This is a genomic window from Acetobacter estunensis (assembly GCF_019083805.1).
Taxonomy (GTDB): Bacteria; Pseudomonadota; Alphaproteobacteria; order Acetobacterales; family Acetobacteraceae; genus Acetobacter; species Acetobacter estunensis_A.
This window is the reverse complement of sequence record NZ_JAHRDV010000007.1, coordinates 57672-171704: the sequence shown is the minus strand read 5'-3', so window position 1 is coordinate 171704 and position 114033 is coordinate 57672. Positions and strand designations below refer to the sequence as shown.

Sequence of the window (114033 nt, the reverse complement as noted above, 5' to 3'; positions counted from 1 at the left end):
GCAAGGCCGCCGAAAAGGCGCTCGAGCGTGCGGGCATCACGGCCAACAAGAACGCCGTGCCGTTCGATCCCGAAAAACCCGCCATCACCTCGGGCATCCGTCTGGGCAGCCCCGCCGCCACCGCGCGTGGTTTCCGTGAGGCCGAGTTCCGTCTGGTCGGCGAGATGATCGATGAGGTGCTCACAGCCCTTGCCGCCTCCGGCGGTGAAGGCGATGCTGCCGTGGAAAACAATGTCCACGAAAGAGTCCGGGAACTCTGTAAAAAATTCCCTATCTATAAGTGAAACTAATGACGTCCCCTTGGCACAGACCAGACTATTCTGGTCTTCAAGGAGAGAGAGGCCATATGACCCAAGCCGCCGCTACCTGTGCCCTCATCGAAGCCTATTACGCAACGTTCAACGCGGGAAACCGTGACGATTTTCTGACACTTCTGACCGACGATGTGCTGCACGGGATCAACCAGGGAGAACAGGAAACTGGCAAGCCGGCTTTCCGCGCCTTCCTCGAACGCATGGACCGCTGTTACCGGGAACACATCGCCGATGTCGTGGTGATGGTGAACGAGGACGGCACACGGGCTGCCGCTGAGTTCATGGTTCATGGCACCTATCTGTCCACCGATGACGGCCTTCCCGAAGCGCGGGGGCAGACTTACGTGCTGCCCGCGGGTGCTTTCTTCACCGTGCGTGATAGGAAAGTCGCGCGCATCTCCAACTATTACAATCTTCCTGACTGGGAGCGGCAGGTGACAGGCTGACCCCACCACCGCGTCGTCTTTTCATTATTTCCGGTCGTGAATACGAAAATGATCTCGTTTCGTTTTCAATACAGTCTAGACTGTTCTGCTCTACTGGAAGTCCCCAAGAGCCTGTGCTCCACAATGCACGGGCTCGGGCCGAACGAATGTAAGGTGCGACGTGATGCAGCGACGATCACCTGCCCCGCCTGAAATGCCCAGCCTTCGGGTTGGCATCATTCTGGCAGAAAATTTCACGCTTTCTGCGTTCTCCCTTTTCATCGACCATCTCCGACTGGCCGCCGACAAGGAAGACAAGAGCCGTCCCATCCTGTGCAGTTGGCAGATCATGAATCACCGACCGGACTCAATCCGTGCAAGCTGCGGAATATCGGTCAGCCGGACGTCGGATCTGGTCGATCCCACCCAGTTCGACTACATCGCCGTTGTCGGGGGGCTGCTGCATGGGCGCCGCACTGTGGACGAAGTCACGCTCCGCTACATCCAGCGTGCCGCTTCCCTCGGCGTGCCATTGATCGGCATCTGCACAGGCACTTTTGTATTGGCCCGCGCAGGCGTGATGCGTAATCACACCTGTTGCGTGAGCTGGTATCACCGACAGGACTTCATGGAAGAATTTCCCGATCAAGCCGTCAGCAGCGAACAGATGTATCTTGTCGATGGCAAGCGCATTACCTGCTCGGGCGGCGGCGGAGCCGCTGATCTGGCGCTCCATCTGATCGAAAAACACCTCAGCCGTCCATTAGCGCGCAAAGCCAGCCATATTCTTCTGTTCGAACGCCAGGGCCACGGCGTGGCTCCGTCCCTGCAGCCGCATCCTCCCATCGCCGCCGAAATCGGGCATGTCAGCGACGCCCGTGTGCGGCGCGCCATGATGGAGATGGAGCAGAACATGATCGAACCGCTCTCCATCAGCGATGTGGCGCGTCGGCTCAACATCTCTCCACGCCAGCTTGAGCGTCTGTTCCAGTCCGTGCTCGGTGTCCGTCCCGCCGTTTTCTATCGCATGATCCGGCTGCGCTACGCTCAGGCCCTTCTTTCTCAGGGCGAAATGTCGATCACGCAGGTCGCCATCGAGACAGGCTTTTCCGATTGCGCCCATTTCTCACGCCAGTTCAAAACCATGTTCGGTCACAGTCCCAGTGCCGAACGAGGTCGGACAGGCGCGCCATCCGTTTCATTTCCCTCCATGCTGGCCGCCAGCCAACGGAGTGAAAGAGCCGGAGTCAGACTGTTTGAACCTTCCTGAGCATTGGATCTGCGCATGTTCGTCCTCTGCATGACCTGCAACACGCGCACGGGCATTGTCTCGCGCTACTCCGACCTTCTGTTCAAAGCAGGCGGCAACATTTTGGAAATCAACCAGTATAACGAGACAGATTCCGGCCTGTTCTTCATGCGGATCGCTTTCATTCTCACAGACGAAAGCAACCAGGAAACATTGACATCCGAACTGACGGAACTGGCGACGCGACTTGAGGCACGATGGACACTCCACGATCAGACCCAACCACAGCGCGTGCTACTCATGGTCTCGAAATTCGATCACTGTCTGATCGATCTGCTGTACCGCTGGCGTATTGGAGAACTGAAGATGCAGCCGGTTGCCATCGTCTCCAATCATCCGCGTGAAAGCCTTGGTGCGGTGGATCTTTATGGAATCCCGTTCCACCATTTCCCCGTCACCCCCGCCACGAAACCACAACAGGAAGCCCGGCTGCTTGATCTGATCCGAGACACAGGCACACAACTCACCGTGCTGGCCCGATACATGCAGGTTCTCTCAGATGAAATGTCCACGCACCTGCGGGGGCAATGCATCAATATCCACCACTCTTTCCTGCCGGGTTTCAAAGGAGCACGTCCCTATCTTCAGGCATGGAAACGCGGCGTAAAGCTGATTGGCGCAACCGCCCATTATGTGACCCCCGACCTTGATGAAGGCCCAATCATCGAGCAGGACGTGGAGCGCATCAATCACGCTGACACGGAAGAAACCCTGATCCGTAAAGGACGGGATGTGGAACGGCGCGTGTTGGCTCGCGCCGTTCGCTATCATCTACAGGGGCGGGTCATTCTCAATGGCGCCCGTACCGTTGTTTTTCCTGATTGAAAAACGATCCGTTCCAACACGCCTTGATACACCCTCCCAAGATCAGTCCCGGTTCGGTGGAGCCATGAACGTCGGATCAATTGGCTTAGGCACATGCCGGGCAAGAATTTCGTCCACCGCGCGACGGTCCTCATCCGTCAGGTTCCAGCCAAACACATCGTTGACGTTTTCCACCTGCGACGGCTTACGCGCACCCCACAGCGCAATGACGGGCCCCTGATCGAGCACCCAGCGCACGGCGAATGCCATGACCGACTTTCCACGCTTCTCGGCCAGTTTGCGGAAATCCTCCACAGCCGCCAGATAATGCTCGAAATTGGGCTTCTGGAACTTTGGATCACCTGAACGAAGATCATCCTTTGGGAAAGACGTGCTGGCGTTCATCTTGCCCGTCAGCAACCCACGACACAGCGCGCCATAAGCGAGAATCACCGCCTTATGCTTCTCGGCATAGGGCAGAATGTCTTTCTCGATCGTCCTCTCGAACAGATTAAGCGGTGGCTGGATCGTGGCGATGGGCGCCACCTCACGAAAGATGTCCATCTGCGCAGGAGAAAAATTACTCACACCCAACGCGCGGATCTTGCCGTCCTTGTGTAACTTCTCCAACACACGCGCGGACTCATCGATGGGCGTTTTGTCATCGGGCCAGTGAATCTGCTCGATATCGATGGTCTCGACCCGCAGACGCCTTAGAGAATCTTCCACCTCCTTGCGTATCCGCTCCGGCCGGGAATCCCGGAAGACCTTCCGGTCATTGCCTTCACCGCTCCAGTTCAGGCCCAGTTTCGTGGCGATCAATGCGCGGTGCCCTGGCTTTTCCGCCAGCGCTCGCCCGACGACTTCCTCAGAATGTCCAAAACCATAAACCGGGGCCGTGTCGATCAGATTGATGCCCTCATCCAGCGCCTTGTGGATGGTGCGCACTCCGTTGTCATCATCGGGGCCACCCCACATCCAGCCACCGATAGCCCATGTGCCCAAAGCCACACGGCGGACGGGTGTATCGATACCGGCAATATGAATGGTGTCAGTACTCACGACTTCACTCCTGTGAGGGTGAAAAAATCTGGAATCCGCCTGTACCGCGACAAGACCAGAGGAGAACCTTACACAGGCATGAAGGCTGTCTGATCCTCGCCCCACGACGGATTGCGCGAAAAGGCTACCCTGCCCGCCATTTGCCGGACAAGACCGTCTGCCCTGTCCTTACGCACGGCAGGGCTGCGGAGTTCATGGGAAAAGATGGGAGCCTGCCATGTCGGTCAATCGCTCTCCGCATCCGTGTCCGTGCCCACTTCCATGACCCCATCGATCAAGGACAAGGCTGTAACCAGATGGGAAACGGGGCGACTACCCTTTACCTGTAGCGACAGAACCACAACAGGGCTACCCTCCACAGAAGGCCCGTCCAGCGGCCCGACCGTCCCCTGCCGATCTGCCACATCCTGACGGGATTCCAGTTCCTGCCGATGAATCCCATTGCGCTGGATCTGCACGTGATCAATGGCAAAACGAAGCCGCGTGCAGGTGACAAGCACAAGCCGGAGAATGCCGCGCCCATCCAGATAACTCACTTCAAGCTGCGTCACGGCACGCTGCTGTCGGGGAATGTAGCGAAGCAGGTACGGGAACACGAGCATGACAAGAAAATTGGCAACAGCCGTCGCCACCGCCAGTTCGCGCAATCCCGCCCCACAAGCCATGCCAAGGGCTGCCGTCAGCCAGACCGATGCCGCCGTCGTCAATCCACGCACCGCATCACGCCGCATGAAGATCACGCCGCCACCGATAAAGCCGATGCCCGAGACCACCTGTGCCGCCACGCGTGAAGGATCAAGCGCGACGTGCGGATTGTCCACCACATCCGAAAAACCGAACTTGGAAACCAGCATGAACAGGGCCGCTGACAGACCAACAAGTGTGTAGGTGCGCAGACCAGCGCTCTTCTGGCGGAACTCCCGCTCCAGCCCCACCGCCGCCGACAGCACGAAAGCCAGAGCCAGATCGGCCAGCGCCTGTCCACTTCCTGCCGTCATGCCTGTGCTGTCTCCCCCGACCAAATGTTCAGGGGAAGAACATCAGCACAGACCTACACACTGCGTCATGAACATCATGTGAAAACAAAAGGATTTCCGTCAGAGCATCATATTTTCACGTCCCGGGTGCCGTACTTCAATCAAGTCATTCTGAAGATGAAGCTTCATCAGCCGCCGCCAGAACACCCAGAGACCGAAGATGTACAATAATCGCGGCGGCGGCCTCCTCCGGCGTCGGATCGACCAGAAGCTGCCCACCCGTTCCTTCCGTCCGAGCAGCCGAAATCAGTTTCGGACGGCGGCGATAGGGGCGCAACAATCCCTCTTCCATCTCGCCTTGCGGGGCTATCTCTGCCCTTTCTTCTCTCACCTGGACGGCGCGTTTATCTGCAAACACGAAAGACGGCACACACTCCGCCATATCTGAGACCGTGACGACGCAGGGCAGCGTCACATGGACTGGACGAACGGCTCCTCTTGCGCGCGCCTGCGCCAGCGTCAGACGACCGGCCTCAGGTTGCTCTTCCAGAGGCGCCGCAATACCCGTCGCAATCGGCCAGCCCAGCTTTTCCGCCAGCATGTAAGGTAGAAGACCCGTATCTGCGCCACCGCACCCGCGTGTGCCCGCCAGCACAAGGTCCGGTGCACTCACATCCGACGCGCTGACCTGCACAAAAAACTGTGCCAGCGCCGCTACGGGATCGTGCTCACCACCGGACAAGCAAATGATCTCCTTCAGACCATAGCCACCATAATCCGCGAGAGCGGGCACAGATGCGCCGACATGCAAACCGATGAGCGTCTTTGCACCAAGCGCCCGCGCAAGCCCAATAGCCCGGACTTCTCCACCCACAGGAGCCGGACGACCGGACACCGGATCGATGCCCGCAGACAAAAGAACAATGGCTTTCATGCCTGTCGCTCCTTTGCTAGCATCTCACACAAAATCGGCATTACACGCTGGGCATCGGCGATGATCGCCAGCCCGGCCCGTTTCACCATGGTGGCGTGCAGATCGGTGTTGACGGCCACGACGTGCTCCACACGCCCCAGCCCCTGAAGATGCTGGGGCGCCCCCGCAATGCCGAACGCGACATAACACACCGCATCCAGCACGGTGCCGGACGCGCCGACCTGCGTAGTGCGCGGCATGTCTCCATTGTCGCACACCACCCGGCTGGCTCCCGGCGTCGCGTGAAGAGCCGCCACGGTCGCGCGAAACCCGTCAAAATCCGTCACACCTCGTCCCGCCGCCACGACAAAGGGCGCGACACCGAGATTCATCGTGGCCGGATCCGCCGCGCGGAGTGCGCCCACCTGCACGCGGTTCCCCGCCGTGGGCGCAACGTCCTCGATCTCAAGAGGCAGAATCTCATGCTCTGCGCCATCCCACGCCACGATGCGGTCAGGCGCCAGCGTCATCAGCGGCGCAGGTTCACTGGCCCGTTCCTGACGACCGGCCCCACAGGGACGAATGATCTGTCTGGTTCCCAGAACCTCCACACCCACGGCCAGCGCTCCTCCCGTACGGGCCGCAAGACGGCGCGCCAGATCCGCACCATCCTCGCTTTCAGAGAGCAGCACATGACGGGGAGAAAGACGATCCAGAAGAATTATCAGTTCATCCACACGTGCCTCAGGATCGCTTCCATCTGCACCGGTGAGCACCACACGGTCGGCACCGGCCTGCCCAAGCATCTCGTGCATCGGTGGAGCGGAACGCGCACCCAGAACGACCACCGCGCCCCCACCCGCATCCGCAAGCTTGCGGGCCGCACCCAGAAGCTGCCGATCGAAACGGTCCAGACGTCCATCTATCAGATCCGGGATAACGGCAATCAGGAACTCCGGATTTTCAATACGAATTTTCTTGGACGCGGACGGCGCAGTCGCAATGGAGACGGCTGCCAATTTGCTCAGTCCTGCCCGCACGAGGCGCGGGCGCCCCTCAAGCCCCGTCGTCAGAAGGCGGGCCCGTTCATTGCGCGGGTCGCGACGGCGGCGTCCTGCCGGTGCGATGACGTCCGCACCTCTGTCCGCCATGTCATAGCGCGGCCGCGTTCTTCCTGACACAAGACGCGCCGCCCGCTCCGCACGCGGATCGCGGCGACGACGCACGCCACTCATGCCGCCACCACAGCATCGAGAACCAGTTCCGCGATGTCTTTCACTTCGGCACGTGGTTCCGGCACACCTTCGAGCATCGCGGTGCATCCAGGACAGGCCACTGCCACAATGGCCGCTCCCGACCGTGCTACCTGCTGCATCCGCAGATCGGGGATACGTTCCACGGCATCCACATCGCTAACCGGATTACCGCCGCCGCCGCCGCAGCACATTGCCTGCCTGCCGTGTCGCTCCATCTCCACCGTCTGCGAACAGCAGGCCGCCAGCAGGCGGCGCGGAGCATCGGTTTCTCCATTATACCGCGCGAGATAGCACGGGTCATGATACGCCACCGGAGGCAACGCTTTCGCATCCAGCTTCAGACGACCGGCGGAGACCAGTTCATCCAGCAGCGCCGTATGATGCAGTACCTCCCACAAGCCGCCCAGCGCCGGATATTCGTTGCGTAGCACGTTCAGCGCGTGTGGATCCGCCGTCACGATGCGCTTGAAACGACGACGACCAAGCGTGTCGATCACCTCTCCGGCCAGCATCTGGAACGTCGCTTCATCTCCGAGACGCCGCGCCAGATCACCACAATCCAGTTCGGCTTCGCCCAGAATGGCGAAGTCCACGCTGGCCATGTTCAGCAGCTTCACAAGCGCGCGCAGGGTGCGGGCATAGCGCAGCTCGTATGCCCCCTCACCCAGCCAGAGGAGCACGTCCGTCTCACCATCCTCTTCCAGAACCGGCACGTTCTCACCCGCCAGCCCGTCCGCACGCGCAGACAACGGACGACCACCGGATTCCGCACTTTCGCGCAGATGACGCAGCGCCTCCGCCGCACCCGGTCGCACCTCACCCAACATGAGTGTCTGTGCCCGTCGCAAATCGACAATGGTGTCCACATGCTCAATCATCATCGGACATTGCTCGACACACGCCCGACAGGTCGTGCAGGCCCACAGCGTATCAGGATGGATCATGCCGTCCACGCCAATGACGGGCGATGACAGGCTTCCCTTTCCCGCCACTGGTAGTGCATGCGGCGCGGGAGAGCCGGTATAGGCGCAGGCATCCTCACCACGCGCTGCAAGCGCCAGTCCCTGCACAAGCGCTTTCGGGTTCAACCTCTGCCCGGCGGCGAAAGCCGGACAGTGCTGCTCACATCGCCCGCATTCGATACAGGCGTCAAACGATGCAAGGATGTTCCAGCCAAAATCACTTGGCACCATTGCCCCGAGCATTGGCGCAGCCAGATCAAGCGGACGCAACTCTGTGCTCCGGCCACCGCCAAACCGTTCGGGCCGAGAGTGCGCGGCCAGCCATGTCACACCGGAGAAAGCATGACGCATCGGTCCACGTGCCACCTGCACAACAATCCCGGCACCGCCCACCAACATGAGAAAAAGCGGCACCGCTGAAAACAGAATACCCCCGGCTCCCATGATCTGCCCAAAAGCCAACAGGCCACCACCCACGTTCCAAGCACCGAGAGCGTAAGGCAGCCAAAGGAACTTTCCTCCCGAGAGATAACTCGGCTTCTGTGGCGAACGGCGCTTACGGACCAACCACGTGCCAGCGATGGCCGTCGTGAAGAACAGTCCGACACTTGCCCAGTAGAAGCGGTTATTTCGAAATGCCGGCACTATTCCAGCCGCCAGTAATGTCGTGCCCGCCAGCGTGCCGCCCGCGACCAACGCGTGCATACGGGCCGCGCCCGGACGACGCTCCACCGCGTGATGCACATCCACCAGATAGCGTTTCGGCACGGCGGCCAGACCGCGCACCATGTCCACGGGTTTTGCCTGTCCTTTTCGCCAGCGACGGACCATCGGAACGGCAGACAGCACGAGCGCCGTCCCCAATCCCCAGACCAGACCTGCCGCAATCGCCCCGGATCGCTGTCTCACGCTCAGAAATCCTTGCACAGACGCAAGGCATCGTAGAGAGCCGCATGAATGTTGCGCCCGGCCACCGCATCTCCGATACGAAACAGCGCGTAATCGCCGCTTTTCAAATCCGCTACCGCAGGCTGCATCACACCACCCAGAAGCGCTTGAATATCGGTCTGACCATGATTGGTGGAAGCCTCCTTGAGTTCCATGTAGAGCGCCTCACGAGGAAGCGTTCCGCACTCCACGACCACATGATCGACCAGCCGTTCTTCCTCTTCTTCCGTCATGGTGTTGCGCAGGACGGCGACAAGGCGGTTGCCCTCACGCACCACTTCCCGCAGTTCCATGTTGGGCGTCATGATCACGCCGTGCTTGTAAAGTTCACGCAGATGCACCGGCTGGTTCGTGGTGCCCACCTCCTGCGCGATCAGCCGATCATGGGTGGCCATCTCAACGAGGCAGCCGCGCGTCGCCATCACTTCCCCAACGGACGCTGCGTTATGTTGTCCCATTTCATCATAAAGCAGCACACTACCAGCCGGGTTCACGGCGCCGCTGAGCACATCCGCCGTCGTGTGCACCAGATCTGCGCCTTCCACCTCGCCTCGCCAGGCCGCGCCACCAGTGGCAACGATCACAACGTCAGGTTTCTCGATACGCACCATCTCGGCTGTTGCTTCCGTGCCTGTTCGCACATCCACACCCAGCTTGCGCACCTGCGCGTCCAACCAACGCACAATGCCCGTCAACGCCTCCCGCCAGCCGGCCTTCGCCGCAAGATTGACCTGACCGCCCGTTTCGTTCTCGCGCTCGAACAGCACCACGTCATGTCCGCGCAGGGCCGAGACACGCGCCGCCTCAAGCCCCGCCATGCCACCGCCAACGATGACGATTTTGCGTTTTGGTCCTGTTGTTGACGTCACGTCGTGCGGCATGGTCGCCTCACGCCCCGTGGCCGCGTTCTGGAGACACAGCGCATCCCCGCCGACATAAATACGGTCGATGCAGTAGCCCGCGCCAACGCACTGACGAATGTCGTCCGCACGCCCGGCCGCCAGTTTGTTGACGATGTGCGGATCGGCAATGTGGGCGCGCGTCATCGCCACCATGTCTACATGCCCTTCCGCCACCGCACGGGCGGCTGTCGCCACATCCATGATGCGCTGGGCATGAAAGACCGGCACATCAGCTTCTCGCCGTATGGCACTGGCCAGATGCAGGAAGGGTGCAACAGAAAAAGCCATATTGGGAAGGCTGACAGCGTGCGACATCTCATCGCGCGCCTGACCGCCAATGACATTCACGAAATCCACCAGCCCGCGCGCGGCATATTCGGAAGCGATAGCGATACAGTCCTCTTGGGACAGACCATTGGTGAGCAGTTCGTTGCCCGACATGCGCATGCCGACCACAAAGTCCTCACCCACGGCCTCTCGGATGGCGCTCAGAACCTCAATGCCAAACCGCATCCGGTGTTCAAGTGAGCCGCCATATCCATCCACACGGTGATTGACCGAAGGGCTCCAGAACTGATCGAGCAGATGTCCGTGCGCTCCGGAAATCTCCAGACCGTCCAAGCCACCTTCCTTGCAACGCCGTGCAGCATCGGCAAACGCCTTGACCACACGGGTGATATCCTCAATCTCCATTTCCTTGGGCATGGAACGCGACGCGGGCTCACGGCGTGGGGACGGCCCTATGACCGGCAGCCACGCATCCGTGTCCCAACGTGTGCGACGACCCATATGCGTGATCTGAATCATCAGCTTCGCGCCATGCCCATGCACACGGTCAGCGAATTTCTGGAAATAGGGAATCACGCTGTCATCCACGACAGAAACCTGATTCCACGGTGTGGCCGGACTGTCATGAGCGACAGACGATGAGCCACCGAACATGGTCAGCCCAATACCGCCTTTGGCCTTTTCCGCATGATAGAGCTGATACCGTTCCTGCGGCTTGCCATCCTTGCCATAGCCCGGCGCATGGCTTGTGCTCATCACCCGGTTGCGAATGGTCATGTTGCGAATACGCAACGGTTTGAACAGAGCTTCGATGTTCGCACTCATGCCGGGAGATCCATGGTTCGGGTCGATGAGGAAGCCGCTGTGCCCTGCCGGCGCTCTTCGCGCGGCGGGCGACCGAAACGGCTACGATAGGCGGAACTGAAATGAGAGCTTGAAACAAAACCGCAGGCCACACCGATATCCGTGACGGACATGGCCGTCTGGCGCAGCAGTCGTCGGGCACGTTCCAGCCGCACCCCCACCAGATAAGCGGCTGGCGTTACGCCAAGGTGGCGTCGAAACAGACGCTCGAGCTGCCGGACGGAGAGACGCGCTGCCGCCGCGATTTCTTCGATCCGCAAAGCCCTCTCACTTTCGCGCTCGATAAGATCCAGTGCCCGCGCCATGGCCACAGGCGTACCCGGAGGCGTGGGCACAGGCTGTCGCTCATTGCCAGCACGATCGCGATCAAGCAGAAATTGGCTGAGGATTTCACGCACACGCACAGACCCAAAACGAGCTTCCACGAGGCGCAGCATCATATGCAGCGGCGCAAGACCGCCCGTGCAGGTCAGGCGATTGCGGTCGATCACGAACAGATCATCCGTGATATCGATTTCAGGAAATTCCTCTTGGAGTGCCGAGAGGTTTTCCCAATGAATGGCGCAGCGATAGCCGCGGAGAAGCCCGGCTTCTGCCAGTGCGAATGTGCCGGTGCACAAGGCGCCCATCGCAATGTTGCGTCGGCCCTGCTGCCGCAGCCACGACAGTACGGAGGCGCTCGTGGCACGGCGCACATCCACTCCTCCACAAACGAACAGAGCATCGAAAGGTTCTATGCTTTTCGCCGATTGTGTCGGCATCAGAGACAGCCCATTGCTGGATGCCACAGGCGTTCCATCCAGCGACAGGACGGACCATTCATAAACGTCCTCTTCCGCCAGCCGATTGGCCATACGCAGAGCCTCGATGGCATTGCTCACCGCGATCATGGAATACCCCGCAAGCGTCAGAAAACCGAAGCGGCGAAATGATCCCAGATCGTGGAGAGCGGCCATCGGTCAACGCTCGATGACAAGATCGGAGGTGGGTTTTGCGCAACAGATCAAAATCATACCCTGATCGATCTCACGTTGGCGGATCCCCCCTTCATGCTTCATCTCCACCGTGCCGGAGACGAGTTTGCACTTACACGTGCCGCACAACCCCTTCGCGCAGGACGCCGGAAGCCGCATACCTTCGGCGCGCGCAGCGGACAGCACGGACGTCTCGCCTCCACATTCGACCTCACGACGGCTCTTGGTGAATGTGACCTTGTAACGCGCCTCTCCCGGCTCGGGCATGGCAAGCGCTTCTTCCAGCTCGCCCTGCATGAGCGTGGCGAAGTCAAAACTCTCCTCATGATGGCGCGTCATATCGTACCCGCTGTCGCGCAGAAGATCGCGCACGGCGGCCATGTAGGGCGCGGGCCCGCAGACATACACTTCACGTTCCAGAAAATCCGGAGCGAGTAACGGCAGCACGGCCGCCGTCAACCGTCCACGCAGCCCCGGCCAGCGCCCGGACGGGCGATCCTCTTCGCACAGGGTCGCAGTGCGGAAACCCGGCCAGTTGTGTTCCATCAGCGCCAGCTCACGCGCGAAAATCAGATCGTCAGGTGTGCGGGCACTGTGAAGGAACATGACATCGGCCATTCCGCCCAGATCGTGCAGCGTACGCGCCATGGACATCATCGGAGTGATGCCGCTTCCTCCCGAGAGAAACAGAAATTTACGCGAAGAACTTTCCGCGCAGGTGAATGTCCCTGTCGGCCCCGCGATAGGCACTTCCATTCCGGGTTTGAGATTATCGTGGAGCCAGTTGGACACCAGACCACCCACTACGCGCTTGACGGTGATCGCTATACGATCCGGACGTGTCGGCGCGGAAGATAGGGTGTAACTGCGGCAGATATCCTCACCCGCCGGGCCACAGGGCAGCGTCAGCGTGATGAACTGCCCCGGGCTGTAGAAAAAGCGGCGAGGCTCCCGGGAGGCAAACACGAAGGTCCGCACATCATGGGTTTCGTCATGCACCTCACGGCACACCACCACCTCGTCACGCTCCGGATCCCACAGTGGAGCAGCAGCCAGCGCTGCCAGTTCCAACCGCATGGCCGCTTCCGTCATCCGAGCGCCGCCTTCATGCGTCCGATGTACCAGGCCGCGAACTTTTCCACGAGACCTTCGGTGTAGGGAGAATACGGCCCTGGTTCGAACGCCGGATCTTCCGCGCCCTGCTGCGAAATCTCGACCAGATCCGCATCCTGCTGATTGGTCGCCTGCCAGACTTCGGTCAGACGCTGGAGGTCATAGTCCACACCTTCCACAGCGTCCTTGTGCACGAGCCATTTCGTGCGCACCAAAGTGTGGGACGCGTCAATCGGCAGAACCGTAAAAGTGACGATGTGATCGCCCATGAAATGATGCCACGAATTGGGCTGCGTCCAGAATGACAGCCCTCCCACAGCCTTGTCCTTCAATGCCCCCAGCGGAATACGGCAGGCCGCCTTCGTGTCCAGCGTCTGGCTCTCACCCGACTGATCGATGGGCAAGCGTTCCGTACGGAATCCCGTGACACGGTCATCGAGATGATCGACTTCCTGTGAGGGCAACCCCTCCCCTTCCCAGCGTGTATGGCAGGTGCGGGAAAGTTCCGCATACCGCTCGGCGTCACGCAATTGCTCTTCATCCAGCGTGCCGGGCGCATAGCCAAAGCCATAGGCAAAAAGCGGAATAGTAAGCTCCGGATGGTTCGGACCGCAGTGATAGCACTCGCGGTTGTTCTCGAGCGTGAGCTTCCAATTGCCGTTCTCGATCAGATCGGACTCAAAAGCCACGCGCGTATTGCGAATATCGTGCGGCGCCAGATACGGTTCCATCACGCGAGCCATCTCTTCGATGTCATCCGGCGGATTTTTGGCCAGACAGACAAACAGCAGGCCACCGACCGAGCGGATCGCCACCTTCTTGAGACCACGACAGGTGCGATCGAAATCCTCGCCCATATGCTCGGCAAACTTCAGATCGCCGTCCAGACCATAGGTCCATGAGTGATAGGGACAGACGATGTTGCCGATCATCGTCTTGCCTTCCGGGATCATCCGCGCGCCGCGATGGCGGCATACATTGTGGAAAGCCCGGACCTGATCGTCGTCATCGCGCGTAATGATGACGGAAGCCTTGCCGATATTGACCACCATCGCGTCACCCGGCTCGGCAATGTCAGGCTCCACGCCGACATAGATCCAGTGACGGGAAAAGATGTAGTCCATATCCGCCTCGAAGATCGCATCGTCCGTGTAGAACGGCGCTTCAAGCGCGTAGCCCGGCTTACGGCGGGCGAGAAGATTGGCGAGAGATTCGTGAGACTGACCCGACATGATGGCGTTCCCCTACCTCGACCCGACTCCGGTTCGACAAGGTCAGTATGGCGCTGCGCCAGAAACCCGATTGCCACGTTGCGACATGTTTTTATATCGTAACGACCATATGAAATTCAACACTCCGGAAACCGCACGGCAAGACCGCCAAGGGATGTTTCCTTGTAACGACTGTTCATATCCCTGCCGGTCTCATGCATGGTCCTGATCACGTTATCGAGAGAGACATGATGCGAGCCATCACCACGCAGCGCCAGCGAGGCCGCATTGATGGCCTTGACCGCCCCGAATGCGTTGCGCTCGATGCAAGGGATCTGCACCAGACCGCCCACCGGATCACATGTCATGCCGAGATGATGCTCCATCCCGATCTCGGCCGCATTCTCGATTTGCGCGGCATTGCCTCCTAGCGCTGCCGCCAGTCCAGCCGCCGCCATGGAACAGGCCACTCCAACCTCTCCCTGGCAACCGACCTCAGCTCCCGAAATCGAAGCATTGCGCTTGAACAACCCGCCAATGGCGACAGCCGTGAGCAGAAAGTCCCGTTCGCCGGCACGAGACGCACCGGGGCAAAAATCGCGGTAATAGCGCAGCACAGCCGGCACCACGCCCGCGGCCCCATTGGTGGGCGCTGTGACGACCCGGCCGCCCCCGGCGTTCTCCTCGTTCACTGCGATGGCGAACAGGCTTACCCAGTCCATGATCTCGTGCGCAGCGCGGACATTGCGAAAACGATCCGCCGCCAGCCGCGCCTGTATGAAAGGCGCCCGCCGTTTCACACCCAGACGACCCGGCAACACCCCTTCGGTGGCCATGCCGTGATCGATGCAGTCCATCATCACGTCGATGATGCGATCCAGATACGCCCGTACGTCCTCAACCGGACGCAATGCCGCTTCATTGGCCAGCACGATTTCCGGAATGGACAGGCCGCTCCGCCGCGCCCGTGCCAGCAGGTCTTCCCCTGTGCGGAAATCGAACGGCACATCCACATTCTGCGGCACAGTCGTCGCGTTACTGTTCTCTGGCACGACAAATCCGCCTCCGATGGAACAGAACCGTCGGAGAAACATCTCATTTCCCTCTCCATCCACAGCCTGGAACTGGAGCGTATTAGGATGAACGGGAGGCACCGTCTCCTTGTCAAAGATCAGGTCTTTTGCGGGATCGAACGTAAACAGGCAGCCATGTGGACCAGATTCATGTGCAGTACGGGCGCGTTCTACCGCAGCATCCCCTGTCGCCATATCCACCGTGTCCGGCTGGCATCCCGCAAGACCGAGGATCACCGCACGATCCGTTGCATGTCCCACACCCGTCCAAGCCAGCGAGCCATACAGTGTGACCTGCACATGAACTGGATGGGCAGCGTCATGCATCAGAGGCGCCAGTTCCTCCAAAAACGCATGAGCCGCCTTCATGGGGCCGACCGTGTGCGAGGAGGACGGTCCGATGCCAATCTTGAAGATTTCAAAAACGCTGATCATAGCGAAAACTCCTTTGTCTCCGCTGGTCGTGCGGGGAGCGCTGGCTGTCCCGCTGCTCCAGAAAACGTGCCGAACGACCGACCTGCGCTACGCTCCTCCCTCTAACGCGTAAGCGCCAGAAAGAGGAGAGACGGCTTTTACCAAGCGGCGTCGAGGGCGGCCGCGTCCAGCATGGCCACGATGTAGGGTGCAAACGAACGCCAGACTTCCAGATGGAACGTATCCTCGCTCGTGCGCCACACCATGCCGTCAGCCTTACCAAAGAGCGTGCGGGTGGCACGCCCAACAGGAAAGGAGCGCGCCCGCATATCCAGCGGACTGAGCGCTGCCAGCGTGTCGCGCAGACGCTCGCCCGCCAGCGTCCAGCCCACCTGCCGGTCCGACACTTCCACCAGACTATGAGGAATGGTCACGAGATAATCCGTGACTTTCCCCGGTAGACCGGCATCATCAGTGATGATCAGCAGTTCTTGTGGAGCTAGCCGCAAAAGCGTGCATTTCCCTGCCTGTGCTGTGCCCAGCATAGCGGGCACTTCCGCAAGACCGAGAGACTTCGCCGTCCCATCAAGTGTGGCCGCGCGGCCCTGCAAAGAGAAGCGGCGCCCTCCTCTCACGGGAGTAGCCGTGAACCCGGGACGGGACACTGTCAGTGCATCAGACATTCAGACGGGCTCCTTCCGCATCGTAAAAGACCGGGCTGGTGACGGTCACAGGGATCATGCGGTCTTCCATGGGCACGAACAGCGTCTCACCCATACGGGCACGACCAGCCGACACCATAGCAAGAGCGATGGATCGCCCCAGTGTGGCGCTGTGATAAGACGAGGTGACATGCCCGATCTTGTGCATAGGGATGGTCTCATTGCGGTCAGCGACAAGCTGCGCGCCTTCTTCCAGAACTTCCTGCGGCGCCTGGGTCAGAAGCCCGACAAGCTGGTAGCGGTCCGGATCCTGCATGGCCGACAGAGCCAGCGAGCGCTTGCCCACGAAGTCTTTCTTGATCTTGCTGACCGCCCAGCCACAGCCGGCATCATCCGGCGTGGCCGTACCGTCGGTTTCCTGACCGACGATGATGTAGCCCTTCTCCGCGCGCAGAACGTGCATCGTCTCCGTGCCGTAGGGCGTCATGCCAAAGGGCTGACCCGCCTCCCAGATGCGTTCCCACACTTCCAGACCGTGACGTGACGGGACGTTGACCTCAAAGCCAAGTTCACCCGAGAAGCTGACACGGAACAGACGCATCGGAATGCCGCCGATCGTGCCTTCCTTGACACTCATATGCGGCATGGTCTCGTGCGAGATGTCCAGACCGTCCACGAGTGGAGCCAGAACCTCGCGCGCTTTCGGCCCCTGAACCGCGATCACGGCCCACTCCTCGGATGTGGACGTCAACCACACGTCGAGATCCCGCCACTCGGTCTGGAGATAATCCTCCATCATGGTCAGGACACCCGCAGCGCCGCCCGTTGTGGTGGTAACGTGGAAACGGTCCTTGGCGATGCGCCCGACCACGCCGTCGTCATAGACAAAGCCGTTCTCGCGACACATCAGACCGTAGCGACACTTGCCAACACCCAGCTTGGTCCAGCCGTTGACATACATCCGGTTCATGAACTCAGCAGCATCTGGCCCGACGACCTCGATCTTGCCCAGTGTCGTGGCGTCAAAGATGCCCACTGAACGGCGGACGGCCAGACATTCACGCGCAACAGCCGCGTCCATGTCCTCACCCGGACGTGGGAAATACCGCGCACGGCGCCACAAACTCACATCCTCGAACACCGCGCCTTTCGTGCGCGCCCAGGGGTCGATGGGCGTGCGGCGATCCGGATCGAACAGATTGCCGCGCTCATGCCCGCTGAACGCACCGAACGTGACAGGTGTGTAGGGCGCGCGGAACGTGGTCAGACCGATTTTCTGCTTGGGTCGGCCCAGCGCGGACGAGGCAATGCCCAGTGCATTAAGATTGGACGTCTTGCCCTGATCGGTCGCCATACCCGTTGTGGTATAACGCTTGATGTGCTCGATGGAACGGAAGCCTTCGCGCACAGCAAGTTTCACATCCTTGGCCGTCACATCGTTCTGGTAGTCCACGAACGCCATGGCCGTCAGGCCCTTGCCGCGACGGGGCAACGCGCCCGTAAAGCCACCACGCCCGACAGCATCGGCCCTAACCTCCCAAAGCGGCAGATCGACGGCACCGTCGAACCCGGCTTTCCCGGCGGCTTCGGTGCCCGCTTTCAGACCATCGGCCAGCACTTCGCCCAGATCGTAAAGACCCCGGCACGAGCCTGCCGAACGTTCCTCCTGCGCGGATTCACCCGGCAGATACGTGTCCAGTTCGGCGTTGTAGACCACCTTGCCCTTGGACTGGGAAAACAGGTGCAGGCTCGGCGTCCAGCCTCCAGCCATGAGCAGAAGATCGCAGCGGTAATGCTTGCCTTCTCCCACGTCACCACCCGGCAGGACAGGCGCAAGCTCGACGCTGTGCACGCGCTGCGAGCCGTGAGCGCGCTGCACGGTCGTATTGGTCAGCACCGGAATGCCCGCCGCACGCGCCTTGCGCAGCAGTTCGGAATCCGGGGCGACACGGATGTCGGCAATGGCCGCCACCTGCACGCCCGCGTCCAGAAGATCCAGCGCCACGCGATAGGCGGAGTCATCGGCCGTGGCGATGACCGCGCGACGCCCGCAGGCCACGCCGTAACGGTTGAGATAGGTCTGTGCCGCACTCGCCAGCATTACACCGGGACGGTCATTGCCCTCGAACACCAGCGGTCGCTCGATGGCGCCCGAGGCGATTACCACCTCCTTGGCGCGCACCTGCCACAGACGCTCACGCGGCGTGCCGGGATTGGGTGCCGCCAGATGATCGGTCAGACGCTCATTGAGCGCGACCATGTTGTGCGGACCGTAATTGAAGACCGTGGTGCGCGTGAATATCCGGACATTAGGCAGCTTTGCGAGTTCGGCTACCATACGCTCGGCCCACGCCGATGCGGCCGTGCCATCAATGCGCGAAGTCTGATCGGACAGAAGGCTTCCACCAAACTCGTTGGTTTCATCGGCAAGGATGACTTCCGCACCGGCCTTGGCCGCTGCGAGGGCCGCCGCCAGCCCGGCCGGGCCACCGCCAGCCACGAGCACGTCACAGAAAGTGTACTGAAAGGCGTAGCTGTCCGGGTCCGGTGCGGTCGGCGCCACACCCAGACCAGCGGAACGGCGGATGATCGGCTCGTACACCTTGGTCCAGAAATTCCGGGGCCACATAAAGGTCTTGTAGTAAAAGCCCGACGGGATCAGTGGCGAGGCCAGATTGTTCATCGCCCCCATGTCGAATTCGAGACAGGGAAACCGGTTCTGACTCTGCGCGACCAATCCGTCATGAATCTCGACCTGCGTCGCCACAAGATTCGGCGTCTGGAGCGCTGGACCGGCCCCCACGGCCACAACAGCGTTCGGCTCATCCGAGCCCGCCGAGATTGGGCCACGCGGGCGGTGATACTTAAAGGAACGCCCCATCAGGTGCTTGCCGCTCGCAAGCAGGGCGGATGCAAGCGTATCGCCTTCACAGCCCTGATAGGTGCGACCATCGAAAGAAAACTGAACCGGGCGGCGCGTGTTGACGCGTCCCCGACCGGGCACACGGAAGGAACGACTCATCGTGCAGCCTCCTCAGCCTGTTCCGGCGTAACCTTGGGACGCGGCTGTCCGATTTCGTAGGTCGTAACAAAGCGATCCGTGCGCGTGTCACGAATGGCGTTGAAGAAACGGTTACAGCCATGGGCATGGCGCCACCGTTCAGCGATGAGGCCCTTGGGGTTGTCGCGCATGTAGAGATACTGCGCCCACTCCTCATCACTCAGGCTCATGGGATCGGCGGGACGGTCGATATGCGCCTCCCCCGCGTTGGCGAATTCGACTTCGGCTCGGTCCCCGCAATACGGGCAGCGGATCAGCAGCATGACGCACACGCTCCTTGGAGCAGATCGGATGTGAAAACTTGTGCCGTTCCCAGCAGATTCTGTCGGACAGTAACTGTCATGGCGCGGATCAGTGCGCGACGGCGGCAGCGGCCGCCTCGTCAATCATCACGCCATCACGGAACCGCTCGAGGGTGAACGGTGCGTTGATTGGATGTGGCTCATCCTTCGCAATGGTCCAGGCAAAAAGGTTTGCAGCCCCCGGCGTCGCCTTGAAGCCGCCCGTGCCCCAACCGCAATTGACATAGAGACCCGGCACGGATGTCTTGGCCGTAATGGGCGAGCGGTCAGGGGTATTGTCCGTGATCCCGCCCCACGAACGCATCATGCGCAGACGGCGGAACATCGGAAACAGCTCGCAAATGGCGGCAAGCGTCTCCGCCGGAATGTGCAGACCGCCACGCTGGGTATAGGACACATACGAATCCGTGCCCGCCCCGATCACCATCTCACCCTTGTCGGACTGACTGATATAGGCGTGAATGGTGTTCGACATGACGATGGTGGGGAACGCGGGCTTGACCGGCTCGGACACCAGCGCCTGCAGCGGGTTGCTCTGTAGTGGCAGACGGATGCCCGCCATTTCCATCACGACCGAACTGTGACCGGCAGCCGAAACACCCACCTTACCCGCAAGGATCGGTCCCTTGGTCGTCTCCACACCCATCACGCGCCCGTCGGCTGCGCGGGTAATGCCAGTGACTTCACAATTCTCAATGATGTCCACACCCATGTCGCTGGCCGCGCGGGCAAATCCCCACGCCACCGCGTCATGCCGCGCCGTACCCGCGCGCCGCTGAAGCGCGCCACCAAGCACGGGATAGCGGATATTGGGCGAGATATTGAGCGGTGGACAGAATTCCTTCGCCTCTTCCGCCGTCAACCACTCGTTGTCGATTCCGTTCAAACGATTGGCGTGGACATGACGTTTGAACACCTGCACGTCATGCACCGTGTGCGCCACCATCAGGCACCCCCGCTGACTGAACATGACGTTGTAGTTCAACTCCTGTGAGAGATTTTCCCACAGTTTGAGCGAATGCTCATAGTAATTCGAGCTTTCGTCGAACAGATAGTTCGAGCGGATGATGGTCGTGTTGCGCGCCGTGTTGCCGCCAGCCAGCCAGCCACGCTCGACCACCGCAATGTTGCGTAGCCCGTGCTGTTTGGCGAGGTAATACGCCGCCCCCAGCCCATGACCGCCACCGCCGACGATGACAATGTCATACGCCTTCTTGGGCTGTTCGACGGAACGCCATTGCGGCTTCCACCCCAGATGTCCCCCGATGGCCTTTCTGGCCAGGGAAAGAGCTGAAAATCTTTCCATATCCGTCCCGCATCCAACAGGTTGTTGAAAGCAGGATGCGCCCCGCTCAAGCCCCGCGCTGGTGTGAATCAGACAAATGATTTGCATCGATGCGACATCGAAACTTCTTTGTCGCTCGTCCCTGTCAGCGTTTGATCCAATCTGCGGCAACTGTGATGTAGATTATAGAAAGGAACCATGTCGCGGTTTTCTTGGATCTGGTTGCGACAGCCCATCATTCCCTTGCTATGAACCAAGAGAGTTTCGACCAGATGCCTGCAGCGATAGACGCATTTTGGGCAGATTATCGGTGCATCGCATCTTTTTCCGAATATGGAATCGCTCAATCGAAATTGAAATCTCGTGACACCCTTCTCGTTTGCGATCCGACTGACCGGGTCTAAACTTGACACTCGAAATACGAGAACTTTCGAAGAAGGAAGTTCAGCCCGTTATTAACGCCCACATACAAGACAGGGTATAAAAAGGCACACACGATGATGACTTTTCTCGCTCACCACTGGATGCTGATTGGTGCCCTCGGGGTGCCAGTAGTCGCAGTTGTGTATATTGGTGCTTCGCTCCTTGTGTGTCGTACGGAAGATCAGGCTGACCGATAAACTCTTCTTGTAACAAGTGAGTTTTCACATACCAATCGAATCTCAGAGATAACTTCTTACGTTTCTGTCTGACAATATTGTCAACAAATGAACGGGACGGCTCCATTTCTGGAACCGCCCCGGTGCCCCTGCTCTTTTGCGGAAGAAACGAAAGACACACTTCACTCTGCCACCAACAACCATAGATTGCAAAAAACAATTTATGGTTGTGTGAATTTTCTTCGATCAGTTTTCATGGTCTCTCTCTTGGGACACGGCATATTCCTCGTGGCCGCCCATGTATGGTGGCGTGCAATGAGGAAAAAACACCGTGAACAACAAGAGGACTGGAGAAACGCGGTTTCTCAATATTTCAAACGTCTGCAAAAATTACGGCATAGGCCGCACCTATTGCTATAAACTTTTGTCAGACGGACATATTCAGGCCAAGAAATTGGGAGGACGGACACTCGTATCCGTGGAATCCCTCAACACTTATTTCAGCAGCCTTCCAGATTACCGTCCCGGCGCGACCATCTGAAGGATTTGCCATCATGGATCGCGTTATTGTCTATCCCGCCCAGATCGTCGCGGATACCGATACCCTCATCGCAGAACGCAACACCGAACGCGCCATAGGTGAGGTCATTGCCCTCACCATGGGCAGTACCGGGCCATTCGCCACCGGCCTGACGGCCACCTGTTCAGGTGCGGATCTTCTCGTCGAGGTTGCGGCGGGCCAGATCAACGCCTCGTCCGTAGCCGATGCTTCTTCCTATGGTTCGCTTGCCGCCGACAGCACTCTCATCATGCGGCAATATAATGCCGCGCAGACGAGCTTTACGCTGACAACCGCTACCACGGCCCAGACTTTCCACATCTACGCCACGCTTTCCATGGTGGACACTGGCGCCACCATGCTGCGTTATCTGGATGCATCCGATTCCACTCGCACTCTTTCCGGCGCCACCGATACCGGCACCGGGCAGCCCACCGAACGAACCGCCATCGCCACCCTTGCGCTGACGACCGGCACCGTTCCAAGTGGAAGCGTTCCTGTCTGGCGTATCGATCTGCCAGCAAACGCGACGAGCGTTACCCAGTCGATGATCACGCTGGACAACACGGCGCTTTTCTACACGAAGATCCCCGATCTCGCGCCGATCAACTCTCCCGCTTTCACGGGCACCCCCACCGCCCCCACGCCGGCTTCGGGCGATTCCTCACAAAAACTGGCTACAACCGCTTTCGTCACGAACTGGGCTTCAGCCAACCTTCTGGCGTGCGACACCTATCTCGGCCCGGCGGCATCGGCCGGGGGCTATAACGTCATCCAACTCTCCCTCAATTCGCGTACCCGCTTCGCCATCATCGAAATTGCAGGAGCCGGCGGCGGCGGCGGTGGCGCACCCACCTGCGGAAGTGCGGAAGCTGCGACAGGCGGGGGCGGCGGCGGTGGTGGCTATTGCCGTTTTCTGGTGACCGCCAGCGAGCTGCAATGGCCCGTGACCGCCACACTGGGCGCCGGGGGCCGAGGTGGACAATCCGCCTCCACGGCCATGAGCGGTAACAGCGGCGGCAACGCCGCCTTTGGAAGCATGGTCGTGGCAGTCGGTGGTTCCGGCGGCAGCGTGGCCCAAGGCGGAGGCGTTGCCATCATCGGTGGAACCGGTGCGGGTGGAGCGGTGCAGGTCATCAGTTCGACCGGCATCACCGTGCTGAATTCCGGGATCGGCCCCAGCGGTCGTTCGGGCCATGTCAGCGGTGTGTCCGAAAACTATTTCTACGGCTACGGCGGCGCGGGCGGAGACCGCCCCCCGTATTACTCGGGCGGCTGGGAATCCGGTGCCGGGCAAACCGGCAAAACGGGCGATGCCGGTAGCGGGGGCTCAGGCTCCTGCGTCGCGCCCGGCGGCACTTACATGAACGGCGGCGACGGCGGACCTGCCTGGATGACCGTCACACAATATGGATGAGACATTGAACATGAAGCATTTTTTCGAAGGATGGGCCGGTCTTCTCCTGCCCGGTTGGACCGAACTCAGCGTTGCCGGTTACACGCGCGTGCCCGTCACATTCTCACCGCTTGGCGGCGGCACGGAAACACGTCCGGATGTGGACCTCGTCTTTCCGCGCCCCCAAGCCGCCCTGCCCGTCTGCGCAGGTATCGGATTGTTCACCAGTTCGGACGGCAGCGATACACCCGTCGTATACTGGCAGCTTTCACGCTGGGAACATGCGGGCAAAGTGGAGGCTGTGCTCATGGCGCAGCCCGAGGTCACACTCCTGCTCAACCGCAATATCTCCTGGCAGGATGGGGCCGCCATCGGACGGACGGCAGCCGGTGGCACCGTGTTTGTCAATCAGGGTGTCACACTGATTGACGGCATCGAAAACGTAGAATGAGACCGAATGCGGACCGCGAAAAAACGCGGTCCGCAGCCTCTATTTGACGGCCCAGCGTTCGATTTCAACGCCCACGGATTGCGTGTCGGAAAAAACATCGAGCTTCTCGATCCGTATCCGCACGACACGCACCCGCTGATCCCCCAGAAGCTCGACCGCAATACGCTCGGCCAGCGTCTCCACCAGTTGCGTGTGAGCCGCAGTTGCCAGACGTCGGATGGCCAGAACAGCCGTTTCATACGACACCGTACGCCCAAGCTCGTCCGCTCCTACCGTCAGGTCGCGACTGTCTTCCACCCCGAATGCGACATTGATGCGCACACGCTGCGTCACGCCCTGCTCATGCGGAAACACGCCGATCGGCGCATCGACCAGCATGTCCCGAACAAACAGATGCCGCAGTGGAATCTCCGCGGGCCATGGAGCCAGAACATTCATGCCGGTCATTCTTCCATCATGCCGCCGGATACACCCGGTGCAGGCTGCCACTGAAGATGTTGCGCACCATCGAGCGCCAGCATCTGGCCCGTCACCGATGGCAACATAAGAAACGCCAACGCCGCGCGAGCAACTTCTTCGGGAGACGTCCCGTGTCCCAACGGAACAGAAGCGCATTGCCGTCTGAACTGCTCGTCCGTCTGACGGGGGCTGGGCAGCGCAGGCCCCGGCCCGATGGCGTTTACCCGGATGCCTTTCGGTGCAAGAGCCAGCGCCATGCTCTGCGTCAGGGTCCATAGCGCCGATTTGGAGATCGTGTAGCTGACAAAATGCGGTGTGAGCGACCACACCCGCTCATCGAGCATATTGAGCACCATGCCTTTTTTCTCCGCAGGCAGAAGACGGGCAAACTCCTGCATGAGCACGAAAGGCGCGCGCAGATTGGGCTCCAGATGCGCCTCCCAGCTTGCGCGGGTCACCGTGTTCCATTCATCGCGCTCGAACACGGAGGCATTGTTGACCAGCACCCCAACCGGTCCATCCAACCGTTCAGACGCTTGCGCAACCAGCCCGACCATCTGCGTCTCATCCGCCAGATCGGCTTGCAGCACACAGCCGCGAACACTCAGAACCTCGATTTCACGGACAAGTGCGTGCGCTTCCGCCGCGCTCGATCGGCAATGCACGGCCACCGAAAAACCTGCCTGAGCCAGACCCAGCACAATCGCCCGCCCCAACCGCTGCGCGCCACCTGTCACGAGCGCCACGCGCGGAATAGCAGCATCAATCGTCAGCAGGCTCTTCGGGTCGAGCATGGCGGTATTCCCCTTCAGACCGGCCGACGCGCCGTCAATGCCGCCGCCAGCGTTCCATCATCCAGCACATCCAGCGTGCCACCCATCGGCACACCCTGAGCCACACGGCTCACCGTCACGCCGAAGGGCGCAATCCGCTCCTGAAGCCAGAACATCGTCGCGGCCCCCTCCACCGTGGCACCCAGCGCAAGAATGACCTCCCGCACCTCACCCTTCGCCAGACGCTCAAAGAGGGAACGGACGTTCAGATCGTCCGGCCCTATTCCGCGCAGGGCAGACAGCACGCCGCCCAGCACCTGATAAACGCCGCGATGTGCGCCCGCACGTTCCAACGCCCACAGATCGCCGACGTTCTCCACAACGCACACAAGATCATGTGCGCGGGAAGAATCGGTACAGATATGGCACGGATCGCTCACATCCAGATTGCCGCACACGGAGCATGTCGTCACCGACAGGGCCGTGCTTTCCATCGCCCGCGCCAAAGGCAACAGCCTCCCCTGCGGATCACGCAGAAGCGCCAGCGCAACCCGGCGCGCCGAGCGCGGGCCAAGTCCCGGCAAGCGAGCGATTAACCCGATCAGATGATCTATATCGGCAACAGCCATGAACGCCCCGAAACGAACGCAGCGCCACTCAGAACGGCAGCTTCATTCCCGGCGGCAGGTTCAGGCCACCCGTGACCTTCTGCATTTCTTCGGACGCCTTCTTGTCGAGCTTCACACGCGCATCGGCGCAGGCCGCGACAATCAGATCCTGAAGCATTTCCATCTCGTCCGGATCGGCCAGCTTGGGATCGATTTTGATTGAGCGCATGTCGCCCTTGCCGCTCAGAGCAACAGTGACCAGACCCGCGCCAGACGATCCCTCGATCGTCAGCTTTTCCAGCTCTGACTGCATCTGCTCCATTTTGGACTGCATCTGCGAGGCCTGCTTCATCAGGCCGGCAAGGTTTTTCATGTGCGTGTTCCTGTATCCAAAATCCTGTCGGAGGCGCGTTCAGTCATTCAGCGGATCCGGCTCATCCATGCTGTCTTCGGGATGGAACGGCTCGGGGTCAAGTCCCACCACGGGAGGCTCTTCCGCAGGAAGACCGTAATGATCGTCCAGCGTATGGTCCTTCACATCGCCCAACTGCGCCCCGGGAAACGCCTCCATGATAGCCTGAACCAGAGGATGCCCTGCGGACCGATGCCGGTGGAGCTGAATGATTTCAGCGCTTTGCTCGGCCAGTGTCGGTTCGCCCGGTGCATCCACCATGCGAACCGTCCATGCCGGACCAAAATGATGTCGCAGAAGTTCCTGCAACCGTTTCGGCAGATCCGCTGGCGCGGGTCGATCCACGCGGATTTCCACCACTGGTGCCGCGAATGTCACCAGATGTGTGGAGTGCCGCAGATGCCCATGCAATGTGGCTTCACGACAATCCTTCACAAAAGCGACAAGCGCACGCCATGAACGTGGCGGCTCTGCCCGGGTCGCCGGTTCAGCCTGCATCAGGGGCACAGGCGGTGGAGGCTCCTCGTGTTCCCCGGCCCAGCCCCCATTGGCCACACGTCGCTGCCCGCCATCCTCCCCCTGCGAGGGAGACGACAACCGGGCGCTAGGTACGGTTCCGTGCCCAGCGTTTGGGCCGGCACCACCTGGCCCTTGTCCTGCGCCACCGCCGCGCTCAAGCTGCTTCAGCAAATCTTCCGGCGCGGGCAATGCCGCGGCATGGCACAGCCGGATCAACACCATCTCGGCCGCTTCCCGCCGCAGGGGCGCACCATCCACCTCCGCGATGCCCTTGAGGAGCATCTGCCACAACCGTGACAGAGCGGAGAGTGAGAGTTCCTGCGCGAACTCCACGCCGCGCGTGCGCTCGGCTTCGGGCAGGTCCATCGTGTCCTGAAGACTGCGCACCGTTTTGAGGCGCGTCACCATATGCGTCAGTTCAGCCAGATCGCGCAGCATGATCCCCGGATCGCCACCGCGATTGCAGGTATCGTCACACAGAGCGATTACGGCCGGGACATCGCCTTTCATCACATGTCCGAACAGGTCGAACACCGCCGTGCGATCCGACAGGCCCAGCATGGCGGCCACGCTCTCTTCCGAGATAATGGCGCTGCCATCGCCCTGTGCGATCGCCTGATCCAGCAGCGAAAGGCCATCACGCACGGACCCATCCGCCGCGCGCGCCAGAAGCCGCAGCGCATCAGGCGCGATCTTCACCTCTTCCTTTGCCGCTACGCGCCCGAAGAAATCCACAAGCTCCGACTGGGCGATCCGGCGCAGATCGAAACGCTGACAGCGCGACAGCACAGTGACCGGCACTTTGCGCAGTTCCGTGGTCGCAAACACAAACGTCACCTGCGAGGGCGGTTCTTCAAGCGTTTTGAGAAGAGCATTAAAGGCGTTACGCGACAGCATATGGACTTCATCGATGATGAAGACCTTCATACGGCCCTGAATGGGTCGGAAGTGACACGCCTCGATAATCTCGCGCACATCATCGACACCGGTGCGCGAAGCCGCATCCATCTCCAGCACGTCTGGATGACGATCCGCCAGAATGGCGACACAGTTGGGACACACGCCGCATGGATCGGCCGTCGGCCCGCCCTTCCCGTCCGGGCCTGTGCAGTTCAGACCACGAGCAAGAATACGGGCCGTGGTCGTCTTGCCCACACCCCGCACACCCGTGAGCATGAAAGCGTGCGCCACGCGACCGGTGGCGAACGCATTGCGCAGCGTACGGACGAGGGCATCCTGCCCGATCAATTCGTCGAGCGTTGCCGGGCGATACTTACGGGCAAGAACCCGGTAGCCTGTTTTTTCAGAGGTTGGCGTCGCAGCGGGAACTGACGCAGGCGCCGGTTCGGGCTGATCACCGAAAAGAAAGCCCCCTCCATCGGAAGGCGGCATGGGCAGATCATCGTTTGTTGAGGTGTCGGTCTCTGACATGGCTCCGGCAAACCCCTCCGGACCCCGTCCGGTGCAAAGCCGGGGCGGGACATCCGGTCCCGGCGTTCCGTCGCATCAAGCGGGGAATCGAGATGAGAGACCCGCAACGACCCGAATGAAACCCGCTTTGGCTGCTTCCTTCCGGATCTGACCAGGGTAAGCGGGGCACCCGTCCGCCACGGATCTCCCGCCGCAGGGCGTATCACACGCCGTCACAGGACGCAAAGGCCAATCTATTCGAAGAACAAAGCTTCACTTCGACCGATTTCGTAACCATTTGCCAATCTCGGTCACGCAGAAATCATGCTTCCCGCCTCGGTGTTGAGAGGCTTCGCCCATCCGAACCAGATTGGTCATGATTTTTTTTCGGCAAGTCCTTCCTTATGGCTGGCAATTCTCCAGCAACCGCCCAAATATGATGACAGGACCGAGTCCTCGCGGCGTGTCCGAATACGGCCGCCGCTGAAAGGAGTACCGACTCATGTTGTCACGCAATCTCGAACAGACGCTGCACCGGGCGCTGACCTTGGCGGGCGAGCGGCATCATGAATACGCTACTCTCGAGCATCTGCTCATCGCCCTCATAGATGACCCGGACGCTGTCACGGTCTTCCGCGCCTGTGGTGTGGACCTCGACAAGCTGCGCGCGGACCTGACCGAGTTCCTTGACAAGGATCTCGCAGGTTTGACGGCAGAACGTCCGACCGAACCCAAACCCACCGCCGCTTTCCAGCGCGTGATCCAGCGTGCGGCCATCCACGTCCAGTCCACCGGAAGGGATGAAGTGACGGGCGCGAATGTGCTGGTGGCTCTCTTTGCCGAGCGCGAAAGCCACGCGGTCTATTTCCTGCAACTGCAGGATATGACGCGACTGGATGCGGTCAATTTCATCTCGCACGGCATCGCCAAAGCTCCCGATCGTTCGGTTCGCCGCAGTTCGAACGGTGCTCCTTCCGCATCCGCCCCCGACAAGGACGGCGGCGAGCGTGAGGAAAAAGGACGTGGCACCGCCAAAAGCGGAGAGGCGCTGGCCGCCTATTGCGTGGACCTCAACAAGAAAGCCACGGACGGCAAGATCGACTCTCTTGTCGGCCGTGATGCCGAGGTTGAGCGCACGATCCAGATCCTGTGCCGCCGCACCAAGAACAATCCGCTCTATGTGGGCGATCCGGGCGTAGGCAAGACCGCGATCGCCGAAGGTCTGGCCAAGCGCATCGTCGAAGGTGACGTGCCAGAAGTGCTGCTCAACTGCACGATCTACTCGCTCGATATGGGTTCGCTGCTGGCGGGCACCCGCTATCGCGGTGACTTCGAAGAGCGCCTGAAAGCGGTTGTTACCGATCTGGAGCAGAACCCCGGCGGTATCCTGTTCATTGACGAGATCCACACCGTTATCGGTGCAGGAGCGACTTCCGGCGGCGCGATGGATGCGTCCAACCTGCTCAAGCCCGCGCTGGCGGCTGGCACCCTGCGCTGCATCGGATCCACCACCTACAAGGAGTTCCGCCAGCACTTCGAGAAGGACCGCGCCCTCGTGCGCCGGTTCCAGAAAATTGACGTGGAGGAACCCAACCTCGATGACGCGGTGAAAATCCTTCGCGGCTTGAAGACCAACTACGAAAAACATCACAAGGTCCGCTACACGGACGAGGCCATCCGCGCCGCGGTGGAGTTGTCGGTGAAGTACATTCACGACCGCAAGCTGCCGGACAAGGCCATCGACATCATTGATGAAGCTGGCGCCTCACGGATGCTCCTGCCCGAAAGCAAGCGCCGCAAGACCATCACGCTGCGAGATGTGGAAGAGGTGATCTCCAAGATCGCCCGCATTCCGCCCAAGACGGTCTCGGCAGACGACAAGGAAGTGCTGCGCACGCTTGAGCGCGATCTCAAGAACATGGTTTTCGGCCAGAACAAGGCCATCGAAGCCCTGTCGGACGCCATCAAGCTCTCCCGTGCCGGTCTGCGCGAGCCCGAGAAGCCGATTGGCAACTATCTGTTCTCCGGCCCCACGGGCGTCGGCAAGACGGAGGTGGCCCGTCAGCTCGCCAGCACCTTGGGCATCGAACTAATCCGGTTCGACATGTCGGAATACATGGAACGCCATTCGGTCTCGCGGCTTCTGGGCGCACCTCCGGGTTATGTCGGCTTCGATCAGGGCGGTCTTCTGACGGACGCCATCGATCAGCATCCGCACGCGGTTCTGCTGCTCGACGAAATCGAGAAGGCGCATCCGGACCTGTTCAACGTGCTGTTGCAGGTCATGGATCACGGTCAACTGACAGACCATAACGGCAAGACGGTCGATTTCCGCAACGTCATCCTCATCATGACGACCAACGCGGGTGCGGCCGATCTGAGCAAGGAGGCCATCGGCTTCGGGCGTGACTCCCGAGAGGGCGAGGACGAGGAAGCGATCAAGCGCCTCTTCACGCCGGAGTTCCGCAACCGTCTAGACGCGATCATCCCCTTCAGCAATCTCCAGCCAGAGACAGTGGGACGTGTGGTCGAGAAGTTTGTGCTTCAGCTCGAAGCCCAGCTTGCCGACCGTAACGTGACGATCGAGATGACCTCGGCGGCCAAGGAATGGCTTGCGGAACGTGGTTACGACCGCCTGTATGGTGCACGGCCCCTAGCCCGTGTCATTCAGGACTCCATCAAGAAGCCGCTGTCCGAAGAGCTTCTGTTCGGGCGTCTGGTAAAGGGTGGCGCGGTCAAGATCTCGGTCAAGGACGGGGCGCTGGCTTTCGATTACATGGAGACCAACACATCCTCTTCCACCGATGCGGCAGAAGAGGGCGAGGAAAAGCTGGACTCCAATTCCTGACCCCTTCTCGGCTTTGCAGCAAAAGCCTCAAAAGGCGTCCCGTCATCATGCGGGGCGCTTTTTTCGTATCAGCCTTTCGCGCAGGCGGCGTGAGGCATCACGGAACTTCGGGCCAGCCGGGAAATCCATTCCTCCACGCCTGACCGATGGCCGTAACAAACCACCACAAGGCTTCCCACCACGAACAGAAGCATTGCCAATCGGGCAGGAGCAACGGCCACGCGCTGCCCATCGAGCAACCACCGCATGGCTCCCACCGCCAACAGGCCGATACTTTCTCCCGCCACCACTTCGGCGGGCGTATGCACATGGAGATAAAGGCGTGAGGCGGCAAAGGCCGAAGCAAGCATGACGGCGCCCAGCGTCACGATCCATTTCCGTTGGCAGAACAGGGCCAGAAGACCCCCGTACACCAGCGTTCCGCCCATGGTGTGACCGCTGGGACTGTAAAGCACACGGTGTGCGGGCAGGCCGCAACGTTCAAACCACAGCTTCAGCACGAATGTGACGAAAGACGCGGTGCACACAACGAAAGCCCAGACGAAAGCCGGGCGATAGCGTCGGATGCATATGAGTGACAGAAAGACCGCCACTTCCGCAGGAATGAGAACGGCCTGATCCGCAAGATCGCTGAATGCCCCGATCACCGCGGCATTCTCCATGCATCACCCACCCGACTTCCTTCACGCTGCCTGCTCGTCCCTAACCGCGCCCGTCATAGCGGCAGATGAACCGCAGGCAAACCGTCCCAAGGAAGAAGCCGTCCTTATCGGCCGAGTGCAGTCCGTAATGTCGTGCCCAGTTCTGCGGGAGTTGGCGCGATGTGCACACCAGCGCTTTTGAGCACCTCGATCTTGGCCGCCGCCGTGTCGCCGCCACCCGAAATGACCGCACCCGCATGACCCATGCGACGTCCGGGTGGCGCAGTCAGCCCGGCCACAAGTCCGACAACCGGTTTTTTAAGCCCACTGTCCTTGATAAACCGCGCCGCATCGTTTTCGGACTGCCCGCCGATTTCACCGATCATGATGATGGAGTCCGTTCCCGGATCGGCCATGAATCGCTCAAGCACATCGACGAAATCCAGCCCCTTGATAGGATCTCCTCCGATGCCCACGCTCGTGCTCTGGCCCATACCCAGCGCCGTCGTCTGGGCCACGGCCTCGTATGTCAGCGTGCCGGAGCGCGAAACGACTCCCACCTTACCGGGGCGATGGATCGGTCCCGGCATGATGCCGATCTTGCATTGGCCGGGCGTGATGACGCCCGGACAGTTCGGCCCGACCAGCAATGAGTTCGAGCGATCCAGCGCCATGCGCACCCGCAGCATATCCTGCACGGGAATACCTTCCGTGATGCACACGATCAGAGGCACCTCAACGGCAATGGCTTCCAGAATGGCATCGGCCGCCCTCGCTGGCGGCACATAAATGACCGTCGCGTCCGCTTTTGCGGCCTCCATCGCCTGTACCATCGTGTCGAATACGGGCAGCCCGAGATGCCTCTCTCCACCGCGTCCCGGCGTCACGCCACCTACGATCTTGGTGCCGTAAGCAAGTGCCTGCTCGGAGTGAAACGTCCCTTGCGCGCCGGTGAAACCCTGCACCAGAACTTTCGTGTCGTGATCGATCAGAATGGACATCAGGCAGTCCTCCGTGCTCGCACGGCCGCAACAATCTTGCGGGCGGCATCTCCCAGATCCGTGGCAACGATGGCGTCCAGCCCGGATTTTTCGATCAACGCCATACCCTCCTTCACCCGCGTACCCGCAAGCCGGATCACCAGCGGCACCCGACAGCCGGTTTTCTGGCAGGCATCGATCACAGCACCGGCGATCAGATCGCAGCGCATGATGCCGCCGAAAATATTGACCAGAATCCCCTCGATATGCGGATCGGCCAACAGGATGCGGAAGGCTGCCGCCACTTTTTCTTTTGAGGCGCCCCCCCCCACATCGAGGAAATTGGCCGGATTTTCCCCTTCTTCGCGGATGATATCCATCGTGGCCATCGCCAGCCCCGCGCCGTTGACCATGCAGCCGATGGTGCCATCCAGTCCGACATAAGACAGGCCAAACCGCTCGGCTTCCCGCTCACGCGGGTCTTCCTCGCTTTCATCGCGCAGTTCCAGCAATTCGCGATGACGGAACAGACCGTTGTCATCGAACGCCATCTTGGCATCGAGCGCAACCAGATCGCCCTGCCTAGTCACAACCAGCGGGTTGGTCTCCACCAAGGAAGCATCGAGCGCCACAAAAGCCTCATAGGCGCTGCGTGCCACCTTCGCGAAACCGTTGATGAGCGGACCATGCAGCCCGATCCGCGTCGCTAGTTCGCGGGCCTGATGGTCCGCCAGCCCCAGCGCCGGATCGACTGAGACCTTGTGAATCTTCTCCGGCGTTTTCGCCGCCACATCCTCAATGCTCGTGCCGCCCGCGTCCGACGCCACAATCACGATGCGCCTCAGCGTACGATCCACAAGCAGCGAGAAATACAGTTCGCGCTCAATGTCGCAGCCTGCCTCCACATACAATTTATGAACAACACGTCCCTTCGGACCGGTCTGCTTCGTCACCAGCACGCGGTCGAGCATGTCATAGGCCACCGCTTTCGCCTCATCCGGCGAGTGCACAAGCTTCACGCCGCCCAGATCGGGATGATCGAGGAAATGCCCCTTGCCCCGTCCGCCCGCATGGATCTGGGCTTTCACGACACACAGTTTGCCACCCAAAGCCCGCACGGCATCTCGTGCCTCGTCCGGCGACTGGACGACCTGTCCGACCAGCACCGGCATCCCGTAGGATTTCAGAACGGCCTTCGCCTGATATTCGTGGATATTCATTGCCCTGCCACCTGTCACCGGTTCGGAAGGATGCGGCGTTGGCCGCGCGTTTTCTTCATCCGGCATACGGATGCCATCGCAGCCGCGCCAAACAACGAATCGCGAGCGGACAGAGCAGCCTCATCCTCCCCGCTCTCGACGAAGCCCCATGCTCCTGCGTATCTGGAAGTCGGAACATCGTTCATAGCAAAGAGGCGGCCCGGACGTGAGCGGGCCGAAACACACGCATGACAGCAGCCATCGCACGCCGTTTTGAAGCCGCCCGCGCCGTCGTAGCCGATGCCGCGCGCCTCGCCATGTCCATGCGTCCGCCGCCGGGCGGCCCGGTCGGCATTCAGAAATCCGCTCAGGACTGGCTGACCGAAGCCGATGGCGCGGTGGAAGCCTTCATTTCGCAGCGCATGGTCACACTTTTCCCTGAGGATGGATTTCAGGGCGAAGAAGGCGGCATGACCCGAAAGGGCGGCCTGCTCTGGGTGGTCGATCCCATCGACGGCACCTCCAACTACGCACGTGGACGCAACCGCTGGTGCGTCTCCCTCGGCTTGTTGGAAGACAACAAACCTGTCGCGGGCATCGTGGCAGCTCCTGCGCTGAATGAAACCTATACCGCCCTCATCGGTCATGGCGCGCACCTCAATGGCACGAAAATCCAGGCCTCCCCCGTGAAGGACACACGCAGCGCCATGTTGGAAATGGGCTGGAGCAATCGTGTGCCGAAAGACGTGTTCATGGATCGCATCGGCGCGTTTCTGGATCTCGGAGCCATGCCACGCTCGGGCGGTTCCGGTGCTCTGGCGCTCACCGATGTCGCCTGCGGACGGCTGGATGGCTATCTGGAGATCGTCATCAACCTGTGGGATGTGGCCGGCGCCCTGCCCATTCTTGCGGAAGCTGGCGCACGGGTTTCGCCCTTCCTTGAAGAAGGTGGTCTTGAGGGTGGAGCCTCCATTCTTGCCGTTGCACCGCATATTGCCGAGGCCGTAGCGACAGCCTCAAAGATGAAACTGCTTCCCTGAAGGACTTTATCCGTTCGCGCATGGCACCTGCCCGCTTCATGGATGGCATTGAAACGTCATGTTCGCGTTACGATATGACATGAATTCCGGGCGCGCCGTCAGGCCCGCCCGAATCGTGTACGTCCAAGGAGTTTCTCATGATGAAGCGCATGTCCCCGCTGGCTTTCGCTGCGGCACTCGCTCTCTCCCCCGCTCTTGTGAGCGCGCCTTCCCATGCCACCAGCACCGTCCACACGAAGTGGGAACAGTACAAGGCCGGTCGCGCCCTGCGTCACCTCTCGGCCGATGGTCAGCGTGCGTTCGCGGACATGCTTCAGGCACGTGATCTGCTGGCTTCCGGTCAGACGGACGCCGCCATTCCGGCGCTGACCGACGCAACCCAGCGTCTGCAGGCCGCTAGCACAGACAACACCAAGTTGGTCGCGGCCGAGACGGCCCTGACGCCGGCTCCCCAGCATCCTACTGCGCCGACCCACACTCCCTCGGCGGTGCAGCAGGTCTGGATCCCGGTCGGGGGCGAGTTCCTTGAGACGGAAACGCTGGCTCCGGAAAAGAAGGCCGCTGTGGCCAGCGCGAACAAGCAGCTCAAGAGTGGCTCGCCCAAGCAGGCCGCCGAGACGATGCAGGTCGTGGATGACAAGCTCGACTTTATCGTAGCACTTGCCCCTCTTGCTCCGACGCAAGGCGCTCTGAACCGGGCCAAGGTGTTCACGGAAGGCCGTGATCCGCAGAGTGCGCTGTCCGCACTGGATCAGGCTCTCAACGGCGTTGTGTTTGTGGCTGACGATCTTCTGGACGCACAGGCCGCACCTGCGGGCGCTCCGGCCCCAGCGGCAAAAGCTCCTGCTACGCCGTAATTTCCCAGCTCTTCCGGTTTATTTCGATCATGGCGCGTCGTTCTCACGAACGATGCGCCATTTTCATGTGCGATGTCTTGGTAGTCTTCCAGCATAAAGCGTTCTCATCCGAACCAAAGCGACGGCGCAACCCCACCCCTGCCCATAGCGTTTCTCTCACATCGCGCATGACGCGCCCTGTCTCCATGCCCCGGGCCAAAGACCACAGTCCGGGAAAGGATCCAATACATGAAACGTCTTTTCACGACGGCCCTGACGACGGTGGCTGTCGGCGCTGTCCAGATGCTCGGCAGCCGTTACAGCCCGACCTCCACACATCCCGCCACACGCGACTGGTATCGTGGTCTCGCCAAGCCATGGTACACACCGCCCGCACCGGTTTTTGCCATTGTCTGGAGCAGTTTGGACGCCACGCTGATCGATGCAGGCGTGCGTCTGCTGACAGCCCCTCCCTCGCGTCAGCGCTCTCACGCCGTTCGTGCATGGTTTGCCACACTGGGCGGAATGCTGCTGTTTCCCAAGGTGATGTTCGGATGGAAACGGCCCGACATCGCGTTCGGTGTGACCCTCGGCACACTCGCTTCGGCAACGGCGCTTGTTGCCTCAGCGGACCGCACGACATCACGCCGCCTGACGCCGCTTCTGCTCTGGCTCGCTTTTGCATCCGTGTTGCAACATGAAGTCTGGCAACGCAATCGTTAAAATTTCAGGACAGAGAAGACTTTGTACCCCTACGTTCAGGGCATTTCATGAGAAATACGTCGGAACAATTCTGATCCTGTTCCTTTCCGGAGGCCGCAAAAGGATTCGCCTGATGCGCTTACATCCCATCCTCGCGCTTCTTCTGTTCATTCCGCTGTCTTATGCACACGCTGCCGCAGACACACCGCCACCCACCATGTGGTACTGGCACAACTGGACCGACCACAACGGCGTCAGTCACAATACGCGGTGCCCACTGCAAAATTTCGATCTCAAGTCGATGTCGAAACCGGCTGGACCACAATGGCAAAATCGGCTTCCAAGCGGCCAGAGTCAGGTGATTTTCACCGTCCAGCCCGCGCACTGGAATGGCACATGGCACCCTGACCCAAAGGTGCAGTGGATCATTCCGCTGAAAGGCTCATGGTATGTCACAGCCATGGACGGCACGAAGGCGGTCATGGGACCGGGAGACGTCTCGCTTGGAGAAGATCAGGCCAGCCACAAGGATGCGAAAGGCCATGTCGGACATTTTGCGGGCAATGTGGGAGATGGGCCTGTGGAACTGATGGTTATCCAAACGGATGAGACGCCGACAGTGGATCGGCCCTGCCGCTTTCGGTAAGGGGAACCTACACCCCTCTCCGTTTGGCTGACGTCACTCTACCGTCACGGACTTCGCCAGATTGCGCGGTTGATCCACGTCGGTGCCTTTCAGCAACGCCGTTTCATAAGCCAGTATCTGCACCCCAATCGTCTGAATGATCGGCGTCACGAACGGATGTACCTGCGGCAGCGGGATCACCTGTTCGGCAATACCCTGAAGGCGTGCGGCACTTCCTTCGTCCGTGAAGGTCAGCAAACGCCCGCCACGTGCCTTGGCTTCCTGCAAATTGGACAGCGTTTTATCGAACAGCCGCCCGGACGGGATCGTGGCCACGATCGGCACCGTGCGATCAATCAGTGAAATCGGGCCGTGCTTCATCTCGCCAGCCGCATACGCTTCAGCGTGAATGTAGGAAATTTCCTTGAGTTTAAGCGCCCCTTCCATGGCTACGGGATAGGCGCTTCCACGCCCCAGATAGAGCACATCGCGTGCCTCCGCCACGATGCGTGCCATCTCACGAATGTCATCCATTCGTGTAAAAACTTCCGCAGCCCGGCTTGGCAGATCCAGCAGCGCCGTGACGAGTTCTTCCTCACCGGCCTCATCCAACGTTCCGCGCGCGCGCGCCGTGGCGATGGTCAGACATGCAAGCACAGCGAGCTGGGCCGTAAAAGCCTTGGTGGATGCAACAGAAATCTCGGGACCGGCCACGGTGCCAAGCACGATGTCACTGTCGCGTGCCATGGTGCTGTGTTCGGCATTGAGAATGGAAAGGATAGACACATCATGCTCACGCAGCCCTCGCAGTGCCGCCAATGTGTCGGCGGTTTCCCCGGACTGTGAGATAAGAATGCCGAGCGATCCCGGGGTCAGCGGTGGATTACGGTACCGCATCTCGCTCGCCACATCGATGTCCACGGGCAAACGCGCGATCTCTTCAAGCCAATAGCGCCCGACCACACCAGCATAGAAGGCCGACCCACAGGCCGTGATGACAGCGCGTGGAACGGACGCAAGGTCAATCGGCATGTCCGGCATCACCACACGGCGCGTGGCCGGATCGATCAGGCGCTGCAAGGTCTGCCCGATCACCAGCGGGTGTTCGTGCAGTTCCTTTTCCATGTAGTGCCTGTAGCCATCTTTTCCGACGGCGCCAGCAATCAACGCCGTCGTCTTGATGGGACGCTCCACACGCTCTCCCCGCGCATCGTAAAACTCCGCGCCCTCATGGGAGAGAATCACAACATCACCATCGTCAAGATAGGCAATCCGGCGGGTAAGTGGCGCGAGTGCCAGACTGTCGGAACCGAGGAACATCTCGCCTTCCCCAAACCCGACAGCCAACGGTGCGCCATGACGGGCACCGATCAGCAATCCCTCGTGTTCGGCAAAAATCATCGCCACAGCATACGCGCCTTCCAGACGCTTCAATGTGGCAAAGGCAGAATCACGCGGGGACAGACCTTTCTGGAGATAGAGATCGACCATCTTCGCGATGGTTTCGCTATCGGTTTCCGTCTCGAAAATCTGCCCCTCGGCTTCAAGCTCCCGGCGCAATTCCTCGAAATTTTCGATGATGCCGTTATGGACGATTGCCACCCGTGCCGTGCCGTGCGGATGAGCGTTGGTCTCGGTCGGCGCACCATGCGTGGCCCAGCGCGTGTGACCGATGGCTGTGCGCCCATGAAGAGGGTGCCGCTCCAGATCGTGCGCCAGATTGTCCAGCTTGCCCGGCGCACGGCGACGCTCAATGACACCCTGCTTGTCCAATGTTGCGATACCTGCTGAGTCATACCCACGGTATTCGAGGCGACGCAGCCCCTCGAATACGATGGGAGTGGCCTGTCTGGGGCCGACAACTCCGCAGATTCCACACATCAGCGCTGTTCCTTCTTCAAACGGAGGGCTTCCCGGAATCGGGCCGCCCAACCGGGCCGGTTCGTCTGTTTGCTGCGAGCGACAGCAAGGGCATCAGACTCGACATCCTCGGTGATGACACTGCCCGCCGCGATCAATGCGCCGTCCCCAATGGAAATGGGAGCCACAAGGATGGAATCAGAGCCAATAAATGCTTTCTCGCCAATGGTCGTGCGATGCTTGAATACGCCATCATAATTGCATGTGATCGTCCCAGCACCGATATTCGTTGCGGCACCGATACTGGCATCGCCCAGATAGGTCAGGTGATTGGCCTTCGCCCCCGCCCCCATCTCCACAGCCTTAAGTTCCACGAAATTGCCGACGTGGCATCCCTCACCCAGTTTTGTGCCGGGCCGAAGGCGTGCGTACGGACCGATGAGAGAGACAGCCCCCACTTCGCATTGTTCCAAATGACTGAAAGAGCGAATTTCAGCGCCACTGCGCACGACCACGCCACGACCGAACACCACATGCGGCTGCACCGTCACGTCAGGCTCGATCTGCGTATCGAATGAAAAGAAGACCGTTTCTGGCGCCGTCAAGGTCACGCCACGATCCATGGCCTCACGGCGCAACCGGTTCTGAATGATAGCCTCAGCTTCGGACAGTTCCACACGCGAATTGATCCCGCGCAGCTCATCCTCGGGGGCTTCAACTGCCTGCACCACTCCGCCTTCATCGCGCACGATGCCCACGACATCGGTCAGATAATATTCGCCCTTGCTGTTCGCATTGCCGACCTTGTGGAGCCATTCGCGGAATCTGTGTGCATCGGCGCACAGGACACCCGCGTTGCACAGATCAATGGCGCGCTCATCCAAGGTCGCATCCGCCCATTCGACAATCCGCGCCACCGTACCATCTTCCTGCGTGATAACCCGCCCATATTTCGCCGGATCACGGGGGCGCATGGCCAGCAATGCCAGATCAACCGGTTTGCCCCCCCTCTCACCACGTCGCGTGGCGAGCAGACGTTGTAGCGTATCGGACGTAATCAGCGGATTGTCCGCATACAGAACCGCGACATCCCCTTCGCCAAACAGCGCCTCCGCCTGAAGTGCTGCATGGGCCGTTCCCAACCGGTCATGCTGGATGACCGTCGCATGCGGCGCGACCAGTTTCGCCACGTCGTCCATGCCGGGACCGACCACCACCACAATGCGATCGAACACGCGGGCCGCGCTGGCCACCAGATGACTGAGCATGGGCTCACCGGCCAAAGGCTGCATGGCCTTGGGCAGTTTGGAACGCATGCGTGTGCCAAGCCCGGCGGCGAGCAGGACGGCGGTCGAGGGACGGGAAACGTGCGAAGATGTCATGGTGTTCCGGCGGTAAGGGAGTGGCGCGGCCCTGTCAAACAATGACAGCGTGGCGGCCTTTCACATCGCATTACCCTGATTTTCGACAAGGAGAGGCTACGTGAAGGATATCCGCACACGACTGGCGGTTTTCGATCTGGACGGCACACTTGTCGATTCCCTGCCTGACCTTACCATCGCATCCAACCATTTGCTGGCAGCCCATGATCTACCCAAGGTTACGACCGGCATCGTCCGCAGCATGATTGGGGACGGCGTGCCCGCTCTCGTGCAGCGCCTTCTTGATCAGGCCGGCTTTCAGGCCCTCGAACTCGATAGGGCCGAAGCCACACGTGAATTCATGTCCTTCTATGCACCGCATGCCACCGAGCACTCCCGTCTCTTTCCCGGCACACTCGAAGCTCTGGGACAGTTACGTGCAATGGGCTGGTCTTTGGCCGTCTGCACAAACAAGCCGACTGAGACTGCGCTCAAGATCCTGCGTGATCTGGACGTGCTTGCGTTCATGACGACCGTCTGCGGTGGTGATACTTTTCCCGTCCATAAACCCGATCCGGCCCATCTGGTGGGAACGATTCACAAAGCGCATGGGAAACCATCCGATACGCTTATGATTGGCGATCACACAAATGACATGCTCGCCGCAAGAAATGCGGGCGTGAAATCCGTTCTGGCTGAATGGGGATATGGAAGTCACACTGTCACGTGTGCGGTAACGGCCCGGTTGCGAGACATTGGAGACTTGCCCCGACTCGCGGAAGACATGCTCCCCGGAGCCTGAACAAAAAAAGAGATGGAACCATTGTCCCGTCTCCTTTTCTGCACGTCATCTTTGACACTGCGGAAGCACAAAGCTTCCGCAGTCATTCCCGAAATCAGGAAAGAACAACATTGCTGCTGGTGAGAGCGCTCTTGTCGCTCACATCAGCCAGCGTCAGCGTCGTCTTGCTGTCGAGATGCAGCGTCAGGCCAGCCGACGAAACTGTGGAGTTATCAAGAATGCTAGCAAAGCTGGACTGCGTCAGGCCGAAACCGGACAGGTCGAGCGTGTTATTGGCTGCCGTGAAATCCTTGATGACATCCGCAGCGCCCGCACCGGTGCGCATGATGTCGAACGTGTTGCCGGCTCCTGCGCCACCCGTCATCGTCATGCTGCTGTTGGCAATGAACGTGTCAGCACCTGTACCGCCCGTAGCGGAGAAATTGCCACCGGAGTTGCCAGCCGCACTGATGAAGGTCAGACCGGCCGAGCCTGTCTGCGTGACGGACTGTGTACCACTACCGCCGGTGATGGACCCACTACGGCTCGCATCGACGGTCAGTGTAGCCGTGTTATCCATGGTCCCGAACAGAACCGACACGTCCTGAGCGGTAATGGTATCGGCTCCCTGAATCGAGCCTGTCACGCTGACACCGCCATAACCGGTGCCGTCGGTACCCGCCTCGTTGATATATGAGTTCTTGAGCGCTCCAACCGTCAGATCCGTTCCAACGGTTTCAATGTGGGAGTTATTCGCTGTGTCGATGTGGCTGGCGCGCCCCAACGTTGCGTCGGAATTTTCCAGATCATGTATCTGAGTCTTCATACCGGCGGTCAGTGTGCCGTTCTTGAACACATCAAAAACAGAATCCGTTCCCGTCGTAACGGTCAGGTCATTACTGTTTGAAAACTGAGATTTGTTGCCGGTAATGATCGTGGCATCATGGGCATTAACGAACGTACTATATGCGCCCGTATTATACGTCCCGCCGCTAACATTCACAAACGTATTGTATGCGACGGATGAACCACTCACCGACCCTGTATAGCCAGTGATCGTATTCAGACCGGCATTAAGGGTAAGAGTGTCGTTCGACGCAGTATTCGAAAAATATATGTTATTATTTGCGCCATAAACAGTCGTATCCAGCGACCCAGACGCATAGACAGTGTCACCGTTCTGCACCGTCATTTTCGCAGCGTCACTGCCTGAATTGACGACAATATCTGTCTGGCCGCTCTGAAGATTGGCCGAATCGCCCGAACCATTCAGAAAAAATTGACCTGTAGTCGTAACCATTTAGACACCTCAGAAGTCTGTCTATTCGTTTCTTCCGCAGCTTGGAGACTGACACAAAGCTTCTAATTGGTAAACGGAATATCAAAAACTCTTCCACAAAATAAATTTTTAATTATTTTTTAACTAAGGTCCAAGATCTTCTCTTACTGCCTTAACACTCCAAAATACGCCGCTTTCCGCCGAAAATGCTCTAAAACGCTTTCCCTACACCTACCGCTTCAAATGCATACCCGACATACCAGTCATTCGCACGGCGAAATTCTATTCCACTCACTACCTGACGGTCGCCCAGCAGGTTTCACCCCCCATATCCAATCACGCTCTCATTTCCACTTCACTGGACAGCTCTCACCTTTTCCAGCTCAACCGTCATGCGACCGATTTTCGGATGCTCCATGCTGACACGCACTGGCACCAATCCCCGCCCCTCGACATTTTCAAACCACACACTCCCCCCATGGGGCGTTCGCAAGGAGGTGCTTCGGTGTCCCTTCACGAACCCGGCGACCTGATGCCCCATAAAGTCGCAGCGTAACGCGGGCACCCGCCATTCCTTGTCCACGCCGGGCGGCACTTCCACGGCTCCCGTGTGCAACTCCATCCGCGTCAGCCGGATGCCATCGAAAATGTCATAGGTGGCGTCACATCGCCCCGTACTGCGGACGCTCACAAACAGCTTTGCCATTGTCGCCAGAATATCCGCAGCCCCCTGCTGCATCGTATCGGAGACTGGCTCCCGGTCATCCTCGGCCGGCTCAAGTTGCTCGATTTTTGGATTACCGCCGGGATAATGAATGATGACATGGCGCATCATCCCGCGACTCCAGCCGGTACTTTCGTAGAACTGCGGCTTCACCTGCCCCTGTTCAATGCTTCCACGTGCATTCGCATGGATGTTCATCCGCATGAACAGGCTCACCAACCCGTCTGCGCGCGCCTCCATCGTGGTTTCGTAGCGATTGTCCGTCAGTCGGAAGTTCGTCTCGACCGACAGAACCGACAGCCAGTGAGAATAGACCGTGTAACTCAGATGAGAGGAACCAGCAGTGCTCCCGGTTTCCTCATTCCCGGCCTGTGCGGGGAGGGTTCTTCCCCCAAGTGCAGCGAGAAGAAAGGTGATTCCCAGCAGTTTCTTTCCCTGTCTAGGAAAACGAAATCCGGAACGGGACTGAGATCTTGTCTGTTTCATAGGGAAAACTCAGCACGAAGAACAAAAAACAGGCAAGGTGTCACGCTCAGACGCCCACCTCTTTGTCCCGTCGCCGATATCCCAGCAAAGCCGATAGTTCTGCTGCGGAAGAAACCGCCAGACTGGCAATTTTTTCTGGATCACACTCTTCATGGGCAGGTTTGGGCTGACTTAACCCTAGTCCCGCAACCGTCACGCCGCGTGAATCATGGACCGGCGCCGCGAAGCACCACACACCTGCATGGATCTGCTCGTCATCCAGAGCATAGCCAAGCTCAGCCGCTTGATGGATTTCCTTCAGAACTTCGTCAGGCGTCACGGGACACCGCGCCGTCAGAGGCGCGGGCCATGTCGCAAGCGGGTAAAGAGAAATCCACTCCCGCAACGCCGAAGGTGTCATGGCCGCAAGCTGGACCTTGCCCGTGGCCGTGTAAATGGCGGGGAGCTTTAACCCCACATTATAGTGAACGCCCAGTCCCCGCTCACTCGCTCTGCTGGCAAGATAGACCACTTCATCTCCGTCCAACGCACCGAGACTGACAGTGTAATTGCCCAGTTCGGGACAGGCTCCGATGAGATGATGAAACGCCCCAAGCAAATCGCGTGGTGAACTGACATGCGCCGCCCAGTCCAGTAGACGAGGCCCCGGTCGATAACCCGATCCATGTCCACCCGTCTGCTCCAGCAATCCCAGTTCCGTCATGACGGTGACGAGTCCATGAACGGAACTGCGCGGCAGATCGAGCAGGCGGGCAATCTCGCCCGCATTGGGAGGCACTTCACGATCACCAACAAGGTCCAGTATGCGCACGGCACGTCGAAGTGCCGGCACGCTCTCGTTTTCCCTTGTGCCACCCATCACGTTTTCATCCTTGACGCCGCTGGCGGGAATCGCCTATATCCGAGATACGGGATCGTGTTCAATATAATGAACAATAATAAACCGAACACGGTCTCGTCGGGTTCTCTGAAAATTACCCCGCAAGGCGGGCGCGCAGAACCAGCCAACCTTACCCAACAGCCAGACCAATCTGCTTGATGTCGTGGAACGCAAGGTCAGGATTCATTTCCTCCGTGCGACGCATCATGAACGCCGAACTGGCGAGATACACCGGATCACCATCCAGATCATCCGCCATGGACGACCGGTTCGCCACCGCGAACGCCTCCAACTTGGCCTTGTCTCCAGTCACCCAGCGCGCCAGCGAGAACGGCGTAGAATCAAAGCCGATACCCACCCCGTATTCGCCTTTGAGACGTGCCTGAAGCACGTCCAACTGCAGCGTGCCCACCACTCCAACGATCGGCTGCGCACCGTCCTGCGGACGGAACAACTGCACCACTCCCTCTTCCGCCAGTTCCGTCAGGGCCTGACGCAGCTTCTTGGCTTTCATTGCGTCGTCGAGCCGTACACGGCGGAGAATTTCGGGAGCGAAGTAAGGCACACCTGTAAAGCGCAGTTCTTCACCCTCCGTCAGGGTGTCACCGATGCGCAGCGTGCCATGATTCGGGATTCCCACCACATCGCCAGCAAAAGCTTCCTCCGCCAACTGACGGTCGCGCGCGAAGAAGAACTGCGGCGTATGCAGCGCGAAATTCTTGCCTGTCCGCGTATGATGTAGCCTCATTCCACGTGTCAGTCGCCCTGAGCAGACACGGGCAAACGCAATACGGTCACGATGATTCGGGTCCATATTGGCCTGAATCTTGAACACCAGAGCCGTCATACCCGGCTCATCCGCCTTTACGGTGCGTGTCTCCGTCGCCTGATCGCGTGGAGCAGGACCGAAGGCCACCAACGCATCGAGAAGATCGGTCACACCGATCTCTTTCATCGCACTACCAAAGAACACCGGCGTCAAATGTCCCTCATCGAAGGCCTGCCGATCGAACTCAGGCAGTCCTGCCTCCGCCAGTTCCAGATCTTCAGCCAACTGAATCATGCGTGGATCGGACTGCGTCAGTTCCGATGTGACATGCAACTGCTTGTTGTACAGATCATATGTGCCAACGAACGTAGCGGCGCGTCCTACAGGCCAGGTCGCTGGAGAGGTGTCGAGCGCCAGCGAGGACGAAATTTCGTCCAGAAGCGCGAACGGATCCTGCGCCTCACGATCCATCTTGTTGATGAACGTCACGATGGGAATGTCGCGCATCCGGCAGATTTCGAACAGCTTACGCGTGCGGTCCTCAATGCCTTTCGCTGCATCGATCACCATCACAGCCGAGTCAACGGCGGTCAGCGTGCGGTAGGTATCTTCCGAAAAGTCTTCATGACCCGGTGTGTCGAGCAGATTGAAAACACAACCGCCATATTCAAACGTCATCACGGATGTCACGACCGAAATCCCACGATCCCGCTCGATACCCATCCAGTCCGAGCGCGTGCGTCGTCGTTCGCCCTTCGCGCGCACACTGCCCGCCATCTGAATCGCTCCACCGGCACGTAGGATGCGCTCGGTCAGCGTCGTCTTACCGGCGTCAGGATGAGAGATAATGGCAAAGGTGCGACGCCGCGCGATGGCATCGGCAATAGCTGTCTGACCGGCGGGAGCGGATTGCGTCTGGGACATGGCGTGCGGCACTTCTGCAAGGCTTGAGACGGGTCAATCCGCCCCGAAAATGGAAACGCCGGGCGGAGAGACAATCTCCGCCCGGCGCCAGAAATATCCCGACCACATGAGCCGGGTCGTCTCGTCCAAATCAGCGCGAGTAGAACTCGACCACCAAGTTCGGTTCCATCTGCACCGGGTAGGGAACATCTCCCAGCTTCGGCGTACGCAGGAAAGAACCTTTCATCTGACGATGATCGACTTCCATGTATTCCGGCACATCGCGCTCACCCGTCTGAGACGCATCGAGAACAGCCGCGAGCTGCTTGGACTTCTCGCGCACCTCAATCACGTCACCCTCACGCACGAGGTAGGACGGGATGTTCACCTTCTTGCCGTTCACCAGCACATGGCCATGATTGACGAACTGACGCGCCGCGAACGGCGTGATGGCGAACTTCAGGCGGTACACAACGGCGTCCAGACGGCGCTCCAGCAGACCGATCAGGTTCTCGGAGGTATCGCCCTTGCGACGGACGGCTTCCTCATAATATTTGCGGAACTGCTTCTCGCTGATGTTGCCGTAATAGCCCTTCAGCTTCTGCTTCGCCATCAGCTGGACAGAGTAGTCCGAAGGCTTGCTCTTACGACGCTGGCCGTGCTGACCCGGACCGTACTCACGACGGTTGACCGGCGACTTCGCGCGGCCCCACAGGTTGACGCCCAGACGGCGATTGATCTTGTACTTGCTCTCAAGGCGCTTGCTCATATGCGCGCTCTGCTTTCATCTTCGCGGCGTGACAGGCATCAGCCCGTACGCTCGTGGCACCGGTAGTCCTCGTCCAGAATGGAGCGAAGCGGGCGCGTTTCGTATTACTGCCTTTGGGGAGCATACACCCATCAAGGCAGCCGAACCGTCCACGTTCCCGGCAATGGGAGCGGCCTATAGAGGGTCTGACCTCTATTTGTCAATCGCCACCCTCTTCTAGAATCAACCGAAGAAGCCCCGGAAAACGGGCTTCCAGCTCGGTCTCGCGCAGTGCATTCACATGCTCAGTCCCACTCACCGTTGTGCGCACCAGACCGGCCGCCCTCAGAACCCGGAAATGGTGCGACATGGTCGAACGCGGTCGATCCATCGTGAGCGCTGCGCAATTGAGAGCACCGTGCCGTGCCAGCTTTCGCACCATAGCCAGCCGTACGGGATCCGACAGGGCAGCAAACAGCCGACAGATATCCACATCTGCAATAACCGGATGCTCGTAACGCTCCATGGTTCTGCGGCACTCCCTATAGTCTGCACCTGATACGCGAATGAAACGCTCCCGTCATGCAACACCTTGCCTCTTTAAGTTCGACTTTTTTCGAACTATGATCCGGATCGCCTCTCAACAGGCAGGAGATATCCTCATGACCAGCCTTTTCGATCCCATCCGTATCGGTGCCATCAATGCACCCAACCGTATTATCATGGCCCCCCTCACCCGTGGCCGTGCCACTCGCGAGCACGTTCCCACCCCCATCATGGCGGAATATTATGCCCAGCGAGCTAGTGCGGGGCTGATCGTCTCGGAGGCCACCGGCATCAGCCCGCAGGGACTCGGCTGGCCCTACGCACCGGGAATATGGTCCGAGGAACAGGTCGAAGCCTGGAAGCCCGTCACTCAGGCCGTGCACGAGGCCGGTGGACGCATCATCACGCAGATATGGCATATGGGTCGTGCCGTTCACTCCTCAGTAACGGGCGAGCAACCGGTGTCGTCCTCAGTCGGGAAAGCTCCCGGTGAAGTGCACACTTATGAAGGCAAAAAGCCTTACGAAGAGGCCCGTGCTCTAAGGCTGGATGAAATCCCCGGCCTTTTGGACACGTACGAGCGGGCGGCGCGCAATGCGATGGCGGCTGGCTTCGACGGTGTGCAGATTCACGCCGCCAATGGCTATCTGATCGATGAATTCCTGCGCAACGGCGTCAATCACCGCACCGATGCTTACGGTGGGTCACCAGAAAACCGTATCCGCCTGCTTCGCGAGGTCACTGAACGCGTGATCGCCACCATCGGTGCGGATCGTACGAGCGTGCGTCTTTCCCCGAATGGGGAAACTCAGGGAGTGGATGACAGCGATCCGGCGGCAGTCTTTCTTCCGGCCGCCCGGATGCTGTCCGATCTCGGGATCGCGTCACTCGGCCTGCGCGAACCGGGGCCGAACGGAACATTCGGTACCACCACAGTCCCCAAACTCTCTCCGCGCATCCGCGAAGTGTTCAAGGGCGTCTTGATACTCAATTCCGATTACACCCCCGAACTGGCGCAGGAAGCTCTCGATTCCGGCGTGGCCGATGCCATAAGCTTCGGGCGGCCGTTCATTTCAAATCCCGACCTTCCTGAGCGCATCCGGCGGCATCTTCCGTTGGCTCCTGACAATATGAAGACTTGGTACTCACAGGGCACAGAAGGCTATCTCGACTATCCGCCCGCCTCCTGACAGCACAATAAAAAAGGGCATCTTTTGGGATGCCCTTTTTAAATCACGAAACAGCAGCCGCCGATTCTTCGTTCTCTTCTCTATCAGGAGATGGCTGAGGCTCATCCGCCAGATTATTGCCTCCATTCTCCTGCTGATAAGCCGAACGGGAACGGGCCGCCCGTTCCTGACGTTCGATCTGGGCCTGCTGGGCTGCCTGAGCCATGGCGTTCAGAATACGAAAATAATGTTCGGCATGCTGAAAACAGGCCTCGGCCGTCACCCGATCGCCACCGCTTGTCGCATCCCGCCCAAGCTGAAGATATTTCTCGAACAACTGCTGGGCCGTGCCGCGCACCCGCACCTCTGGACCATTGCTGTCGAAGACATGATTACGGTTCAGCGGTATCTGCCCGTTCTGCTGGCGTGAGCCACCGCCGGAGCTTCCTGAACGGTGATTACGGCTGCGCGTACGTTTCATATTCATGGTGTTACCACGACACTTTCCTGTCTCTTCCGGCCATTGCCGGGCTCGAGCCCTGTCAGACCGGTATTGTCCTGCTGTCTGCTTTATCAAGGGTGAGGGGCTGAGGACTGCACAGGCAAATCACTCTTACCAACCTGCTTGAGACCATTTCTGACGACAGATACAAAGCGTATCGTGAAAAGACACGTTTTCCGATGAACCGTCAGACGCTCTGCTACCTTTTGACCACACTATGGCGTCCCATGCAAGGGGAGATCGCACAGTAATAGCCCATGAAAAACACGTCCCTTACGCAGAGGGTGCTTCCAGCACGACAGCACGGGGAATCCGTCCCAGATCGACCCGAATATCCACAACCTTCAGATCAACAGCACGGGCAAGACGCGTCACATCTTCATGCTGCTCAATACCGATCTCGATAACCGCCAAACCACCGGAAACGAGGAGCCGCCGTAGAGCCGGAATCAGATACCGGTATTCCCGCAACCCATCGGCTCCTCCATCCAGCGCGCTGGCCGGCTCATGAGCCGACACCTCAACCATAAGGCCTGAAATGTCGTCGCTCGGAATATAGGGAGGATTGGAGAGAATGACATCGAAGCGTTTCTCCTCCACAGCCGCATCCCAAGCGGAAACCATGAACGCCGCCCGCTGGTCCAAGCCCGTCCTGCGTGCATTCCGCGCCGCAAGCAAAGCCGCTTCAGGGACGCGGTCCACTCCGATCCCGAAAGCCGCTGTATATTCACTCAGCGCCGCAAGCAGCAGACAGCCCGTGCCTGTGCCAAGATCAAGGAAGGTGTAGGCCGCTTCCCGATCAGGACGGTGATCCAGCAACGCTTCGATCAGAGTCTCTGTATCGCCACGTGGCACGAGAGTGTCGGCCGAGACTTCCAGATCCAGTGTCCAGAACCCCTGCCGTCCACTCAGATGCGCCATTGGCTCACCTGCCGCGCGCCGCGCAACCAATGCATCATATGCAAGCGCAGCATTGTCCGACACGGTATCGCCACCGTGTGCAAGCTGCCACGGCACATCATGGCCAGATGCCAGCTCAAACAGCAGTCGCGCCTCGCGCCGCGGCTGCTCAATAGCTTTTACCGCAAGTCGCGTGGTTGCAGCCGCAATTGCCTCACCCACTGTCAGAGCAGCCTTGCCCATCATGAGCCTATGTTGCCGCTGCGCATCAAACTTCCCATATGTCAAACTCTCTTCCGGGCCATTGCGCCCTTCCTCTTCCCATTCCCAGCATGAGGTTCACGCAGCATGAAACGACAGGCCGATCGGAAGCGCTTCCCTCGTTCGTCCTTCCGATTTTTTTGCATATCGGCGCTGTTCGGACTGGGTCTTTTCCCCATTCTGGCTCAAGCAGGCGAATTCAAGGTGGAAGACGGAAAAGCCAGCGAGGAAATCTCCGAGATATCCCGCCTGTACGTAGATGGCGAACTGGCTGCAACCTTTACACTCGACAACCGCACGCCCGAAAAGCAGGCGATCATCCACATATCGGACACGCACGCAGACCATTCCTACGCTCTTTGCGGAGAAATCGTCATTGAGGGGCCAGATGGCCACCCCGTCACACGAGAGGTCAGCAGTGAAGGTACTCTTCATTCACCGGATGGGCATACCTTTCAGGCAATGGGCGCACATGATTTCACCGATTTTTTCCTGATGGATCCGACCAGTCCCTCAACTGCACAGCATACGGCAGGTCGGACAGGCGCCTGCACCGTTGCCACAAGCTAATCGAACACCTTCAATCAGCCATGACAACACAATTGCGACCATTTCTCTTACCCCGGTAAAGGGCACGATCCGCACGCCCCACGATTCGGCCGGGCGTGTCGCCCGGGATGCGCACAGCCAATCCTATACTGCATGTCACAACGATCTCATGCCCTTCATAAACAAGAGGTTCGCGCAACAGCTCATGCAGCCGTCCAACCTGCGTGGTCAGAGCCTGAACGGAGGGAATCGACGTAAACACCACAATCAGTTCCTCTCCGCCGTAACGTCCCGGGACCGCCCCCACTCCACTTCCCTGACGGAGACGGTGTCCGTACTGCTCCAGCACGAAGTCACCGCCCTGATGACCGAGTGTGTCATTGATGGCTTTGAAATGGTCGATATCGATAAGAGCCACCGCCATCAGATCATCCGGTCCGATCGAATTCATCAGACTCTCCAGTTCGTCGCACACAGCGCGCCGATTGAGCAGGCCCGTTAGCACATCGACCCGGGATTGCTGACGCAACTGCGCCTGCATTTCCTCCATGAAGCGAGTCCGTCCCCGCACGGCCTGCTCGATATGCCGACGCCGCGCGGCCGCGACAGCTCTGAAAGTAATCATTCCGCCCACGACCAGAACAAGAACACTGCAGAAGCCCCACACAATCATACGGGTCGTGAACGAAGCCCCTTTGGTCTGAGCCGCATGGAAAGACGCAGCGGTGGCGGAACGCCCGTACAGGACGTCCACCGCCTGCACGTCGAAGGAAATCTGCTTTCCTTTCATATCCGGCCATGTGACGAACATGGCCGAAGTTTCGTGCTCATCCTCATCCAGCGGCATCAGGTGATAATGGTACCGCAGGCTGCCATGCCCCACAAAAGTGGGGGCGACATATTCCAGCCGCAACTCCTGATGACCCTCCGCCTCATCCATCGGTCTGGACAGCAGATCAACAGATCCAAGCCGAGCTGACGTGATGCGCGTATGCAATTGAGGCAATGCCGGAAGATGCGCAGGATCTGTCAGACGGGAAAGCCCTCCCTCGGTCCCGAACCACATCGTTCCATCGTCATCTTCACTGATGGCGCCGGGAAGTATCGCGTTGGAGGTCAGTCCCGAACTCGTATCCAGATGCGTCCAACCGGAAGGGGAAAGAATATCCAGCCCCTGAAGTCCCCCCATCCATATCCAGCCCCGACTGTCCCGGAACAAAGCCTGCACGAGCCCCTGTCCATGCACGCCATCGGCACCCGTGACCGTCGCCTCTCCTTCCTCCGGAAGTGTCACCTTCCGTACGCCACCCCGCTCTCCCGCGATCCAGACATCGTTATTGGTCGAGACCGCCATCAAGCGACCCGCTCCAATGCCCTGTTCTTCCACATCGATTTGCGGGTCGAAGACATCCTCAGCCGCTTTCTGACGAAAAAGCACCGTATCGGTCAGCACGAGCAGACGACCGAACTGATCGAGAGACAGCGCATTGACGCGCCGATCCCGCAAACTTAGAGGACGCGGCAATCGAGCAGGCGGGTGCACCGGATCATCCAGCCTGACGAGACCCGTCATCGTGCCAACCCACAGACGGCCAGCACTATCGACGTCAAGAGCACCGGTAAGGGACGAGAGCGAGGCAAGACGCTGCACACGGCCCGTCAGAACATCCAGTCGCAGGAGCGTTCCACTCTTTTCAACGATCCACAGTGCGCCATCCGTGCTGCGCACCATCGACTTTACGTCAATATCGTAATGCGCAAGCGGTGTTGTCAGATCGCCTCCTTCGGCAATCGTATAACGGAACAAACCGTTCGAAGTCGCCAGCCATACGGCGTTGCCTCCTTCCCGATGAACGATGCTGACATGGGAGGGAGCGTGTTCACCTTGCGGCGAGACGGATTTCCAGAAAGGAAAGCCCGCCACTCTCATAACACCACGTTCCGCACCTGCCAGCCACAAACCGTTTTCACGGTCCACAAAGGCCGCCGTCACGTCCCGCCGCCCATACCCCGGCAACGAGTCCATCTCACGCCATGCGCCATCCGGCGAACGGACCATCAGGGTTTCACCAACCGACGTCACCACTGAACCGCCCTGCATTTCGACGACGAAAGAAGGCCGGAAATTCCCTACATTACCGGAACGGGAAGGAAGAGGTTCGGCATGTACATCGCCCTTGACGCCGATACGCAGCAAATGCGTGGCACCGCGTGCGGTAACTCCTCCGTCGGGAGCGGCCGTTAATGCGTTCCAAGTCTCCGAAGGTACACCTTGTTGTTTTCCAAAAACAACCAACGCACCATTCCGCACACGACACAGAGCACCACCTCCGCATCCCATCCACAACGTGTCCGCCTGAACCGCGAGACTTCCCAGCGCAGACGCATCCAGAGCCACATCATCGATAAGCGTGGAATTACCGGGAGCAGTTAATGCAAATCGTTCAACGAGTGGGTCTTCGTTTTTCCGGGACCGCACACGCCAGAGCGCACCCCGCTCATCCATGACGATAAAATCATGAGCGAACGCGGCTACCCGCATCCGACGACCAGACACCGGCAGAGGGACGTGCCGGAAAGCGCCATCCGCCCGCAACCACACACCATCATGGGCGACCACCATCAACTGATCGGACGCCTCCGAGGCCGCAAGCGCGCTTACATCCGTCAGATTTCCATGATCGCCGACATCGACGCGCGTGAATTCCCCACCCGAGCTGACATAGAGACCCGCATGGCCACCTATGTACAGAAAACCGTCCCGGTCCTGAGCAAATGCCTGCACCGCCGATGCGCTCAGTCCCCCCTGCCCGTCAAACAGCCTTACGGTCTGAGCAACGGCTGGACTTCCTACGCAGGCTCCCAACAAGACACCAAGTGTCAGAGCGGCAATCGAGAGCGCCGCCCTCTTACGGCCCCATGCCCGCCGTCTCTGGAGACGCTTCGGGTAATCTACATATCCTGAATGACGCACGGCGGCTCAAACTGCCTTCATGAAATGAATACAGTTCGGTTCTAAAGACTGCACCTTGTCGCAAGGTTAAGGGCTCTTCAAAGCCCCTCCGATGCCAGAAGCGCTGCCTGATCTTCCTGAATGAGCGCGTCCACGATCTCATCCATTTCGCCCAACATGACGCGGTCGATCTTATGCAGGGTCAGCCCGATACGATGATCGGTCACCCGTCCCTGCGGGAAATTGTAGGTCCGTATCCGCTCGGAACGGTCCCCCGTACCTACCTGCGACCGGCGATCGGCCGCCCGGCTTTCATGCAGGCTGAGACGCTGCTGCTCATAAAGACGCGAACGCAGGATCTTCATCGCCTTGGCTTTGTTCTTGTGCTGGCTCTTCTCTTCCTGCATCGCCACGACGACACCCGTCGGCAAATGCGTGATCCGCACGGCGCTCTCGGTCTTGTTGACGTGCTGACCACCTGCGCCGGATGCCCGATAAACATCGATGCGCAAATCGCCTTCATCGATCTGGACGTCCACTTCCTCCGCTTCCGGCAACATTGCCACCGTGACGGTCGAGGTATGAATACGGCCCTGGCTCTCGGTTGACGGCACCCGCTGCACACGGTGCACACCGGATTCGTATTTCAGCCGCGCGAATACACCCTTGCCACTGATTGTCGCGATACCTTCACGCAGACCGCCTAGTTCGCTCTCGTCATACTCCATGATCTCGAAGCGCCAGCTACGCAGATCGGCATAGCGTCGATAAGCACCGAACAGTTCGGCGGCGAACAATGCCGCTTCGTCCCCACCCGCTGCAGGACGTATCTCCAAGATGGCGCTGCGCTCGTCCGCAGCGTCCCTTGGCAGCATGGCCAATCGGACTTCCTGCTGCAGGGAACCGATGCGCTCACGCAAAACAGGAAGTTCCGCCTCGGCCAGCGCCTTCATGTCCGCATCGGCAAGCATCTGTTCCGCTTCACGCTGCTCCACCTGCGCCGTTCGCAAGGCGTTGATGTGCGCCACGAGTGGCTCCAATTCAGCGTATTCACGCGAGGCTGCCGTGAACTCCTCGCCGGTTATTCCACTGGCAAGCCGAGCTTCCAGTTCCTCACACCGCGCGACAATCTGATCCAGACGGGCGTCGAGACTCACTCTGCCTCTCCGCTCCGATCGCTCCTGATCGCACCCACCAGATCAGCCTGCACAATCTCGATCTGGCCACCCGTCCCAAGGTTACGCAACTGCACAGTACCGTTGGTGATTTCCGCTTCACCAAGGATTACCACATGGGACGCACCCACCTTGTTGGCCCGCTCCATGCGCTTGCGCATATTGCCGCGATAACCCATTTCTGCACGCACACCGGCTGCACGCAAACGGTTCAGCACGCCAATGGCCGCAATCTGTGCCTCATCACCTGCGGGAATAACAACCACGGGGGCGACAACCACCGGCGTGTCATCGAGCATCATCGCGAGGCGTTCGATCCCACCGGCCCACCCGATGGCTGGAGTCCGAGGACCACCCATTTCCGCTACGAGGCCGTCATAGCGCCCTCCTGCCAGAACAGTGCCCTGTGCGCCCAGACGAGCCGTCACAAACTCAAACGCTGTATGACTGTAGTAATCCAGCCCGCGAACAATGCGTGGGTTTTCCTGATAAGCCACTCCAAAGGCATCCAGAGACTTACGAAGTTCGTCCCAGAAACGCCGCGACTCATCGTTGAGATAGCGCTCCAGCGTCGGGGCGTCTTTCACCAACTCCTGATCGGCTGGGGCCTTGCTGTCGAGAATACGCAAGGGATTCTTTTCCAACCGAACCAGACTGTCTTCCGACAGGCGATCACGGAAATCCGAAAAATATTCCACCAGCGCATCCCGCCAGGCGGTGCGGCTGGCCACATCGCCCAACGTGTTCAGTTCCAGACGCACCTCGTCCACCAGACCGAGCGCCTCAAGCACATCACGCCCCATGGCGATCGCCTCGGCATCGGCCAGAGACTCGGCCGGACCGATCAACTCGGCTCCGATCTGATGGAACTGTCTGTAGCGACCTTTCTGCGGGCGCTCATAACGAAACATCGGCCCCGCGTAGAACACCTTCTGCGGCAGCGATTGTGTCAGACCGTTGGTGACAAGTGCCCGGCAAATCGCCGCAGTCCCTTCGGGCCGCAGTGTAAGCGATTCACCACCACGGTCCGTGAACGTGTACATTTCCTTGGACACGACATCCGAGGTATCCCCGAGCGAACGGGCAAAAACACCCGTGTCCTCGAAAATCGGTGTGGACCATTCCTCAAAGCCGTATGTGCCCGTGATGCGACGCGCCGTCTCAATGACATGCGCGTGACGCCGCTGCTCCTCACCGATCAGATCGTGGGTTCCGCGTACTGGCTGAACGGCGCTCAAGGACATTCTCCGGACTTCAGGGGAAACAGTAAGAACAGACGGGAACGGCCTGCCGTTCCCGTAACTGCTTATTTCGCGCTTGCGAGATCCGGCAGCGCAGCCTCGATGCCTTCCGCCTTTTCCTTGGCTTCCTCGGCCTCGATATTGGCGACACGCTCTTCCACCAGATCGACGATGTGATCGATCATGGAATCCGCCGGGATCGTGTGATCCTGCTTGCCCGCCGAATACACCATGTGGCGACCCGATCCACCGCCGGTCACGCCCAAGTCGGTCATCAGTGCTTCACCCGGCCCGTTCACCACGCAACCGATGATGGAGAGCGTGAGAGGCGTCTTGATATGCGCCAGACGGTCTTCCAGCGTCTGCACGGTCTGGATCACATTGAAGCCCTGACGCGCGCAGGATGGGCAGGAGATGATCTTCACACCACGATGACGCAGGCCGAGGGATTTAAGAATATCCCAACCCACCAGCACTTCTTCTTCCGGCTCGGCGGACAGGGAGACGCGCATGGTGTCACCCACGCCAGCCCACAGCAGGTTGCCCAGACCGATGGAGGACTTCACCGTGCCCGCACGGCGGCTGCCTGCCTCGGTAATACCGATGTGAAGCGGATGGTCGCATGCATCGGCCAATTGCTGGTAAGCGGCCACAGCAAGGAACACGTCCGAGGCTTTCACGCTGATCTTGAACTCATGGAAATCATGATCTTCAAGAATCTTTGCGTGCTCCAGAGCACTTTCCACGAGCGCATCGGGGTTCGGCTCACCGTATTTCTCAAGCAGATGCTTCTCCAGCGAACCGGCGTTCACACCGATGCGGATGGAGCAGCCATGATCCTTGGCCGCGTTGACCACTTCGCGCACACGCTCGGCGCTGCCGATATTGCCCGGATTGATGCGCAGGCACGCCGCACCGGCTTTCGCCGCTTCAATGGCGCGCTTGTAGTGAAAGTGGATGTCCGCGACGATGGGAACATTCACTTCCTGCACGATCTCGGCAAGCGCTGCCGTGCTTTCCTCATCGGGACAGGAAACGCGGACAATGTCCACACCCGCCAGCTCAGCGCGACGGATCTGGGCGATCGTGGCCTGCGCGTCGCTGGTCAGCGTGTTGGTCATGGTCTGCACCGAGATCGGCGCGTCACCACCCACGGCGACTTTGCCGACGTGAATCTGACGCGACTTGCGGCGCTCGATCTGCTGGTAGGGGCGATAGCCACTCATCGTTCAATCCTCCTGTCGAGGCGACGGCCGAAGCCAAGTGAGACGCGCCGGACGGCACGCGCGTGAATTTGGGGTCTTCCTGCCAAACTTGCAGGACAAAAGCCAGAGAGGAAGGGCAACCGCTCCATCAGGCCCGGCCTGTGTGACATTCATGTCCCGTATCCGGACCGGTCATCAGGGATGCGTAGCTCCCATTCCCTGCAACTGCCGGGCGTTGAGATCATCGGCGGACATCTCGTGACGCTCGACTTTCGGCTGACGCACCCGGGGCCGCACCGGCGGCGGGGGCAGAGGCATATCCGCCGTCGCCCCGGAAGATGCCGCATCATCGGGGGTATGCGCAACGGGGAGAACGGGTGGAGGCACATCTCCCGGTGGGGCCGGCGCCGCCAAAGTGCCATCGAGAATGGCCTCCGCCGACAGCGGCATGTTGCGCCGGACCGCCCCGTTTCGACCGAGCGGCGCCGTCGTCATGTAGCCTGACGCCAGCCGGATTCCCCCCGCATTGCCCACGGTAAAAGTGAAGGGCCCACCCTCTTCCGGTGGGGACCATGTGTCGCCCGGCTGCATGATGTGATCGTAGATGCTGTGCCCTTCCCCATCGCGCACCTGCACCCAGCTTGCCGCCACAGCACGAATGACCGGTGCATCGCTCGGCGGAGAAGACGTGGCAGCATCTGCCGGTTTAGCAGCCTCATCCACTGGCTGATTAGGAAAAGCCTGCGTAGTGACCGGGAGAGAGGTATCTGCGTCTGGCGTCCCCGCCATGACAGAGGCAGCCGGCATATTTCCGTTTCCAGCCGCGACCGGCGCAGGCGGGGACGTGTTGGCGGACGGAGGAGCCTGAGGCAGAGGCGATGGACCGCTCTGCGGCATGACGGAAGCGATCTGTGGCGAGGGAGACGCGGACTTGCCCATGCCGGGAATAACACTCGCAACAGGCGGCACGCGCTCCAGTGGCATGGGATCATGGCCGACGAGCGTGTACCAACCCGCATAGGCTCCCACGATCACCACCAGACCGAGCAGCACAAGCGCGCCTGCCGGAACGGTCCTCTCGGGTGGGGGAGCGGGAAAGACCAGATCGACCTTACGGGTCGCTCCCCGCACTTCGTGCTTGAACCGTCGAACCATCTCTTCGGCGGGAAAGCCCAGTGCCGTCGCGTAGGTGCGCAGGAAACCAATCGCGTAAGAGCCCGCAGGCATACCGTCCGCACGATTATGTTCGAGCGCATCGAGATAGTCCGCGCGGATTCGCAACCATTCCGCCACATCGGGAAGCGCCCAGCCCAAAGTCTCGCGGCGGGTGCGAAGCGCCTGCCCTACGCCGAGTGCGTGAAAATCCGGCAAGGGAATATTCGCGGGATCCACGGAAGAGGTCTCCGTTACCGGCCCTGTTTCCGTCATGTGTCCCACGGTCATCGGGCCTTCGCCCGGACCGGCAGCATCCTGTCCGTTCCGTTCATCGGCGCTCCCGCTCACACTCAGTTTCCCCGTCTGCTGCTCCGATGCGCAAGAGCTGCCACCGCCTGCTCGACAAGTTCCCCGATGATCTCGCGAACAGGCTGCACAGCTTTCACCATCCCCACGGACTGGCCCGCCATGACGGAGCCGTTTTCCACGTCTCCCTCAATCACCGCTCGCCGCAGGGCGCCGGCCCAGAAATGCTCGATTTCAAGCTGGGCCGCATCTTTCTCAAGCTCACCCGCCTGCACACGACGCACGACATCCGCCTGATGCGCGAGGAAGTTCCGGCTCCCCTCATTGACCAGCCCGCGCACGGGAATGACCGGAAAGCGCGGATCAAGTTGCACCGACGTCATGGCGTCACGCGCATTGGCCCGCACAAAAGCCGCCTTGAACTTGGGATGGGCAATACTCTCTTCCGCCGCAGCAAACCGTGTGCCGATCTGCGCGCCCGCCGCTCCCTGCTCAAGAAAGCCCACGATCGCATCCCCACGGGCAATACCGCCCGCCACGAACACAGGCACATCCGTCACATGCGGCAGGATCTCCTGCGCCAGCACGGTCAGCGACACGGGGCCAACATGCCCCCCTGCTTCCGCGCCTTCGATCACCAGTGCGTCCACCCCCATGCGGATCAGACGCTTTGCCAGCACCAGAGCCGGCGCGAACGCTACCACTTTTGCGCCGCCGTCCTTGGCGATCCGAATGGCTGAGGCAGGCGGAATGCCTCCCGCCAGCACGATATGCCCGACACCGGCCCGCAGACAGACCTGTACAAGCTCATCAAGCTGCGGGTGCATGGTAATGAGGTTGACGCCAAAAGGCTTCTTCGTCAGCGCCTGCGTACCGGCAATCTCGGCTTCCAGCAGTTCCGGTGTCATCGCCCCGCAGGCAATGACACCAAATCCTCCGGCGTTCGAGATCGCAGCGACGAGATTACGCTCGCTCACCCACGACATCGCGCCACCAAGAATGGCGAACTCGGTGCCAAGAAAAGCGGTTCCCCGCGCCCACAGACGATCGAGTTCCAACCGGGCGGCGGTACGTTCGCTGTCCGTAAGAGCCGCAGATTGTGTGGAAATGTTGCTCATTGAATCCGCCGATTACGCTGCGTCAAGCCCGTAGGCTGTGTGCAGGGCCCGCACCGCAAGCTCGGTGTATTCGGATGCGATCAGTACCGAGACCTTGATCTCGCTGGTGGAAATCACCTGTATGTTGATGCCGCGCTTGGACAGAGTGCGGAACATGGTGCTGGCCACACCGGCATGCGACCGCATGCCCACACCCACAACACTAATCTTGGTCACGGCGTCATCGGTGGCCAGTTCGCCATACTGGATATCGTCGCGCAGGGACTCCAGCACCGCGACCGCACGCGGCAGGTCGGTCTTGCTGGTGGTGAAGGTCATGTTAGTGGAGGCGTCTTCACCCGTGCTCTGCACGATCATATCGACATTGATGTTGTTTTCGGACAACGGCCCGAAAATGGCGGCGGCAATACCCGGACGGTCGGGGATGCGGCGCATCGAGATCTTCGCTTCGTCACGCGAATAGGCAATGCCGGTAACGAGTTCCTGTTCCACGATTTCGTCCTCATCTACCACCAGCGATCCGGGCAGACGACAGTCTGCTGCGGGGGCCTGGTCAACAAAGCTGGAGAGCACCTGAACGCGCACATGCTCCTTCATCGCCAGCTCAACGCTGCGGGTCTGGAGCACCTTGGCACCTACGGACGCCAATTCCAGCATTTCTTCGTAGGTAATACGCTCAAGCTTGCGCGCCTTCGGCACAATGCGCGGGTCAGTGGTGTAGATGCCGTCCACATCCGTATAGATGTCGCATCGATCCGCTTTGACCGCCGCCGCGATGGCAACGGCCGACGTGTCCGAACCGCCACGCCCCAATGTGGTGATACGCCCGGACGGTGCCACACCCTGAAAACCCGCGATAACCGGGACTTCTCCAGCCTGCATACTCGCGATCAGCGCATCGCCGGCGATGGAGTCGATGCGGGCCTTACCATGCGCCTCATCCGTGCGGATGGGCACCTGCCACCCCTGCCACGACCGCGCGGACACGCCCAGATTTTGCAGGGCGATGGCCAGAAGGCCGCTCGTCACCTGCTCACCGGTCGCCACCACGGCGTCATATTCTCTCGGGTCATAGAGTGGAGAAAGAGACTCACAGTATCCAACCAGACGATTGGTGGTGCCCGACATGGCCGACACCACGACCGCGACCTGTGCCCCTGCTTCGACCTGCGCGCGAACGCGGTCGGCCACTGCCCGGATACGATCGAGATCGGCAACGGACGTGCCGCCGAACTTCATCACGATCCGGCCTGCCTTGCGCTCCATGATCCAACCCGTCTCCACTCTGCGCCTCCCGGCCCGCCGGGAAGATCGTGCCGCGACCGTCCCGTCTTACACACGGAACCGCCGGTTCATTATGCCGTCACGCGCGCCATGACCGAAATATCCGCCAGCTCCGTGGAGCGTCCGCGGCACCAGAAAAGCCCCTGAACCCGGACGTTCACCACGACGAAGCATTGCGAAGGCGTGCAAAGCGCGTCACATAACCTCGCCCCCGGCTTACGTCCAGCCGCGTTGACAGATGAAAGGGTTCGTTCTCATGCATTCGGCACATGGCGTAGACTGGTCCGAAACCGGCGTCGCGACACCAACACCGGATTCGACAGAACACAATGCCGATGGTGGCTCGGTCTCTCCCGAGGAAATCGCCCGCTTTGGCGCGCTGGCCCGTCAGTGGTGGGATCCAACTGGTCCGATGCGCCCGCTTCACGCCATGAACCCGCTACGCATCGGCTGGATCGACCGTCACCTACCTCTTCGCAGCCGCAAGCAGCCACGCCTGCGCGTGCTGGATCTCGGCTGCGGCGCGGGCCTTGCCAGCGAGGCTCTTGCTCGAGCCGGTCACGACGTTCTGGGGCTGGATGCGTCCGCCGAAGGCATCGCCGCCGCGCGTGCGCATCTGGCCGCCAATCCACTACCCGAGTCCGCAGGCTCCCTCACCTACCGCGTGGGCAGCGCGGAGACATTGGTGGAGGAAGGTGAGACATTCGATGCCGTGGTGGCGCTGGAAATCATTGAGCATGTCACCAATCCGGCGGCCTTCGTCGCCATGCTGGCGCAGCTTTCCCGGCCGGGCGGCCATGTCTTCATCTCCACGATGAACCGTACGCTCCGCGCGCTGGCCTTCGCCAAGATTGGCGCGGAATACGTCATGCGGCTGCTGCCCATCGGCACACACGAATGGAAGAAGTTCATCACACCGGGCGAACTCGCGGCCTTCGGTCGCAAGGCCGGATTGCGGCTGGACGACGCCGCCGGAATGACGCCCGACCTGCTCGGCAATCACTGGCGCGAAAGCCGGGATCTGGCCGTCAATTACATCGCGGCGTTTTCGCGTTCCTGACCTCTATGGGCGGGCAATGCGCGCAAGCGCGGCCCGCTCCTCATCCACCATGTAGTCGCGGGTGAACGGCACAGCGTCGATGCTGCGCGTCAACTGAAGCTGGAAGTTCATGTGTCCCTGCACACGGAAGGACAGTTCCGCGCCCGCGAGATAGAACTCGAACATGCGGCAGAAACGCTCATCGTAGATCTTCGCCGCGTCCGCGCGATGTGCGGCGAACCGCTCCCGCCAGATACTGATCGTGCGGGCATAGTGCAGCCGCAAAACCTCACAATCCGTCACCCACAGGCCACTGTGCTCAATGGCCACGAACGTCTCACTCAGACTCGGGGAATACCCACCGGGGAAAATGTATTTGGCAATCCACGGATTGGTGGTGCCCGGCCCGTCATTGCGCCCGATGGAGTGAAGCAGAGCCACGCCGTCATCGGCCAGCACGTCACGCACTTTGTCGAAAAAAGTCCGGTAATGACCGATGCCGACATGCTCGAACATGCCGACAGACACGATACGGTCGTAACGTGTGCGGACCTGTCGGTAGTCCAGAAGCTCAAACCGCACCCGATCGCTCAGGCCCGCTTCCGCTGCCCGCGCGCGCGCCGCCTGAAGCTGCTCGGTTGAAAGAGTGATCCCAGTCACGACGGCGCCGTAATCGCGTGCCAGCGTCAGCGCCGTGCCACCCCAACCGCATCCGATGTCGAGCACGGACAACCCCGGACGATCCAGTTTCAGCTTGGCGGCAATGTGGTGTTTCTTGGCGTCCTGCGCTTCATCCAGCGTTTCATTGCCCGTGCGGAAATAGGCACAGGAATACTGCCAGTCACGGTCAAGAAAGAGCCGGTAAAGCCGCTCATCGAGATCGTAATGATGCGCCACGTTGCGGCGTGAACGGGATTCGGGATTGAACTGGATCCAGCGACGACGGACCATTCGCGTGGCTGCTGACAATGCCTCCCCCACATGACCGGAGGAGTACATGGCGTTGAGCATCAGGACATGCAGCAGATCGTACAACGTGCAGCCCTGCGGCGTAACACCGCCATCCATATAGGCTTCCCCGAACGCAAGGCCGGGGTTGAGGAAGAAGCCGCGCTCGGCCGCTTTCGTCACAAAACGCAGTCCCGCATGGGGGCCGAGTTTGCTGCCCTCGTAACGTGTGGTCTTTCCGTCCGCGAACGTGACGTCCAGACTGCCTTCACGAATGAACCGCGACAGGATGGGATCAAGAATCGACGTCGTGAGCATGGGGTCCGCCTTCTGCTGGGTCGCTGCGTCTCCCATACGGCGATGCTTCCCGAAATGCACGTCCGCAACAGCGATCTTCAGAATAAGTCCAGCCGCTACAACGCAAAAAGGCCCGAGCGAACACCGCCCGGGCCTTTTTGTCTGTCCTTTTGGAAAAGGAGGAGAAACCGTCAGGCGACGGGCTCTTCACCTTCCGCAGGCTCAGCCGTCTCGACAATCTCGCCGGTCACTTCGGCAATTGTCGGCTCGGCTTCTTCTTCCTCTTCGTCATCGAGACCGATGACTTCACCACGTGCCTGACGCTCCGCTTCTTCGTTCGAGCGAGCGACATTGACGCGCACCAGAATGGAGACTTCCGGGTGCAGTGCGACGCGCACGTCGTACAGGCCCAGCGTCTTGATCGGGTGCGGCAGGAACACCTGATTACGGGTGATGGTCAGGCCCGCTTCGGTCGTCGCCTGAGCGATGTCACGGGTGGAGACCGAACCATACAGGTTGCCGCTGTCGCCAGCCTGACGGATCAGGATGACCGACAGGCCTTCCATGCGCTCGGAGAGACGCTCGGCCTCTTCGCGACGCTTGATGTTCTGGGCCTCAAGCTGAGCGCGCTCCTGATCGAAACGCGCGCGGTTGGCGGCGTTCGCACGGATGGCCTTGCCCTGCGGCAGAAGGAAATTACGGGCATAGCCCGGCTTTACCTTCACGAGTTCGCCCATCTGGCCGAGATGCTCGACCCGCTGGAGCAGGATGACTTCTGTAGCAGCCATGATCGCTTCTCTCCTCAGCCCACGACGTAGGGCAGCAGGGCAAGGAAGCGGGCGCGCTTGATGGCCTGAGCCAGCTCACGCTGCTTCTTTGCAGACACTGCGGTGATACGGCTGGGGACGATCTTGCCGCGCTCGGACAGGAAGCGGCTGAGCAGACGAACGTCCTTGTAATCGATCTTCGGCGCGTTCGGACCCGAGAACGGGCACGACTTGCGACGACGATAGAACGGGCGGCGGGCACCAACAGCTGTACGGCGCTCGCCCGGATTGACCTGGTTCGTGTCGGACATATCTCTTACTCCGCAGCAGCCGGGGCGTCGGCCTGAGCCGCCTGCGCCTTGTTCTCACGCTCTTCACGGGCGCGATATTCCTCACGGTCACGATCCTCAGGACCACGACGCGAGGAGCGACCGCTGTCAAAGCGACCCGACGGCTTCGGACCACGGAAGCCGCGCTCACCGCGCTCATCCTTGCGGGTCAGAACCGGCGACGGATTCTCGTCGATCTCTTCCACGCGCAGGTTGAGAACACGCAGCACGTCTTCGTTCAGACTGAGCAGACGCTCGACCTCACGCATCGTCTCGGGCTTCGCATCGAGACCGAGAAGCAGATAATGCCCCTTGCGGTTCTTCTTGATGCGGTAAGCGAGCGAGCGCAGACCCCAGTATTCCTGCTTCTTCACCGAGCCGCCGTCAGCTTCAAGCTGGCTGCGGATCATGTCGGCGATAGCCTCGACCTGCTGCTGGTTGATATCGTTACGTGCAATCAGCACGGTTTCGTACAGTGGCATTCAGCCCTCCGGATTGTTCAACCCGTCCGTTGCGAACCGTTCCGCAACATGGCGTCATCCGCAGGGACACACGCCTCGGGTATAGCCGGCAGCGATGCCACGCCGCCAGCAGGGAAGATGGCGCATCAAGCATGAATGCACCCGCAAGACAAGGTTTTTCTCAGGCCCGCAGGCGTTCCGGGATGGGCATTCCAAGCCGGTCGGGGATGTTCCACTCTTCCCGCACTACGCCAATGATGCGGAAACCGGCGGCGAGATAATTCGGCAGCGCGCGCGGATGATCTGCCGTACAGGTGTTGACCGTCAGCCGACGGGGCTCAGCCGACCAGGCCAAAGCGACCACGGCATGCAGGAAAGCGCGCCCGATGCCGCGTCCGATATTCTCGGGGAACAGGCCGAAATAGGCCAGATTGACCGTGCGGGGCGCCTTGATTTCCAACTCGAAGAAGCCGCGGGGCTCATCGCGTTCCTTGAGCAGAAAGATCGAGCGGCAGGGATCGGCCAGAATGTGGGCCAGATCCGTATCCGATCGCACCTGCCGCATCCACCAGCAGTAGTCATGCCCTACCCGCCCATGGATCGCGCGATACTCCGCGACCGAGAGATCGAACTGCTGCTCGATCCACCACCCTTCGGGCAGAACGGGAACCGGCCTCCGCGGCGGATGGTGCATGTCGAGAAAGGTGACATCCACCACGATCCGCGTTGTCGGCTCCATTGGATCAGTTATCGTCGAGGAAGGAACGCAGCTTGCGGCTACGGCTCGGGTGCTTGAGCTTGCGCAACGCCTTCGCTTCGATCTGGCGAATACGCTCACGCGTCACGTTGAACTGCTGCCCGACTTCTTCCAACGTGTGGTCGGTGTTCATGCCGATGCCAAAACGCATACGCAGCACACGCTCTTCACGCGGGGTGAGCGAAGCCAAGACGCGGGTCGTCGCTTCGCGCAGATTGGTCTGGATTGCGGCATCCAGCGGAATGATGGCCGTCTTGTCCTCAATGAAGTCACCAAGGTGACTGTCTTCCTCATCACCGATCGGCGTTTCCAGCGAAATCGGTTCTTTGGCGATCTTGAGAACCTTGCGCACTTTTTCAAGCGGCATGCCCAGCTTCTCGGCCAACTCTTCCGGCGCTGGTTCACGCCCAATTTCATGCAGCATCTGGCGTGATGTGCGCACGAGCTTGTTGATCGTCTCGATCATATGCACTGGAATACGGATAGTGCGCGCCTGATCGGCAATCGAGCGCGTGATCGCCTGCCGGATCCACCATGTGGCGTAGGTCGAGAACTTGTAACCGCGGCGATATTCAAACTTGTCCACGGCCTTCATCAGACCGATGTTGCCTTCCTGAATCAGGTCGAGGAACTGGAGACCACGGTTGGTGTATTTCTTGGCAATGGAGATCACGAGACGCAGATTGGCCTCGATCATCTCTTTCTTGGCACGCGCGGAATCACGCTCACCACGCCCGACGGTGGCATAGACACGCCGGAACTCGCCAACCGCCAGACCCGTATCCTGTGCCAGTTCGGCAACCTGATTACGCAGATCCTGCATGGTCTCGGCATGCTTGGCGAGCAGGTTTTTCCAGCCCTTGCCCGGCAGCGTGGCAACCATCTCCATCCATGCCGGCTCAAGTTCATGGCCGCGATACTTCAGCAGGAAATCGTCACGCGAGATCTTGCAGCTCTCGGCCAGACGCAGCATCCGTCCTTCAAGCGCGTTGAGGTTTCGAAACAGCTCCTTGAGCTGCATGACCAGTTCCTCGATGCGGTTGTTATGCAGATGAACCTGCTCAACCTTGGCCACCAGTTCCAGCCGGAGCTTCTGATAAGCCTTCTCGGTCTTGTCGGTTGTCTCTCCGCCCGTGACCAACGCCTCAAGACGCTTGTCCTGCATCTTCTGCAGCTTCTCATAGAGAGGCTCGATCTCATCGAACTGTGCCAGAATGTCAGGCTTGAGCTTTTCTTCGAGCGCAGACAGGGAAAGACCCGGACCTTCGCCCTCAGCGGCGTCCGCGTCCTCTGCCTCATCCTCATCGGACTCCTCGGCTGCCTCTTCGCCCTCTTCTCCCTCAGCGACAACCTCGGGGCCATTCTGCTCGGCCTGCATTGCCTCTAGATCGACGATATCGCGCAAAAGCATGTCGCCGACCTTCAGACGCTCATGCCACGAAATGATGGCGCGGAAGGTCAGTGGGCTTTCGCACAGCCCCCCGATCATCTCGTTGCGACCGGCCTCGATCCGCTTGGCGATGGCGATCTCGCCCTCACGCGAGAGCAGTTCCACCGAACCCATCTCACGGAGGTACATGCGCACAGGATCGTCCGTACGCCCCAGATTTTCGCTGACATTGCCGGAAGCGCTGGCGCCGGCCTCGGCTGGCTCAGCTTCTTCCTCTTCCTCCTCGTCTTCCTCTTCGTCCTCGGAAGACGAGGAGGAAGAGGAAGACGACTTGGCGGCCGGAGTTTCCGTGTCCTCGTTATCCTCACCTTCAACGACCTGAATACCCATCTCCGAAAGGATGGCCATCACGTCCTCGATCTGCTCGGAGGACATCTGATCCTGCGGAAGGACCGCGTTCAGTTCGTCAAACGTGATATGACCACGCTCGCGCCCCTTCGCGATCAGGCGTTTGACGGCGCCAGACCGGGTATCGAGGAGCGTATTGTCACCGTCCTGGTCACCTGAGGTCGCAGCAGTCCCGGCAGCCGTCTTTGTCGCCATTCCCGTAAAATCCCCCCTGTCCGCCTTCCAGGGAACGGAAGGCAGAACGGCTCATCTGCAGCAAAAGAATAAGGCAGCGTCGAGGTGGTCGATCCTGTCCCGGAAGTCAAGACCTGAACGCTGCTGCAGTTCCTCGCCATACTTCCTTCAGATGGAGCCGACATCCATGCTGCGCAAGGCATGCAATGCCTCGATCCGGGATTTCAATCTGTCCCATGCCTGCGGGTCCATCCCCTGCGCAACCCAGATTTCCGTATCTCGTGCGATGTCGGCTTCGAACCCGTCGCGGTTAACGCCCGCATAGAAATGCCACCACTGCGCCTCGGGGGCTTCATCCCCGAAAACGGCCTCATCTCCACGAGGGCGCGTGTTGCAGGCCTCCCGAAGCACGACCTCGGCGCGCTCGCGCAATCCTTCCTCCGTCAGACGCGCCATCAGACGCGCTGCAAGATCGCTCTCAGGCGTATCATCCGCCTCCTCCGCAAAGGAAAGGATGGCTTCGCGCAACTCCGACAGATCCGGCGGCAGATCAAGTCGGCACCACGCGTCCCCAACTCTCGATGCAATCGCTGGAAATCGCATCACAATATCCGCCAGCTTCTGCAATCCGGCGCGTCGTCCATCGAAAGGACACTCCGCGCGCGTTCCCAGATCGACATCAACCGCAGGAACAAACGTCTTTCCATTCTCCCGGCGACGACCGCCAGCCGGACGCCCACCTGAACGATACGTCTTGAAAAACCGATCCAGAAGCGTGGAGCGATATTCACCCGCCAGCGCCTTGTCGGGAATCTTTCCCGCAGCCTCCACCAACCGATGCCGCAACGTCGCCCGTTGCTCAGGAGTGGGCGACGCGGGCACTCCTTCCGACAACAGATCGAACAGGATGTCCGCCAGCGGCTTCGCGCCCACCAGCACATCCGCCATGGCATCGCGCCCCTTGCCCCGCAGCAGGCTGTCCGGATCTTCTCCTTCGGGCAGAAGACACAGGCGCAACCCGCGTTCCGCCGAAAGCAGCGGCAAAGCCGTCTCGGCCGCCCTCACTGCCGCCCGGCGTCCCGCCGCATCGCCATCGAGACACAGGATGGGCGCGGGCGTGACCTGCCACAGCATTTCCATCTGCTCGGGCGTCAGCGCCGTGCCGAGCGGCGCCACCGCCCCCACAAAGCCTGCCTGATGCAGCGCGATCACGTCCATGTAGCCTTCGACCACCACCGGTTCCACGGGCGGCGCATTCTTCGGGCGCACCGCCCGCAACGCCGCGCGCGCGCGGTCGAAACCGAACAGCAGCCTCCGCTTGGAAAACAACGCCGTCTCGGGACCGTTGAGGTATTTAGGCTGACCATCCCCCAACGTCCGGCCACCGAAGGACACCAGTTCGCCCCGTCGGTCATGGATGGGAAACGTCACGCGCCCCCAGAACAGTTCACCCTTGGCGCGTCCGTTCTCATCGACTCGCATGAGACCGGCTTCCGCCATCATCTCGGGCGTAATCGCCTGCTCTTTCAGCGTCTCCGTCAGATAGCCCCGCCGCTCGCTCGCCCAGCCAAGTCCGAACGACGCGATTGTTGCGTCCGTCAGTCCACGACGCCGCAGGTAATCCAGCCCTGCGCGGCCACCCGCCTCGTACAGATCGCGAGCAAACACACGCTGGGCCGCCTCCAGCACATCTCCCAGAGACCGGGCCCGCGCTGCCTGCTCACGCGCACGCGGATCGGGCTTGGGCACCTCCAACCCGGCCGCCGAGGCCAATTCTTCCACCGCCTCGGGAAAACCTTTTCCTTCGCTTTGCATGACGAAGGAGATGGCATCGCCATGCGCCCCGCAGCCGAAGCAATGGAAATGATCGTCATATACATAAAAAGATGGTGTCTTCTCGCCATGGAAGGGGCAGCACCCCTTCCAGTTCCGCCCTGAGCGCGCGAGCTTCACGCGCCGACCGATCAGAGGAACGATCGGCGTCCGGGCGCGAAGCTCGTCAAGAAAGGCGGAATCAAGCGCCATATATCAGTGCCACCCTCAGCCAGCGGAAAGCGCGGCCTTCACCAACCCATTGGCGCGACCAAGATCGAGATTGGCACCGAACTTCGCTTTCAGCGCCCCCATGACCTTGCCCATATCCTTCATGCTGGCCGCACCGGCTTCGGCAATAGCCGCCTTCACGGCAGCTTCCAGTGCCGCCTCATCCATTTCGGGGGGCAGGAACTCGCGAATGACAGCGATCTCACTCTCTTCCTTGGCCGCCAGTTCGTCACGGCCGCCTTCACGGTAGAGGCGCACCGAGTCCTGACGGGACTTCACCATGCCACGCAGCGCGGACACGATTTCGTCTTCCGACAAGCCTTCCTTGCCCTGCGCGCGTCCGGCAATGTCCGCGTCCTTGATCTTAGCGCCGATCATGCGGAGAACGGCCACGCGCTCCTTCTGACCCGCTTTCATCGCGGTCTTCGTCTCATCCATCACGCGGGCGCGCAGGCTGGTGGACTCGGTCATGGGACATCTCCAGTATTCGGGCGGCGGGTCGGGAAGAAATTTCCCAACCCCTGACCGCAATTTCGTGTGGGAATTTTCTTCCCACGCGCTATGCGGCCTGATAGAAACCGCACCAGAGGAGGAAGCGCAATGCCTCTGTTGAGCGTGGACGATATCATCGAACGTGTCGGCGGTCCCGAAAAGATCGCCACCCTTACCGGCGTCGGTACCGAGGCCGTGCGCAAATGGCGTCAGGCGCGGGCGATCCCGCCCAAGCACTGGCCCGTTGTGGCGCGGGCCGCCGGATTGTCGCTCGATGATCTGCATTCGGAAGCCTCTTCCTCCCCAACCTCCGACCCCCAGACGCGGAAACCGACCATGTCCGAACAGAGTGGTACAGCCTCCACCGAAGTCCCGGAGAACGCCACGGCGGCTCTCGTTCTGGCCGATGGCACCGTCCTGTGGGGCATTGGCTTCGGCGCCCCCGCGAATGGCGAAAGTCTGGGTGAAATCTGTTTCTCCACCGGCATGACCGGATATCAGGAAACACTGACGGACCCGTCATTCGCGGGCCAGATCATCACCTTCACGTTCCCCCATATCGGCAATGTGGGCACGAATGCGCAGGATGATGAGGCGACCAAACCCGCCGCACGAGGCCTCGTAGTCAAGCAGGATCTCACAGCACCCGCTAACTGGCGTGCGACCGAGAGTCTCGACGCATGGCTCAAGGAACGTGGCGTTCCGGGAATCTGCGGCGTGGACACCCGCGCGCTGACGCTGCGCATTCGCGATCACGGCGCACAGACCGCAATGATCGTTCCGGTCATCAATGGCAAGATCGACCTTCCCGCAACCCGCAAAACCGTTGCGGTATGGCCCGGTCTGGAAGGCATGGACCTCGCCAAGACCGTCACCTGCGCCAAGCCCTACACATGGGCGGAAGGCGTGTGGGAATGGCCGTCCACCACGAAACCCCTGCCCGCCAAGCGCCGTCGCGTGGTGGCCGTGGACTATGGTGCCAAGCGCAACATCCTGCGCTGCCTCGCCACAGCAGGCTGTGACGTAACCGTCGTGCCCGCCACGACTTCAGCCGACGAAATCCTCGCCCTCAAGCCGGAAGGCGTGTTCCTCTCCAACGGTCCCGGTGATCCGGCAGCCACGGCCAGCTACGCCGTGCCCGCCATCCGTGGTGTGCTGGACGCTGGCGTGCCTGTGTTCGGTATCTGCCTTGGCCACCAGCTTCTGGCTCTCACGCTGGGCGCAAAAACCTACAAGCTGGAGCGCGGCCATCGTGGCGCGAACCAGCCGGTGAAGGACATCGCCAGCGGGCGCGTGGAAATCACCAGCCAGAACCACGGTTTCGCGGTAGACGCCCACTCCCTGCCCAACGATGTGCGCGTCACGCATGTAAGCCTGTTCGACGGCTCGAACGAAGGCATCGCTTCCGACACGCTGCCGGCGTTTTCCGTGCAGTATCACCCCGAAGCCAGCCCCGGTCCGTCCGACAGCTTCTACCTGTTCGAGCGGTTCGTCGCCCTGATCGACCAGCACGCGAAGGCGGCCTGAGTCCTCCCTCATGGACCCCGTTCGCAATCCCTATGTACCCGGCGCCGGGGCCTCGCCTCCGGAGCTGGCGGGACGGCAGGAGCTGTTCACGCAGGCCGGAATCGCCTTGCAGCGCGCGCTCAGCGGCAAGAGCGCGCGCAGCTTTATCGCGACCGGACTGCGGGGCGTGGGGAAAACCGTCATCCTCGGCCGCGTCGAGCGGCTTGCGCGCAGCGCAGGCTTCCTGACCTGTTTCATTGAAGCGCAGGAAGACAAGCCGCTCGGTACGCAGCTTGTGCCACATCTGCGCCGGATGATGCTGGAACTGGATCGACTCGGTGCCGTGACCGTGCAGGTCAAGCGTGGCCTGCGGGTGCTCAAGAGCTTCGCCAGCGGCCTGCGCATCCATCATCCGCTGGGCTTCGTCATCGAACTGGATGTGGAGCCCGAACGCGGAACGGCCGACACGGGTGATCTCGAGATTGATCTGCCCGACATGATCGCGGCTCTCGGCCATGCCGCGCAGTCACGGCATACCGGTGTCGCGCTCTTTATCGACGAGATCCAGAACCTGCCGGAAAAGGATCTTGGCGCGCTCATCATGGCCATGCACCGCGTCATGCGCGAAGGCCTGCCCGTGGTGCTGGCCGGAGCCGGTCTGCCGCATGTCATTACACTGGTGGGGCAGACGAAGTCCTATGCCGAGCGGCTGTTCGAGTTCCCGGCCATCGGTCCACTGACAGCCGAAGAGTGCCGCGACGCGCTGCACACCCCCGCCGAGCGCGAAGGCGTGGATTTCACGTCGGATGCCGTGGACGAAGTGATCCGCATCACGCAGGGCTACCCCTATTTCCTTCAGGAATGGGCCTATCACGCATGGAATGTGGCGCATGGCGACCGCATTCTCGTGGGAGACATCAGCGTGGCGACCGAAGTGTCGCTCACTTCGCTCGACGGTGGCTTCTTTCGCATGCGCTATGAACGCCTCACCCCACGCGAGCGGGAATACTGCCTTGCCATGGCCGATCTCGGCCCCGGTGCGCACCGCTCCCGCGAAATCGCGGCTCAGATGGACGCCCGCACACAGACGGTCGCGCCCATCCGCAACGCGCTCGTGCGCAAGGGCATGGTCTACAGCCCGTCACACGGCGTGACCGCCTTCACCGTTCCGCTTTTCGAAAACTATCTTCACCGCATCCGCGCCCTGGGTTCCGACCCGGCCGAGACAGAGGACTGATCATGCCCAAACGGACAGACATCCGCTCCATCCTCATCATCGGCGCCGGTCCGATCGTCATCGGCCAGGCGTGCGAGTTCGATTACTCCGGCGCACAGGCCTGCAAGGCGCTGCGTGAGGAGGGGTATCGAGTCATCCTGCTCAACTCCAACCCGGCCACGATCATGACCGATCCGGGCCTTGCTGACGCAACCTATATCGAGCCGATCACGCCCGAATTCGTCGAGCGGATCATTCTCAAGGAAAAGCCCGACGCCGTGCTGCCCACCATGGGCGGCCAGACCGCGCTCAACGCCGCCATGGCGCTGGACGCCTCGGGCTTTCTTGAAAAGCACGGCGTGGAACTGATCGGTGCGAAGGCGGACGTGATCGACCGTGCCGAAGACCGCCAGAAATTCCGTGAGGCGATGGACGCCATCGGCATCGAAAGCCCCAAGAGCTATATCGCCCACTCGCTGGAAGAAGCTCGTAGCGCGCTCAAGAATGTGGGCCTGCCCGCCATCATCCGTCCCTCTTTCACCATGGGCGGCGCGGGCGGCGGCATCGCCTACAACAAGGAAGAGTTCGATCAGATCGTCACGGGCGGCCTGGACGCCTCCCCCACGACCGAGGTGCTGGTTGAGGAATCCGTCCTCGGCTGGAAAGAGTTCGAGATGGAAGTAGTCCGCGACAAGGCGGATAACTGCATCATCGTCTGTTCCATCGAAAACATCGACCCGATGGGCGTGCATACAGGTGACTCCATCACCGTCGCCCCAGCGCTGACGCTGACCGACAAGGAATATCAGCGGATGCGCGACGCCTCGATCGCGTGCCTGCGCGCCATCGGCGTAGAGACAGGCGGCTCGAACGTGCAGTTCGGCGTCAACCCGAAAGACGGCCGGATGGTCGTCATCGAGATGAACCCGCGCGTCTCGCGTTCGTCCGCGCTGGCCTCCAAGGCTACCGGTTTCCCCATCGCCAAGATCGCCGCCAAGCTGGCCGTGGGATACACGCTCGATGAGCTGACCAACGACATCACCGGCTCCACGCCCGCCTCCTTCGAGCCGACGATCGACTATGTCGTGGTGAAGATTCCCCGTTTCACCTTCGAGAAGTTCCCCGGCACTCCGGCCCTGCTCTCCACCTCCATGAAATCGGTGGGTGAGGCCATGGCCATTGGCCGTTCCTTCCCCGAAGCGCTCCAGAAGGGTCTGCGCTCCATGGAGACAGGTCTTGCAGGCCTCGATCCGGTGGAAGCGCCCGGCGATGGCGGCGTGGATGCTTTCCGCGCGGCTCTTTCCCAACCGCGCCCCGAGCGCATCCTCATGGCCGCCCAAGCCCTGCGTGCGGGCCTGTCTGTGGAAGATATAGCGGAAGCCTGCCGTTTCGAGCCGTGGTTCCTGCGCGAACTGGAAAAGATCGTCAAAGCCGAGCAGGACGTGCTGGATCACGGGCTGCCCGAAGACGCGCAGGGTCTGCGCCGCCTCAAGGCGATGGGGTTCTCGGATGTGCAGCTTGCCCGGCTGTCCGGCACGCAGGCCACCGAAGTGGTCGCACTGCGTGAGGCTGCGGGCGTGAAGCCGGTTTACAAGCGCATCGACACCTGTGCGGGTGAGTTCGCCTCCGCCACACCTTACATGTACTCCACCTATGAAGGCATGTTCGGCCAGCCAGTATGTGAGGCCGATCCGACAGCGAAGAAAAAGGTCATCATTCTCGGCGGTGGCCCGAACCGTATCGGTCAGGGCATCGAGTTCGACTATTGCTGCGTCCATGCCGCCTACGCCCTGCGCGAAGCCGGTCTTGAGACCATCATGGTCAACTGCAACCCCGAAACCGTCTCCACCGACTACGACACCTCCGACCGTCTCTACTTCGAGCCGCTGACGGCCGAAGACGTGATCGCTCTCATCCGGCGCGAACAGGAAAAGGGCGAAGTGCTCGGCTGCATCGTGCAGTATGGCGGCCAGACCCCCCTCAAACTGTCCCACGCGCTGGAAGCTGCCGGAATCCCGCTGCTGGGCACCCCGGCCGACGCCATCGACCGCGCCGAGGACCGCGAGCGCTTTCAGGCGCTTCTCCGCAAGCTCGGTCTGCGTCAGCCCGACAACGGCATCGCCCGCAACCTTCAGGAAGCCGAGGATATCGCCGAGAAGATCGGCTATCCCGTCGTCGTGCGTCCGTCCTACGTTCTGGGTGGCCGCGCCATGGAGATCGTGTACGACCGCCCCAGCCTCCAGCGCTACATGAAGGTCGCCCTCCAGCTTGCCGGAGTCGAGGTCGCATCTGGCCCTGTGCTGATCGACCATTACCTGAACGACGCCATTGAGGCCGACGTGGACTGCATCGCCGATGGCGAGAACGTCTATGTCGCGGGCGTCATGGAGCACATCGAGGAAGCGGGTATTCACTCCGGCGACAGCGCCTGCGCCCTTCCGCCCTACACCCTCTCGCCCGCCATCGTGACGGAGCTGAAGGAACAGACCGAAGCCATGGCCCGCGAGCTTGGCATCGTCGGTCTGATGAACGTGCAGTACGCCATCAAGGGACAGGACATCTTCGTGCTGGAGGTGAACCCTCGCGCATCCCGCACCGTGCCGTTCGTCGCCAAGGCCACTGGTGTGCCGGTCGCCAAAATCGGTGCGCGGGTGATGGCGGGCGCGAAACTGACGGACTTCCCTCTCGATGACCGCGCGGTCGTGCCGCATGTCGCGGTCAAGGAAGCCGTGTTCCCGTTCCACCGCTTTCAGGACGTGGACACGATCCTCGGCCCGGAGATGCGCTCCACGGGCGAAGTCATGGGACTGGACACCTCTTTCGAGCGGGCGTTCGCCAAGTCCCAGCTTGGCGCGGGTGTGAAGCTGCCGCTCTCGGGCACGGTATTCCTCTCGGTGCGCGAAAGCGACAAGGCGCAGCTTCCGCGTCTGGGCCGCCAGTTGGCCGACATGGGCTTCACCATTCTCGCCACACGCGGCACGGCCGCCTGCCTGCGCGCGGCGGGAATTGAAGTAAAGGTGGTCAACAAGGTGCTGGAAGGCCGGCCTCACTGCGTGGATGCGATCCGCTCGGGCGAAGTGCAGATGGTCATCAACACCGCACAGGGCGCGCAGGCCGTCCGTGACAGCTACGACATCCGTCGCTCGGCCCTGAATATGGGCGTTCCGCACTACACGACCATGGCGGGCGCGCGCGCCGCGACCCACGCCATCGCGGCCATGCGGGAAGGTCCGCTTGATGTCGCGCCGCTTCAGTCATACTTTAGTGGATCGTTCTGACGTCAGACGGCGCCTGCTCTCCGGCAGGTGCCGGTCTCGGTGAGGCCATGACGTCCCATGGCCGGAGAGCATACGCTCTTCGGCCTCTTTTCCGTGTTTCCGGTACCGAGGATTGCCACCTTGCAGAAGACTCCGATGACCGCCGCTGGCCTGCAACGCCTTGAGGAGGAGCTCCGCCGCCTCAAAAGCGACGAACGCCCCGCCGTCATCCGCGCCATTGCCGAAGCCCGCGAACACGGGGATCTTTCGGAAAACGCGGAATATCACGCCGCGCGCGAACGTCAGTCCTTCATCGAGGGACGCCTGCAGGAACTGGAAGAAATCATCTCCACCGCCGAGGTGATCGACCCCTCCACGCTGTCGGGCGATCAGGTGAAATTCGGCGCGCGCGTCAAACTGATCGACGAAGAAACGGAGAAAGAGTCCTCCTATCAGATCGTCGGCATGCACGAGGCCGACATCAAGCAGGGTCTGCTCTCCATTTCCTCCCCACTCGCCAAGGCGCTGATCGGCAAATCGCTGGGCGATTCCGTCTCCGTGCCCGCGCCGGGCGGTGACCGCACCTACGAGATCGTCTCCGTCATCTATTCCTGAAAGCCGATACGTGATCACGTTCGAGGACATCACGGCCGCAGCCCTGCGGATACGGGGGCGCGTGCTCCGCACGCCCACCATCTCCTCCCACTCGCTTTCTCTGGCGACCGGCGCGGACATCACGCTCAAGCTGGAAAATCTCCAGGCCGTGGGATCTTTCAAGGAGCGTGGAGCGGCCAACCGTCTCGCGCTGCTGACGCCGGAAGAACGTGAGCGCGGCGTGATTGCCGTCTCGGCGGGCAATCACGCGCAGGGTGTTGCGCGTCACGCCAGCCTGCTTGGCATCGACGCCGTGATCGTGATGCCACGCTTCACCCCCGCCAGCAAAGTGACGCGCACCGCAAGCTGGGGCGCGCGCGTCGTGCTGGAAGGCAACAATTTCACCGAAGCCTCCCTCTTCGCCCGCGATCTGCAACAGCGCGAGGGGCGTGTTTTCATTCCACCTTATGACGACGACGCCGTCATGGCGGGCCAAGGCACCTGCGCGCTGGAAATGCTGGAAGACGCTGGTCCGCTGGACGCTCTAGTCGTCCCCATCGGTGGTGGGGGTCTGCTGTCGGGCTGTGCCGTCGCCGCCCGCGCCATGCGCCCCGAGGTGGAACTGATCGGCGTGCAGGTGGAAAGCTTTTCCTCGTTGGCCGAGTTCCCCGGCCCCGAAATCATGCCTCCGGGTGGAGCGACCATCGCGGAAGGCATCGCCGTCATGCAGATCGGCCGCCGCCCGTATGAAGTGATCAAACAGCTTGTGTCGCAGGTGCTGGTGGTCTCAGAACGTGAAGTCGAAAACGCCATCACACTGATGTCTGAAGGCGCAAAACAGGTGGCGGAGGGCGCGGGGGCTGCGGGACTCGCCGCCGTTATGAGCCATTCCTCCCAGTTCAAGGGCAAGCGCGTCGGACTGCCGGTTTCGGGAGGCAACATCGATACGCGCATCCTCGCCAACACGCTGCTGCGCGCCATGCTGCGTGACGGACGACTGCTGCGGCTTGTCATGGAAATCCCGGACCGTCCGGGCGTTCTGGCTGACATCTCACGCATCATCGGTGAGGCGGGCGGCAATATCATCGAGGTCTCGCATCAACGTCTGTTCGCGGCCCCTTCCGTGCAAGCAGCCGAACTGGAAGTGATGATCGAGGCACGCGATCCGCAGCACGCCGAGCAGATCACCGAGGCCCTGCGCGAGCACTACGTGGTGCGCCGCGCCTGAACGAAGCGTTGCAAGGTTGTCGCCCTGCCCGAGTCGGTAACGCTCTGTAAATCTTCCCTGCCGATAGTCCCGTCGTAGCGAAACACGCCGACAGGAGACCGAAAATGGCGGGACTGGGAATCCGACTCGAAGCCGACGACCGGATGATTATCAATGGCGCGGGGATTCATTTCCTCACACCCGCACAGATCCGGCTGACCAACCGGGCGAACTTCCTCTTCGGTCGCCAGATCATGCCGCCCGATGAAGCCACGACTCCGGCGCGACTGATCTATTACGCACTCCAGACGGCTTATGTTGGCACGCCGGAAGAGCGTGTCACTGCACTGGCGGAAGCGAGTCTGCATATCGCGACGTTCATGCAGGAGACAACGTCACCTTCCGCGCGACTGCTTTTGGGTGATGCCTTAAAAGCCTCGTCGGAAGGCAATTATTACAAGGCTCTCAAATTCGCCCGGCGTATTGTCCGGCATGAAGACGCCGTACTGCAACACACTGGATCGTCCATTTTTAAGGACGAATCTCAGAAGGCTTAACTTCGAATTAGGATTTTCAGCCTTTCATGGGGTCACTGCGAAAAATGCAGTGACCTTTTATGGAGAAAATCCAATGTCTCTTTCGATCAACACCAACGTTGGCGCAATGGTGGCTCTTGAGTCACTGAACCAGACGACCAACGAACTCAACGACACGCAGAACGCTGTTTCGACGGGCCTGAAGGTCTCGACGGCCGCCGACAATCCGGCTTCTTACACGATTGCCCAGTCCATGAATGGCAACATTCAGGGTCTGTCAGCAGTTAGCGACGGCCTTTCTTATGCAGGTGAAGTCGTCTCCACGACATCAACCGCTGTCTCCGGCATCCTGAGCACGCTGCAGTCCCTGCAGAGCGCTGTGACGAGCCTCGGCTCCAACACGGGTGACCCGTCGTCCCTGGCCAAAATCGGTGATGAAATCAACGGTTATCTCGATACCATCAACACCGAAGCACGCAATGCAACGGTGAATGGTGTCAACCTGCTCACCAGTGCCGATGACGCCAATACGGCCAACCAGGGCACTGCAGGCGCCACAGCGGGCGCAGTAACATCAGCATCCTTGACTTACCTGACTGGTCTTCAGGGCTCGACCACGACGATTCAGAACGCTGTCACAGGTTCATCAGGAGCCCTCAGCTCTATCGTCTCTGTCGGTTCAATGGCGGCCAGCACCGGCACCGCCACCTTGACGGATGCACTGGGGCTGTCTTCCGGCTCAACGGCTGGTCAGTTGAATGCGACCAACGTCTTTGTCACGAGTTCCGGAACTCTCAATGACAACACCATTTCCGATATGGTGTCGATGGTTCAGAACGCCATCACGGCAATGAACAAAGTGTCTTCGACACTTGGTTCGAACACACAGACGATTACGGCAATGACGACCTATTCGTCGAATCTGTCGGACTCGCTGACAGCCAGCGTTGGAGCCCTCACAGACGCAGATATGGCTGCCGAAAGCGCGAAACTCACGTCGCTGCAGACAAAGCAGCAGCTTGCGATTTCCTCACTCAGCGTAGCAAAATCTTCGTCTTCCAATATCCTTTCCCTTTTCCGGTAAGGATACTAACGGGGGGCTTCGGCTCCCCGTTTTTTATTGAATTTTGGATTTGCAATGATCACATCAAACAACAAAAAATTCCAAAAAAAATTAGAAAAAACCCTAAAAAAAGCAGTTCAAGAATCAAATTTTCAGAAAATAATCACTGAACTAGGCCCGATACTGACACAGACTCCCAAATGGGCAGAAGGTTATGCTCTATTAGGGATGGCGCTTCATAAAAGTGGAGCCGTCAGAGACGCTTGTAGCGCCTATCAGCGAGCTCTTGAGCTTCAGTCCGACAATCTTGAATGGCAAATTATCTGGCTTCAATGTCGCCTTGAAGCTAGACAAAATGAAATTGATGCGCTCGAGAAACTCCTCGCTCTTTTTTCCTTACATGCCCATGATGACGCTTTATCGCTGAAGATTAGCGACGCGCTGATTCGTTCAAAAGCGTCCAAAATTGTCGCCGCTGCCATGAAGTGGCGTTACAATAAATATCCTTGCTCAGATCTGTTTTGTGCCCTCTTAGCCATGGAACTCATCAAGGCTGGCGACATAACGACAGGCTGCACGATTTACGGGGATTTGATTAGTCGCTCAAGCGACAATCTCGTCTATAGCCTTCCCCTTTGCTGTTCATTGATGAATATTGGTGCGTTTCAGGCTTGCGTCGATATTGTAGAAGCTACAATTAAGGCTAAACCCGCCTTACGCCCTTGTCTGTTAAACGAATACGGAAATGCTTTAACTGCACTGAATCGTTCCAGGGAAGCTCAACCTATTTTCGAAGAATTCTTTAGAAACTTTCCTAAAAATTACAACTCTCATTTTAATTATGCCCTATCTTTACTCAAGGATGGAAAATACCGAGAAGGATGGAAATACGCGGAATATATGCCTGAGGAATTTCGTCCCCCTGAACGCCATCCATGGCGGGGAAAATCCTCCATTTCGGGTAAAACACTTCTCATTACACATGAACAAGGCCTTGGGGATACGTTGATGTTCCTACGCTACGTGCCTTTTGTTGAAAAAACAGGAGCACATATCGTCCTTGCATTACCTCCTCCCCTCATGCGCCTTGGCCAATCTGTCAGTCCTCATGTAACGATCGTAGAACATGGCACCAACAATATAAAATACGATGTGAGTTGCCCCTTTCCATCTCTTCCTCTGGCACTTGATGACCAACTGGGAAACAATATCCCTGCGCGCGTGCCTTATCTTTACCCATGCCGAGAACATATTGAACGAATGGCTCAGTTCATTCCAAATACGGGCGCTATACGTGTTGGCATTGTATGGGCAGGAGAAGCCCGTCCCCGCTTTGGACTGCACTACCGCAACCGTTCGGCAACACTGAAAAGCTTTGCACCGATTTTACAACTAGAAGGCATTGATTTCATAAATCTGCAGTTCGGCAAAAGTCGAGAAGAGCTTGCAACATGGGAAGGCTGCACCATTCATGATCCAATGAAGCATGTTAGCGACATGGAAGACACTGCCGCTCTTATTGCCAATCTGGATCTTGTCATCAGTGTTGACACATCTGTTGCTCACCTTGCTGGAGCCATTGGCAAACCAGTGTGGATGATTACACGTAGTGATTGCGACTGGCGTTGGATGGAAAAACGCGAAGACTCACCATGGTACCCCACGATGCGCATCTTTCGTTCCACACCTGGACCGCTGGATCATGCCATTGGTGTAGTGGCAGAAGAACTGCATAAACAGATCAGCAACTCTTCTCTCTTATCATCGGATAACTCGCTTTCCACAACGCAGGTTCAGGCATGAATTACGGTATCCAGCGTTACAACCGTGGCGTAGCTAAAAGTATGACAGCACGCCAGGTCGAGATTATGGCTTTTGGACAAGCCATTGAACTACTGAAAAATGCCAAAGACCACAAAGCGCGCATCCATGCTTTGTCAATGAATCAAAAACTATGGTCTGCGGTCCTGCGTGAAGTCGCCATTGAAAATAATGGCATGTCGGATATTTTGCGCAACGACTTACTTAAACTTGCCGTTTGGGCAACGCGTTATTGCGTGCGGGCTATGCTCCATGACATCAGCCTGAAACCCCTCATCAGCATCAATAGTGATATATTGGATGGACTGAGAGAAACACCTCCAACTGAGGGGCTCGAAACACCCACTTTTCCTTCCGTAGCCTCTTCATCATTCAAGCTAACATCAGCCTGATTGTACCAAACCTGTCAGATTTCGCACTGACAGGTTCTTCTCATTTCGTACCAAATAACCGATCCCCTGCATCTCCCAGACCGGGCCGGATATATCCATGATCGTCCAGCCCGCGATCCACTGCACAAGTGACGACTTTCACGTCTGGATGTGCCTGCGTGAGACATTCCACGCCCTCCGGCGCGGCCAGCAGGCAGACGAACACGATGTTCTTCGCTCCCGCCTTCTTCACGCTGTCGATGGCCGCCACCGCGCTGTGCCCCGTGGCCAGCATCGGGTCCACTACGATGCAATCCCGGTTCGCCAGATCGTCCGGCAGTTTGAGGTAATACTCGACAGGCCGAAGTGTCTGCGGATCACGGAACAACCCTACATGCCCCACACGCGCGGACGGTACGAGATCCAGCATTCCATCGAGAATCCCATTCCCCGCGCGCAGAATTGAGACAAAGCACAGCTTTTTTCCCGACAAACGCTCAGCCTGCATCGGCTCCAGCGGTGTGTCGATCTTCACCGTTTCAAGCGCCAGATTGCGCGTCGCTTCATAGGTCAGCAGCAGGCTGAGTTCCCGCGCCAGCAGACGGAACAACGCCGTGGGCGTACGGACATCGCGGAGCAGTCCCATTTTGTGCCGCACCAGCGGGTGATCGACGACGGTCACGGACGAAGGCAGAACGAAGGCGGTCATACAGTCTCCAGATAGGTAAAGCTGTGCATCAGGATGCCGCGTTGTCGGCATCTGTCGGCTGAAAGTCCAGCACCAACCCATTCATGCAATAGCGCAGACCAGTCGGCTCCGGCCCGTCGGGAAACTCATGCCCAAGATGCCCATTGCATTTCGCGCAATGGACTTCCGTGCGCACCATTCCATGCGAAGTATCGGTGGTGGTTTCCACCGCATCGGGCAGAGGCGCGAAAAAAGAAGGCCACCCGCTGCCGCTCTCATATTTCGTTGCGGACGAGAACAGCGGGGTGCCACAGGCGGCGCAACGATAGATCCCTTCCCGCTTCTCGAAATTGAGCGGGCTTGATCCCGGGCGTTCGGTTCCATGCTCACGCAGGATGTAGGCCTGCTCGGGTGTGAGCGTCCCGCATACGGGAGCCGGACGTGATGTGTCGGTCATGACAGTGTTCCTTTCAAACCGGATAATGGAGGCAGAAACTCACCTTGCTCCATAACGCACCGTGCCGCAGGAGCATGGCAACGCACGTCTGTCACACCCTTGTGATCTCACCCCTTCCCATTGCTGTGAACGGGAGAGAGGTACCGGCGTTGAAGGGACAGGCTCCTCAAGCTTCAAGGGAGGACACCATGTCCGAAGACACACCACAGAAGCAGCCCCCCACCTGCGGCGTCTCCTCATCTACCAAAGGACAGGAGCATGTCGTGGACGAAAACAGCGAGGACAGCTTTCCCGCCAGTGACCCACCGGGTTCCGGTCAAGTCACGGGCGCGAATGACTGCGTTCATCCACCAGCCTCCGACGGCAAGGACGACGAGGTGGAGTGAGTTCCTGCCACGCGACATGATGCCGCGTGGCGGGTTGGAAGGGCGGACCGGGAGTGTCATATTCAGTCCCAATAAGAACCATAAAAAAGGTCCGCCCCATGCCCGTTTCCGAAAACACCGCCCCACGCCCCGTCATGCTCGTCATTCTCGACGGTTTCGGCTGGCGTGAGGATGACTCCGACAACGCCGTGCGTCTTGCGGCTACGCCTACCTTCGATCGGCTCTGGGCCACAGTCCCGCACACGTTTCTCGATACGAGCGGCGAGGATGTGGGCCTTCCCGAAGGTCAGATGGGCAATTCCGAGGTCGGGCATCTCAATATCGGCGCGGGTCGCGTCGTCATGCAGGAACTGCCGCGCATCGGTCGTGCCATCCGTGACGGCAGTCTTGCCGTCAGCCCCGTGCTGGGGACGTTCATCGACACCATGAAAGCCTCCGGCGGCACAGTCCATCTCATGGGACTGATCTCTCCGGGCGGTGTCCATGCCCATCAGGACCACGCCGTAGCTCTTGCGCGGATTCTGACGGCGGCCGGTGTTCCGGTCGCTCTGCATATTTTCACCGATGGGCGCGACACACCGCCTCGCTCCGGCATGGAGTATCTGCGGCGCCTCATGGACGAACTGCCGCCGGAAGTGCAGATCGCCACGGTCTCAGGACGCTATTACGCCATGGACCGCGACAACCGCTGGGAGCGGGTCTCAAAGGTGTACGACGTCATCACAGCCGCTGAAGGCCCGCGCGCTGCTTCACCTCTGGCGGTTCTGGAACAGGCCTACAGCGAAGATGTGTCGGACGAATTCGTGATCCCGACCGTAATCGATGGTTTTGCAGGGGCGAAAGACGGGGATGGTATTCTGTCCTTCAATTTCCGCGCCGATCGCATCCGTGAACTTCTCACAGCATTGATCGATCCGAACTTCTCAGGCTTTACCCGCAAGACCGTGAAGCAGTTTCGCGCCACGGTCGGCATGACACGCTACAGCGACGCGCTGGCGGAACTCATCACCGTGCTGTTTCCGCCGCAGGAACTGGGCGATCTGCTTGGCGATGTTGTGGCGGAAGCCGGCAAAAAGCAGCTCCGCATGGCCGAGACGGAAAAATATCCGCACGTCACTTACTTTCTCAACGGCGGTCGCGAAACGCAATTCGAGGGTGAGGATCGTATCCTTGTCCCCTCCCCTAAGGTCGCGACGTACGATCTCCAGCCTGAAATGTCGGCTCCGGAACTAACGGACCGCGCAGTGGAAGCCATCGACAGCGGGAAATACGACCTGATCGTCCTGAACTACGCCAACCCGGACATGGTAGGGCACACCGGCATTCTGTCCGCCGCAATCAAGGCGGTGGAAACGGTGGACACTGGACTTGGGCGTCTGGTTGAAGCCGTCGAACGCCAAGAAGGCGCTCTCATCGCCACGGCGGATCACGGCAACTGCGAGACCATGAAAGATCCCGACACCGGCGCGCCCCACACGGCCCACACACTCAATGAGGTGCCCTGCGTTCTGGTGGGTGCGAAGACCGTAAAGCTGCGTCACGGGCGTCTGGCGGATCTGGCTCCGACCCTGCTCGAATTGATGGGTCTTCCCCAGCCCAAGGCCATGACCGGAACATCCCTGATCGAACACTGAAACAACTTTCCGGCTTGTCAGTCTCTTCACGTCGCGAGAACCTGCGCGCGTGATGAATCGTCTCTCCGGCCGCGCCGTTGTCAGATCATCGGCAGCGGCGCGGGTCTTGCTCGCGCACTCCAGCCTGCTGCTGTTTGTCCTCGTCTTGTCAGGGCATCCGGGGCAGGCCGCTGTGCACCATAGGCATGGCGCAAGTCGTCATCCGTCCCCCACGCCATCCTCAGCCTCCCGTGCAGCGCTTGAGGCGGCCCGCACCCGTGAAATCGCGCTGCGCCAGCAACAACAGCAGGAAGCGCTGCGTCTGGCCAATGCGCGGCAGAGCGATGCCCAGGCCAGCGCACAGGCCAGTCAGGACCGCGTCCGAGCCACCCGCCTTTCGGCCGCGACTGTGACGGCAGCCGGGCAGTTGCAGGACACAGAAGAGAAAATGCAGGATCTTACATCGCGCATGTCCGATCTTCAGGAAGAGCGGCGGCTGGTGGAAAGTGAACTTCATGCCGATGCACAGGCACTGGCGCCGGTGCTCCCATTAGCTCAGCGTCTCTCGCTGTATCCCGTCGATACCTTGCTGACCCAACCCCTGCCGGCTGATGACACGATCCGTGGCCTGCTGGTCCTTCGCGGTCTTTCCACCACCATCGAAAACCGTGCCGAAACCCTGCGGACACATCAAGCGCAACTTACCCAACTCAACAGCACCCTTGCGGAGCAGCAGCACGATCTCGAAGCACTCGAGAGCCGCCAGACCACGCAGAAGGACGCTCTGACGCGGCAGGCCGATGCAGCGCGGGCGGCGCAACTGCGCTCAAATGCCGCAGCAAGAGAAGCCGCGTCCCGTTCAGCGGAAGAAGCCCGTCGCAACCGGGAACTTCAGGCCGAACTCGCGCATATCGTGGCGACAGAATCCGCCGCGCTGGCCCAACTCCAGCGAGAAGCGGAACAGGCTGAGCGCGAGCGCCGGAAGCGCGAAGCGGCAGCCGCCGCCGCGCGCGTCCGGTCCATGTCCACCCCCGCCGCCTCTCTCTCGCCCGTCCATTCATCTGGCCGCCAAAGCAGCAATGCCATCGTCGCTGGACGACTTCTCAGCGGATGGGGCGAGCGGACGGAGGCTGGCCCGGCCTCCGGCAACACCTATGCCACTGCTGCCGGCGCAAGCGTGCGCTCTCCGTGCTCGGGTTCGGTGGAATTCGCCTCTCCTTTCCGCAGCTACGGGCAGATGCTGATTCTCAATTGTGGACGTGGCTATCGCTTCGTGCTCGGCGGTCTAGGATCACTCAACGTCGCGACAGGACAATCGCTGGCACGCGGTGCTGCGGTGGGAGCGATGCCCGCGAGTGGCTCTCCCACCCTGCTCGTGCAGCTCCGCCGCGGCACCAAACCCGTCGATCCATCGACCTCTCTGTAACCCTCCCGACAGGCCGGTTGCGAATTGATGGATCGGCAACGGTTTTCCACCGGCGCGATTGCCGCTAAGAACCTCGTATCCGATTTGGTAAGACCTTGACCCGATCATGCGGTCTGACCGGAACGATTCGAGCTGAAAGAAGGACGGCTGGCTTGCTGCGAGGCCGGCGGAGGAGACCGCTTACAATGACGTTTCGCAACGCCCTGCTGTTCGGAGCCGCTTTCCTGTCGGGAATCATGGCGGCCCCGGGGGTTGTCTCGACAGTTGGCGCCACTGGCGTCCTCATCCCCGCCGCCCATGCCGAGGCGGCCCCCTCCACTCCCGCACAGGACAGCGGCAACCACGCCGAAACCTATCGCCTGCTGACACTCTTCGGCAGTATCTTCGATCTGGTCCGCGCCAACTATGTGGAACCGGTCTCGGACCGCGAACTCATCACCAATGCGCTGAACGGCATGCTCAGCGGCCTCGATCCGCACAGTTCCTACATGACCGAGAAGCAGTATGCGGACATGCAGGTGCAGACCTCCGGCAAGTTCGGCGGTCTGGGGCTGGAAGTGCAGGGTGAGGACGGGCATGTGCGCGTCGTCTCTCCCATTGACGGCACACCCGCGTGGAAGGCCGGCATCAAGCCCGGCGACTACATCGTGGCCATCGACGGGCACAATATCGACGGCAGCCCGCTCAATGACGCCGTCGAGAAGATGCGCGGCAAGCCCGACACTAAGATCACTCTGACGATCATTCGCGCCAAGACGACCAAGCCGATCATCGTCACGTTGACACGCGAAATCATCCGTATCGAAGCCGTGAAGGCCGAACTGTACGACAAGACCGGTTACATCCGGATTCCACAGTTCACTGAGGACACGGCCGAAGAACTGCGCAAGGCCTATGCCGAACTCAAGCACAAGGCAGGCGGCAAGCTGACCGGCGGGCTGGTTCTCGATCTGCGTAACGATCCGGGTGGCCTGCTGACACAGGCCATCGACGTCTCGTCCTTCTTCATTCCCAGCGGTGAAATCGTCTCCACGCGGGCGCGTCACCCCAAGGACAGCCAGCGCTGGGACGCCAAGGGCACCGACGCCACGGACGGTCTGCCCATTGTGGTGCTCATCAACGGTGGCTCAGCGTCCGCCAGTGAAATTGTGTCCGGCGCGTTGCAGGACCATCACCGTGCCGTACTGATCGGCACCAAAAGCTTCGGCAAGGGCTCGGTGCAGACCATCATGCCCATTCCGGGGAACGGCGCCGTCCGCCTGACGACGGCACGGTATTACACACCCTCCGGCCGTTCCATTCAGGGACTGGGCATTGCACCGGACATCGTGGTCAAGGAAAGCCGTGAAGATCCAGTCTTCAGCATTCGCGAGGCGGATCTGTCCCATATCCTGAAGAATCAGGGGGGCAACCAGACCAAGCCGCCTGCACGCAACGACCTGCCCGCGCTCTCGGCCTCCATCCCGCATGAGCCGCCCGCAAACTGGCCGACCTTCGACATCACCAAGCCGGCAACCGACTTCCAGCTTCAGGAAGGTCTGCGCCTTGTGCGCAGCATGGCCGGAGTTCCCGCGCCGGACCCGGTCGCCTCCCTGCCGCCGGCTCCCACCACCACTCCTGCCAAGAACGAGGCCTCCCATTAACGACGTGTCTTCGCCCGACATGCACCAGCCGTCCACTGCTCCGGATGTCCCAACGGGACTCTGGCGCCGACTGCCTCCTTCCGGTCGTCTGTTTGTTCGTTTCTGGGGTGGAGCGTCGCTGCTTGCCCTGTTAGGCGCGATCGGCCTTCAGGAATGGGCGGCGTTGCATCGTGACCGTCTGACGGTGGCGCCGCGCGCGCAACCTGTTGTCGCTCAGAACGCTGCCAGTAACGCGCCACCTCCTGCGCCACCGCCGACCGCGACGCCCGAAAAAGCATCATCCTCGCCTGCCGAGGCACCGGAAACACCTCCGGCATCGCCATTCAATGCGCCACCCGGAACGATTCCTGTCGCTTTGCCTCAGGCAAACATGCTGGAACCCGTCGCCGGTGAACCGGGGCACAACCTTCCCAAACGCGGTCCCAATGGGGAGCTGCCGCGCAAGGTCTATGCCGCGGCGGTGCCTGCCGTCCCGCCCGGCAATGCCCGTATCGCCATCCTGCTCGATGGCTTCGGACTTTCGGACGATCTCTCCCGAGAGGCTGTGCAGGATCTGCCGTCCTCCGTCTCTTTTGCCATCCCTGCCTACGCACCAGCCAAGACATCGCTGTTCGATGGCGCGCATGAACTTGGACATGAGATTTTTCTCTCCCTGCCCATGCAGCCTTCCACCGCGCCTCTGGACGATGAAGGACCGAAAGCCCTCGGCTACGATCATTCGTCAAAAGCCGATCAGGACAATCTGAACTGGTCCTTGTCGCGTTTCGATGGCTATGTCGGCGTGACGAACGCCTTCTCGGGACTGGATGGGGACGCCTACGCGCAGTCTCCTGACTTTTCCATGGTCGCCCAAACTCTCGACCAGCGCGGACTGCTCTACCTCAACGCCACGCCTGGCGCCCAGCGCATCGGCCCCGTCATGGGGGGAGATGCCACGCTGTCCATGGACACAAACGCGGACAGCACGGGAATCGACGGGCAGCTTGCCCATCTGGTGGAACTGGCGAAGAAAAACGGCACAGCTATCGCCATTGCCGGTCCGATGCGTCCGGTTCTTCTCCAGCGTCTGGAAGAATGGACCCACACACTGGCCGGGCGTGGCATAACGCTTGTGCCGGTCAGTTCACTGTGCAACCGGACCTCCAACGGTGCCCTTTCCACGGAAGGGCATCCGGTTACACCAGTAGGGCCAGTTCCGACTCCGGTGAAGGACACGCCTTCTCCGGCTTCGCACCACGGATCAGCCGTGACGGCTACCCCTCTTCCACCCCCCGATGCCACGCCAGCGTCGCCCTAAGCCCACATTGCGCAAGAGAACGAGCATGACAGATCCTGCTTCCCTTCCCTATCGCCGCAATGTCGGAGCCGTCATCCTCAACTCTGTGGGAGCCGTTTTCGTCGCACGCCGCACCGATATGCCCGGTGCAGGCGGAGGCCCGGATGAAGGTGTATGGCAGTGCCCACAGGGCGGCATCGACGCGCATGAAGCCGCTGAGACCGCTGTCTTCCGTGAAGTCGAGGAAGAGACTGGCATGACGTCTCTTGCCCTGCTGGAAGAACGCCCGGACTGGCTGTCCTACGATCTTCCAGCCGACCTGATCGGCAAGGCCCTCAAAGGACGTTATCGGGGTCAGACGCAGAAATGGTTCGCTCTGCGCTTTACAGGCGCTGAAACCGAAATCCGCCTCGATCTTCAGAAGCATCAGGAATTCGATGCGTGGAAATGGGTGCCGCTCGCGCAACTCCCCTTTCTAAATGTCGGCTTCAAGAAACCTGTCTATGAACAGATCGCGCGAGACTTCGCCCACCTCGTCTGATCAGTAGCTATACTGCCAGATCAGGCCGACGCTGCTGCCCGGATCGTTCTCGGGTGTGGTGAAGCCCGTCACGTTTCCGCCCGTTCCCACCGTCGTGTTCAGCTTGAGATGCTTGGTGAGATCCACCTGCACCTGCGCCTGCGTGCCGCTGCCGGACGTTGCCTGTTTGGCGCCGACATACACGCCTTTCATGACGTATTTGCCAGCCTCGATGCTGGCGCCGCCATTGCCCACGCCCGAGCCGCCGCCCACCGCGAGACGATCAAGTCCCAGCGTCTTGCGTATCGTGCCCAGCGGATCGAAGCCCGCGCCACCGGCCAGCGTGGCAAGCGCGGCACCAAGTTCGGCCTTCTGGGTGGTAGAAAGCGAATGTACATCCGTGCCGAAAAGCAGCATGGCAAGAATCTCGTCCTGAGGCAGGGATGGCACCGATGCGAACGTAATCTTCGGATCGCTGGCATAGCCACCCACCTTCAGCATCGCGGTCTGCCCGTTGGCATTGCGCTCCGCCGTGAAATCGAGCGTCGGATCGAGCTTGTGACTCACGCCGGTACCATCGAAGCCGACATGCCCTTCGGTAAAGTTCAGCGTGATGCCGCCCAGACTGAACATTCCACGCCGCATGTTGAATCCGCCGGTAATGGATGGCGTGGCCGCTGTGCCGCCGACATGCAGAAGGCCCGCCATTTCCGCGTCCAGTCCATGCCCACGCACGAAGAACTCACCCGGGGACTTCACCTTCAGATCCAGCCCGATCACCCGTGTGGAGGTCGCCGCCTCCGGAGCCGGTGGCTTCTCACCCGGGCGCACCACGTTCAACGTCGCGACAGAGCTGGGCATGGAGTTGGGAATGTTCACCTCCACCTTGGGAAGATCGATCCCGCCTGCCACATTCAGCCGTGTGTCCGCCTGCCCTTTCACCGTGATGTCCGCGTTCATGATGGCCGTCAGCAGATCGCTCGCCACCGGCTGCGCTTTGTCCGCCACGAGATGCAGATCGACAGGCATGCCGAGGCGGAACAGGCCCACATTGCCCGTCAACTCCATCGTGCCTTTACCCGCCTGCGCGGTGAAGGACTGGATGGTCAGGCTGTCGCCCTGCGCCAGCACCGTGGACTCGATATTGCCCAGATGAAATCCCTGCGCGAAATCCTGCACATCGCCCTTGTGCAACGTGACAGTCCCGGTGGCGGTGGGACGCGCCATCGTTCCCCGCACATTCATGTCGAAAGCAAGCTGCCCCAACGCCTGACGGCCGCTGGCCCCCAACATGCCGTTGGCCAGTGAGAGATCCACCTGCCCGCGAGTCTGCATCGCGATGGCTCCCGTGCTGGACGTGGGCACCGTGCCGCTGGCCTGCACAGTCGCCTTGCTGCCCGCACTGGCCCGCGCGTCGATACGAGCGCTCATTCCCCCCAGATCCGCCGTCGCGTCAATCTGAGCCGGAGGGAGCGCCGCCGCATCGCCTGTCAGCATTTTCAGCCCCCGTCCGGTAAGCTGAACATGCCCTTTCGGCGCCGCGAGTGTGCCGGACAATTTCGCATCGCCCGACACCGTGCCTGCCGCACGGAGCGTCGGCGCGAACGGCTTTGCCAGCGCAGGCGTTACATTCCTCAGCGACACCGTAAGCGCCAGCGTAGGCTTGATGGTTCCCGCCGCGTCGATGGAGGCCACTGGCACGCCCGGCGGCGCTACCGTGGCCCGCAGATGGTCCACACCCATCGTCTTGCCCCAAGACGCCGTGACGGGCGCCTGCAGCCGCACATCCTCACCGCGCGCGGTGGCGGCAAGCCGCGTCACGCGCACTTTCTGGCCCGGAATGTCCGCTACAGCCGCGAGATCGAGCATCCCCGGCGCGCCATACAGTTCAGAAAAACGGGCCTGCGCCTGTGTCGCCAACGCGGTCTGCGGCCCCTTCACGGTCGCGCGCAAATTGCCCGCAATAGAAGGCGCGGCCACACGGTCGAGCGTGAGCGCCAGATCGGCGCTTGGTGAACCTTCAGGATCGAGCACCGAGCCTGTCAGCTTGAGCGCGCCCACACGGTAGGGGGAGACGGCCACATCCCCGCTGACATTGATTGTGGCCTTCACAGGGGCCGCGCCATTGGCCGCCGTCGTGCCCAATTCCGCCACAAGCGCGCCACTGATGGGTTGACCGATCAGGTTCGTCAGGTCCGCCAGCCGTTTGATACGGATATCCACATTGCCAAGCGGGATCTTGCGGCCAGCGGGAAGATCGAGTTTTCCGCCCCCCTGCGCGCTGTTCCAGTCGAGCTTCGCGATCTCGACGTGCCGGTTGCCGTCCTTGTCCTGCGCCGCCGAAACATCCAGCGTGAGCGGCGCACGGTCGAGCTTGCCACTGGCCGTCAGATGCGCCTGCGGGGCGGACGGCACATGCTGCGCATCCAGATCGAGGGTAAGTGGCCCTTTGGGCATCGTGGCCGTGCCGAAATCGCTGGTCAGATGCGCCTTGGCAGCCAGATCGTCCGTCGGACCGGACGCCGTGAGATCCAGCGCCGCCGTGCCACGCAAACTGGGGAGTGCCGCCGCAAGATCGGTCAGATTCAGCGTGGCCTTCGTATCGTCCAGAGTCGTCTTGCCATCTTTCGCGACCGCGTGCGCTCCCGCCACAAGATGCAGGGTGCGTCCATCCAGCGTGAAACTGTCGAGCCGAATGTCCTGTGCCTGCCCGGACGCTGCATCGCCCGTCTTGCGCAGAGTCGCGTGCGCCGCGAGCTTTCCGTCTTTACCAATCAGTCCCACGGCCTGCGCCAGACCGCCCAACACAGCGATATTGCCCGAAAGGGCGGCCGTTGTCGTATCGCCCTTGGCCTCCGGCAACGCGAAATCCGCCACAAGATCGGCATGCCCACTCAGTTTTTGCCCACCCACGGCCGCCAGCGGCGCCAGATCCGGCAGATTCAGTTTCGCGTTGCCCTTCACGGCAGGACGTGTGTCCGCATTGGCGGCGAGCTGAACCAGCGGATGGGAGAGATTCACCACGACAGGCCGTGTTGGCGCATGCGGAGCGTAAGTGGCATCGAGTTTCAGCGGGGCCGCCGCAAGAAGCGTCGGGCTGCCACCCGGAATACGCACTCCGTCCGCCACCGCTGCGAGATGCAGCCGATCCTGCGGGGCTCCATTGTCCGTGCCGTCAAAATTCGCATCCAGAGTGCCGATCTGCGCTCCACCGGCCACCAGTTGCCGCACCATGAGCTTGCCCGTGCCTGCAGGCGCGGTCCACGCTCCGGTCAGATGCGTGGCAAGTGCAATGGACGCCCAGCTTACGCTGTTGCTCAGCGTCATCGCCGGCGCGTTTACGGCAGCCGTTACATCCGCCGTGCTGGCCAGCAGATCGAGCTTGCCATTGATGGTGCTGGTGATCGCTCCAGCCGCCACTTTCAGATCCAGCGCCGCCGCGCTTGTCGGCCCCTTGAGATGCAGATCGAGCGTCACCGGAGCCAATTCCGGCATCTGGCTCAAACTGGCGACAATGCCGTCCACGCCATCCTGCACAGACAGATCAAGCGCGAGCGCCCGACTGTCGGTTGTTGCCGCGACTTTCAGCGCGCCTGTTGCATCCAGCCGTTTGAGGTCGATCAGCACATCCGCGCGCGGCAACTTCTGAAACGAAAGGCCATTCAGCAGCGCGTCCAGTTCCGGCACGCTGGCATGACCTTCCAGCGCGAACACGGCGGGCAGACCCGCCAGCGGCGCGCCGACATCGATCCGGCGTGCGTTCACATGGCGAAGGTCGATGGTCAACCCGGTTTTGGTGGGACCGCTGGAAGTGGTTTTTTTCGTGCTGTCCGACACAGGCAGACGTGGAATGGCCAGCCGGTCGAAGTTCAGCGCATCAACCCGCACGGTTTTCCCCACCATACGCAGCGGTGACCAGTCGAGCGTCAGATTCTCCAGCGTCAACCAGGTGCCCTTGGTGTCGCGCAACTCAATTCGGGCAATGTGCAACGCGTCCGGAAAACGCCCTGACAGACCATTGACCACCACCGTATTGCCCGTGAGCGACGCCACCTGCCGCTCGATGAAATGCCGCCCCGGATCGACATTGGCCCCCACCAGCACCACGCCCAGTGTGAGCGCCACAAGACCGGCGACGCCACCCGCTGCAAAGCCGACGCCTCTGGCGATACGGCGCGGCAGGGAGCGACGGGGCTTAGGAGCATCCGACGTTGTGGCGGCCATCAGAACGTTTCTCCCAGACCGATATAGAGTTCCCATTTGTCGCCACGTGGGGGACGGTTGAGCGGCACAGCCACATCGACGCGCACCGGACCTATGGGAGTAAAATACCGCGCGCCGGCGCCCGCGCCGACACGCACGGTTCCGGTGAATGGCGCGCTGCCCGAACCGACCTGCCCTGCATCGACAAACGTGGCCATGCCCCAGTTCTTGAAGAAACGCTGCCGGAACTCCACTGTCCCCGCGTCCAGCGAGGTGCCGCCGATAGCGTATTTGCTGTGGGGAAACTGCGGCCCCACACCCTGATAGCGGAAGCCGCGAATGGTCGCCGTGCCGCCGCCATACAACCGTTGATCGGGCGGAATGTCATATGTGGACGCGCCCTGCACGCTGCCGACAATGCCGCGGAAAGCAAAAACGCTGCGTCCCGGCGCAGAAATACCAAGATTGGCCAGATCGAAATACGTCGAAGCGTTGGCCTGCAACAGTGCGAAAAAAGTCGTGCCATGATCGAAGGAGGCCGACGGCGTGCCGCTGAGGGACACACGCACGCCATGGGTAGCAGGTGCCAATGGCGAAGGCACATCCGTACTGTCATAGTTCAGGCTGATGGGCGCAAACACCAGCGTATAGGAGCGCGTCACCCCGAACTGGTCGATCTTTTCCTGCTCGCCAGCCAGCCCATAGGACATGTTCCATCGACGACTAAGCTGCCGCACGATACCCGCACGCGCGATCAGGGCGGTCTGTCGATAGGAATAGAAAAGCTGGCGGATGCCTTCCAGCCGGAAGCTGGCGTTCTGGTGTCGTCCAGGGAAATCGGGTTTGAAGAGATCGGCATATACATCGTAGCCCAATCCCTGCTGCGCCGTACCGCCAACGCCGGTAATCAGTGCTGTCAGCTTCAGCCGCTCGGCATTGCCGAACAGATTGTGATGCGTCCACGTCGCACCGACACGGCCACCGAGATCTGTGGAATAGCCCGCTTCCGCGCCAACCGTGTGGCGCTTGGCTTCCTTGAAGGTGAAAGTCAGCGGCATGGAGCCATCGGGAGCGAGCTTGTCTGGGCTTTTCGCGCCCACATTGGAAAAAATGCCCAGTGAGGCCAGATCCTGACGCGCCGCCTCGATCTTGGAGGGCTGATAAAGCTGCCCGGAACTCACCGTCATCCGTCTGCGCACGAAACGCGGATTGGTGTAGTCCAGTCCCGTCAGACCGATTGGTCCGATATCGGCCTTCGGCCCGATCGTGATGGGATAAAGCAGATCCAGCGTGTGTGACGTGGGACGCAGAAAGGCCGTGGGAATATCCACTTTTGCCAGTGGGTGGCCCTCTTCCTTGAGGGCATTATCAAGATTGTTTCCCGCCGCCAGCACATCGGACGCTACTGCCGGCGCACCGGTTTTCAGACCGAATGCCTGCTGCTGGGGAGGGGTCAACACAACGGGCGTTTTGTGATCGGCCGCCACAGTCTGCACCGCGCCAAGTTTATAAAGCGGGCCGGTCTTTGCCTTGATGGCAATCGTCAGCGTTTCACTGGTGGGCAGTGAGGCCAGCCAGAGTGGCAGACCGATGTCCTGCCCATCCATAGACGCCTGCACCGACGTACTCGCCCCTTTCGGACGAGACACCGTGATCATGACCTGTCCGTCGTAATAGCCGAAGCTTTCCAGCGCAGTGGTCAAACGTGCGTAGTCGTTGCGGATTCGACCCGCCAGCGCAAACGGACCGACTGCGTGCGTTTTCTGCAGCGAGAGCAGGTCGGAGGAGGAGGTCAGCGCGGCATCGAGATCGCTGTTGCCCGTGGGATCGATCTTTGTCGTGTAGGGCAAACCGGCCGGAGCCATCACACCCTTGGTGTCTGCGCCCCCCTTGCCGGATGCAGAAGAGGAATCGGCCCCCAGCACCGGTTGTCCCGCCGCCACGAGCACAGCCAGAACCCGCACCAATTGCATGGCGGCTCCGCGCAACGAACGTGCTGGTGCCGTTCGGGAAATGACAGCCTGTGTCTCCCGTCCCGCAACCATCCGATTCACCCGCAAGAAGACAACAGGCTCTTCCATCCGCCTCTTAATGAACACATCCGCACTTCGGCGCGACCCCTGAATGTCGGGTTCTGGTCATGATGTATGTCGATTTTTTGTTTCGCTTCTCCACATTGTCCGCTTTTGTTGTTTGAGGCTATGAAACAGCCATGTTTCCGTCATCCTCATCCCTCCATGGAGAAGCGTATGTGCGCGGCCAGTAGCCACACGGCCGCCCAGCCGTTTCTCAAGAGACGCATACCGCCTTTCCGCGTCGATGCCCGCGAACTCGACCGGGCCGACGCCCTGGAGCGCAAACAGGCCGCCCAAAGTCGCGGCCGTCGCCTGCGTGCAGCCCTCAGACTGAGTGCGATCGCCGTCTGGGTTCCTCTCTCGGTGGGATTCGAAGCCGTTCTGCTGCTCGTGCCGGGCACCGCCAAGATCCGCTGGACCCGCGTAATCTGGGGTATCCTGTGCCGCTGCCTGTCGCTGAAGATCAACACGATCGGCCGCCGCGCCGGTGGCTTTGGTGGAAAGCGTGCCCGCGCGAAGGGCGAACGCCCGGTGATCTATATTTCCAACCACTCCAGTTGGCTCGACGTGCCGGTGCTGGGCACCATTCTGCCTTCTGTTTTCGTGGCCAAAGGTGACATCGAAAATTGGCCGGTCATGGGACTCATTTCCAAGATCGGTCGCACCATATTTGTCAGCCGACAGCGCAATTCCACAGGCCGCGAGCGTGACGAGATGATCTCGCGGTTGGCCGAAGGCGACAATCTGGTGCTGTTCCCGGAAGGCACCTCTTCCGACGGCTCGCGCGTGCTGCCCTTCATGTCCGCCTTCTTCGCCATCGCCAAGCCGCCGCGTCTACGGGGCGTCGATCCGTCCGAAATGGGTGAGACCTTCCCTCCGGGGATGACGCCGCTGATCCAGCCCGTCTCGCTGGTCTATGACCGCATCGACGGTCTACCCATCGGCAGAGCGCGTCGTCCTGTCTTTGCGTGGTATGGCGACATGGATCTTGGCCCCCATGTGTGGCAGCTCGCTCAATGGCGTTCCCTACGCGCGTCCGTGCTGCTGCATCCACCGCTCGACCCGGAAGATTTCCCGAGTCGGAAGGCGCTGGCACAGGCCACATGGCGCGCCGTCACCCAAGGTGCGGCGCAACTGCGCCAGAACGACGTCCCGGATGCACCCCAATGGGAGGCGCGCCTGAGGGGACCATCCGAAGAATCACGGAAACGTGAGGATACCCCCGATACACTTGACAAAAGCCGTCCATCCTTTGCCTGATGAGGGTGTCGGAGGTCACACATGACCGCTGAGCCACTACAGACAGAGGAGAGGCGCCGCCATGCCCGCACCCCACTCCTGTCCATCCGGCTGTACCGGTTTTATCGGTGTCGCGGACACGCGCTCTTGACCCGCACGTCATCTGTCGGGATTCCTCCGTCCCGTCGCCCGGAATGGTCCGGCGGCGTGCCGGAACGAGCCTGACCCTTGACGACCGATTTCGCCCCGACAACCGCCCCCTCTCCCCTGCCGGACGCCAAGGCGTCGCCCCGTGGCCTGCACATGATCACGTGGGGCTGCCAGATGAACGTCTATGACAGCGCCCGCATGACCGATGTTCTGCGTCCGTTGGGCTACACGCCCGTGACGGATCCGGCAGCGGCCGAGATGATCATCCTCAACACCTGCCACATCCGCGACCGGGCGGCGGAAAAAGTATTTTCTGAATTGGGACGTCTGCGACTCATCAAGGACGAGCGCGAGGCACAGGGACACAAGACAGTCCTCGCTGTGGCGGGATGCGTGGCGCAGGCCGAGGGCGAGCAGATTCTCAAGCGTGCGCCCTATGTGGACATCGTGCTCGGGCCGCAGACCTATCACCGCCTGCCGGAGATGGTGGCGAAAGCCGCACGCGCTGGTGGCTCCGTCATTGAGACGGATTTTCCCGCGGAGCAGAAATTCGACTTCCTGCCCGAGGCAGAAGCGCCGCAGACTGTTGAAAACGTCACAGCCTTCCTCACCGTGCAGGAAGGCTGCGACAAGTTCTGCTCCTTCTGCGTCGTTCCCTACACACGCGGCGCGGAGGCCAGCCGTCCCGTGGCCTCCGTGCTGGCGGAAGCGCGGCGAATCGTGGCCAGCGGCGTGCGGGAATTGACGTTGCTCGGTCAGAACGTGAACGCCTATCACGGCGAAGGACCGGACGGCGGCACATGGACGCTCGCCCAACTGGCTTACGCGCTGGCAGAGATTCCGGGTCTGGAACGCATCCGATACACCACCTCCCACCCGCGCGATATGGGCGACGATCTGATTGCCGCCCATCACGATCTGCCCGCTCTGATGCCGTTTCTGCATCTGCCCGTACAATCCGGTTCGGACAGCATTCTCCGCGCCATGAACCGGGGGCATACGGCCGATGACTACCGCCGGCTGGTGGACCGCCTGCGGACCGCACGCCCCGATCTCGCCCTTTCGTCGGATTTCATTATCGGACATCCGGGCGAGACGGATGCGGATTTCGAAGCGACCATGCAACTGATCCGCGATGTCGGATTCGCGCAGGCGTTCTCCTTCAAATATTCCATTCGCCCCGGCACCCCGGCGGCGGGTGCGCCGTTGCAGGTGAAAGAGGCTCTCAAGGATGAGCGGCTCTATGCCCTGCAGGCGCTGCTGCGCGAGCAGCAGGATGCATTCAACGATTCCGTCATAGGCGATGTGGCTCCCGTGCTGTTCACGGGACATGGCCGCAAGCCCGGCCAGATGGTCGGACGGTCTCCGTGGCTTCAGCCAGTCCATGTCGATGGACCGGCCGATCTGGTCGGCACGATCCGTCCCGTGCTGATCACACAACGACTCAGCAATTCGCTGGTCGGCAATCTTGTCGAGGAGTGTGTGCCCGCTTGACCCAGCCCAACGCATCCCCAACCTCGCACGCCCACCGGGGCGCCTCTCCCCTCTCCGGCAGGGATACGTCGAAAACGACGACTCTCCAGTTCGGAGACAATGCCCTGCTGGCGCAACTGGTCGGGGATCGCGACCGACATCTGCGCCACATGGAAGAAGCGTTGGGGATAAAACTGGCCTGCCGGGGCAATCGGATCGCCATCACGGGACAACCGGGACGCACCGCCCTCGCCCACTCCGCACTCACGACGCTGTACCGCAAGCTCGAACGCGGAACCGCTATCGACACCGCCGAAATCGACGCCGCCATCCGCCTGTCCGACATCCATGCCGCCTTGCGTGAGCAGGCGCCAGCGGAGGCTCCTGCCGTGACCGAAACGCCCCCGCGCTCCCATGGTCCACGCCTGCTTATCAACGACCTGCCCGCCATCCGCACACGGCGCGGCGCGATCGAACCGCGTTCACCCGGGCAGGCCGCCTATATGGAGATGCTGGCCCGCAACGAAATGGTCTTTGGTGTGGGCCCGGCCGGCACGGGCAAGACCTATCTGGCGGTGGCGCAGGCCGTCGCCATGCTCCAGTCCGGACAGGTGGATCGTATCGTCCTCTCCCGTCCCGCCGTTGAGGCCGGTGAACGTCTGGGCTTTCTGCCCGGCGACATGAAGGACAAGATCGATCCTTATCTGCGCCCCCTGTATGACGCCCTGCATGACATGATGCCCGGAGAACAAGTCACACGCCGCATGGCCACCGGTGACATCGAAGTCGCACCGCTCGCTTTCATGCGGGGACGCACACTGGCCCACGCCTATGTCATTCTCGATGAAGCTCAGAACACCACGCCCGCGCAGATGAAGATGTTCCTCACCCGCATGGGCAATGGTACCCGCATGGTCGTGACGGGTGATCTGAGCCAGGTGGACCTGCCCTCTGGTACCACATCCGGGCTGCGTGACGCGCTGGAAACACTCGAAGGTGTGCAGGGCATCGCGGTCAATCGCTTTGACGCCAACGACGTGGTGCGGCACAGGCTGGTCGCCCGCATTGTCGAGGCGTATGATGACAGGAAGACGGCGGAACGGGAGTCCTCCCACAACAGCAGGTTCCGCCGGGAGAACAATGGAACCGCCCAGTAGCAGCACCCGCGCCGAGAGCGCCGGGGCCGATCCCGACCCTTCCCACGGAAACGGGTCTTTTTTCTCCCCCTTCGACTGGGGGATACATCATGCTGAAAGCGACGGTGATCCCGAGATCATTGTCGAGGACAGAAGGTGGCGGGGTGTCGTCCCCGCTGCCGAGCGTCTGGTCCGCCGTGCCTGCGCCGCAAGCCTGCGCGGACGCACTCCGGGAGGGGCGCCGCTCGCTCCACCTGAAAGCATCGTGCTGTCTTCGGACCGGGTGGTGAAGCGGCTCAACGACCGCCATCGCGGGCGTAACAAACCCACCAATGTGCTGACATTCGAGCCACCCGCTCCCGGTCTTCCGGGTGGCGAGATCATTCTCGCCTTCGAGACGGTGTGCAGGGAAGCTCAGGCTGCCCGCAAACCGGTGGCTGAGCATCTGGCTCATCTTATCGCCCACGGCATCCTGCATCTGGGCGGACACGATCATCATCAGGCCGGGGAAGCCCGCCGCATGGAAATGGAAGAGACGCGCGTTCTCGCAACGCTCGGCGTCCCCAACCCTTGGAAGCCGCGCATATGAGCACCACAGAGCAGAATGTCTCCACCTCTGGCGACGAATCCTCCAATGGGCGTCACAAACGCGGGCTTTTTTCGTTTCTGAGTCGCAAGCGCGAACAGCAGGGCGTCCGTCACTCCATCGCTGCCCTCGTGCAGGAAGCTGCCGAGGCCGGCGACAACGGCGATGAGGCGCCCGAACTGGACCGGCAGGAACGCGCGCTGATCGCCAACATCCTGCGCCTGCGCGAAACAAGTGCTGACGACGTGATGGTGCCACGCGCCGACATCGTAGCCATGCCAGCCGATATCAGCCGCGATGACGCACTGGCCATGATGCGCCGCGAAAACCACTCCCGCATGCCGGTCTATCGTGGGCAGCTCGATGACATCATCGGCATGATCCATGTGAAGGATCTGATCGCCTATGTCGGCACGAGCGAGGCCTTCAGTCTCGATCCGCTACTGCGTCAGCCGCTCATGATCGCCCCGCAGATGCCGGTCCTCGACCTGCTGCTGATGATGCGCCAGCGGCATATGCACCTTGCTCTTGTGATCGACGAATATGGCGGGATCGACGGGCTGGTGACCATCGAGGATCTGATCGAGACCATCGTGGGCGATATCTCTGACGAACATGATGAGCCCGAGGCCGACATGATCGTGGAGCGTCCCGACGGTTCCTACGATGTGGACGCCCGCTGTCCGGTCGAAGTGTTCGAGGAGAAGATCGGCCCGATCCTGACGGAAGCCGAACGCGAAGCCGAGATCGAGACGATTGGTGGACTGGTGTTCCGTCTGGCCGGACACGTGCCGGCACGCGGTGAAGTGCTGACGCATGAAAGCGGCTTTGTGTTTCGGGTGCTGGACGCGGATGCACGACATATCCGCAAGGTGCGCGTGCGCAAACCGGCGGTGGAAGCAGAAGACGGCAAGAAGGAGGGGTAAGCCTCTCTTTCTTACCTTCTATCTTTCGCGGAAGATGAACGTCTTCATCACGCCGTCCAGCCTAATCCTTGTGGCGGGTAATCGAACTCAATAACTTTCGTTCCAGTTGCGCCATCCGTTTCCTGTTCTCTGCCGGAACCCCAGGAAACGGATCGATGCCCGTTACCCGCGACAAAGACTCCAGCCCTACGGCATTGCACACAAATGGCTTGATGTTCTTGCACACGATGACCGCCACAGCGTGTCGTGAGGGCACATACACCGCCTTCCACAATGAAGACGGCACGCGCACATGATCGGCTCCTATCCGTCCCATGTCTTCGCGAAAGGCTGGTCCTGTCACGACATGCACCTCTCCCGCCTGTCTCGCCAGTTTCCGCACATTGATCTCGATATGGCTCCACGCTCCTTCGTTCAGCCGGGCCGCCTGCGGAACAATGTTGGAAAACGCAAACGTCTCCTCACGCGAAGCACGAGTGGACGCATCTCCTGAAGGTGTGAGATGACCACGCGACCAGCCTGAACGCTTGTAATCATAGGGCTCCGAGCGCTGTTCGACCGGCAGGCGCAGATCTTCATGAAACTGGCCGCGTCCATGCAGGCGCTCTGCCTGAGAGATGCTCACAGCCGTCAGATGCTCAGCACTCCAGAGCGCCTCATGATCGGCTGGGGCATATCCAACGGCAAAAATTTGGGAGCACAGTTCCACCACCGGCATGACGGACGACGGCGGCACGCCCCCCGCAAAATGTTCTGGACAGGCTGCGTGAACCGAAAGCGGGAAAAGAACAGAAAGAAGAGCAAACATGCGCATTGTCATGAAGGAAATATGTGCCCGCATCCTGCCCCAACCGTAAACATTGCTCCTCCTCAAACGAAGAAACGCGACCCGAGGGCCGCGTTTCCACATAATCCGTTTCGCAAAAAGCGAAATCAGACGGAGTAGTACATCTCGAACTCGACCGGGTGCGGCGTGTGCTCGAAACGATACACATCCTTCCACTTCAGTTCGATGTAGCTCTCGATCTGGTCCTTGGTGAACACATTGCCCGCAAGCAGGAACTCGTGGTCGGCGGCAAGGGATTCGAGAGCTTCGCGCAGGGAGCCCGCAACCGTCGGGATCTGCTTCAGCTCTTCCGGCGGCAGGTCATACAGATCCTTGTCCATGGCATCGCCCGGGTGGATCTTGTTCTTGATGCCGTCCAGACCCGCCATCAGCATGGCCGAGAACGCCAGATAGGGGTTGGCGGTCGGATCGGGGAAGCGGACCTCGACGCGCTTGGCCTTGGGGCTCGTCGCATACGGAATACGACACGAAGCCGAACGGTTACGGGCCGAATAGGCCAACAGCACAGGAGCCTCGAAGCCCGGAATCAGACGCTTGTAGGAGTTGGTGGACGGGTTCGTGAAAGCGTTCAGAGCCTTCGCGTGCTTGATGATGCCACCGATGTAATACAGCGCCGTGTCGGACAGATCGGCATAGCCATTGCCCGCGAAGGTCGGCTTGCCGCCCTTCCAAATGGACTGATGGACATGCATGCCCGAGCCGTTGTCACCAAAGATCGGCTTCGGCATGAAAGTAGCCGACTTGCCGTAGGACACGGCCACATTGTGGACGCAGTACTTATAGATCTGCATGAAGTCGGCCGAACGCACCAGCGTGTCGAACTTCGTGCCAAGCTCGTGCTGGGACTGCGCCACCTCATGATGGTGCTTCTCGATGGGCAGACCCATCTCGCCCATGGTCGTCAGCATCTCGGCGCGCAGGTCGCTCTCGCTGTCCACCGGCGCGCAGGGGAAGTAACCACCCTTTACAGCCGGACGATGACCGAGATTGCCTTCCGGATAGGCCTTCAGGGACGCGTCAGGTCCTTCGATGCTGTCAAGCTGGTACTTGCCATAGTTGGGGCCGGTGCCGAACTGGACGTTATCGAAGACGAAGAACTCGGCCTCGGGACCGAAGAACGCCGTATCGCCCAGACCGGTGGACTGGAGATACTGCTCGGCACGCTTGGCGGTCGAACGCGGATCACGGTTGTAGAGCTGGCCGGTGGCCGGATCGACGATGTCACAGATCAGGATAAGCTGCGGCTTGGCCGAGAACGGGTCCATAACGGCGCTGGACGCGTCCGGCATGAGCACCATGTCACTCTCGTTGATGGCCTTCCAGCCCGGAATCGAGGAACCGTCGAACATGAAACCTTCTGTGAAGGTGTCTTCTTCGATGGTCGTGACGTACTGCGTCGTGTGATGCCAGGTGCCACGCGGATCCGTGAAACGCAGGTCCACCATTTCCACGGAGTTCTCGTTGATAAGCTCGAAAACCCGAGCAATAGCCTCCGAAGCGCTCTTCGCACCCGTTTCTTTCTTGGCCATGTCGTCCTTGCCTGAATTATGGATGTCGCGACGCGACATCCCGGTTGACACCATCCATCACTGGGGCGCTTCCGCAAGGAAGCGTCACAATGAAAAACCTGTGGGGCACAGTCTCAGATCGCTTCCTCTCCACGCTCGCCGGTGCGGATGCGGATTGCGTCATCGACAGGAATAATGAAGATCTTGCCATCCCCGATTCGCCCCGTACGGGCGGCAGCACTGATGGCTTCGACCGCGCGCTCGGCCAGATCGTCCGGGCACACCACCTCGATCTTCATCTTGGGGAGAAAGTCCACGATGTATTCTGCGCCGCGATAAAGCTCGGTATGGCCTTTCTGGCGCCCGAATCCCTTCGCCTCGATCACCGTTATTCCCTGAAGGCCGAGTTCGTGAAGCGCGTCCTTCACTTCGTCGAGCTTGAACGGCTTGATGATGGCCTCGATCTTCTTCATGTCCGCGTCGTCACACCAACTCGATTGCATGAGGCGCGCGCAGCACGCCGGGAACGTCCGGATCGAATGGCAGGAGCCTTCAACGGACCCGGCGCACTTCGATCCGTCAGCAAGTTCGCACGGCTTGGCTTTCGGGGCAATCGGGTTGACACCGAAATAATTCCCTCCCCTTCCCCACCAAAGGGAACGATTGACGGAAAGGCCGGGCGGACGCTTATGTGGCATGCTGTATTCCGCGATCTCATGTCTGCCGACCGGAAGATGCAGCCCCTTCATCATTCTGAGCCGGAAACCGCCGTGAAGACGCTCAATCCCCAGCTTTCCTCACTGCCCACGACCATCTTCACCGTCATGTCCGCTCTGGCGTCCGAACATGAGGCCATCAATCTCGGACAGGGTTTTCCCGACACCGAAGGACCTCGGCATCTGGCCGAAGTGGCCGCCGCCAGCCTCCTCGACGGGCGCAACCAGTATGCGCCCCTCACCGGTCTGCCCGAACTGCGCGAAGCGGTGGCACGCTCCAACAGCCGGTTCCACTGCCTCACCATCGATCCCGTGCGTGAAGTCGTGGTGACATCCGGCGCCACGGAGGCACTGGCGGCCTGCTTTGCCGCCCTGCTCCAACCGGGCGATGAAGTGGTGATCATCGAGCCGGCTTACGACACCTATCTGCCCATCATCCGGCTGCTCGGCGCCGTGCCCCGGCTGGTGCGTCTCACGCCCCCCGAATGGAGCCTCCCCCGCGAGGAACTGGCCGCCGCCTTCGGTCCGAAGACCAAGGCCATCGTGCTGAACTCTCCGATGAACCCCACCGGCAAGGTGTTTACGCGGGAAGAGCTGGACTTCATTGCAGGTCTGGTTGCGCAGCATGACACTTACGCCATCTGTGACGAGGTGTATGAGCACCTGACATTCGGCGCGCCGCACATTCCGCTCATGACTCTGCCGAACATGCGCGACCGCTGCTTCCGCATCGGGAGTGCGGGCAAAAGCTTCTCCATGACAGGCTGGAAGGTGGGCTACATCACCGCATCAGCCCCCCTCGCCTCCATCGTCGCCAAGGCGCATCAAAACCTGACTTTCGCCACACCTCCCAATCTCCAGCGCGCGGTCGCCGCGGGGCTTGAACAGGACACGTCCTATTTCACGACGCTTGCCGAAGACATGCGTCTACGTCGCGATATTCTGGCAAGCGGTCTGCGCGAGATCGGCTTTGACGTGCTGCCGTGTAACGGCACCTACTTTCTCACCGCCGATATCAGCAGGCTCGGCTCCATCGTGCAGTCGGGTGAAGACGATATCGCATGGTGCAAACGCATGACACAGGAAGCGGGCGTCGCCTTGATCCCTGTGTCAGCGTTCTATGACGCCGCCGGCGGTCCGCCGCCCCGCAACCTCGTCCGTTTCGCCTTCTGCAAGAAACCTGACATCCTTGAACAGGCCGTGACACGGTTGAGCGACCGCATCGCACGGGGATAACGCCTCTCGGGCATTATCCTCCAGTACGGCACGGGGAATGTTCATCGCCTCAAGTCGCTCTTGTGTTCTGGCAAGCAGTGCTGCATCGCCCTGTTCGCCAAGCCGAAGCAAGTGCCCACGCATGGCCAGAAGAATGTCGGACGTGGCTTCTTCAACCGCTTTGCGCCACCACCTCAGAGCGTCTTCTCTTTTTTCCTGATCGAGGAGCACGGTAGCGTAGTTGTGCTGTCCCCGATAATCGCCGCCCTCGGCTGAACGGCGATACCACTCAATGGCCATCTCGCGATTACGTTGGGTATGCCACCCCTCTTCCGTGAATCGTCCAACAAGATTCATGGATTTTGCGTGCCCATTGTCCGCAGCACGACGAAACAGAGAGAGTGCGGCTTTCAGGTCCGCCTGCATCCCGATGCCCCGCATGGTCAGAATGCCGAGGTTGTAGACCCCCCACATATCGCCCGCCTGTCCGGCAGCTTCGTAGTAACGAGCCGCTTCCTGCAAGTCCTTGTCACAGCCCCAGCCGAATTGAAAACACCGGCCCACCATATTCAGAGCCGGTCCATAGCCACGCAGCGCCGCAATATCGTACCACTGCTTCGCACGCGCCAGATCCGGTGGGCCGTAGGCTTTACTCATCAGAATGTCGCCCCATTGCACCTGAGCCGCGACGTCTCCATCCCAGGCTCGCTTGCGGATTGCCATCATAAAATCCGGTAGGGATGCGGAAGATATCGTTTTGCTAATTCGCCATCGTTTCATGCGTGATCGCCTGAACAGTCATGCCATGACCCTTCATCTGCCGTTTCAGTAAGACGCCGCTACGTTGAAAAGGAACGAGCGTCCGATCGACGGCGTAACGCGATTGGTGAACAGGTTGCTGTAATTCAGCCTGTTGGCGAGGTTGTAACCATTCATGGCCAGCCGCCAGTGCTTGCCAATAGTGTGCGAAACCATCGCATCGAATGTCACATTCGCCGGAACTCTGGCGGTATTGGCAGCGTCCAGCCACACACGTTCGCGCCATGTGATGCCACCACCGAATGTCACGTTATGTTCGGTGTCCCGACCGATCGTGTATGTCGTCCAGAGTGTCGCCGAATTTTTGGGAACATATTGAATCCGCTTACCCACATCCGCCGCCGTAAGGGAGCCTGTGGTGCGGCTGTCATAAAAGGCGTACGTGCCGATCACACTCCAGTTGCGTGTGATGTTTCCAGACGCACTGAGTTCCAGCCCCTGATTGCGCTGTTTGTCCGAAGACGCGGACACATCTCCCGTGCTTGGATCCGTAATGGTGGAATTGTTCTTTTCCAGACGGAACAAAGCGGCCGTAAATCCCATACGCCCCTGAAAAGCGTTGTATTTCGCTCCAATTTCATACAGACGGCTGCGCTCGGGCGCATAATGCGAATTTGTCTGGTACGGCGTATTGCTGTTGGTCACATACAAACTGGTCGGCGTAGTGGATTCAGCCCAGTTGAAATAGACCATCAGGTCATCATTGGGCGTATACATCAAGCTCACGTTCGGATTGACCGTTGTCTGGGACTGATTGATGTGGGTATCAGGTGTAGAAGACACACCACCGGTTGCCGCATACGAACTGTACCAATGATCCAGTCGGAATCCGGCGTTGATGGAAAACCACTTCACCAATTGCACACGATCCGAGAGGAAAAAGCCGATATCTGTCGCGGCACCGTCCTTGTAACATTTTTTACCCACTCCATCGGGAAGATTGGCGAGATTTTGAGGCGCCTGATTGCAGTTTAGACGCTGCAGACCGGCAACCGTCGCGGATGGATTGAGGAGGCTCGTTCCCGTGCGGGTCTGGTTATAGACATAACTTTTCCGATGATCCTCGACATGCTCGATATCGAATCCGGAAATAATCTCATGATGAATCTTTCCTGTATTGACCTCAGCCGTTGCAGAAAAGACATCCTGAAAGGACCAGTCACTCTGGCGATAGGGATTAGGGCCGCCAAGACCGCCATTTCGGGTGGTCGTTGCGGCCGCCGCATCTCCAGAGAAGAAATCCTCAGTGCAGGCCGTGCCGCAGGTTGACTGCGAAGCAGAGTAATAACGGTGATAAATACCGCCCCGAGTGTCGTTGTACAGCGTTATCCACGGCGCGACTTTGGCCGTTAAACGACCGCTGAGCATATCCGTGCTGGTATCATCCTGATCGAATGTCGTGCCATACCAGTTTTTCCGGCTCACGCCGTATTCCGTAATGGGTTTTCCAACGGAAGACCCCGGCTTGGTGACCACCGACACACCATAATCGGGAATACGATTATCATTTTGATGAAAATATTCGACAGTATAAGATATTTTCTTGTTCAGACCGAACGTGATCGACGGAGCAATGCCCCAACGATGCGAATAGATGTAATCACGCCCGTTGACATTGTTTTCATTGCCCATTGCGGTCAGACGCGCCGCTGTCGTTTCGTTGATTTGCTGATTAATATCGAGAGTACCGCGATAATATTGCGCTGACCCACCAGAGAAATTCGCCTGATAAGATGATCCGGCATGAGGTGTCTTCGTCACGATATTGATGGCACCACCGGTCGTGCCATTACCGAACACTTCTGAAGACGGCCCTTTGATGACGGACACATGATCGTAATTGAAACTGTCACGGGAATAGACACCGAAATCACGCAGACCATTTTCGTAAATGTCATTCTGGGCCTGAAACCCACGGATCAGAAACTGATCCCCCGACATACCTCCCTCACCCTCACCGACAGATGCCGTAATACCCGGAACATTTCGCAATGCCTCATCAAGAGACTTCACATTCTGCTGTTCCATAAGAAGCTGCGGCACGACATTGATAGACTGTGGCGTGTGCATGACATCATGAGGCATCCGGGCTAACCCCACAGACTCATGCAGGATGTTCATCCGGCTGCCGGTCACAACCACATGCGTCGAACCGGGAGACGTATCGGTGCCCGGAATCGTCTCATCGTGTGCATGCGTCCCCTTTGAGTGGGCGGTTTTGCCGGAGACTTTCTTGGGAGCGACAGGCACATCCCGCGGATCCGTCGCATCTTCGCCCACGGCCGCGTCTGCTGGCATCCATACCCCTGAACACGAAAGCGCAAGACCCGCAAAAAGCGGCACCAGATGAACCCGACCATCCCGCGAGGAAACGCTCATTGCCCCATTTCTTTCATGACGTGAAAAAACTGTGTCAAACCATTTATTGCGAATTATTCTCACTTTCATTTCTTGTCAAGAGATTGACCTCACACCGTCCGATTGACGACCAACTGCGTGAGAGCCGCTCCAGAATCGAGAAAATCATCACTCTGAAGCAGATCGGTGTTGACGTGTCGGTAGCTTTATTTTAGGTGTGCGCTCGCTGTGTGGCGGACGTAGCTCAGTCGGTAGAGCGCCGGTTTGTGGTACCGGTTGTCGCGGGTTCGATCCCCGTCGTTCGCCCCAGCATTTCCTCTAGAACCAAGACATTAAAGTGCACGCTCCAGTGCTCTTTGCTTTCAGCCAGCTGTTTCCATTATCAAGGAAATCAGTACGTTAGGCCCAAGCAAAAATTAGTCTCAATGTCCTGACCCCAAAATTCGTATGATAATCCTGCGGCTGAGAGGGGATTAGCATATGGGACGAGCGCCTGTGTTCATGGATCTGACGACAAAAGAGTGCCGGAAATTCGAAAAATCGTCAGACACAATCGTCATCTCATGAAGCGCACAGCGGACCTTCCCCCTCAGCCACCGCCCGTCGTGGGTTTCGAAGATTGCTACATCGGCGGTTTTGTGGACGGATTCCACACGCATGACCGAGCGCAACTGTCGATATTTCTGGCAGGCAGTGTGACGGTTAACACGCTGGACGGGAGCTTCGTGCTGCGCCCCGGTCAGGGCATGTGGATTCCCGTCAATACCCTCCATCAGGTGAACTGCCGCACCGATCTGATGTTTCAGGTCGTCTATGTCGATTCCTGTCTCCCGGGCACCGATCTGCCCTTCAAGATGTTTGAGGCGTCCACCCTGATACGAGGTCTTGTGGACGAGATCATCGCCATGCGGTTCGAGTTCACCATGGATGAGCGCATGTCGGCCATCGCCCGACTTCTGGTCGATGAAATCGGACGCGCACCCCGGATCGCGGATCGCCTGCTTTTCCCATCAGATTCTCGACTGCGCCGCGTGTGCGAAGCCATTACTCTTCAACCGGGAGATTGCCACGACATCGATTATTGGGCGCGAGAAGCCGGCATGGCGCGGCGCACCTTCACCCGTCTCTTTCAACAGGAAATGGGTATGGGCTTTGCAGCGTGGCGTCGCAGGGTGCGGGTGATCGAAGCGGCGTCACGCATCGCGGCGGGCCAGCCGATCGCGCAGGTTGCATTCGATCTCGGTTATGACAACGCCAGCAGCTTCAGCACCATGTTCCATCGAACCTTTGGGGTCGCACCCCGGACACTGCGTTTAAATTCATCGTCCACATCACGCACATAGAGACGCGCTCGTCACGCCACGATCCGGTTGTGGCCTCATTGCGTCCCCCAAACACATAAAAAACACCCACACCACTGCCCACACAATTGGCCCGTCTGCATCCCGAGATTAGGCGATCAGGCGGAATCCGCTTGCGTTTGGGCCAAGACGAAATTCCTCGCTTGAAGGGGCTTTCGAACGCAGTTACGGACGCAACTCATTCTCATTATTACTCTCAACGCAAGCCCAGCTCCTCCTGCAGCAGAGGCCAGCACCGAAATGAGTTAGGTATGCAGCGCAGCAGGATTATTTACGCGGTTCTTCTCTCTTTCGCCCTGAACAACACGGCCCGCGCAGCCGACCAAAAGAAAGCAACCAACACACTTCGCCAATCCAAAACCATCACGCCTCGGCAGGCCGCAACCACTAAAACCGCGACACGCGCTCCCCATGTCCAGCGGATCACGGTACGTGGCCACAGCAACGCATCGACCTTGGCCTCTTCCGCGACAAAGACAAATACGCCCCTCATCGAAACGGCCCAGTCTGTCACTGTCATCACCCGCGAAGAGATGGACGTGCGCGGCGTGCTGAATCTCAATCAGGCCCTGCGCTACGCCGCTGGTGTCACCGCCGATACGCGCGGCGGAGAAGGCACACGGTACGACCTTTACGATCTGCGTGGCTTTACGGTGCCGACTTTTCTCGACGGGCTGAGGTTTCAGGACAGCCCAACGGGTTTCGCCGTTGCTCAGACCGATACCTTTCGCCTCTCTCGCATCGAACTGCTCAAAGGGCCGGCTTCCGCGCTTTATGGCCAGTCCAGTCCGGGCGGCCTCACCGCGCTGTCAAGCAAACTGCCGACAGATCAAAAGTTTTACGGTGGAGTCACCACCACTGGCGGAATGTTCGACCTCTATCGCGTCGATGCCGATGTCGGTGGTTTCGCCACAGATGACGGTCTGGTCCGTTACCGGCTTTATGGAACAGTGAACGGACAGCACACCCAACTCAGCAAAACGGGAAGCCGACGCTTCAGCATAAGCCCCGCTTTCACGTTCGGCGGTGACGGACCGACCACCCTCACCCTGCTGGGCAATTATCAGTACGATCCGGAGAGTGGCTCTTATGGCGGTGTTCCGCTGGTCGGCTCTCTCAAGCGGGCATCGTTTGGCTATCTGCCACGGAACTTCTATGACGGAGATGCATCCTTCGAAAAATTCAACCGTCGGCAGGGTGCGATCACTTATATCCTCAATCATCGCTTCAATGACGACTGGAGTTTCAGCACGCGCGGGCGTTACGATGATATCCGTACCATCTATCGCAGTGTTTATGACAATGGATACTACAACAGCGATGAAATGCTGTCCCGCTCCGCTTATGGCACACAAGAGCACACATACAATTTAGCGTTCGACAGTCAGTTCAAAGGCAATATTCGCACAGGACCATTACAGCACAAGATGATGTTCGGGTTCGACTACATGCAGCAGCGAGCCAATGACAGAGAAGCCTACGGCGATGCGCCTGATCTCGACGTCCTGCACCCTGACTATCACATGGTCATTTCGCCCCTGACGCCCAGTTCGGACTATGTGACGCGATCCCATCAGATTGGCGCCTATGGTCAAGATGAAATTCGCTGGCATCGCCTGATCCTAACAGGCAGTATCCGCAACGATTGGTACCGCTCCAATCAGGTGGAGCATATTGGTCAAACCGATACCCGTCAGAGTTCGAGTCAGATTACATGGCGTGCTTCTGCCCTCTATCACTTCGATTTCGGTCTTGCGCCCTACATCAGCTATTCGACATCTTTTCAGCCTCAATCGGGATCCGTCTCCAATGACGGGGGTGCCACCGTACGGCAGGCAAGTCCTTCCATCGGTAAGCAGCTTGAAGGTGGCGTGAAATATCAATTTCCGGGAACGTCTGTTTTACTCACCGCCGCTGGCTTCCATATCGAGCAGAGCAATGTGCTCGTTTCCGTCGCGAATACTGGCTACAATGTGCAAAGTGGACTGGTTCATTCGGATGGTTTCGAGTTCGAAGCCCATGCAGAGCCTTACAAGAACTTCATGATTACGGCGGCTGTGAGCGTCCAGAAGGTGCACGACGACTCAACAGGCAAACCTCTCATCCAGTCGGGTAAGGGCAATGCTTCTTTGTTCGCATTCTACACGATGCCTTCAGGACCATTAAAAGGCCTCGGCTTCGGAGGAGGCATGCGCTATTCGGCAAAAGCTTATGGCGGGGAAGCCACTTACGGCAGTGTATGGCTTCCGCAATATGCACTGTTCGATGGCTCCTTGAGCTACGATCTTTCCAATCTGTCGCCCACACTTCGCGGCTGGAAGGCATCCGCAAGCGTCCGCAATATCTTTGACAAGCACTACGTCTCCAACTGTTTCGCCTATGGGTCCGATGGTGAATACTGCTATTATGGAGAACGACGGAACGCTCAGGCCAGCATTGGATACAGTTGGTAACCTTCTCGCGTTTGTCATACTGATCTCACACAAGCACCCTTCCTGAAATACAAATCAGGAAGGTATATGCGTTCCAACCTCCTCCTCTGCTGAATTACGTCCTGATGCAGAAGCTTCTTCAGCAGAGAAAAGTCATGGCACCAGTGATCTCGCAATTTATCTGCATAAAATTGATCGAATGACCCAGACCGTGAGCGTCAGCTCAAACGCATGTCTCCCGTGGGCCTCACACCGTAACACGGGATAACGACGCAGACGGAGAGCGTCCGGAAGGCACACATGGCCAATCATCATGCCCCTTCTGCCGCTTCATGAATTTAAGTCTAAAATAAGTATTTCCTCACAACAGAACGTGAGCACTCCTCAACAGTCACATGATATTTACAACCATTACACCTATCACGATATTTTCATTACACCCCACACATCGCTGCACATGCCTGACGCAAGCGTTACTTGTTTTCAAACAGCTTCTTCCAGCACAGTTCGAACATCTTCAAGAAACTGGAGGAGCAAGCATGAAACGTCTGTTGGGTTCGCTGTGCGCTTTGACGCTCCTGACGACCGGGGCCTTGGCTCACGATCTGAAAAGTCAGGGTAACCGTGGGGTCGAACACGCGACGACCACGCACGTCTCCGACACACAGGCCACAGAAACCGCAAACGAAAATGCCTGCACGAAAGTCTGGGTCAACACGCAGACCCACGTTTATCATGTGCCCGGCAGCTTCTGGTATGGAGCCACCAGTCACGGGCGCTACATGTGTGAAGGCGATGCTGTCCGCACCGGCAACACACGCGGCAGCTTCTGAACCTCACCTCGACAACGGCCTTTTGCGTCTCGCGCATGTGTGATGCAAGGCCGTTTCAGCCCCATACAAGGTTCGTATCTCACCTATCATGAATGTGAATACGAACCCGATTGGGACCGGTTTCGGCCCGTGATAGTGCC

Annotated in this window: 93 protein-coding genes, 1 tRNA gene, 1 other RNA gene and 2 pseudogenes; 40 read left to right on the top strand and 57 right to left on the bottom strand. The window is 60.0% G+C overall.

Going from position 1 to position 114033, the window contains the following annotated elements:
• The 4 genes and pseudogenes from glyA to purU form a co-directional block, all read left to right on the top strand.
• A pseudogene (gene glyA, locus KUA11_RS10990) lies at window positions 1-284 on the top strand (serine hydroxymethyltransferase); the annotation flags it as partial.
• 62 nt (window positions 285-346) lie between these two features.
• Window positions 347-760 (top strand): ketosteroid isomerase-related protein, encoded by a 414-nt coding sequence (locus KUA11_RS10985; RefSeq protein ID WP_217410324.1) that lies wholly within the window; start codon window positions 347-349, stop codon window positions 758-760.
• Between the two features lie 163 nt (window positions 761-923).
• Complete coding sequence (locus KUA11_RS10980) at window positions 924-2009, top strand: GlxA family transcriptional regulator (RefSeq protein ID WP_254454854.1); 1086 nt, start codon at window positions 924-926, stop codon at window positions 2007-2009.
• A gap of 15 nt (window positions 2010-2024) precedes the next feature.
• Window positions 2025-2873: a formyltetrahydrofolate deformylase gene (purU, locus tag KUA11_RS10975; RefSeq protein WP_217410322.1), complete on the top strand. Its 849-nt coding sequence runs from the start codon at window positions 2025-2027 to the stop codon at window positions 2871-2873.
• 42 nt (window positions 2874-2915) lie between these two features.
• On the opposite strand, the gene KUA11_RS10970 is transcribed toward purU, so the two are convergent.
• The 14 genes from KUA11_RS10970 to KUA11_RS10905 all read right to left on the bottom strand — a co-directional run bounded on the left by KUA11_RS10970 (window position 2916) and on the right by KUA11_RS10905 (window position 21140).
• Window positions 2916-3914, bottom strand: a complete 999-nt coding sequence (locus KUA11_RS10970) for an aldo/keto reductase (protein ID WP_217410321.1) — start codon at window positions 3912-3914, stop codon at window positions 2916-2918.
• A 224-nt stretch (window positions 3915-4138) separates the two neighbouring features.
• Entirely contained in the window at window positions 4139-4912 is a 774-nt protein-coding gene (locus tag KUA11_RS10965; protein WP_217410320.1) for an MgtC/SapB family protein, read from the bottom strand.
• Window positions 4913-5057: 145 nt separating this feature from the next.
• Entirely contained in the window at window positions 5058-5825 is a 768-nt protein-coding gene (locus KUA11_RS10960) for an electron transfer flavoprotein subunit beta (protein ID WP_217410319.1), read from the bottom strand.
• Entirely contained in the window at window positions 5822-7039 is a 1218-nt protein-coding gene (locus tag KUA11_RS10955) for an electron transfer flavoprotein subunit alpha/FixB family protein (protein ID WP_217410318.1), read from the bottom strand. Before KUA11_RS10955 ends, KUA11_RS10960 begins: the two co-directional genes overlap by 4 nt.
• The gene (locus tag KUA11_RS10950; protein ID WP_368041000.1) at window positions 7036-8931 is read right to left on the bottom strand and encodes a DUF3483 domain-containing protein; all 1896 of its coding nucleotides are present in this window, start codon (window positions 8929-8931) and stop codon (window positions 7036-7038) included. Before KUA11_RS10950 ends, KUA11_RS10955 begins: the two co-directional genes overlap by 4 nt.
• Before the next feature lie 2 nt (window positions 8932-8933).
• Window positions 8934-10985 carry an NADH:flavin oxidoreductase gene (locus tag KUA11_RS10945; protein WP_217410317.1) on the bottom strand — a complete coding sequence of 684 codons (2052 nt, stop codon included), beginning with the start codon at window positions 10983-10985 and terminating at the stop codon, window positions 8934-8936.
• Window positions 10982-11980 (bottom strand): GlxA family transcriptional regulator, encoded by a 999-nt coding sequence (locus tag KUA11_RS10940; RefSeq protein ID WP_217410316.1) that lies wholly within the window; start codon window positions 11978-11980, stop codon window positions 10982-10984. Before KUA11_RS10940 ends, KUA11_RS10945 begins: the two co-directional genes overlap by 4 nt.
• A gap of 3 nt (window positions 11981-11983) precedes the next feature.
• Complete coding sequence (locus KUA11_RS10935; RefSeq protein WP_217410315.1) at window positions 11984-13090, bottom strand: FAD-binding oxidoreductase; 1107 nt, start codon at window positions 13088-13090, stop codon at window positions 11984-11986.
• Entirely contained in the window at window positions 13087-14343 is a 1257-nt protein-coding gene (locus KUA11_RS10930; RefSeq protein ID WP_217410314.1) for an aromatic ring-hydroxylating oxygenase subunit alpha, read from the bottom strand. The genes KUA11_RS10935 and KUA11_RS10930 overlap by 4 nt, the downstream gene beginning before the upstream one ends.
• 116 nt (window positions 14344-14459) lie before the next feature.
• Window positions 14460-15830, bottom strand: coding sequence for an L-serine ammonia-lyase (locus KUA11_RS10925; RefSeq protein WP_217410313.1), 1371 nt, complete (start codon window positions 15828-15830; stop codon window positions 14460-14462).
• A gap of 137 nt (window positions 15831-15967) precedes the next feature.
• Window positions 15968-16492, bottom strand: coding sequence for a sarcosine oxidase subunit gamma (locus KUA11_RS10920; RefSeq protein WP_217410312.1), 525 nt, complete (start codon window positions 16490-16492; stop codon window positions 15968-15970).
• The gene (locus KUA11_RS10915) at window positions 16485-19493 is read right to left on the bottom strand and encodes a sarcosine oxidase subunit alpha family protein (RefSeq protein ID WP_217410311.1); all 3009 of its coding nucleotides are present in this window, start codon (window positions 19491-19493) and stop codon (window positions 16485-16487) included. Before KUA11_RS10915 ends, KUA11_RS10920 begins: the two co-directional genes overlap by 8 nt.
• A complete protein-coding gene (locus KUA11_RS10910) occupies window positions 19490-19795 on the bottom strand; it encodes a sarcosine oxidase subunit delta (protein WP_217410310.1) in 306 nt (101 codons plus the stop codon). Before KUA11_RS10910 ends, KUA11_RS10915 begins: the two co-directional genes overlap by 4 nt.
• 88 nt (window positions 19796-19883) lie before the next feature.
• A complete protein-coding gene (locus KUA11_RS10905) occupies window positions 19884-21140 on the bottom strand; it encodes a sarcosine oxidase subunit beta family protein (protein ID WP_217410309.1) in 1257 nt (418 codons plus the stop codon).
• Between the two features lie 1132 nt (window positions 21141-22272).
• Between KUA11_RS10905 and KUA11_RS10900 the strand changes: the two genes are divergently transcribed.
• Window positions 22273-23694 carry a glycine-rich domain-containing protein gene (locus KUA11_RS10900; RefSeq protein WP_217410308.1) on the top strand — a complete coding sequence of 474 codons (1422 nt, stop codon included), beginning with the start codon at window positions 22273-22275 and terminating at the stop codon, window positions 23692-23694.
• 10 nt (window positions 23695-23704) lie between these two features.
• Window positions 23705-24124 carry a hypothetical protein gene (locus KUA11_RS10895; protein ID WP_217410307.1) on the top strand — a complete coding sequence of 140 codons (420 nt, stop codon included), beginning with the start codon at window positions 23705-23707 and terminating at the stop codon, window positions 24122-24124.
• Between the two features lie 39 nt (window positions 24125-24163).
• On the opposite strand, the gene KUA11_RS10890 is transcribed toward KUA11_RS10895, so the two are convergent.
• From KUA11_RS10890 to ffs, 6 genes are all read right to left on the bottom strand, one after another.
• A complete protein-coding gene (locus KUA11_RS10890; RefSeq protein ID WP_166316972.1) occupies window positions 24164-24562 on the bottom strand; it encodes a dihydroneopterin aldolase in 399 nt (132 codons plus the stop codon).
• Window positions 24563-24567: 5 nt separating this feature from the next.
• A complete protein-coding gene (locus KUA11_RS10885) occupies window positions 24568-25377 on the bottom strand; it encodes an SDR family oxidoreductase (RefSeq protein WP_217410306.1) in 810 nt (269 codons plus the stop codon).
• Window positions 25378-25391: 14 nt separating this feature from the next.
• Window positions 25392-25985, bottom strand: a complete 594-nt coding sequence (recR, locus tag KUA11_RS10880) for a recombination mediator RecR (protein WP_217410305.1) — start codon at window positions 25983-25985, stop codon at window positions 25392-25394.
• 28 nt (window positions 25986-26013) lie between these two features.
• A complete protein-coding gene (locus tag KUA11_RS10875; protein WP_166316963.1) occupies window positions 26014-26337 on the bottom strand; it encodes a YbaB/EbfC family nucleoid-associated protein in 324 nt (107 codons plus the stop codon).
• A 39-nt stretch (window positions 26338-26376) separates the two neighbouring features.
• A complete protein-coding gene (locus KUA11_RS10870; RefSeq protein WP_217410304.1) occupies window positions 26377-28326 on the bottom strand; it encodes a DNA polymerase III subunit gamma/tau in 1950 nt (649 codons plus the stop codon).
• Between the two features lie 92 nt (window positions 28327-28418).
• Window positions 28419-28514: signal recognition particle sRNA small type (ffs, locus tag KUA11_RS10865), an RNA gene on the bottom strand.
• Window positions 28515-28807: 293 nt separating this feature from the next.
• Here ffs and clpA point away from each other — a divergent pair.
• On the top strand, window positions 28808-31153 hold the full coding sequence (gene clpA, locus KUA11_RS10860) for an ATP-dependent Clp protease ATP-binding subunit ClpA (protein WP_217410303.1): 2346 nt from the start codon (window positions 28808-28810) through the stop codon (window positions 31151-31153).
• A gap of 68 nt (window positions 31154-31221) precedes the next feature.
• Here clpA and KUA11_RS10855 read toward each other — a convergent pair whose 3' ends face one another.
• The 3 genes from KUA11_RS10855 to sucC form a co-directional block, all read right to left on the bottom strand.
• The gene (locus KUA11_RS10855) at window positions 31222-31815 is read right to left on the bottom strand and encodes a phosphatase PAP2 family protein (protein ID WP_217410302.1); all 594 of its coding nucleotides are present in this window, start codon (window positions 31813-31815) and stop codon (window positions 31222-31224) included.
• 104 nt (window positions 31816-31919) lie between these two features.
• Window positions 31920-32795 carry a succinate--CoA ligase subunit alpha gene (gene sucD / locus KUA11_RS10850; RefSeq protein WP_217410301.1) on the bottom strand — a complete coding sequence of 292 codons (876 nt, stop codon included), beginning with the start codon at window positions 32793-32795 and terminating at the stop codon, window positions 31920-31922.
• Window positions 32795-33994, bottom strand: coding sequence for an ADP-forming succinate--CoA ligase subunit beta (gene sucC, locus KUA11_RS10845; RefSeq protein WP_217410300.1), 1200 nt, complete (start codon window positions 33992-33994; stop codon window positions 32795-32797). The genes sucD and sucC overlap by 1 nt, the downstream gene beginning before the upstream one ends.
• Before the next feature lie 227 nt (window positions 33995-34221).
• Here sucC and KUA11_RS10840 point away from each other — a divergent pair, with 227 nt between their 5' ends.
• The 4 genes from KUA11_RS10840 (at window position 34222) to KUA11_RS10825 (ending at window position 37197) form a co-directional block, all read left to right on the top strand.
• Window positions 34222-35013: an inositol monophosphatase family protein gene (locus KUA11_RS10840; RefSeq protein ID WP_217410299.1), complete on the top strand. Its 792-nt coding sequence runs from the start codon at window positions 34222-34224 to the stop codon at window positions 35011-35013.
• Between the two features lie 140 nt (window positions 35014-35153).
• A complete protein-coding gene (locus KUA11_RS10835) occupies window positions 35154-35870 on the top strand; it encodes a YfdX family protein (protein ID WP_217410341.1) in 717 nt (238 codons plus the stop codon).
• A gap of 228 nt (window positions 35871-36098) precedes the next feature.
• On the top strand, window positions 36099-36572 hold the full coding sequence (locus KUA11_RS10830) for a TspO/MBR family protein (protein ID WP_217410298.1): 474 nt from the start codon (window positions 36099-36101) through the stop codon (window positions 36570-36572).
• A 112-nt stretch (window positions 36573-36684) separates the two neighbouring features.
• Entirely contained in the window at window positions 36685-37197 is a 513-nt protein-coding gene (locus KUA11_RS10825; protein ID WP_217410297.1) for a cupin domain-containing protein, read from the top strand.
• 33 nt (window positions 37198-37230) lie between these two features.
• Here the strand turns inward: KUA11_RS10825 and glmS are convergent, their stop codons facing one another.
• Together glmS and glmU are read right to left on the bottom strand one after the other, a co-directional pair.
• On the bottom strand, window positions 37231-39057 hold the full coding sequence (gene glmS, locus KUA11_RS10820; RefSeq protein WP_217410296.1) for a glutamine--fructose-6-phosphate transaminase (isomerizing): 1827 nt from the start codon (window positions 39055-39057) through the stop codon (window positions 37231-37233).
• Window positions 39057-40418: a bifunctional UDP-N-acetylglucosamine diphosphorylase/glucosamine-1-phosphate N-acetyltransferase GlmU gene (gene glmU, locus KUA11_RS10815; RefSeq protein WP_217410295.1), complete on the bottom strand. Its 1362-nt coding sequence runs from the start codon at window positions 40416-40418 to the stop codon at window positions 39057-39059. Before glmU ends, glmS begins: the two co-directional genes overlap by 1 nt.
• Window positions 40419-40518: 100 nt before the next feature.
• On the opposite strand from glmU, the gene KUA11_RS10810 reads away from it, so the two are divergent.
• Window positions 40519-41199, top strand: coding sequence for an HAD-IA family hydrolase (locus KUA11_RS10810; RefSeq protein WP_217410294.1), 681 nt, complete (start codon window positions 40519-40521; stop codon window positions 41197-41199).
• Between the two features lie 94 nt (window positions 41200-41293).
• Here KUA11_RS10810 and KUA11_RS10805 read toward each other — a convergent pair whose 3' ends face one another.
• The 6 genes from KUA11_RS10805 to KUA11_RS10780 all read right to left on the bottom strand — a co-directional run bounded on the left by KUA11_RS10805 (window position 41294) and on the right by KUA11_RS10780 (window position 47493).
• Complete coding sequence (locus KUA11_RS10805; protein ID WP_217410293.1) at window positions 41294-42004, bottom strand: hypothetical protein; 711 nt, start codon at window positions 42002-42004, stop codon at window positions 41294-41296.
• An 808-nt stretch (window positions 42005-42812) separates the two neighbouring features.
• Window positions 42813-43667, bottom strand: coding sequence for a DUF3108 domain-containing protein (locus KUA11_RS10800; RefSeq protein ID WP_217410292.1), 855 nt, complete (start codon window positions 43665-43667; stop codon window positions 42813-42815).
• 46 nt (window positions 43668-43713) lie between these two features.
• A complete protein-coding gene (locus tag KUA11_RS10795; RefSeq protein ID WP_217410291.1) occupies window positions 43714-44526 on the bottom strand; it encodes an IclR family transcriptional regulator in 813 nt (270 codons plus the stop codon).
• 151 nt (window positions 44527-44677) lie between these two features.
• Window positions 44678-46240 (bottom strand): peptide chain release factor 3, encoded by a 1563-nt coding sequence (locus KUA11_RS10790; RefSeq protein ID WP_217410290.1) that lies wholly within the window; start codon window positions 46238-46240, stop codon window positions 44678-44680.
• 130 nt (window positions 46241-46370) lie between these two features.
• Complete coding sequence (gene rpsD, locus KUA11_RS10785) at window positions 46371-46988, bottom strand: 30S ribosomal protein S4 (RefSeq protein ID WP_166315264.1); 618 nt, start codon at window positions 46986-46988, stop codon at window positions 46371-46373.
• Window positions 46989-47187: 199 nt separating this feature from the next.
• The gene (locus KUA11_RS10780; protein WP_217410289.1) at window positions 47188-47493 is read right to left on the bottom strand and encodes an ArsR/SmtB family transcription factor; all 306 of its coding nucleotides are present in this window, start codon (window positions 47491-47493) and stop codon (window positions 47188-47190) included.
• A 136-nt stretch (window positions 47494-47629) separates the two neighbouring features.
• On the opposite strand from KUA11_RS10780, the gene KUA11_RS10775 reads away from it, so the two are divergent.
• Complete coding sequence (locus KUA11_RS10775; RefSeq protein ID WP_217410288.1) at window positions 47630-48703, top strand: alkene reductase; 1074 nt, start codon at window positions 47630-47632, stop codon at window positions 48701-48703.
• A 43-nt stretch (window positions 48704-48746) separates the two neighbouring features.
• On the opposite strand, the gene KUA11_RS10770 is transcribed toward KUA11_RS10775, so the two are convergent.
• Together KUA11_RS10770 and prmC are read right to left on the bottom strand one after the other, a co-directional pair.
• Entirely contained in the window at window positions 48747-49169 is a 423-nt protein-coding gene (locus KUA11_RS10770) for a DUF4167 domain-containing protein (RefSeq protein ID WP_166315255.1), read from the bottom strand.
• 288 nt (window positions 49170-49457) lie between these two features.
• Window positions 49458-50330, bottom strand: a complete 873-nt coding sequence (gene prmC, locus KUA11_RS10765) for a peptide chain release factor N(5)-glutamine methyltransferase (RefSeq protein ID WP_254454853.1) — start codon at window positions 50328-50330, stop codon at window positions 49458-49460.
• Between the two features lie 102 nt (window positions 50331-50432).
• Between prmC and KUA11_RS10760 the strand changes: the two genes are divergently transcribed.
• Window positions 50433-50915: a hypothetical protein gene (locus KUA11_RS10760; RefSeq protein WP_254454852.1), complete on the top strand. Its 483-nt coding sequence runs from the start codon at window positions 50433-50435 to the stop codon at window positions 50913-50915.
• Window positions 50916-50925: 10 nt separating this feature from the next.
• On the opposite strand, the gene KUA11_RS17860 is transcribed toward KUA11_RS10760, so the two are convergent.
• From KUA11_RS17860 to KUA11_RS10725, 7 genes are all read right to left on the bottom strand, one after another.
• A complete protein-coding gene (locus KUA11_RS17860; protein ID WP_217410287.1) occupies window positions 50926-53868 on the bottom strand; it encodes a diguanylate cyclase domain-containing protein in 2943 nt (980 codons plus the stop codon).
• 77 nt (window positions 53869-53945) lie between these two features.
• Entirely contained in the window at window positions 53946-55004 is a 1059-nt protein-coding gene (gene prfA / locus KUA11_RS10750; protein WP_217410286.1) for a peptide chain release factor 1, read from the bottom strand.
• Window positions 55001-56260 carry a histidine--tRNA ligase gene (hisS, locus tag KUA11_RS10745; protein ID WP_217410285.1) on the bottom strand — a complete coding sequence of 420 codons (1260 nt, stop codon included), beginning with the start codon at window positions 56258-56260 and terminating at the stop codon, window positions 55001-55003. Before hisS ends, prfA begins: the two co-directional genes overlap by 4 nt.
• Window positions 56261-56328: 68 nt before the next feature.
• Window positions 56329-57489 (bottom strand): flavodoxin-dependent (E)-4-hydroxy-3-methylbut-2-enyl-diphosphate synthase, encoded by a 1161-nt coding sequence (gene ispG, locus KUA11_RS10740; RefSeq protein WP_217410284.1) that lies wholly within the window; start codon window positions 57487-57489, stop codon window positions 56329-56331.
• Window positions 57490-57663: 174 nt separating this feature from the next.
• On the bottom strand, window positions 57664-58971 hold the full coding sequence (locus KUA11_RS10735) for a helix-turn-helix domain-containing protein (RefSeq protein ID WP_368040998.1): 1308 nt from the start codon (window positions 58969-58971) through the stop codon (window positions 57664-57666).
• A gap of 2 nt (window positions 58972-58973) precedes the next feature.
• Window positions 58974-60047: an NAD(P)H-dependent flavin oxidoreductase gene (locus KUA11_RS10730; RefSeq protein ID WP_217410283.1), complete on the bottom strand. Its 1074-nt coding sequence runs from the start codon at window positions 60045-60047 to the stop codon at window positions 58974-58976.
• Window positions 60048-60059: 12 nt separating this feature from the next.
• Complete coding sequence (locus KUA11_RS10725) at window positions 60060-61313, bottom strand: aspartate kinase (protein WP_254454851.1); 1254 nt, start codon at window positions 61311-61313, stop codon at window positions 60060-60062.
• A 274-nt stretch (window positions 61314-61587) separates the two neighbouring features.
• Here KUA11_RS10725 and ubiG point away from each other — a divergent pair, with 274 nt between their 5' ends.
• A complete protein-coding gene (ubiG, locus tag KUA11_RS10720; RefSeq protein WP_217410282.1) occupies window positions 61588-62391 on the top strand; it encodes a bifunctional 2-polyprenyl-6-hydroxyphenol methylase/3-demethylubiquinol 3-O-methyltransferase UbiG in 804 nt (267 codons plus the stop codon).
• Window positions 62392-62394: 3 nt separating this feature from the next.
• On the opposite strand, the gene KUA11_RS10715 is transcribed toward ubiG, so the two are convergent.
• From KUA11_RS10715 to KUA11_RS10680, 8 genes are all read right to left on the bottom strand, one after another.
• Entirely contained in the window at window positions 62395-63672 is a 1278-nt protein-coding gene (locus KUA11_RS10715) for an SAM-dependent methyltransferase (protein WP_254454850.1), read from the bottom strand.
• A 134-nt stretch (window positions 63673-63806) separates the two neighbouring features.
• A complete protein-coding gene (gene rplI, locus KUA11_RS10710; RefSeq protein ID WP_217410281.1) occupies window positions 63807-64403 on the bottom strand; it encodes a 50S ribosomal protein L9 in 597 nt (198 codons plus the stop codon).
• 14 nt (window positions 64404-64417) lie between these two features.
• Window positions 64418-64693, bottom strand: a complete 276-nt coding sequence (gene rpsR / locus KUA11_RS10705) for a 30S ribosomal protein S18 (protein WP_166315225.1) — start codon at window positions 64691-64693, stop codon at window positions 64418-64420.
• 5 nt (window positions 64694-64698) lie between these two features.
• The gene (gene rpsF / locus KUA11_RS10700; protein ID WP_166315222.1) at window positions 64699-65193 is read right to left on the bottom strand and encodes a 30S ribosomal protein S6; all 495 of its coding nucleotides are present in this window, start codon (window positions 65191-65193) and stop codon (window positions 64699-64701) included.
• A gap of 160 nt (window positions 65194-65353) precedes the next feature.
• Window positions 65354-65911: a GNAT family N-acetyltransferase gene (locus KUA11_RS10695; protein WP_217410280.1), complete on the bottom strand. Its 558-nt coding sequence runs from the start codon at window positions 65909-65911 to the stop codon at window positions 65354-65356.
• A gap of 4 nt (window positions 65912-65915) precedes the next feature.
• Window positions 65916-67922, bottom strand: coding sequence for an RNA polymerase sigma factor RpoD (gene rpoD / locus KUA11_RS10690; protein ID WP_217410279.1), 2007 nt, complete (start codon window positions 67920-67922; stop codon window positions 65916-65918).
• Window positions 67923-68069: 147 nt separating this feature from the next.
• Window positions 68070-69926, bottom strand: a complete 1857-nt coding sequence (gene dnaG, locus KUA11_RS10685; RefSeq protein ID WP_217410278.1) for a DNA primase — start codon at window positions 69924-69926, stop codon at window positions 68070-68072.
• 15 nt (window positions 69927-69941) lie between these two features.
• Window positions 69942-70415, bottom strand: coding sequence for a GatB/YqeY domain-containing protein (locus tag KUA11_RS10680; protein ID WP_217410277.1), 474 nt, complete (start codon window positions 70413-70415; stop codon window positions 69942-69944).
• Window positions 70416-70544: 129 nt separating this feature from the next.
• Here KUA11_RS10680 and carA point away from each other — a divergent pair, with 129 nt between their 5' ends.
• The 9 genes from carA to KUA11_RS10635 all read left to right on the top strand — a co-directional run bounded on the left by carA (window position 70545) and on the right by KUA11_RS10635 (window position 82028).
• Window positions 70545-71963 (top strand): glutamine-hydrolyzing carbamoyl-phosphate synthase small subunit, encoded by a 1419-nt coding sequence (gene carA / locus KUA11_RS10675; protein ID WP_217410276.1) that lies wholly within the window; start codon window positions 70545-70547, stop codon window positions 71961-71963.
• A 10-nt stretch (window positions 71964-71973) separates the two neighbouring features.
• Complete coding sequence (locus KUA11_RS10670) at window positions 71974-73179, top strand: ATP-binding protein (protein WP_217410275.1); 1206 nt, start codon at window positions 71974-71976, stop codon at window positions 73177-73179.
• A gap of 2 nt (window positions 73180-73181) precedes the next feature.
• The gene (gene carB, locus KUA11_RS10665) at window positions 73182-76436 is read left to right on the top strand and encodes a carbamoyl-phosphate synthase large subunit (RefSeq protein WP_217410274.1); all 3255 of its coding nucleotides are present in this window, start codon (window positions 73182-73184) and stop codon (window positions 76434-76436) included.
• Window positions 76437-76556: 120 nt separating this feature from the next.
• Window positions 76557-77030, top strand: coding sequence for a transcription elongation factor GreA (gene greA / locus KUA11_RS10660; protein ID WP_166315198.1), 474 nt, complete (start codon window positions 76557-76559; stop codon window positions 77028-77030).
• Window positions 77031-77040: 10 nt separating this feature from the next.
• Window positions 77041-78237 carry a threonine ammonia-lyase gene (locus KUA11_RS10655; protein WP_217410273.1) on the top strand — a complete coding sequence of 399 codons (1197 nt, stop codon included), beginning with the start codon at window positions 77041-77043 and terminating at the stop codon, window positions 78235-78237.
• A gap of 104 nt (window positions 78238-78341) precedes the next feature.
• A complete protein-coding gene (locus tag KUA11_RS10650) occupies window positions 78342-78773 on the top strand; it encodes a flagellar biosynthesis repressor FlbT (RefSeq protein WP_217410272.1) in 432 nt (143 codons plus the stop codon).
• Window positions 78774-78846: 73 nt separating this feature from the next.
• The gene (locus KUA11_RS10645; RefSeq protein WP_217410271.1) at window positions 78847-79836 is read left to right on the top strand and encodes a flagellin; all 990 of its coding nucleotides are present in this window, start codon (window positions 78847-78849) and stop codon (window positions 79834-79836) included.
• A gap of 54 nt (window positions 79837-79890) precedes the next feature.
• Window positions 79891-81618, top strand: coding sequence for a tetratricopeptide repeat protein (locus KUA11_RS10640; protein ID WP_217410270.1), 1728 nt, complete (start codon window positions 79891-79893; stop codon window positions 81616-81618).
• Window positions 81615-82028 carry a flagellar biosynthesis regulator FlaF gene (locus KUA11_RS10635; protein ID WP_217410269.1) on the top strand — a complete coding sequence of 138 codons (414 nt, stop codon included), beginning with the start codon at window positions 81615-81617 and terminating at the stop codon, window positions 82026-82028. The genes KUA11_RS10640 and KUA11_RS10635 overlap by 4 nt, the downstream gene beginning before the upstream one ends.
• Window positions 82029-82068: 40 nt before the next feature.
• Here the strand turns inward: KUA11_RS10635 and upp are convergent, their stop codons facing one another.
• Together upp and msrB are read right to left on the bottom strand one after the other, a co-directional pair.
• Window positions 82069-82716 (bottom strand): uracil phosphoribosyltransferase, encoded by a 648-nt coding sequence (gene upp, locus KUA11_RS10630; RefSeq protein WP_217410268.1) that lies wholly within the window; start codon window positions 82714-82716, stop codon window positions 82069-82071.
• 28 nt (window positions 82717-82744) lie between these two features.
• Window positions 82745-83152 (bottom strand): peptide-methionine (R)-S-oxide reductase MsrB, encoded by a 408-nt coding sequence (msrB, locus tag KUA11_RS10625; RefSeq protein WP_217410267.1) that lies wholly within the window; start codon window positions 83150-83152, stop codon window positions 82745-82747.
• A 188-nt stretch (window positions 83153-83340) separates the two neighbouring features.
• On the opposite strand from msrB, the gene KUA11_RS10620 reads away from it, so the two are divergent.
• The 6 genes from KUA11_RS10620 (at window position 83341) to KUA11_RS10595 (ending at window position 90037) form a co-directional block, all read left to right on the top strand.
• Window positions 83341-83538 (top strand): hypothetical protein, encoded by a 198-nt coding sequence (locus KUA11_RS10620; protein ID WP_217410266.1) that lies wholly within the window; start codon window positions 83341-83343, stop codon window positions 83536-83538.
• A 98-nt stretch (window positions 83539-83636) separates the two neighbouring features.
• A complete protein-coding gene (gpmI, locus tag KUA11_RS10615; protein WP_254454849.1) occupies window positions 83637-85172 on the top strand; it encodes a 2,3-bisphosphoglycerate-independent phosphoglycerate mutase in 1536 nt (511 codons plus the stop codon).
• A 52-nt stretch (window positions 85173-85224) separates the two neighbouring features.
• The gene (locus KUA11_RS10610) at window positions 85225-86577 is read left to right on the top strand and encodes a murein hydrolase activator EnvC family protein (RefSeq protein ID WP_217410265.1); all 1353 of its coding nucleotides are present in this window, start codon (window positions 85225-85227) and stop codon (window positions 86575-86577) included.
• Window positions 86578-86762: 185 nt separating this feature from the next.
• Window positions 86763-88220, top strand: a complete 1458-nt coding sequence (locus tag KUA11_RS10605; protein WP_217410264.1) for a S41 family peptidase — start codon at window positions 86763-86765, stop codon at window positions 88218-88220.
• A 4-nt stretch (window positions 88221-88224) separates the two neighbouring features.
• Window positions 88225-89517, top strand: a complete 1293-nt coding sequence (locus KUA11_RS10600) for a divergent polysaccharide deacetylase family protein (protein WP_217410263.1) — start codon at window positions 88225-88227, stop codon at window positions 89515-89517.
• Between the two features lie 25 nt (window positions 89518-89542).
• Window positions 89543-90037: an RNA pyrophosphohydrolase gene (locus tag KUA11_RS10595; RefSeq protein ID WP_217410262.1), complete on the top strand. Its 495-nt coding sequence runs from the start codon at window positions 89543-89545 to the stop codon at window positions 90035-90037.
• Here KUA11_RS10595 and KUA11_RS10590 read toward each other — a convergent pair whose 3' ends face one another.
• Window positions 90038-94240, bottom strand: coding sequence for a translocation/assembly module TamB domain-containing protein (locus KUA11_RS10590; protein WP_217410261.1), 4203 nt, complete (start codon window positions 94238-94240; stop codon window positions 90038-90040). It lies immediately after the preceding gene.
• Complete coding sequence (locus KUA11_RS10585) at window positions 94240-96084, bottom strand: autotransporter assembly complex protein TamA (RefSeq protein ID WP_254454859.1); 1845 nt, start codon at window positions 96082-96084, stop codon at window positions 94240-94242. Before KUA11_RS10585 ends, KUA11_RS10590 begins: the two co-directional genes overlap by 1 nt.
• A gap of 384 nt (window positions 96085-96468) precedes the next feature.
• Here KUA11_RS10585 and KUA11_RS10580 point away from each other — a divergent pair, with 384 nt between their 5' ends.
• The 5 genes from KUA11_RS10580 (at window position 96469) to KUA11_RS10560 (ending at window position 101804) form a co-directional block, all read left to right on the top strand.
• A complete protein-coding gene (locus KUA11_RS10580; protein WP_217410260.1) occupies window positions 96469-97554 on the top strand; it encodes a lysophospholipid acyltransferase family protein in 1086 nt (361 codons plus the stop codon).
• Between the two features lie 282 nt (window positions 97555-97836).
• Window positions 97837-99177 carry a tRNA (N6-isopentenyl adenosine(37)-C2)-methylthiotransferase MiaB gene (gene miaB / locus KUA11_RS10575; protein WP_217410333.1) on the top strand — a complete coding sequence of 447 codons (1341 nt, stop codon included), beginning with the start codon at window positions 97837-97839 and terminating at the stop codon, window positions 99175-99177.
• Window positions 99162-100313, top strand: a complete 1152-nt coding sequence (locus KUA11_RS10570) for a PhoH family protein (RefSeq protein ID WP_408744184.1) — start codon at window positions 99162-99164, stop codon at window positions 100311-100313. The genes miaB and KUA11_RS10570 overlap by 16 nt, the downstream gene beginning before the upstream one ends.
• On the top strand, window positions 100297-100881 hold the full coding sequence (gene ybeY / locus KUA11_RS10565) for an rRNA maturation RNase YbeY (protein WP_217410258.1): 585 nt from the start codon (window positions 100297-100299) through the stop codon (window positions 100879-100881). Before KUA11_RS10570 ends, ybeY begins: the two co-directional genes overlap by 17 nt.
• Entirely contained in the window at window positions 100878-101804 is a 927-nt protein-coding gene (locus tag KUA11_RS10560) for a hemolysin family protein (RefSeq protein ID WP_217410257.1), read from the top strand. The genes ybeY and KUA11_RS10560 overlap by 4 nt, the downstream gene beginning before the upstream one ends.
• 61 nt (window positions 101805-101865) lie before the next feature.
• Here the strand turns inward: KUA11_RS10560 and KUA11_RS10555 are convergent, their stop codons facing one another.
• The 3 genes from KUA11_RS10555 to KUA11_RS10545 all read right to left on the bottom strand — a co-directional run bounded on the left by KUA11_RS10555 (window position 101866) and on the right by KUA11_RS10545 (window position 104632).
• Window positions 101866-102624 (bottom strand): DNA/RNA non-specific endonuclease, encoded by a 759-nt coding sequence (locus KUA11_RS10555; RefSeq protein ID WP_254454848.1) that lies wholly within the window; start codon window positions 102622-102624, stop codon window positions 101866-101868.
• A gap of 113 nt (window positions 102625-102737) precedes the next feature.
• Window positions 102738-104180 carry a type I glutamate--ammonia ligase gene (gene glnA, locus KUA11_RS10550; RefSeq protein ID WP_217410331.1) on the bottom strand — a complete coding sequence of 481 codons (1443 nt, stop codon included), beginning with the start codon at window positions 104178-104180 and terminating at the stop codon, window positions 102738-102740.
• 113 nt (window positions 104181-104293) lie between these two features.
• Window positions 104294-104632, bottom strand: coding sequence for a P-II family nitrogen regulator (locus KUA11_RS10545; protein WP_166315144.1), 339 nt, complete (start codon window positions 104630-104632; stop codon window positions 104294-104296).
• A gap of 297 nt (window positions 104633-104929) precedes the next feature.
• On the opposite strand from KUA11_RS10545, the gene KUA11_RS10540 reads away from it, so the two are divergent.
• Window positions 104930-106111, top strand: coding sequence for an aminotransferase (locus KUA11_RS10540; RefSeq protein ID WP_368040997.1), 1182 nt, complete (start codon window positions 104930-104932; stop codon window positions 106109-106111).
• A 249-nt stretch (window positions 106112-106360) separates the two neighbouring features.
• Here the strand turns inward: KUA11_RS10540 and KUA11_RS17515 are convergent.
• Window positions 106361-106657, bottom strand: a pseudogene (locus tag KUA11_RS17515) (tetratricopeptide repeat protein); the annotation flags it as partial.
• Window positions 106658-106915: 258 nt separating this feature from the next.
• Window positions 106916-109288 (bottom strand): TonB-dependent receptor, encoded by a 2373-nt coding sequence (locus tag KUA11_RS10530; RefSeq protein WP_254454847.1) that lies wholly within the window; start codon window positions 109286-109288, stop codon window positions 106916-106918.
• 212 nt (window positions 109289-109500) lie between these two features.
• Here KUA11_RS10530 and KUA11_RS10525 point away from each other — a divergent pair.
• The 4 genes from KUA11_RS10525 (at window position 109501) to KUA11_RS10510 (ending at window position 113893) form a co-directional block, all read left to right on the top strand.
• A tRNA-His gene (locus KUA11_RS10525) sits at window positions 109501-109576 on the top strand.
• A 254-nt stretch (window positions 109577-109830) separates the two neighbouring features.
• A complete protein-coding gene (locus tag KUA11_RS10520) occupies window positions 109831-110610 on the top strand; it encodes an AraC family transcriptional regulator (RefSeq protein WP_217410255.1) in 780 nt (259 codons plus the stop codon).
• Window positions 110611-110879: 269 nt separating this feature from the next.
• Window positions 110880-113081, top strand: coding sequence for a TonB-dependent siderophore receptor (locus tag KUA11_RS10515; RefSeq protein ID WP_217410254.1), 2202 nt, complete (start codon window positions 110880-110882; stop codon window positions 113079-113081).
• 518 nt (window positions 113082-113599) lie between these two features.
• Window positions 113600-113893 (top strand): hypothetical protein, encoded by a 294-nt coding sequence (locus KUA11_RS10510; RefSeq protein ID WP_217410253.1) that lies wholly within the window; start codon window positions 113600-113602, stop codon window positions 113891-113893.
• The last annotated feature ends 140 nt before the right edge of the window (window positions 113894-114033 follow it).

What these genes read in the sequence shown, in the direction of transcription:
- KUA11_RS10985 (WP_217410324.1), top strand. Translation starts at nt 347, where the DNA reads ATGACCCAAGCCGCCGCTACCTGTGCCCTCATCGAAGCCTATTACGCA.
- KUA11_RS10980 (WP_254454854.1), top strand. Translation starts at nt 924, where the DNA reads ATGCAGCGACGATCACCTGCCCCGCCTGAAATGCCCAGCCTTCGGGTT.
- purU (WP_217410322.1), top strand. Translation starts at nt 2,025, where the DNA reads ATGTTCGTCCTCTGCATGACCTGCAACACGCGCACGGGCATTGTCTCG.
- KUA11_RS10965 (WP_217410320.1), bottom strand. Translation starts at nt 4,912, where the DNA reads ATGACGGCAGGAAGTGGACAGGCGCTGGCCGATCTGGCTCTGGCTTTC.
- KUA11_RS10960 (WP_217410319.1), bottom strand. Translation starts at nt 5,825, where the DNA reads ATGAAAGCCATTGTTCTTTTGTCTGCGGGCATCGATCCGGTGTCCGGT.
- KUA11_RS10955 (WP_217410318.1), bottom strand. Translation starts at nt 7,039, where the DNA reads ATGAGTGGCGTGCGTCGTCGCCGCGATCCGCGTGCGGAGCGGGCGGCG.
- KUA11_RS10945 (WP_217410317.1), bottom strand. Translation starts at nt 10,985, where the DNA reads ATGAGTGCGAACATCGAAGCTCTGTTCAAACCGTTGCGTATTCGCAAC.
- KUA11_RS10940 (WP_217410316.1), bottom strand. Translation starts at nt 11,980, where the DNA reads ATGGCCGCTCTCCACGATCTGGGATCATTTCGCCGCTTCGGTTTTCTG.
- KUA11_RS10935 (WP_217410315.1), bottom strand. Translation starts at nt 13,090, where the DNA reads ATGACGGAAGCGGCCATGCGGTTGGAACTGGCAGCGCTGGCTGCTGCT.
- KUA11_RS10930 (WP_217410314.1), bottom strand. Translation starts at nt 14,343, where the DNA reads ATGTCGGGTCAGTCTCACGAATCTCTCGCCAATCTTCTCGCCCGCCGT.
- KUA11_RS10925 (WP_217410313.1), bottom strand. Translation starts at nt 15,830, where the DNA reads ATGATCAGCGTTTTTGAAATCTTCAAGATTGGCATCGGACCGTCCTCC.
- KUA11_RS10920 (WP_217410312.1), bottom strand. Translation starts at nt 16,492, where the DNA reads ATGTCTGATGCACTGACAGTGTCCCGTCCCGGGTTCACGGCTACTCCC.
- KUA11_RS10915 (WP_217410311.1), bottom strand. Translation starts at nt 19,493, where the DNA reads ATGAGTCGTTCCTTCCGTGTGCCCGGTCGGGGACGCGTCAACACGCGC.
- KUA11_RS10910 (WP_217410310.1), bottom strand. Translation starts at nt 19,795, where the DNA reads ATGCTGCTGATCCGCTGCCCGTATTGCGGGGACCGAGCCGAAGTCGAA.
- KUA11_RS10905 (WP_217410309.1), bottom strand. Translation starts at nt 21,140, where the DNA reads ATGGAAAGATTTTCAGCTCTTTCCCTGGCCAGAAAGGCCATCGGGGGA.
- KUA11_RS10900 (WP_217410308.1), top strand. Translation starts at nt 22,273, where the DNA reads ATGGATCGCGTTATTGTCTATCCCGCCCAGATCGTCGCGGATACCGAT.
- KUA11_RS10895 (WP_217410307.1), top strand. Translation starts at nt 23,705, where the DNA reads ATGAAGCATTTTTTCGAAGGATGGGCCGGTCTTCTCCTGCCCGGTTGG.
- KUA11_RS10890 (WP_166316972.1), bottom strand. Translation starts at nt 24,562, where the DNA reads ATGAATGTTCTGGCTCCATGGCCCGCGGAGATTCCACTGCGGCATCTG.
- KUA11_RS10885 (WP_217410306.1), bottom strand. Translation starts at nt 25,377, where the DNA reads ATGCTCGACCCGAAGAGCCTGCTGACGATTGATGCTGCTATTCCGCGC.
- recR (WP_217410305.1), bottom strand. Translation starts at nt 25,985, where the DNA reads ATGGCTGTTGCCGATATAGATCATCTGATCGGGTTAATCGCTCGCTTG.
- KUA11_RS10875 (WP_166316963.1), bottom strand. Translation starts at nt 26,337, where the DNA reads ATGAAAAACCTTGCCGGCCTGATGAAGCAGGCCTCGCAGATGCAGTCC.
- KUA11_RS10870 (WP_217410304.1), bottom strand. Translation starts at nt 28,326, where the DNA reads ATGTCAGAGACCGACACCTCAACAAACGATGATCTGCCCATGCCGCCT.
- clpA (WP_217410303.1), top strand. Translation starts at nt 28,808, where the DNA reads ATGTTGTCACGCAATCTCGAACAGACGCTGCACCGGGCGCTGACCTTG.
- KUA11_RS10855 (WP_217410302.1), bottom strand. Translation starts at nt 31,815, where the DNA reads ATGGAGAATGCCGCGGTGATCGGGGCATTCAGCGATCTTGCGGATCAG.
- sucD (WP_217410301.1), bottom strand. Translation starts at nt 32,795, where the DNA reads ATGTCCATTCTGATCGATCACGACACGAAAGTTCTGGTGCAGGGTTTC.
- sucC (WP_217410300.1), bottom strand. Translation starts at nt 33,994, where the DNA reads ATGAATATCCACGAATATCAGGCGAAGGCCGTTCTGAAATCCTACGGG.
- KUA11_RS10840 (WP_217410299.1), top strand. Translation starts at nt 34,222, where the DNA reads ATGACAGCAGCCATCGCACGCCGTTTTGAAGCCGCCCGCGCCGTCGTA.
- KUA11_RS10835 (WP_217410341.1), top strand. Translation starts at nt 35,154, where the DNA reads ATGAAGCGCATGTCCCCGCTGGCTTTCGCTGCGGCACTCGCTCTCTCC.
- KUA11_RS10830 (WP_217410298.1), top strand. Translation starts at nt 36,099, where the DNA reads ATGAAACGTCTTTTCACGACGGCCCTGACGACGGTGGCTGTCGGCGCT.
- KUA11_RS10825 (WP_217410297.1), top strand. Translation starts at nt 36,685, where the DNA reads ATGCGCTTACATCCCATCCTCGCGCTTCTTCTGTTCATTCCGCTGTCT.
- glmS (WP_217410296.1), bottom strand. Translation starts at nt 39,057, where the DNA reads ATGTGTGGAATCTGCGGAGTTGTCGGCCCCAGACAGGCCACTCCCATC.
- glmU (WP_217410295.1), bottom strand. Translation starts at nt 40,418, where the DNA reads ATGACATCTTCGCACGTTTCCCGTCCCTCGACCGCCGTCCTGCTCGCC.
- KUA11_RS10805 (WP_217410293.1), bottom strand. Translation starts at nt 42,004, where the DNA reads ATGAAGACTCAGATACATGATCTGGAAAATTCCGACGCAACGTTGGGG.
- KUA11_RS10800 (WP_217410292.1), bottom strand. Translation starts at nt 43,667, where the DNA reads ATGAAACAGACAAGATCTCAGTCCCGTTCCGGATTTCGTTTTCCTAGA.
- KUA11_RS10795 (WP_217410291.1), bottom strand. Translation starts at nt 44,526, where the DNA reads ATGGGTGGCACAAGGGAAAACGAGAGCGTGCCGGCACTTCGACGTGCC.
- KUA11_RS10790 (WP_217410290.1), bottom strand. Translation starts at nt 46,240, where the DNA reads ATGTCCCAGACGCAATCCGCTCCCGCCGGTCAGACAGCTATTGCCGAT.
- rpsD (WP_166315264.1), bottom strand. Translation starts at nt 46,988, where the DNA reads ATGAGCAAGCGCCTTGAGAGCAAGTACAAGATCAATCGCCGTCTGGGC.
- KUA11_RS10780 (WP_217410289.1), bottom strand. Translation starts at nt 47,493, where the DNA reads ATGGAGCGTTACGAGCATCCGGTTATTGCAGATGTGGATATCTGTCGG.
- KUA11_RS10775 (WP_217410288.1), top strand. Translation starts at nt 47,630, where the DNA reads ATGACCAGCCTTTTCGATCCCATCCGTATCGGTGCCATCAATGCACCC.
- KUA11_RS10770 (WP_166315255.1), bottom strand. Translation starts at nt 49,169, where the DNA reads ATGAATATGAAACGTACGCGCAGCCGTAATCACCGTTCAGGAAGCTCC.
- prmC (WP_254454853.1), bottom strand. Translation starts at nt 50,330, where the DNA reads ATGATGGGCAAGGCTGCTCTGACAGTGGGTGAGGCAATTGCGGCTGCA.
- KUA11_RS10760 (WP_254454852.1), top strand. Translation starts at nt 50,433, where the DNA reads ATGAAACGACAGGCCGATCGGAAGCGCTTCCCTCGTTCGTCCTTCCGA.
- ispG (WP_217410284.1), bottom strand. Translation starts at nt 57,489, where the DNA reads ATGAGTGGCTATCGCCCCTACCAGCAGATCGAGCGCCGCAAGTCGCGT.
- KUA11_RS10730 (WP_217410283.1), bottom strand. Translation starts at nt 60,047, where the DNA reads ATGAGCAACATTTCCACACAATCTGCGGCTCTTACGGACAGCGAACGT.
- KUA11_RS10725 (WP_254454851.1), bottom strand. Translation starts at nt 61,313, where the DNA reads ATGGAGCGCAAGGCAGGCCGGATCGTGATGAAGTTCGGCGGCACGTCC.
- ubiG (WP_217410282.1), top strand. Translation starts at nt 61,588, where the DNA reads ATGCATTCGGCACATGGCGTAGACTGGTCCGAAACCGGCGTCGCGACA.
- KUA11_RS10715 (WP_254454850.1), bottom strand. Translation starts at nt 63,672, where the DNA reads ATGGGAGACGCAGCGACCCAGCAGAAGGCGGACCCCATGCTCACGACG.
- rplI (WP_217410281.1), bottom strand. Translation starts at nt 64,403, where the DNA reads ATGGCTGCTACAGAAGTCATCCTGCTCCAGCGGGTCGAGCATCTCGGC.
- rpsR (WP_166315225.1), bottom strand. Translation starts at nt 64,693, where the DNA reads ATGTCCGACACGAACCAGGTCAATCCGGGCGAGCGCCGTACAGCTGTT.
- rpsF (WP_166315222.1), bottom strand. Translation starts at nt 65,193, where the DNA reads ATGCCACTGTACGAAACCGTGCTGATTGCACGTAACGATATCAACCAG.
- KUA11_RS10695 (WP_217410280.1), bottom strand. Translation starts at nt 65,911, where the DNA reads ATGGAGCCGACAACGCGGATCGTGGTGGATGTCACCTTTCTCGACATG.
- rpoD (WP_217410279.1), bottom strand. Translation starts at nt 67,922, where the DNA reads ATGGCGACAAAGACGGCTGCCGGGACTGCTGCGACCTCAGGTGACCAG.
- dnaG (WP_217410278.1), bottom strand. Translation starts at nt 69,926, where the DNA reads ATGGCGCTTGATTCCGCCTTTCTTGACGAGCTTCGCGCCCGGACGCCG.
- KUA11_RS10680 (WP_217410277.1), bottom strand. Translation starts at nt 70,415, where the DNA reads ATGACCGAGTCCACCAGCCTGCGCGCCCGCGTGATGGATGAGACGAAG.
- carA (WP_217410276.1), top strand. Translation starts at nt 70,545, where the DNA reads ATGCCTCTGTTGAGCGTGGACGATATCATCGAACGTGTCGGCGGTCCC.
- KUA11_RS10670 (WP_217410275.1), top strand. Translation starts at nt 71,974, where the DNA reads ATGGACCCCGTTCGCAATCCCTATGTACCCGGCGCCGGGGCCTCGCCT.
- carB (WP_217410274.1), top strand. Translation starts at nt 73,182, where the DNA reads ATGCCCAAACGGACAGACATCCGCTCCATCCTCATCATCGGCGCCGGT.
- KUA11_RS10650 (WP_217410272.1), top strand. Translation starts at nt 78,342, where the DNA reads ATGGCGGGACTGGGAATCCGACTCGAAGCCGACGACCGGATGATTATC.
- KUA11_RS10645 (WP_217410271.1), top strand. Translation starts at nt 78,847, where the DNA reads ATGTCTCTTTCGATCAACACCAACGTTGGCGCAATGGTGGCTCTTGAG.
- KUA11_RS10640 (WP_217410270.1), top strand. Translation starts at nt 79,891, where the DNA reads ATGATCACATCAAACAACAAAAAATTCCAAAAAAAATTAGAAAAAACC.
- KUA11_RS10635 (WP_217410269.1), top strand. Translation starts at nt 81,615, where the DNA reads ATGAATTACGGTATCCAGCGTTACAACCGTGGCGTAGCTAAAAGTATG.
- upp (WP_217410268.1), bottom strand. Translation starts at nt 82,716, where the DNA reads ATGACCGCCTTCGTTCTGCCTTCGTCCGTGACCGTCGTCGATCACCCG.
- msrB (WP_217410267.1), bottom strand. Translation starts at nt 83,152, where the DNA reads ATGACCGACACATCACGTCCGGCTCCCGTATGCGGGACGCTCACACCC.
- KUA11_RS10620 (WP_217410266.1), top strand. Translation starts at nt 83,341, where the DNA reads ATGTCCGAAGACACACCACAGAAGCAGCCCCCCACCTGCGGCGTCTCC.
- gpmI (WP_254454849.1), top strand. Translation starts at nt 83,637, where the DNA reads ATGCCCGTTTCCGAAAACACCGCCCCACGCCCCGTCATGCTCGTCATT.
- KUA11_RS10610 (WP_217410265.1), top strand. Translation starts at nt 85,225, where the DNA reads ATGAATCGTCTCTCCGGCCGCGCCGTTGTCAGATCATCGGCAGCGGCG.
- KUA11_RS10605 (WP_217410264.1), top strand. Translation starts at nt 86,763, where the DNA reads ATGACGTTTCGCAACGCCCTGCTGTTCGGAGCCGCTTTCCTGTCGGGA.
- KUA11_RS10595 (WP_217410262.1), top strand. Translation starts at nt 89,543, where the DNA reads ATGACAGATCCTGCTTCCCTTCCCTATCGCCGCAATGTCGGAGCCGTC.
- KUA11_RS10590 (WP_217410261.1), bottom strand. Translation starts at nt 94,240, where the DNA reads ATGGCCGCCACAACGTCGGATGCTCCTAAGCCCCGTCGCTCCCTGCCG.
- KUA11_RS10585 (WP_254454859.1), bottom strand. Translation starts at nt 96,084, where the DNA reads ATGGCTCCGGCCGGTTTGCCCTACACGACAAAGATCGATCCCACGGGC.
- KUA11_RS10580 (WP_217410260.1), top strand. Translation starts at nt 96,469, where the DNA reads ATGTGCGCGGCCAGTAGCCACACGGCCGCCCAGCCGTTTCTCAAGAGA.
- miaB (WP_217410333.1), top strand. Translation starts at nt 97,837, where the DNA reads ATGATCACGTGGGGCTGCCAGATGAACGTCTATGACAGCGCCCGCATG.
- ybeY (WP_217410258.1), top strand. Translation starts at nt 100,297, where the DNA reads ATGGAACCGCCCAGTAGCAGCACCCGCGCCGAGAGCGCCGGGGCCGAT.
- KUA11_RS10560 (WP_217410257.1), top strand. Translation starts at nt 100,878, where the DNA reads ATGAGCACCACAGAGCAGAATGTCTCCACCTCTGGCGACGAATCCTCC.
- KUA11_RS10555 (WP_254454848.1), bottom strand. Translation starts at nt 102,624, where the DNA reads ATGACAATGCGCATGTTTGCTCTTCTTTCTGTTCTTTTCCCGCTTTCG.
- glnA (WP_217410331.1), bottom strand. Translation starts at nt 104,180, where the DNA reads ATGGCCAAGAAAGAAACGGGTGCGAAGAGCGCTTCGGAGGCTATTGCT.
- KUA11_RS10545 (WP_166315144.1), bottom strand. Translation starts at nt 104,632, where the DNA reads ATGAAGAAGATCGAGGCCATCATCAAGCCGTTCAAGCTCGACGAAGTG.
- KUA11_RS10530 (WP_254454847.1), bottom strand. Translation starts at nt 109,288, where the DNA reads ATGAGCGTTTCCTCGCGGGATGGTCGGGTTCATCTGGTGCCGCTTTTT.
- KUA11_RS10520 (WP_217410255.1), top strand. Translation starts at nt 109,831, where the DNA reads ATGAAGCGCACAGCGGACCTTCCCCCTCAGCCACCGCCCGTCGTGGGT.
- KUA11_RS10515 (WP_217410254.1), top strand. Translation starts at nt 110,880, where the DNA reads ATGCAGCGCAGCAGGATTATTTACGCGGTTCTTCTCTCTTTCGCCCTG.
- KUA11_RS10510 (WP_217410253.1), top strand. Translation starts at nt 113,600, where the DNA reads ATGAAACGTCTGTTGGGTTCGCTGTGCGCTTTGACGCTCCTGACGACC.